The 111,291-nt window shown below is 63.6% G+C and carries 112 protein-coding genes and 1 other RNA gene (2 of these 113 running past the window's edge); 72 read left to right on the plus strand and 41 right to left on the minus strand.

What is annotated here, in order from left to right:
* From PIN01S_RS15165 to gatC, 5 genes are all read right to left on the minus strand, one after another.
* On the minus strand, positions 1-603 hold the 5' portion of the coding sequence (locus tag PIN01S_RS15165) for a calcium/sodium antiporter (protein WP_084336522.1). 486 nt of this gene lie to the left of the window's left edge; only the first 603 of its 1,089 coding nucleotides appear in the window; its start codon is at positions 601-603; its stop codon lies beyond the left edge, outside the window.
* Between the two features lie 97 nt (positions 604-700).
* Positions 701-1,114 (minus strand): septal ring lytic transglycosylase RlpA family protein, encoded by a 414-nt coding sequence (locus PIN01S_RS15170; RefSeq protein ID WP_084336523.1) that lies wholly within the window; start codon positions 1,112-1,114, stop codon positions 701-703.
* Between the two features lie 96 nt (positions 1,115-1,210).
* A complete protein-coding gene (gatB, locus tag PIN01S_RS15175; protein ID WP_090257250.1) occupies positions 1,211-2,656 on the minus strand; it encodes an Asp-tRNA(Asn)/Glu-tRNA(Gln) amidotransferase subunit GatB in 1,446 nt (481 codons plus the stop codon).
* An 11-nt stretch (positions 2,657-2,667) separates the two neighbouring features.
* Positions 2,668-4,119 carry an Asp-tRNA(Asn)/Glu-tRNA(Gln) amidotransferase subunit GatA gene (gatA, locus tag PIN01S_RS15180; RefSeq protein ID WP_084336525.1) on the minus strand — a complete coding sequence of 484 codons (1,452 nt, stop codon included), beginning with the start codon at positions 4,117-4,119 and terminating at the stop codon, positions 2,668-2,670.
* Between the two features lie 9 nt (positions 4,120-4,128).
* Positions 4,129-4,416, minus strand: a complete 288-nt coding sequence (gatC, locus tag PIN01S_RS15185; RefSeq protein ID WP_084336526.1) for an Asp-tRNA(Asn)/Glu-tRNA(Gln) amidotransferase subunit GatC — start codon at positions 4,414-4,416, stop codon at positions 4,129-4,131.
* Positions 4,417-4,636: 220 nt separating this feature from the next.
* Between gatC and mreB the strand changes: the two genes are divergently transcribed.
* The 8 genes from mreB (at position 4,637) to tldD (ending at position 15,658) form a co-directional block, all read left to right on the plus strand.
* Positions 4,637-5,674 (plus strand): rod shape-determining protein MreB, encoded by a 1,038-nt coding sequence (gene mreB, locus PIN01S_RS15190; protein ID WP_084336527.1) that lies wholly within the window; start codon positions 4,637-4,639, stop codon positions 5,672-5,674.
* A 159-nt stretch (positions 5,675-5,833) separates the two neighbouring features.
* On the plus strand, positions 5,834-6,790 hold the full coding sequence (mreC, locus tag PIN01S_RS15195; protein WP_084336528.1) for a rod shape-determining protein MreC: 957 nt from the start codon (positions 5,834-5,836) through the stop codon (positions 6,788-6,790).
* Entirely contained in the window at positions 6,790-7,278 is a 489-nt protein-coding gene (mreD, locus tag PIN01S_RS15200) for a rod shape-determining protein MreD (RefSeq protein WP_084336529.1), read from the plus strand. Before mreC ends, mreD begins: the two co-directional genes overlap by 1 nt.
* 43 nt (positions 7,279-7,321) lie before the next feature.
* Complete coding sequence (locus tag PIN01S_RS15205; protein WP_084336530.1) at positions 7,322-7,924, plus strand: Maf family protein; 603 nt, start codon at positions 7,322-7,324, stop codon at positions 7,922-7,924.
* 68 nt (positions 7,925-7,992) lie between these two features.
* The gene (rng, locus tag PIN01S_RS15210) at positions 7,993-9,450 is read left to right on the plus strand and encodes a ribonuclease G (protein WP_084336531.1); all 1,458 of its coding nucleotides are present in this window, start codon (positions 7,993-7,995) and stop codon (positions 9,448-9,450) included.
* 15 nt (positions 9,451-9,465) lie between these two features.
* Complete coding sequence (locus PIN01S_RS15215) at positions 9,466-13,287, plus strand: YhdP family protein (RefSeq protein WP_084336532.1); 3,822 nt, start codon at positions 9,466-9,468, stop codon at positions 13,285-13,287.
* Positions 13,288-13,367: 80 nt separating this feature from the next.
* Positions 13,368-14,219, plus strand: a complete 852-nt coding sequence (locus PIN01S_RS15220; RefSeq protein WP_084336533.1) for a carbon-nitrogen hydrolase family protein — start codon at positions 13,368-13,370, stop codon at positions 14,217-14,219.
* Complete coding sequence (tldD, locus tag PIN01S_RS15225; RefSeq protein ID WP_084336534.1) at positions 14,216-15,658, plus strand: metalloprotease TldD; 1,443 nt, start codon at positions 14,216-14,218, stop codon at positions 15,656-15,658. Before PIN01S_RS15220 ends, tldD begins: the two co-directional genes overlap by 4 nt.
* Positions 15,659-15,718: 60 nt before the next feature.
* On the opposite strand, the gene yjgA is transcribed toward tldD, so the two are convergent.
* Positions 15,719-16,240, minus strand: a complete 522-nt coding sequence (gene yjgA / locus PIN01S_RS15230) for a ribosome biogenesis factor YjgA (protein ID WP_084336535.1) — start codon at positions 16,238-16,240, stop codon at positions 15,719-15,721.
* A gap of 102 nt (positions 16,241-16,342) precedes the next feature.
* Here yjgA and pmbA point away from each other — a divergent pair, with 102 nt between their 5' ends.
* Positions 16,343-17,689, plus strand: a complete 1,347-nt coding sequence (gene pmbA / locus PIN01S_RS15235) for a metalloprotease PmbA (protein ID WP_084336536.1) — start codon at positions 16,343-16,345, stop codon at positions 17,687-17,689.
* Between the two features lie 97 nt (positions 17,690-17,786).
* Here pmbA and PIN01S_RS15240 read toward each other — a convergent pair whose 3' ends face one another.
* From PIN01S_RS15240 to PIN01S_RS15285, 10 genes are all read right to left on the minus strand, one after another.
* On the minus strand, positions 17,787-18,059 hold the full coding sequence (locus PIN01S_RS15240) for an HPr family phosphocarrier protein (protein WP_084336537.1): 273 nt from the start codon (positions 18,057-18,059) through the stop codon (positions 17,787-17,789).
* A gap of 19 nt (positions 18,060-18,078) precedes the next feature.
* On the minus strand, positions 18,079-18,936 hold the full coding sequence (gene rapZ / locus PIN01S_RS15245) for an RNase adapter RapZ (RefSeq protein ID WP_084336538.1): 858 nt from the start codon (positions 18,934-18,936) through the stop codon (positions 18,079-18,081).
* Between the two features lie 10 nt (positions 18,937-18,946).
* The gene (gene ptsN / locus PIN01S_RS15250; protein WP_084336539.1) at positions 18,947-19,411 is read right to left on the minus strand and encodes a PTS IIA-like nitrogen regulatory protein PtsN; all 465 of its coding nucleotides are present in this window, start codon (positions 19,409-19,411) and stop codon (positions 18,947-18,949) included.
* A 16-nt stretch (positions 19,412-19,427) separates the two neighbouring features.
* On the minus strand, positions 19,428-19,736 hold the full coding sequence (hpf, locus tag PIN01S_RS15255; RefSeq protein ID WP_084336540.1) for a ribosome hibernation-promoting factor, HPF/YfiA family: 309 nt from the start codon (positions 19,734-19,736) through the stop codon (positions 19,428-19,430).
* Positions 19,737-19,820: 84 nt separating this feature from the next.
* Positions 19,821-21,311 carry an RNA polymerase factor sigma-54 gene (locus PIN01S_RS15260; RefSeq protein WP_084336541.1) on the minus strand — a complete coding sequence of 497 codons (1,491 nt, stop codon included), beginning with the start codon at positions 21,309-21,311 and terminating at the stop codon, positions 19,821-19,823.
* A 230-nt stretch (positions 21,312-21,541) separates the two neighbouring features.
* Positions 21,542-22,267, minus strand: coding sequence for an LPS export ABC transporter ATP-binding protein (gene lptB, locus PIN01S_RS15265; RefSeq protein WP_084336542.1), 726 nt, complete (start codon positions 22,265-22,267; stop codon positions 21,542-21,544).
* On the minus strand, positions 22,267-22,812 hold the full coding sequence (lptA, locus tag PIN01S_RS15270; protein WP_084336543.1) for a lipopolysaccharide transport periplasmic protein LptA: 546 nt from the start codon (positions 22,810-22,812) through the stop codon (positions 22,267-22,269). Before lptA ends, lptB begins: the two co-directional genes overlap by 1 nt.
* A complete protein-coding gene (gene lptC, locus PIN01S_RS15275) occupies positions 22,799-23,368 on the minus strand; it encodes an LPS export ABC transporter periplasmic protein LptC (RefSeq protein ID WP_084336544.1) in 570 nt (189 codons plus the stop codon). The genes lptA and lptC overlap by 14 nt, the downstream gene beginning before the upstream one ends.
* 8 nt (positions 23,369-23,376) lie before the next feature.
* Complete coding sequence (kdsC, locus tag PIN01S_RS15280) at positions 23,377-23,901, minus strand: 3-deoxy-manno-octulosonate-8-phosphatase KdsC (RefSeq protein WP_084336545.1); 525 nt, start codon at positions 23,899-23,901, stop codon at positions 23,377-23,379.
* A complete protein-coding gene (locus PIN01S_RS15285) occupies positions 23,901-24,875 on the minus strand; it encodes a KpsF/GutQ family sugar-phosphate isomerase (RefSeq protein ID WP_084336728.1) in 975 nt (324 codons plus the stop codon). Before PIN01S_RS15285 ends, kdsC begins: the two co-directional genes overlap by 1 nt.
* A 246-nt stretch (positions 24,876-25,121) precedes the next feature.
* Here PIN01S_RS15285 and PIN01S_RS15290 point away from each other — a divergent pair, with 246 nt between their 5' ends.
* The 10 genes from PIN01S_RS15290 (at position 25,122) to hisC (ending at position 33,179) form a co-directional block, all read left to right on the plus strand.
* Positions 25,122-25,931, plus strand: coding sequence for an ATP-binding cassette domain-containing protein (locus PIN01S_RS15290; protein ID WP_084336546.1), 810 nt, complete (start codon positions 25,122-25,124; stop codon positions 25,929-25,931).
* Complete coding sequence (gene mlaE / locus PIN01S_RS15295; RefSeq protein WP_084336547.1) at positions 25,931-26,728, plus strand: lipid asymmetry maintenance ABC transporter permease subunit MlaE; 798 nt, start codon at positions 25,931-25,933, stop codon at positions 26,726-26,728. Before PIN01S_RS15290 ends, mlaE begins: the two co-directional genes overlap by 1 nt.
* Positions 26,728-27,198, plus strand: a complete 471-nt coding sequence (gene mlaD / locus PIN01S_RS15300; RefSeq protein WP_084336548.1) for an outer membrane lipid asymmetry maintenance protein MlaD — start codon at positions 26,728-26,730, stop codon at positions 27,196-27,198. The genes mlaE and mlaD overlap by 1 nt, the downstream gene beginning before the upstream one ends.
* An 11-nt stretch (positions 27,199-27,209) precedes the next feature.
* Entirely contained in the window at positions 27,210-27,857 is a 648-nt protein-coding gene (locus PIN01S_RS15305) for an MlaC/ttg2D family ABC transporter substrate-binding protein (RefSeq protein WP_084336549.1), read from the plus strand.
* Positions 27,850-28,158: an STAS domain-containing protein gene (locus tag PIN01S_RS15310; protein ID WP_084336550.1), complete on the plus strand. Its 309-nt coding sequence runs from the start codon at positions 27,850-27,852 to the stop codon at positions 28,156-28,158. Before PIN01S_RS15305 ends, PIN01S_RS15310 begins: the two co-directional genes overlap by 8 nt.
* 118 nt (positions 28,159-28,276) lie before the next feature.
* Positions 28,277-28,516: a BolA family protein gene (locus tag PIN01S_RS15315; protein ID WP_084336551.1), complete on the plus strand. Its 240-nt coding sequence runs from the start codon at positions 28,277-28,279 to the stop codon at positions 28,514-28,516.
* Between the two features lie 20 nt (positions 28,517-28,536).
* Positions 28,537-29,802, plus strand: a complete 1,266-nt coding sequence (murA, locus tag PIN01S_RS15320; protein ID WP_084336552.1) for a UDP-N-acetylglucosamine 1-carboxyvinyltransferase — start codon at positions 28,537-28,539, stop codon at positions 29,800-29,802.
* Positions 29,803-29,915: 113 nt separating this feature from the next.
* The gene (gene hisG, locus PIN01S_RS15325) at positions 29,916-30,548 is read left to right on the plus strand and encodes an ATP phosphoribosyltransferase (protein ID WP_084336553.1); all 633 of its coding nucleotides are present in this window, start codon (positions 29,916-29,918) and stop codon (positions 30,546-30,548) included.
* Positions 30,549-30,722: 174 nt separating this feature from the next.
* The gene (gene hisD, locus PIN01S_RS15330) at positions 30,723-32,033 is read left to right on the plus strand and encodes a histidinol dehydrogenase (protein ID WP_084336554.1); all 1,311 of its coding nucleotides are present in this window, start codon (positions 30,723-30,725) and stop codon (positions 32,031-32,033) included.
* 90 nt (positions 32,034-32,123) lie between these two features.
* Positions 32,124-33,179, plus strand: coding sequence for a histidinol-phosphate transaminase (gene hisC / locus PIN01S_RS15335; RefSeq protein WP_084336555.1), 1,056 nt, complete (start codon positions 32,124-32,126; stop codon positions 33,177-33,179).
* 44 nt (positions 33,180-33,223) lie between these two features.
* Here the strand turns inward: hisC and PIN01S_RS15340 are convergent, their stop codons facing one another.
* Complete coding sequence (locus PIN01S_RS15340; RefSeq protein ID WP_084336556.1) at positions 33,224-33,655, minus strand: VirK family protein; 432 nt, start codon at positions 33,653-33,655, stop codon at positions 33,224-33,226.
* A gap of 155 nt (positions 33,656-33,810) precedes the next feature.
* On the minus strand, positions 33,811-34,962 hold the full coding sequence (algW, locus tag PIN01S_RS15345; RefSeq protein WP_084336557.1) for a Do family serine endopeptidase AlgW: 1,152 nt from the start codon (positions 34,960-34,962) through the stop codon (positions 33,811-33,813).
* A gap of 90 nt (positions 34,963-35,052) precedes the next feature.
* Here algW and PIN01S_RS15350 point away from each other — a divergent pair, with 90 nt between their 5' ends.
* The 4 genes from PIN01S_RS15350 to cysN all read left to right on the plus strand — a co-directional run bounded on the left by PIN01S_RS15350 (position 35,053) and on the right by cysN (position 39,191).
* Positions 35,053-35,811, plus strand: a complete 759-nt coding sequence (locus PIN01S_RS15350; RefSeq protein ID WP_084336558.1) for a Nif3-like dinuclear metal center hexameric protein — start codon at positions 35,053-35,055, stop codon at positions 35,809-35,811.
* Positions 35,812-35,934: 123 nt separating this feature from the next.
* Positions 35,935-36,852 carry a sulfate adenylyltransferase subunit CysD gene (cysD, locus tag PIN01S_RS15355; RefSeq protein ID WP_084336559.1) on the plus strand — a complete coding sequence of 306 codons (918 nt, stop codon included), beginning with the start codon at positions 35,935-35,937 and terminating at the stop codon, positions 36,850-36,852.
* A gap of 48 nt (positions 36,853-36,900) precedes the next feature.
* Positions 36,901-37,242, plus strand: coding sequence for a four helix bundle protein (locus PIN01S_RS15360; RefSeq protein ID WP_084336560.1), 342 nt, complete (start codon positions 36,901-36,903; stop codon positions 37,240-37,242).
* Between the two features lie 50 nt (positions 37,243-37,292).
* Positions 37,293-39,191: a sulfate adenylyltransferase subunit CysN gene (gene cysN / locus PIN01S_RS15365; protein WP_084336561.1), complete on the plus strand. Its 1,899-nt coding sequence runs from the start codon at positions 37,293-37,295 to the stop codon at positions 39,189-39,191.
* Between the two features lie 56 nt (positions 39,192-39,247).
* Here cysN and PIN01S_RS15370 read toward each other — a convergent pair whose 3' ends face one another.
* A complete protein-coding gene (locus PIN01S_RS15370; protein ID WP_212633081.1) occupies positions 39,248-40,855 on the minus strand; it encodes an alpha-amylase family glycosyl hydrolase in 1,608 nt (535 codons plus the stop codon).
* A 168-nt stretch (positions 40,856-41,023) separates the two neighbouring features.
* Between PIN01S_RS15370 and PIN01S_RS15375 the strand changes: the two genes are divergently transcribed.
* On the plus strand, positions 41,024-42,733 hold the full coding sequence (locus PIN01S_RS15375; RefSeq protein ID WP_084336563.1) for an alpha-amylase family protein: 1,710 nt from the start codon (positions 41,024-41,026) through the stop codon (positions 42,731-42,733).
* Here PIN01S_RS15375 and PIN01S_RS15380 read toward each other — a convergent pair.
* Together PIN01S_RS15380 and PIN01S_RS15385 are read right to left on the minus strand one after the other, a co-directional pair.
* Positions 42,690-43,649 (minus strand): TIGR03885 family FMN-dependent LLM class oxidoreductase, encoded by a 960-nt coding sequence (locus tag PIN01S_RS15380; RefSeq protein ID WP_084336564.1) that lies wholly within the window; start codon positions 43,647-43,649, stop codon positions 42,690-42,692. The two genes, PIN01S_RS15375 and PIN01S_RS15380, sit on opposite strands and share 44 nt — an antisense overlap.
* A gap of 128 nt (positions 43,650-43,777) precedes the next feature.
* Complete coding sequence (locus PIN01S_RS15385) at positions 43,778-44,221, minus strand: Z-ring associated ZapG family protein (protein WP_084336565.1); 444 nt, start codon at positions 44,219-44,221, stop codon at positions 43,778-43,780.
* A gap of 97 nt (positions 44,222-44,318) precedes the next feature.
* Here PIN01S_RS15385 and PIN01S_RS15390 point away from each other — a divergent pair, with 97 nt between their 5' ends.
* From PIN01S_RS15390 to zapE, 3 genes are all read left to right on the plus strand, one after another.
* Positions 44,319-45,056, plus strand: a complete 738-nt coding sequence (locus PIN01S_RS15390; RefSeq protein ID WP_139198568.1) for an alpha/beta hydrolase — start codon at positions 44,319-44,321, stop codon at positions 45,054-45,056.
* Positions 45,057-45,140: 84 nt separating this feature from the next.
* Positions 45,141-46,502 (plus strand): tryptophan--tRNA ligase, encoded by a 1,362-nt coding sequence (locus tag PIN01S_RS15395; protein WP_084336567.1) that lies wholly within the window; start codon positions 45,141-45,143, stop codon positions 46,500-46,502.
* A 170-nt stretch (positions 46,503-46,672) separates the two neighbouring features.
* On the plus strand, positions 46,673-47,767 hold the full coding sequence (gene zapE / locus PIN01S_RS15400) for a cell division protein ZapE (RefSeq protein ID WP_084336568.1): 1,095 nt from the start codon (positions 46,673-46,675) through the stop codon (positions 47,765-47,767).
* Between the two features lie 69 nt (positions 47,768-47,836).
* Here the strand turns inward: zapE and PIN01S_RS15405 are convergent, their stop codons facing one another.
* Together PIN01S_RS15405 and PIN01S_RS15410 are read right to left on the minus strand one after the other, a co-directional pair.
* Entirely contained in the window at positions 47,837-48,796 is a 960-nt protein-coding gene (locus PIN01S_RS15405) for a hypothetical protein (protein WP_084336569.1), read from the minus strand.
* Positions 48,797-48,885: 89 nt separating this feature from the next.
* Entirely contained in the window at positions 48,886-49,791 is a 906-nt protein-coding gene (locus PIN01S_RS15410) for a GlxA family transcriptional regulator (protein ID WP_169715837.1), read from the minus strand.
* Positions 49,792-50,028: 237 nt separating this feature from the next.
* Between PIN01S_RS15410 and PIN01S_RS15415 the strand changes: the two genes are divergently transcribed.
* Positions 50,029-51,165 carry an acyl-CoA dehydrogenase family protein gene (locus tag PIN01S_RS15415; protein ID WP_084336572.1) on the plus strand — a complete coding sequence of 379 codons (1,137 nt, stop codon included), beginning with the start codon at positions 50,029-50,031 and terminating at the stop codon, positions 51,163-51,165.
* A 108-nt stretch (positions 51,166-51,273) separates the two neighbouring features.
* Positions 51,274-51,987 (plus strand): deoxyribonuclease V, encoded by a 714-nt coding sequence (nfi, locus tag PIN01S_RS15420; RefSeq protein WP_084336574.1) that lies wholly within the window; start codon positions 51,274-51,276, stop codon positions 51,985-51,987.
* Positions 51,988-51,990: 3 nt separating this feature from the next.
* Here the strand turns inward: nfi and PIN01S_RS15425 are convergent, their stop codons facing one another.
* The gene (locus PIN01S_RS15425) at positions 51,991-53,028 is read right to left on the minus strand and encodes an NADP(H)-dependent aldo-keto reductase (RefSeq protein WP_084336576.1); all 1,038 of its coding nucleotides are present in this window, start codon (positions 53,026-53,028) and stop codon (positions 51,991-51,993) included.
* 275 nt (positions 53,029-53,303) lie between these two features.
* Between PIN01S_RS15425 and rplM the strand changes: the two genes are divergently transcribed.
* The 7 genes from rplM to PIN01S_RS15460 all read left to right on the plus strand — a co-directional run bounded on the left by rplM (position 53,304) and on the right by PIN01S_RS15460 (position 58,108).
* Complete coding sequence (rplM, locus tag PIN01S_RS15430) at positions 53,304-53,732, plus strand: 50S ribosomal protein L13 (protein WP_084336578.1); 429 nt, start codon at positions 53,304-53,306, stop codon at positions 53,730-53,732.
* Positions 53,733-53,746: 14 nt separating this feature from the next.
* Positions 53,747-54,139 (plus strand): 30S ribosomal protein S9, encoded by a 393-nt coding sequence (gene rpsI, locus PIN01S_RS15435; protein WP_084336580.1) that lies wholly within the window; start codon positions 53,747-53,749, stop codon positions 54,137-54,139.
* A gap of 250 nt (positions 54,140-54,389) precedes the next feature.
* On the plus strand, positions 54,390-54,983 hold the full coding sequence (gene petA / locus PIN01S_RS15440; RefSeq protein ID WP_084336582.1) for a ubiquinol-cytochrome c reductase iron-sulfur subunit: 594 nt from the start codon (positions 54,390-54,392) through the stop codon (positions 54,981-54,983).
* Positions 54,983-56,194 carry a cytochrome b gene (locus tag PIN01S_RS15445; RefSeq protein WP_084336584.1) on the plus strand — a complete coding sequence of 404 codons (1,212 nt, stop codon included), beginning with the start codon at positions 54,983-54,985 and terminating at the stop codon, positions 56,192-56,194. The genes petA and PIN01S_RS15445 overlap by 1 nt, the downstream gene beginning before the upstream one ends.
* Positions 56,194-56,973, plus strand: a complete 780-nt coding sequence (locus tag PIN01S_RS15450; protein ID WP_084336586.1) for a cytochrome c1 — start codon at positions 56,194-56,196, stop codon at positions 56,971-56,973. The genes PIN01S_RS15445 and PIN01S_RS15450 overlap by 1 nt, the downstream gene beginning before the upstream one ends.
* 84 nt (positions 56,974-57,057) lie before the next feature.
* Complete coding sequence (locus tag PIN01S_RS15455) at positions 57,058-57,675, plus strand: glutathione S-transferase N-terminal domain-containing protein (protein WP_084336588.1); 618 nt, start codon at positions 57,058-57,060, stop codon at positions 57,673-57,675.
* A 16-nt stretch (positions 57,676-57,691) separates the two neighbouring features.
* Positions 57,692-58,108 (plus strand): ClpXP protease specificity-enhancing factor, encoded by a 417-nt coding sequence (locus PIN01S_RS15460; RefSeq protein WP_084336590.1) that lies wholly within the window; start codon positions 57,692-57,694, stop codon positions 58,106-58,108.
* A 57-nt stretch (positions 58,109-58,165) separates the two neighbouring features.
* Here PIN01S_RS15460 and PIN01S_RS15465 read toward each other — a convergent pair whose 3' ends face one another.
* From PIN01S_RS15465 to PIN01S_RS15480, 4 genes are read right to left on the minus strand one after another with little or no spacing between them, the layout of a single operon-like run.
* Entirely contained in the window at positions 58,166-58,696 is a 531-nt protein-coding gene (locus tag PIN01S_RS15465) for a BON domain-containing protein (protein ID WP_084336592.1), read from the minus strand.
* Positions 58,693-59,286: a phosphoheptose isomerase gene (locus PIN01S_RS15470; RefSeq protein WP_084336594.1), complete on the minus strand. Its 594-nt coding sequence runs from the start codon at positions 59,284-59,286 to the stop codon at positions 58,693-58,695. Before PIN01S_RS15470 ends, PIN01S_RS15465 begins: the two co-directional genes overlap by 4 nt.
* Positions 59,287-59,316: 30 nt before the next feature.
* Positions 59,317-59,682 carry a YraN family protein gene (locus tag PIN01S_RS15475; protein WP_084336596.1) on the minus strand — a complete coding sequence of 122 codons (366 nt, stop codon included), beginning with the start codon at positions 59,680-59,682 and terminating at the stop codon, positions 59,317-59,319.
* Positions 59,682-61,493, minus strand: a complete 1,812-nt coding sequence (locus PIN01S_RS15480) for a penicillin-binding protein activator (protein ID WP_084336598.1) — start codon at positions 61,491-61,493, stop codon at positions 59,682-59,684. The genes PIN01S_RS15475 and PIN01S_RS15480 overlap by 1 nt, the downstream gene beginning before the upstream one ends.
* Positions 61,494-61,584: 91 nt before the next feature.
* On the opposite strand from PIN01S_RS15480, the gene rsmI reads away from it, so the two are divergent.
* The 18 genes from rsmI to lpxC all read left to right on the plus strand — a co-directional run bounded on the left by rsmI (position 61,585) and on the right by lpxC (position 80,968).
* Positions 61,585-62,490: a 16S rRNA (cytidine(1402)-2'-O)-methyltransferase gene (gene rsmI / locus PIN01S_RS15485; protein WP_169715835.1), complete on the plus strand. Its 906-nt coding sequence runs from the start codon at positions 61,585-61,587 to the stop codon at positions 62,488-62,490.
* Between the two features lie 59 nt (positions 62,491-62,549).
* An RNA gene (gene rnpB, locus PIN01S_RS15490) (RNase P RNA component class A) lies at positions 62,550-62,907 on the plus strand.
* 304 nt (positions 62,908-63,211) lie between these two features.
* On the plus strand, positions 63,212-63,667 hold the full coding sequence (gene mraZ, locus PIN01S_RS15495) for a division/cell wall cluster transcriptional repressor MraZ (RefSeq protein WP_084336600.1): 456 nt from the start codon (positions 63,212-63,214) through the stop codon (positions 63,665-63,667).
* A 2-nt stretch (positions 63,668-63,669) separates the two neighbouring features.
* Positions 63,670-64,611, plus strand: coding sequence for a 16S rRNA (cytosine(1402)-N(4))-methyltransferase RsmH (gene rsmH / locus PIN01S_RS15500; RefSeq protein WP_090257248.1), 942 nt, complete (start codon positions 63,670-63,672; stop codon positions 64,609-64,611).
* On the plus strand, positions 64,608-64,901 hold the full coding sequence (gene ftsL, locus PIN01S_RS15505; RefSeq protein WP_084336604.1) for a cell division protein FtsL: 294 nt from the start codon (positions 64,608-64,610) through the stop codon (positions 64,899-64,901). Before rsmH ends, ftsL begins: the two co-directional genes overlap by 4 nt.
* On the plus strand, positions 64,898-66,628 hold the full coding sequence (locus tag PIN01S_RS15510; RefSeq protein ID WP_084336606.1) for a peptidoglycan D,D-transpeptidase FtsI family protein: 1,731 nt from the start codon (positions 64,898-64,900) through the stop codon (positions 66,626-66,628). Before ftsL ends, PIN01S_RS15510 begins: the two co-directional genes overlap by 4 nt.
* On the plus strand, positions 66,628-68,091 hold the full coding sequence (locus tag PIN01S_RS15515; RefSeq protein WP_084336608.1) for a UDP-N-acetylmuramoyl-L-alanyl-D-glutamate--2,6-diaminopimelate ligase: 1,464 nt from the start codon (positions 66,628-66,630) through the stop codon (positions 68,089-68,091). Before PIN01S_RS15510 ends, PIN01S_RS15515 begins: the two co-directional genes overlap by 1 nt.
* Positions 68,084-69,451 (plus strand): UDP-N-acetylmuramoyl-tripeptide--D-alanyl-D-alanine ligase, encoded by a 1,368-nt coding sequence (locus PIN01S_RS15520; RefSeq protein ID WP_084336610.1) that lies wholly within the window; start codon positions 68,084-68,086, stop codon positions 69,449-69,451. Before PIN01S_RS15515 ends, PIN01S_RS15520 begins: the two co-directional genes overlap by 8 nt.
* The gene (mraY, locus tag PIN01S_RS15525) at positions 69,452-70,534 is read left to right on the plus strand and encodes a phospho-N-acetylmuramoyl-pentapeptide-transferase (RefSeq protein WP_084336612.1); all 1,083 of its coding nucleotides are present in this window, start codon (positions 69,452-69,454) and stop codon (positions 70,532-70,534) included.
* Between the two features lie 7 nt (positions 70,535-70,541).
* Positions 70,542-71,888 (plus strand): UDP-N-acetylmuramoyl-L-alanine--D-glutamate ligase, encoded by a 1,347-nt coding sequence (gene murD, locus PIN01S_RS15530; RefSeq protein ID WP_084336614.1) that lies wholly within the window; start codon positions 70,542-70,544, stop codon positions 71,886-71,888.
* Positions 71,888-73,111: a putative lipid II flippase FtsW gene (ftsW, locus tag PIN01S_RS15535; protein WP_084336616.1), complete on the plus strand. Its 1,224-nt coding sequence runs from the start codon at positions 71,888-71,890 to the stop codon at positions 73,109-73,111. Before murD ends, ftsW begins: the two co-directional genes overlap by 1 nt.
* A complete protein-coding gene (gene murG / locus PIN01S_RS15540) occupies positions 73,101-74,171 on the plus strand; it encodes an undecaprenyldiphospho-muramoylpentapeptide beta-N-acetylglucosaminyltransferase (protein ID WP_084336618.1) in 1,071 nt (356 codons plus the stop codon). Before ftsW ends, murG begins: the two co-directional genes overlap by 11 nt.
* Complete coding sequence (murC, locus tag PIN01S_RS15545; RefSeq protein ID WP_084336620.1) at positions 74,164-75,624, plus strand: UDP-N-acetylmuramate--L-alanine ligase; 1,461 nt, start codon at positions 74,164-74,166, stop codon at positions 75,622-75,624. Before murG ends, murC begins: the two co-directional genes overlap by 8 nt.
* The gene (locus PIN01S_RS15550) at positions 75,621-76,568 is read left to right on the plus strand and encodes a D-alanine--D-alanine ligase (RefSeq protein ID WP_084336622.1); all 948 of its coding nucleotides are present in this window, start codon (positions 75,621-75,623) and stop codon (positions 76,566-76,568) included. Before murC ends, PIN01S_RS15550 begins: the two co-directional genes overlap by 4 nt.
* A gap of 2 nt (positions 76,569-76,570) precedes the next feature.
* Positions 76,571-77,449 (plus strand): cell division protein FtsQ/DivIB, encoded by an 879-nt coding sequence (locus PIN01S_RS15555; protein ID WP_084336624.1) that lies wholly within the window; start codon positions 76,571-76,573, stop codon positions 77,447-77,449.
* 16 nt (positions 77,450-77,465) lie between these two features.
* On the plus strand, positions 77,466-78,713 hold the full coding sequence (gene ftsA / locus PIN01S_RS15560) for a cell division protein FtsA (RefSeq protein WP_084336626.1): 1,248 nt from the start codon (positions 77,466-77,468) through the stop codon (positions 78,711-78,713).
* 49 nt (positions 78,714-78,762) lie between these two features.
* Positions 78,763-79,944 carry a cell division protein FtsZ gene (gene ftsZ, locus PIN01S_RS15565; RefSeq protein WP_084336628.1) on the plus strand — a complete coding sequence of 394 codons (1,182 nt, stop codon included), beginning with the start codon at positions 78,763-78,765 and terminating at the stop codon, positions 79,942-79,944.
* A 112-nt stretch (positions 79,945-80,056) separates the two neighbouring features.
* Positions 80,057-80,968: a UDP-3-O-acyl-N-acetylglucosamine deacetylase gene (lpxC, locus tag PIN01S_RS15570; protein ID WP_084336630.1), complete on the plus strand. Its 912-nt coding sequence runs from the start codon at positions 80,057-80,059 to the stop codon at positions 80,966-80,968.
* Positions 80,969-81,086: 118 nt separating this feature from the next.
* Here lpxC and PIN01S_RS15575 read toward each other — a convergent pair whose 3' ends face one another.
* On the minus strand, positions 81,087-81,548 hold the full coding sequence (locus PIN01S_RS15575) for a DUF721 domain-containing protein (protein ID WP_084336632.1): 462 nt from the start codon (positions 81,546-81,548) through the stop codon (positions 81,087-81,089).
* 78 nt (positions 81,549-81,626) lie between these two features.
* Between PIN01S_RS15575 and PIN01S_RS15580 the strand changes: the two genes are divergently transcribed.
* The 6 genes from PIN01S_RS15580 (at position 81,627) to PIN01S_RS15605 (ending at position 88,653) form a co-directional block, all read left to right on the plus strand.
* Positions 81,627-82,553, plus strand: a complete 927-nt coding sequence (locus PIN01S_RS15580; RefSeq protein ID WP_084336634.1) for a M23 family metallopeptidase — start codon at positions 81,627-81,629, stop codon at positions 82,551-82,553.
* 105 nt (positions 82,554-82,658) lie between these two features.
* Positions 82,659-85,403 (plus strand): preprotein translocase subunit SecA, encoded by a 2,745-nt coding sequence (gene secA / locus PIN01S_RS15585; RefSeq protein WP_084336636.1) that lies wholly within the window; start codon positions 82,659-82,661, stop codon positions 85,401-85,403.
* Between the two features lie 112 nt (positions 85,404-85,515).
* Positions 85,516-86,733, plus strand: coding sequence for a bifunctional glutamate N-acetyltransferase/amino-acid acetyltransferase ArgJ (gene argJ, locus PIN01S_RS15590; protein WP_084336638.1), 1,218 nt, complete (start codon positions 85,516-85,518; stop codon positions 86,731-86,733).
* Positions 86,734-86,846: 113 nt separating this feature from the next.
* Positions 86,847-87,479 (plus strand): glutathione S-transferase family protein, encoded by a 633-nt coding sequence (locus tag PIN01S_RS15595; protein WP_084336640.1) that lies wholly within the window; start codon positions 86,847-86,849, stop codon positions 87,477-87,479.
* The gene (locus PIN01S_RS15600) at positions 87,476-88,414 is read left to right on the plus strand and encodes a Nudix family hydrolase (RefSeq protein ID WP_084336642.1); all 939 of its coding nucleotides are present in this window, start codon (positions 87,476-87,478) and stop codon (positions 88,412-88,414) included. Before PIN01S_RS15595 ends, PIN01S_RS15600 begins: the two co-directional genes overlap by 4 nt.
* Positions 88,411-88,653 carry a DUF3820 family protein gene (locus tag PIN01S_RS15605; protein ID WP_084336644.1) on the plus strand — a complete coding sequence of 81 codons (243 nt, stop codon included), beginning with the start codon at positions 88,411-88,413 and terminating at the stop codon, positions 88,651-88,653. Before PIN01S_RS15600 ends, PIN01S_RS15605 begins: the two co-directional genes overlap by 4 nt.
* Here PIN01S_RS15605 and PIN01S_RS15610 read toward each other — a convergent pair whose 3' ends face one another.
* The 6 genes from PIN01S_RS15610 to PIN01S_RS15635 are packed head-to-tail and all read right to left on the minus strand — an operon-like array spanning position 88,654 to position 94,804.
* Entirely contained in the window at positions 88,654-89,193 is a 540-nt protein-coding gene (locus PIN01S_RS15610; protein WP_084336646.1) for a hypothetical protein, read from the minus strand.
* A 55-nt stretch (positions 89,194-89,248) separates the two neighbouring features.
* On the minus strand, positions 89,249-90,277 hold the full coding sequence (locus tag PIN01S_RS15615) for an ion transporter (RefSeq protein WP_084336648.1): 1,029 nt from the start codon (positions 90,275-90,277) through the stop codon (positions 89,249-89,251).
* Positions 90,274-90,861, minus strand: coding sequence for a cob(I)yrinic acid a,c-diamide adenosyltransferase (locus PIN01S_RS15620; protein WP_084336650.1), 588 nt, complete (start codon positions 90,859-90,861; stop codon positions 90,274-90,276). Before PIN01S_RS15620 ends, PIN01S_RS15615 begins: the two co-directional genes overlap by 4 nt.
* 2 nt (positions 90,862-90,863) lie before the next feature.
* Complete coding sequence (locus tag PIN01S_RS15625; RefSeq protein ID WP_084336652.1) at positions 90,864-92,885, minus strand: sensor histidine kinase; 2,022 nt, start codon at positions 92,883-92,885, stop codon at positions 90,864-90,866.
* Positions 92,886-92,930: 45 nt separating this feature from the next.
* A complete protein-coding gene (locus PIN01S_RS15630; protein WP_084336654.1) occupies positions 92,931-93,842 on the minus strand; it encodes a putative 2-dehydropantoate 2-reductase in 912 nt (303 codons plus the stop codon).
* Entirely contained in the window at positions 93,839-94,804 is a 966-nt protein-coding gene (locus tag PIN01S_RS15635) for a response regulator (protein ID WP_084336656.1), read from the minus strand. Before PIN01S_RS15635 ends, PIN01S_RS15630 begins: the two co-directional genes overlap by 4 nt.
* A gap of 147 nt (positions 94,805-94,951) precedes the next feature.
* Here PIN01S_RS15635 and PIN01S_RS15640 point away from each other — a divergent pair, with 147 nt between their 5' ends.
* Together PIN01S_RS15640 and PIN01S_RS15645 are read left to right on the plus strand one after the other, a co-directional pair.
* Positions 94,952-95,431 (plus strand): YajQ family cyclic di-GMP-binding protein, encoded by a 480-nt coding sequence (locus PIN01S_RS15640; RefSeq protein WP_084336658.1) that lies wholly within the window; start codon positions 94,952-94,954, stop codon positions 95,429-95,431.
* A 148-nt stretch (positions 95,432-95,579) separates the two neighbouring features.
* Positions 95,580-96,452 (plus strand): mechanosensitive ion channel family protein, encoded by an 873-nt coding sequence (locus PIN01S_RS15645; protein WP_084336660.1) that lies wholly within the window; start codon positions 95,580-95,582, stop codon positions 96,450-96,452.
* 1 nt (position 96,453) lies between these two features.
* On the opposite strand, the gene PIN01S_RS15650 is transcribed toward PIN01S_RS15645, so the two are convergent.
* A complete protein-coding gene (locus PIN01S_RS15650; RefSeq protein WP_084336662.1) occupies positions 96,454-98,250 on the minus strand; it encodes an AmpG family muropeptide MFS transporter in 1,797 nt (598 codons plus the stop codon).
* A 267-nt stretch (positions 98,251-98,517) separates the two neighbouring features.
* Positions 98,518-98,913: an MGMT family protein gene (locus PIN01S_RS15655; RefSeq protein ID WP_084336664.1), complete on the minus strand. Its 396-nt coding sequence runs from the start codon at positions 98,911-98,913 to the stop codon at positions 98,518-98,520.
* 207 nt (positions 98,914-99,120) lie between these two features.
* On the opposite strand from PIN01S_RS15655, the gene PIN01S_RS15660 reads away from it, so the two are divergent.
* On the plus strand, positions 99,121-100,125 hold the full coding sequence (locus PIN01S_RS15660) for a DUF481 domain-containing protein (RefSeq protein ID WP_084336666.1): 1,005 nt from the start codon (positions 99,121-99,123) through the stop codon (positions 100,123-100,125).
* A gap of 74 nt (positions 100,126-100,199) precedes the next feature.
* Here PIN01S_RS15660 and PIN01S_RS15665 read toward each other — a convergent pair whose 3' ends face one another.
* Positions 100,200-100,958: an SDR family oxidoreductase gene (locus tag PIN01S_RS15665; protein ID WP_084336668.1), complete on the minus strand. Its 759-nt coding sequence runs from the start codon at positions 100,956-100,958 to the stop codon at positions 100,200-100,202.
* A 106-nt stretch (positions 100,959-101,064) separates the two neighbouring features.
* Here PIN01S_RS15665 and PIN01S_RS15670 point away from each other — a divergent pair, with 106 nt between their 5' ends.
* The 4 genes from PIN01S_RS15670 (at position 101,065) to groL (ending at position 104,596) form a co-directional block, all read left to right on the plus strand.
* Positions 101,065-101,790, plus strand: a complete 726-nt coding sequence (locus PIN01S_RS15670) for a HugZ family pyridoxamine 5'-phosphate oxidase (RefSeq protein ID WP_084336670.1) — start codon at positions 101,065-101,067, stop codon at positions 101,788-101,790.
* A 126-nt stretch (positions 101,791-101,916) separates the two neighbouring features.
* The gene (locus PIN01S_RS15675; RefSeq protein ID WP_084336672.1) at positions 101,917-102,378 is read left to right on the plus strand and encodes an FxsA family protein; all 462 of its coding nucleotides are present in this window, start codon (positions 101,917-101,919) and stop codon (positions 102,376-102,378) included.
* Positions 102,379-102,618: 240 nt separating this feature from the next.
* Positions 102,619-102,912 (plus strand): co-chaperone GroES, encoded by a 294-nt coding sequence (locus tag PIN01S_RS15680; protein ID WP_084336674.1) that lies wholly within the window; start codon positions 102,619-102,621, stop codon positions 102,910-102,912.
* Positions 102,913-102,955: 43 nt separating this feature from the next.
* On the plus strand, positions 102,956-104,596 hold the full coding sequence (gene groL, locus PIN01S_RS15685) for a chaperonin GroEL (RefSeq protein WP_084336676.1): 1,641 nt from the start codon (positions 102,956-102,958) through the stop codon (positions 104,594-104,596).
* A gap of 299 nt (positions 104,597-104,895) precedes the next feature.
* Here groL and PIN01S_RS15690 read toward each other — a convergent pair whose 3' ends face one another.
* Positions 104,896-105,645 carry a phosphatase PAP2 family protein gene (locus tag PIN01S_RS15690; protein WP_084336678.1) on the minus strand — a complete coding sequence of 250 codons (750 nt, stop codon included), beginning with the start codon at positions 105,643-105,645 and terminating at the stop codon, positions 104,896-104,898.
* A gap of 108 nt (positions 105,646-105,753) precedes the next feature.
* Positions 105,754-106,410: a phosphatase domain-containing protein gene (locus PIN01S_RS15695; RefSeq protein WP_084336680.1), complete on the minus strand. Its 657-nt coding sequence runs from the start codon at positions 106,408-106,410 to the stop codon at positions 105,754-105,756.
* A gap of 153 nt (positions 106,411-106,563) precedes the next feature.
* On the opposite strand from PIN01S_RS15695, the gene PIN01S_RS15700 reads away from it, so the two are divergent.
* The 5 genes from PIN01S_RS15700 (at position 106,564) to PIN01S_RS15720 (ending at position 110,269) form a co-directional block, all read left to right on the plus strand.
* Complete coding sequence (locus PIN01S_RS15700) at positions 106,564-107,247, plus strand: response regulator transcription factor (protein WP_084336682.1); 684 nt, start codon at positions 106,564-106,566, stop codon at positions 107,245-107,247.
* Entirely contained in the window at positions 107,237-108,532 is a 1,296-nt protein-coding gene (locus PIN01S_RS15705; protein ID WP_084336684.1) for a sensor histidine kinase, read from the plus strand. Before PIN01S_RS15700 ends, PIN01S_RS15705 begins: the two co-directional genes overlap by 11 nt.
* Before the next feature lie 104 nt (positions 108,533-108,636).
* Positions 108,637-109,317, plus strand: coding sequence for a class I SAM-dependent methyltransferase (locus PIN01S_RS15710; protein ID WP_084336686.1), 681 nt, complete (start codon positions 108,637-108,639; stop codon positions 109,315-109,317).
* Positions 109,318-109,388: 71 nt separating this feature from the next.
* Complete coding sequence (locus tag PIN01S_RS15715) at positions 109,389-110,042, plus strand: lipopolysaccharide kinase InaA family protein (RefSeq protein ID WP_084336732.1); 654 nt, start codon at positions 109,389-109,391, stop codon at positions 110,040-110,042.
* The gene (locus PIN01S_RS15720; RefSeq protein ID WP_084336688.1) at positions 110,039-110,269 is read left to right on the plus strand and encodes a hypothetical protein; all 231 of its coding nucleotides are present in this window, start codon (positions 110,039-110,041) and stop codon (positions 110,267-110,269) included. Before PIN01S_RS15715 ends, PIN01S_RS15720 begins: the two co-directional genes overlap by 4 nt.
* 357 nt (positions 110,270-110,626) lie before the next feature.
* On the opposite strand, the gene PIN01S_RS15725 is transcribed toward PIN01S_RS15720, so the two are convergent.
* On the minus strand, positions 110,627-111,291 hold the 3' end of the coding sequence (locus PIN01S_RS15725) for a multidrug efflux RND transporter permease subunit (protein ID WP_084336690.1). 2,395 nt of this gene lie beyond the right edge of the window; only the last 665 of its 3,060 coding nucleotides appear in the window; the start codon falls outside the window, past its right edge; its stop codon occupies positions 110,627-110,629.

The following is a 111,291-nucleotide window of genomic DNA, read 5'->3' on the forward strand; positions in this document are numbered from 1 at the left end:
GACGGCGCCTTCGACCAGGAAGTTCGAGCCTGCCACCAGCAGGACGAGGCCGCCGATCACCAGGAACAGATTGACCAGCCAGGCGAAGCGCTTGGGTTGTTCGTGCAGGCCGAACTCTTCGGCGAACTCGTCGCCGCTGCCGGCAGCCTTGTCGCGACGGCTGCTGATGATGAGGAAGGTCGTGTAGGCCAGTACGCCGCTGAATAGCAGGGCGCCATCGAGGCGGCTCAGTTCGCCGTCCCAGGCCAGGGCGAAGGTGACCAGGCTGGCACCGATCATCAGCGGCACGTCCAGGCGGATCAACTGCCGGGAGACGACGAGCGGGGCGATGATTGCCGAAAGACCGAGAATCAGCAGGATGTTGGCGATGTTGCTGCCGACGACGTTGCCGATAGCGATATCGCCGCTGCCGTTCAGCGCCGCCTGCACGCTCACGGCCGTTTCCGGCGCGCTGGTGCCGAAGGCCACCACGGTGAGGCCGATCACCAGGGGTGGGATGCCGAAAATCGCCGCCAGCCGCGCCGCGCCGCGCACCAGAACTTCTGCACCGGCTACCAGCAGGACGAGTCCGGCGATCAGGTAGACAAAAGTCATCAACGTCATTGTCGAGCTCCAGAAAAGGTTGCGCGTAGCTTAACGATCCGCCTTGCCGGCGCCAGTGGGGGATGGCAACGGATTGTTACGATGTGCGTCGCCGTATTCAGTCGACCAGGCTCTCGACGCGAACGGGCACGACGCCTGGGCGGATCATGTCCAGTTGCTGGGCGGCCTTGAACGAGAGATCGATGATGCGTCCACGGCCGTAGGGACCGCGATCATTGATACGGACCACCACGGTGCGGTTGTTGTTCAGGTTGGTGACCCGGACCCGGGTACCGAACGGCAGCGTCCGATGGGCGGCGGTCAGCGCGTTCTGGTCGAAGCGCTCGCCGCTGGCCGTGCGTCGGCCATGGTGACGGGAGCCGTAATAGGAAGCCTTGCCTTCGGCACGGTAGCCGGAGGGATCGATGCGTTCCTCTTCGCCGCCGGGGCGAAGACCGGCACAACCGCCGAGCAGCAGGGACGATACGAGCAGTGCGGATACCCAGCGGGGCCGGGCAAGGCTCAGACGCATCACGGCTCTCTTCTTGTTGTCGAGACGACGAGAAGCGTAACGAAAGCGCGGGGAGGGTGGAACGGGAGCCGACGCGGCCGGCTCCCGGACGGCATGTCAGCCTTCCAGCTTCTTCTTCAGCAGTTCATTGACCTGCTGCGGGTTGGCCTTGCCCTTCGAGGCCTTCATCGCCTGGCCGACGAAGAAGCCGAACATCTTGCCGCGCTTGGCTTCGTCGCTGGCGCGATACTGTTCGACCTGCTCGGCATTGGCGGCCAGTACCTCGTTCAGCATGCTCTCGATGGCGCCGCTGTCGGTGACCTGCTTGAGGCCCTTGGCTTCGATGATCTGATCGGCCGTGCCTTCGCCGTTGGCCATGGCCTCGAAGACCATCTTGGCGATCTTGCCGGAAATGGTGTTGTCCTTGATCCGCAGGATCATGCCGCCCAGTTGTTCGGCGGATACCGGCGACTGCTCGATTTCCAAGTCCGATTTGTTGAGCAGGCTGGCCAGTTCGACCATTACCCAGTTGGCCGCCAGCTTGGCGTCGCCGCAAATGCCCGCGACTTTCTCGAAGTAGTCGGCCATCTCGCGGCTGGCTGACAGCACGCTGGCGTCATAGGCGGACAGGCCGAACTCGGCCTGGAAACGCTCGCGCTTCTGCTGCGGCAGCTCCGGCAGGGTGGCGCGCACCGTGTCGAGGAAGTCCTGCTCGATCACCACCGGCAGCAGGTCCGGGTCCGGGAAGTAGCGGTAGTCGTTGGCTTCTTCCTTGCCGCGCATGGAGCGGGTCTGGTCTTTGTTTGGGTCGTACAGGCGGGTTTCCTGGATGACCTTCCCGCCGTCCTCGATCAGTTCGATCTGGCGCTGGACTTCATGGTTGATCGCCTTCTCGATGAAGCGGAAGGAGTTGACGTTCTTGATCTCCGCACGGGTGCCGAACTCGGCCTGGCCCTTGGGGCGCACCGAGACGTTGCAGTCGCAGCGCAGCGAGCCTTCGTTCATGTTGCCGTCGCAGATGCCGAGGTAGCGCACCAGGGCATGGATCGCCTTGACGTAGGCCACGGCTTCCTTGGCGCTGCGGATGTCCGGTTCGGAGACGATTTCCAACAGCGGGGTGCCGGCGCGGTTCAGATCGATGCCGCTCATGCCGTGGAAGTCTTCGTGCAGGCTCTTGCCGGCGTCTTCTTCCAGGTGCGCGCGGGTGATGCCGATGCGCTTGACGGTGCCGTCTTCCAGGGTGATGTCCAGGTGGCCCTTGCCGACGATAGGCAGCTCGTACTGGCTGATCTGGTAGCCCTTGGGCAGGTCCGGGTAAAAGTAGTTCTTGCGCGCGAAGACGCTCTTGCGGCCAATCTCGGCATCGATCGCCAGGCCGAATTTCACGGCCATCTTCACCGCTTCTTCGTTGAGCACCGGCAGCACGCCGGGCATGCCCAGGTCGATCAGGCTGGCCTGGGTGTTCGGTTCGGCGCCGAAGGTGGTGGCGCTACCGGAGAAAATCTTCGATTGAGTGGCGAGCTGTGCGTGGATTTCCAGCCCGATCACGGTTTCCCATTGCATGTGAATCGTCCTCAGAATCCGGCCGGAGCGCGTGTGTGCCAATCGGTCGCCTGCTGGTAGCGGTGCGCTACGTTGAGCAGGCGGGCTTCCTGGAAGTACGGGGCGAGCAGTTGCACGCCCACCGGCAGCCCATCGGCGAACCCGGCGGGCATGGACAGCCCCGGCAGGCCGGCGAGGTTGGCGGTGATGGTGTAGATGTCTTCCAGGTACTGGGCGACCGGGTCGTTGTTCTTCTCGCCGAGCTTCCAGGCCGGACTCGGCGTGGTCGGACCGAGAATGACGTCCACCTCGGCGAAGGCCGCCATGAAGTCGTTCTTGATCAGACGGCGGATTTTCTGCGCCTGCAGGTAATAGGCATCGTAGTAGCCGGCGGAGAGCGCGTAGGTGCCGACCATGATGCGGCGCTTGACCTCTTCGCCGAAGCCTTCGGCACGGGAGCGCTTGTACAGGTCTTCGAGGTTCTCCGGGTTGGCGCAGCGGTAGCCGAAGCGCACGCCGTCGAAACGCGACAGGTTGGAGGAAGCCTCGGCCGGGGCGATCACGTAGTAGGCCGGGATCGCGTGCTTCATGTTCGGCAGGGAGATTTCCTTGACGCTGGCGCCGAGCTTCTTCAGTTCCTCGACACTGGCCATGACGATCTCGGCGATGCGCGGGTCGAGGCCGGCGCCGAAATATTCCTTGGGCAGGCCGATGCGCAGGCCGTCGAGCGGCTTGTTCAGCTCGCCGAGGTAGTCGTCGAGGGGCTGGTCGACGCTGGTGGAGTCCTTCGGATCGAAGCCGGCCATGGCCTGCAGCATCAGCGCGCAGTCCTCGGCGGTACGGGCCAGCGGGCCGCCCTGGTCGAGGCTGGAGGCATAGGCAATCATGCCCCAGCGGGAGACGCGGCCGTAGGTGGGCTTGAGGCCGGTGAGGTTGGTCAGGGCCGCCGGCTGGCGGATCGAACCGCCGGTATCGGTGCCGGTCGCTGCCGGCAGCAGGCGCGCGGCCACGGCCGCGGCGGAGCCGCCGGAGGAGCCGCCGGGCACGCGCTCGAGGTCCCAGGGGTTCTTCACCGGGCCGTAGTGGCTGGATTCGTTGGCCGAGCCCATGGCGAACTCGTCCATGTTCAGCTTGCCGAGGCTCACGGCGCCCGCGTTAGCGAGCTTTTCGACCACGGTGGCGTTGTATGGGGCGACGAAGTTGTCGAGGATTTTCGAGCCGCAGCTGGTACGCACGCCCTGGGTGCAGAACAGGTCCTTGTGGGCGATCGGCGCGCCCAGCAGAGCGCCGTTTTCACCGGCAGCGCGGCGGGCGTCGGCAGCCTGGGCCTGTTGCAGGGCCAGGTCCTCGGTGACGCTGATGAAGGCGTTGAGCTGCGGGTCGAGCTGATGGATGCGGGCGAGCAGCGCGCGGGTCAGTTCGACGGAGGAGAATTCCTTGGCGGCGAGGCCGCGGGCGATCTCGGCCAGAGTCAGTTGATGCATGGGATTTCCTTACTCGATGACCTTGGGAACCAGATAGAGGCCGTCTTGCACCGCCGGGGCGATGGCCTGGTAGGCGTCGCGGCGGTTTTCCTCGCTCACCGCATCGGCGCGCAGGCGCTGGGTGGCTTCCAGCGGGTGGGCCAGGGGTTCGATGCCGGCGGTATCCACCGCCTGCATCTGGTCGATCAGGCCGAGAATGTTGTTGAGGGTCTCGGTGGTGCGGGGCAGATCGGCTTCGTTCAGCCCAAGGCGGGCGAGGTGGGCGATCTTTTCCACGTCGGAGCGTTCAAGCGCCATCGGGTGTCTCCAGAAGAGGCGGCCGGCGGAAAGCGGGCGTGACCGTGCGAAAGATGCGGGGAACGGATACCGCGAACGGGCGGTCAAAGGCCGCGATTTGGGGCTGCGAAGCCCGGGAAAACCGGCAATTTAACATAGTGCGCGCCTTGCCCAAAATCCCCGTCGTTGTTAGAGTTTGCCGCACTTTTTTACCCACGCGTTGCCCTAGGGTCCCTCTCCCATGTTCAAGAAACTGCGTGGCATGTTTTCCAGCGATCTGTCGATCGACCTGGGCACTGCCAATACCCTTATTTATGTGCGCGAGCGCGGCATTGTGCTGAACGAGCCCTCCGTGGTCGCCATCCGTACCCACGGCAACCAGAAGAGTGTCGTGGCGGTCGGTACCGAAGCCAAGCGCATGCTCGGTCGTACCCCGGGCAATATTTCCGCCATCCGTCCGATGAAGGACGGCGTGATCGCCGATTTCAGCGTCTGCGAAAAGATGCTGCAGTACTTCATCAACAAGGTTCACGAGAACAGCTTCCTGCAGCCCAGCCCACGCGTGCTGATCTGCGTGCCGTGCAAGTCCACCCAGGTGGAGCGCCGTGCGATCCGTGAGTCGGCCCTCGGTGCCGGCGCCCGCGAAGTGTTCCTGATCGAAGAACCGATGGCCGCGGCCATCGGTGCCGGCTTGCCGGTGGAAGAAGCACGTGGCTCGATGGTCGTCGATATCGGCGGCGGCACCACGGAAATCGCGCTGATCTCCTTGAACGGCGTGGTCTACGCCGAGTCCGTCCGCGTCGGCGGCGACCGCTTCGACGAAGCCATCATCACCTACGTGCGCCGCAACTACGGCAGCCTCATCGGCGAATCCACCGCCGAGCGCATCAAGCAGGAAATCGGTACCGCCTACCCGGGCGGCGAGCTGCGCGAAGTCGATGTACGCGGCCGCAACTTGGCCGAAGGGGTGCCGCGCAGCTTTACCCTGAACTCCAACGAAGTGCTGGAAGCCCTGCAGGAGTCGCTGGCGACCATCGTCCAGGCGGTGAAGAGCGCCCTGGAGCAGTCGCCGCCGGAACTCGCTTCCGATATCGCCGAGCGTGGCCTGGTGCTGACCGGCGGTGGCGCGCTGCTGCGTGACCTGGACAAGCTGCTGGCCCAGGAAACCGGCCTGCCGGTGATCGTCGCCGAGGACCCGCTGACCTGCGTAGCCCGTGGCGGTGGCCGTGCCCTGGAAATGATGGACCGGCACACCATGGACCTGCTGTCCACGGAGTGAGTGCCGAGCGGCGGAATTGCACGCAGGCTGACCGTTTCGGCGGCCTGCGACTCGCCGCCCGAGAGCATCTGCGGTCTGCCACGCATCGGCCCTGTCCGGCAGGTGTCGGTTCGCGATGTCGTAGTCAGGCTCTGAGCCCCTAGCTGCGAGGAATTCGCCATTAAACCGCTTTTCACCAAGGGACCTTCGCTGGGCACGCGCCTTCTGGTGCTGGCCGTGCTTTCGGCTGCCTTGATGGTCGTGGATGCGCGTTTCGAGGCCCTGAAGCCAGTACGCAGCCAGATGGCGCTGGTGCTGACCCCCTTCTATTGGCTGGCGGACTTGCCGGTGCGGCTGTGGGATGGGGTCACCCAGCAGTTCACCAGCCGCAGCGAGTTGCTCGCCGAGAACGAGAAGCTCAAGGCCGAAGCGCTGCTGATGCAGCGGCGCCTACAGAAGCTGGCTGCCCTCACCGAGCAGAACGTGCGTCTGCGCGAGTTGCTCAACTCCGCTGCGCTGGTCGACGAGAAGGTGCTGGTCGGCGAGTTGATCGGCGTCGATCCCAACCCGTTCACCCACCGGATTCTCATCGACAAGGGCGAGAAGGATGGCGTGTTTCTCGGTCAGCCGGTCCTGGATGCCCGGGGGTTGATGGGGCAGGTGGTGGAAGTCATGCCCTATACCGCCCGCGTGCTGCTGCTCACCGACACCACCCACAGCATTCCGGTGCAGGTGAACCGCAACGGCCTGCGGGCCATCGCCACCGGTACCGGTAACCCGGAGCGCCTGGAGCTGCGCCACGTGGCCGACACCGCCGACATCAAGGAAGGCGACCTACTGGTCAGTTCCGGCATGGGGCAGCGGTTCCCGGCCGGCTATCCGGTGGCCACGGTGAAGGAGGTCATCCACGACTCCGGCCAGCCTTTCGCCATCGTCCGCGCGGTTCCCACCGCTGCGCTGAACCGCAGCCGCTATCTGCTGCTGGTGTTCACCGATACCCGTTCGCCGGAGCAGCGTGCCAACGACGCCGCCGAGGCGCAGGAAGAAGAAGATCGCAAGGCCGCCGGGCAGCCTCCCGCCGCTGCGGCGCAGCAGGCTCCCGAGCAGCCGGCGGCACCGGCCGAGGGAGCACAGTGATGGTTGCCGTTCGTTCGAGCAATGGCTGGGTGATATGGCTCAGCTTCGCCGCCGCGCTGCTCCTCAGCGTGGCACCCATGCCGAATTTCATGGAGATCGGCCGCCCCTTGTGGGTAGCCCTGGCGCTGACCTACTGGACCCTGGCATTGCCGCACCGGGTCGGGATGACCACCGCCTGGCTGCTGGGGCTGGCCGAGGATGTCCTCTACGGCAGTCTGCTTGGGCAAAATGCCTTGATTCTCACCCTCATCACCTTCCTGGTACTGTCGCTGCACCAGCGCTTGCGCATGTTCCCGATGTGGCAGCAGAGCCTGGTACTGATGGTGGTGTTCGGCCTGGCCCAGTTGGTGCAGCTGTGGCTCAATGCGTTGACCGGCAACCGCCCGCCGACCCTGGCGTTCGTGCTGCCGGCCCTGGTCAGCGCCTTGCTCTGGCCCTGGGCCTGCGTGCTCCTGCGCGGCCTTCATCAGCGTCTGAACGTCAACTGAGCAGGCCCCGTGGCCTGCGTCCCCTCGACACGGAGAAGTCTGCATGGCCACGCTCTATCTGGCCTCCGCATCGCCGCGCCGGCGCGAATTGCTGGCGCAGATCGGCGTACCCTTTGTGACGCTGATCGCTTCGATAGATGAAAACCCCTTGCCCAACGAGCCGGCGAACGCCTATGTAGAGCGTCTCGCGCGCGAAAAGGCGCTTGCCGGGCTCGCCCGGGCGAACGACACGGCGGATGCCGTGGTGCTAGGTGCTGATACCGCGGTGGTGCTGGACGGGCGGATTCTCGGCAAGCCGCAGGATCGCGACGAGGCGCTGGACATGCTGCAGGCGCTGTCCGGTCGCGAGCACGAAGTCCTGACGGCGGTGGCACTGGCCAGTGAAGGGCGCTGCGAGTCACGCGTGGTGGCCAGCCGGGTCGGCTTCCGTCCGTTGAGCCAGGCCGAAGCGGAAGCCTACTGGGCGACCGGTGAGCCGCGGGACAAGGCGGGCAGCTATGGTATTCAAGGGCTGGCGGCGGTTTTCGTCAGCCATCTGCAGGGCAGCTACTCGGCGGTGGTGGGGTTGCCGCTCTGCGAAACCGCGCAATTGCTGGCCGGGTTCGGTATTCCGTGCTGGCAGTCGCAGGCGGCCGATAACAATTAGAAGTTGCAGGTGGGCTGTGTCGAAATAATGGCTCCCCGCCACCAGCTTCATCTCATCGAGATGTACGCATGAGCGAAGAAATCCTGATCAACATCACGCCGATGGAATCGCGCGTGGCGGTGGTGGAAAACGGTGTGCTGCAGGAGGTGCATGTCGAGCGCACCCAGCGGCGTGGCATCGTCGGCAACATCTACAAGGGCAAGGTCGTCCGTGTGTTGCCAGGCATGCAGGCGGCGTTCGTCGATATCGGCCTGGAGCGGGCCGCCTTCATCCATGCCTCGGAGATTTCGACCCGCGAAGGCAGCGCGGTGGAAAACATCAGCGCCCTGGTGCATGAGGGGCAGAGCCTGGTGGTGCAGGTGACCAAGGACCCGATCGGCTCCAAGGGCGCCCGCCTGACCACGCAACTGTCGATTCCCTCGCGCTACCTGGTCTACATGCCGCGCACCAGCCATGTCGGCATCTCCCTGAAGATCGAGGACGAAGGCGAGCGCGAGCGCCTCAAGCAGGTGGTGGCCGACTGCGTCAGCGCCGAGGGGATCGAGGAGAGCGGCGGTTTTATCCTGCGTACCGCCGCCGATGGTGCGCGTCCGGACGAGATTCTGGTGGACATCCGTTACCTGCGCCGGCTCTGGGACCAGATTGCCGCGCAGATGCAGAATGCCTCCGCGCCCTCGGTGATCTACGAAGACCTCAGCCTGGCCCTACGGACCCTTCGCGACTTGGTGAACCCGAAGATCGAGAAAATCCGTATCGACTCGCGGGAAACCTTCCAGAAGGTCAACCAGTTCGTCGCCGAGCTGATGCCGGAAATCGCCGACCGCCTGGAACATTACCCCGGCGAGCGGCCGATCTTCGATCTCTACGGCGTGGAGGACGAAATCCAGAAGGCGCTGGAGCGCAAGGTCCTGCTCAAGTCCGGCGGCTACCTGATCATCGATCCGGCCGAGGCGATGACCACCATCGATGTGAACACCGGCGCCTTCGTCGGCCATCGCACCCTCGAAGAAACCATCTTCAAGACCAACCTCGAGGCGGCTACCGCCATCGCCCGCCAACTGCGCCTGCGCAACCTCGGCGGGATCATCATCATCGACTTCATCGACATGGAGGACGAGGAGCATCAGCGCCAGGTGCTGCGCACCCTGGAGAAGCAACTGGAGCGGGACCACGCCAAGACTAACATCATCGGCATCACCGAACTGGGCCTGGTGCAGATGACACGCAAGCGTACCCGCGAAAGCCTCGAGCAGATTCTCTGCGAGCCCTGTGTCGCCTGCCAGGGACGCGGCAAGCTGAAGACGCCGGAGACCATCTGCTACGAAATCTTCCGCGAGATTCTGCGCGAGGCGCGTGCCTATCAGGCGGAAGGCTATCTGGTTCTGGCCAACCAGAAGGTGGTGGATCGCCTGCTCGACGAGGAGTCGGGAAATGTCGCCGATCTGGAAGCCTTCATTGGGCGGACCATCAAGTTCCAGGTCGAGGCCATGTATTCCCAGGAGCAATACGATGTGGTTCTGCTGTAAGGGTTCGCACTGAGCATGGATCGCCTCGTACGCTTGTTGATCGCTCTGCTGCGTTTTTCCCTGGGGCTCTGTGCGCTGGGCCTGGTCCTGGCGGCGCTCTACGTGAGCCTCGGCCGCGAACTGGTGCCGCTGGTGGCGGAGTACCGGACGGAGGTGGAAGCCAAGGCCCGGGAAATCCTCGCGACGCCGCTGCGGATCGACCGCCTGGAAGGTCGCTGGCGCGGCATGGCGCCCTTGCTGGTTGCCCATGACGTCACCGTCGGCGAGGGCAGCGATGCGGTGCGATTGGATCAGGTGAGGGTGATCCCGGACGTGCTGGGCAGCCTGCTGGCGCGGCAACCGCGTCTCGCCAGTCTGGAACTGGACGGCTTGCAACTCAGCCTGAAAGAAGAAGAGGGTGGTCGCTGGCACGTGGAGGGGTTGCCGCTGCGCGAACCGGGCGAGCCGCTGGCGCCGGAGCAGGCCATTGCCCAACTGCGCAAGATTTCGCGATTGTCGCTGCTGAATAGTCAGGTCACCCTGGAACCCCGCGATCACGGCCCGCTCAGCCTCACCTACGTCAGCCTGACTTTGAGCAGCGGCGCCAGTCGGCAACGTCTGGATGGGCGGCTGCTGTTGCCGGATGGGCAGCCGGTCAGTTGGCAACTGCGGACGCGTTTGCGCCCGCAAGGATGGGCTGCCACCACGGCCGAGCTGTATCTGAGCCTGCCGCAGAGCGACTGGGCATCGTGGCTATTGCCTTCCCTGACCAAGGATTGGAAAGCCGAGACCCTGAAGGCCGGTGGCGAACTCTGGTTGAATTGGGATCAGGGGGCGGTACAGAAAGCCGTGGCGCGCCTGCATGCGCCGGAGCTGAAGGGGGCCTACGCGAAGCGTGAAGCCGTGACCGTGCAGGACCTGGCGCTGACGGCCTATTTCAACCGCAACGAGCAGGGCTTCGACCTGCTCGTGGACTCCCTGGCGCTCAGCCTGGGGGACACGCGCTGGGGCGAAATGCGCCTCGGCGTGACCCGGCAGACGCCCGAGAACGAGGGCGAGCGCTGGCAGGTCAATGCCGACCGCCTGGACTTGGCCCCGCTGACCCCCTTGCTGAAGGCGCTGGCCCCGCTGCCGGAAAAGGCTGCGGACGTCATCCAGGGGCTCAAGGCTCGCGGGGCGTTGCGCAATGTTCAACTGGCCTACCGGCCCACGCGGGAGGATGCCGAACGGTTGCATTTTTCCGCCAACCTGGATCGTGTCGGCTTCGAGGCCTATGGTGGGGCACCGGCGGTGGAGAACGTCAGCGGAGGCATCGAGGGGAACCTGCAGCAGGGCGAGCTGCGGGTGGCGTCGGAGAATTTTTCGCTGCACCTCGATCACCTGTTTCCCCAGCCCTGGCAATACCTCCAGGCCAGTGGCCGGTTGCTCTGGACGCTGGACGACGAGGCGTTCACCCTGGCGGCACCCTACCTGCGGGTGGACGGGGAAGAAGGCAAGTTGGCCGGCGATTTCCTCATCCGCCTGCGGCGCGACCCGGCGGAAGAGGACTACATGGACCTGCGCGTCGGCTTGCGCGAGGGGGATGCCCGCTACACCGAGAAATACCTGCCGACTCTTTCGCCCGGGTTGTCTCCGGAGCTGGCCGCCTGGCTGAAAAGTGCGATCCGCGGCGGCGCGGTGGACGAGGGCTACTTCCAGTACCAGGGCTCCGTGAACAAGGGCGCCGAAGATACCGCCCGCAGCCTCAGCCTGTTCTTCAAGGTGCATGACGCGGAACTGGCGTTCCAGCCGGGGTGGCCCGCCTTGCGTGAGGCCCGTGGCGAGGTGTTCATCGAGGACACCGGTGTGCGTGTGCAGGCCTCCGATGGCAGGTTGCTGGACAGCCGGATCGAGATGGCGACGGCTTCCGTACCCCATGCAGGACCGGATGGCATACCGCGCCTGTTCGTCGAGGGCAGCGTAACGAGCAGCCTGGCCGATGGTTTGAAGATTCTCCAGGAGGCCCCCATCGGAACTGCCGAAACGTTCGCCGGTTGGCAAGGACAGGGCCCTCTGAACGGTGCGCTCAAGCTTGAGATTCCGCTACGCAAGGGCAACAAGCCGAAGGTGCAGGTGGATTTCGCCACGCAGGATGCCCAGCTCAAGGTTGCCCAGGCCAACCTCGATCTGTCGCAATTGAGCGGCGCCTTTCGCTTCGACAGCGAGCAGGGGCTGAGCGCACCGGATATCCGTGCCCAGGTGTTCGGTCGTGCCGTACGGGGCAAGGCCGTCGCGGAAGGGCGCGGTGGGGCGGCACAGACGCGGATCGAGGCCCGTGGGCAGGTTGCCTTGAAGAGCCTGACCGACTGGCTGGCAGCCAGCCAGCCGTTGCCGTTGTCCGGTGAGTTGCCTTACCAGCTCCGCCTGACTCTCGATGGCGCCGATAGCCAACTGCGTGTCGATTCCAACCTCAATGGCCTGGCTATCGATCTGCCCGCGCCCTTCGGCAAGAAGGCCAGTGAGGTGCGCGACACCACTTGGCGGATGACCCTGCAGGGCAACGAACGGCGTTACTGGCTGGACCACGCCGAGCTGGCCAGCTTGGCCTTTGCCGCTCCGGCAGGGCAATTGGCCGAGGGACGTGGCGAGCTGCGCCTGGGGCCGGGGGCCGCCAGTCTGCCGGGTGGCAAGGGCCTGCGTGTGCGTGGGCGGATCGACGAGCTGGACTGGTCAGCCTGGCAGACGGTGGCGAAGCAATACCGCAGCGAACAGGGCAATGCCCAGCAGTTGCTGCGTAGCGCCGACCTGAGGATTGGCCGCTTCCAGGGGTTCGGTACCGATATCGCCGACCTGGGTGTGCAACTGGCGCGTACCGACGCGGCGTGGCAACTGGATTTGGATAGTGCTCTGATCAAGGGCCACATGGGACTCCCGGACAGTGCCGAGGCACCGCTTCAGGTCGCTCTGGAGCATCTTCGACTGCCCAAGGCCGAGCCGCAGGAAGCGGAGCAGCCGGACGCCCCCGATCCCCTGGCCAATATGGACCCGCACCAGATTCCGGCGATGGACGTACGCATCGCCCAGGTTTCGCAAGGCGATGCGTTGCTCGGTGCCTGGTCGCTGAAGAGCCGGCCGAACGAAAAGGGTGTGCGTTTCAGCGAGCTGAACCTCAATCTCAAGGGGCTGAAGATCCAGGGCGACGCGGGCTGGGAGGGCGTGCCCGGGAACGCCTCCAGTTGGTACAAGGGTCGTCTGGAGGGGGCGAACCTCGGTGATGTCCTGCTCGCCTGGGGGTTCGCTCCCACCGCGACCAGCGAGAAGTTTCACCTGGATGTGGATGGCCGCTGGCAGGGCTCGCCCGCCTGGGTCAGCCTGAAGCGGTTCTCCGGCAGCCTGGATGCGAGTTTGCGCAAGGGGCAGTTCGTCGAAGTGCAGGGATCGGCTTCCGCCTTGCGGGTCTTCGGTTTGCTCAATTTCAATTCCATCGGCCGCCGGTTGCGCCTGGATTTCTCCGACCTGCTCGGCAAAGGGCTGAGCTACGATCGGGTGAAGGGCGTTCTGGTGGCGAGCGAAGGCGTCTATGTCACACGCGAGCCCATCACACTTACCGGGCCATCGAGCAATCTGGAACTGGATGGCACGCTGGACATGGTCCGCGATCGTATCGACGCCAAGCTGGTGGTCACCTTGCCCGTGACCAACAACCTGCCGCTGGCCGCCCTGATCGTCGGGGCGCCAGCCATTGGCGGCGCGCTCTTCGTAGTGGACAAGCTGCTCGGCGACAAGGTGGCGCGCTTCGCCAGCGTGCAATACAAGGTCGAGGGTCCCTGGCAGGACCCGGCGATCACCTTCGATAAGCCTTTCGAGAAGCCCCGCTAGGTTTTTCCTCCGTGTCGCAGAGAAGCGACACGGACGGACGCCGCATGGAGTAGCATGCGGCCATCTCCCGAGGAGAAGACATGTCCCTTGCCGTGATTCAAATGGTCAGCCAGAACGACGTCCTGGCCAATCTGGCTACCGCTCGTCGCTTGCTCGAGCAGGCCGCCGAAGGGGGCGCCCGCCTGGCGGTGCTGCCGGAAAACTTCGCTGCCATGGGGCATCGGGACCTGGCCGGCATCGGTCGAGCCGAGGCCGAAGGCCGGGGACCGATACTGCCCTGGTTGAAACAGGTCGCTCGAGACCTAAAGTTATGGATAGTGGCCGGCACCTTGCCGCTGCCGCCGGACGATCGTCCCGACGCCCGTGCGCATGCCTGCTCGTTGTTGGTCGATGAGCACGGCGAACGGGTGGCGCGCTACGACAAGCTGCATCTGTTCGACGTGGACGTTGCCGACAACCGGGGGCGTTATCGGGAGTCTGACGATTATTCCCATGGTAGTCGCCTGGTGGTGGCCGACACACCGGAGGGCCGATTGGGCATGACGGTCTGCTATGACCTGCGCTTTCCCGAGCTTTACGGGGCATTGCGCGATGCCGGAGCCGAGCTGATCAGCGCGCCTTCGGCCTTTACCGCGGTGACCGGCGAAGCGCACTGGGAAGTGCTGGTGCGTGCCCGGGCCATCGAGACCCAGTGCTACCTGCTGGCGGCGGCCCAGGGCGGAACCCATCCGGGGCCGCGGGCCACGTATGGCCATTCGGCCATCGTCGATCCATGGGGGCGTGTGCTGGCCGAGCAAGACCAAGGCGAGGCGTTTTTGTTGGCCGACAGGGATGCCGCCGAGCAGGCGGCGATACGCCAGCGTATGCCGGTGCGCGATCACCGTCGTTTTTCTGTGTCGACCGTGGTGCGGTCGGCTTCGGAGTTGTTATGAGCGATCTGCTGTTACCCGTAAGCGAACACCTGCTGGCTCCTGGCGGGCTGAGCATCGACCAACTACCGTCGCTGCTCGGCGAACTGGCGGGTCCCGGCATCGATGCCGCCGACCTGTATTTCCAGAGCCAGGTCTCCGAGTCCTGGGTGCTCGAAGACGGCATCGTCAAGGAAGGCAGCTTCCACCTCGACCAAGGCGTCGGTGTACGTGCCCAGTCGGGTGAGAAGACTGGCTTCGCCTACAGCAATGCGATCACCGCTCAGGCGTTGAGCGACGCCGCCCGTGCTGCTCGGTCCATCGCCCGGACGGGACAGGAAGGGCGCGTTCAAGTCTTTTCCACACCGACGGTGACGCGCCTGTACGGCCAGGATAATCCGCTGGACGTGATCAGCCGGGCGGAAAAGGTCGAGCTGCTGCAACGGGTCGACGCGGCGACCCGAGCGCTGGACCCTCGGATCAAGCAGGTCACAGTGAGCCTGGCGGGCGTCTGGGATCGCATCCTGGTCGCTGCCAACGACGGCAGCCTGGCCGCGGACATCCGGCCGCTGGTGCGTTTCAACGTCAGTGTGATCGTCGAGCAGAACGGCCGTCGCGAGCGTGGCGGTCAGGGCGGCGGCGGACGGAGCGACTACCGCTATTTCCTCAGCGAAGACCGCGCCATGGGTTATGCCCGTGAAGCGCTGCGGCAGGCCTTGGTGAACCTCGAGTCGGTACCGGCGCCGGCGGGTACCTTGCCCGTGGTGCTCGGTTCCGGCTGGTCCGGCGTGCTGCTGCACGAGGCGGTCGGGCATGGCCTGGAAGGTGATTTCAATCGCAAGGGCAGTTCGGCCTATAGCGGGCGGATCGGCGAGAAGGTGGCGTCGAGCCTGTGCACCATCGTCGACGACGGCACCTTGGTTGGCCGCCGCGGCTCGCTGAGCCTGGACGACGAAGGGACGCCGACCCAGTGCACCACGCTGATCGAGAACGGCGTGTTGCGCGGCTACATGCAGGACAAGCTCAACGCTCGGCTGATGGGTGTGCCGGCTACCGGCAATGGTCGTCGCGAGTCCTATGCGCACCTGCCGATGCCGCGCATGACCAACACCTACATGCTCGCCGGCGAAAGCGACCCGGAAGAAATCATCGCCTCGGTGAAGAAGGGCATCTATTGCGCCAGTCTGGGCGGCGGGCAGGTGGATATCACCAGCGGCAAGTTCGTGTTTTCCACCAGCGAGGCGTATCTGATCGAGAACGGCAAGATCACCACACCGGTCAAGGGCGCGACCCTGATCGGCAACGGCCCCGACGTGATGAACAAGGTATCTATGCTGGGCAACGACCTTGCGCTGGACAGCGGTGTCGGAACCTGTGGGAAGGAAGGTCAGTCGGTGCCGGTGGGCGTCGGTCAGCCGACCTTGAAGATCGACGCCATCACCGTGGGTGGGACTGGAGGGTAGGGCAGTTTCAAGCTGCAAGAGAAAAGCCGTGTAGCTCCTACTTGCAGCTTGTAGCTGTTTTTAGCGCAGACCGCGTTTGGTTTCGTCCAGTTCGCGGATGTACTTGAAGATCTTGCGGGCGGCGGTCGGTGGTTTGTTCCGGGCGCTTTCCTGTTGGGCCTGGCGGACCAGTTGGCGCAGGTGCTGGCGATCGGCGTCGGGGTATTCGGCGACGAAGCTGTCGAGGACCTCGTCGTCTCCGCCCAGCAGGCGGTCGCGCCAGCGTTCCAGGGCATGGAAACGCTCGTTGTATTGACGGGTGGATGCGTCCACCTGCTCGACCAGGGCGAGGATGGCGTCGATGTCCTGGTCGCGCATCAGTTTGCCGATGTACTGGATGTGTCTTTTACGGGCGATGTGGGCGGTGTGCTTCGGTGCTTCGGCAAGGGCACGACGCAATGGATCGGTCAGCGGCAGGCGGGCCAGCAGGTCGGGCTTGAGCGTGGTGAGGCGCTCGCCCAGCTCCTGCAGGGCATGCAGTTCGCGCTTGACCTGGGATTTGCTCTTCTCTTCGGAGAAGTCGTCGTCGAGAAATTCAGGCATGGGGCGGGTCCGGTTGGAAACGCCGCCATGATAACCAGTCGGGGGCTGCTTGTCCGGCCCTGCCAGGTGACTGGTCCAGCAGGCTAGAGAAACGGAGTGGTTATGAGTGAAGTAGCAGTGGTGGGACCGCAGGCGTTGCCGGAACTCGAGGCCAAGGTGGAACGCATCCTTGCCGAAGCCAAACGGCAGGGCGCCAGCGCCTGCGAGGTGTCGGTCTCGGTGGAGCAGGGGTTGTCCACCACCGTTCGGCAGCGTGAAGTGGAAACGGTGGAGTTCAACCGGGACCAGGGGTTCGGCATCACGCTCTATGTTGGCAAGCGCAAGGGCTCGGCGAGTACCTCGGCGAGCGGCGAGGACGCTATCCATGAAACCGTCGCGGCGGCCCTGGCGATCGCCAAGCACGCTTCGGAGGATGAGTGCGCGGGGTTGGCCGATGCGGACCTGATGGCCCGCGACCTGCCGGAGCTGGACCTGTTCCACCCCTGGCCGATCACGCCGGAGCAGGCCGTCGAACTGGCCTTGAATTGCGAGGCGGCCGCCTTCGCCACCGATTCGCGCATCCGCAATGCCGACGGCACCAGCCTGAATACCCATCAGGGTTGCCGTGTATACGGCAACAGCAACGGCTTCATCGGCGGCTATGCCAGTACCCGTCACAGCCTGAGCTGCGTAATGATCGCCGAAGGCGAAGGGCAGATGCAGCGCGACTACTGGTATGACGTCAGCCGCCAGGGCGAAGCATTGGCCGATCCGGCGAGCATCGGCCGGCATGCTGCGGAACGTGCTGTCCGCCGCCTCGGTGCGCGCCCGGTGCCGACATGCGAGGTGCCCGTGCTGTTCGCTGCCGAATTGGCCACTGGCCTGTTCGGGCATTTCCTGGCTGCGATTTCCGGCGGCAATATTTACCGCAAGTCTTCCTTCCTCGAAGGCGCTTTAGGGCAGCGGCTATTCCCCGAATGGATGAAGCTGGACGAGCGCCCGCATATTCCCCGTGCGCTGGGCAGTGCCACCTTCGATGGGGATGGCCTGGCGACCTATGCCAAATCGTTCATCGAGCAGGGCGAGCTGTTGTCCTACGTGCTCAGCACCTATTCCGGGCGCAAGCTGAACATGCCGAGCACCGCCAATGCCGGTGGTGTGCACAACCTATTCGTCAGCCACGGCGACGAAGACCAGGCTGCCCTGATCCGCCGAATGGGCCGTGGGCTGTTTGTGACCGAGCTGATGGGGCAGGGGCTGAACCTGGTGACTGGCGATTACTCCCGCGGTGCGGCGGGCTATTGGGTCGAGAACGGAGAGATCCAGTTCCCGGTTCAGGAAGTCACCATTGCCGGAAACCTGCGTGACATGTTCCTCGGCATCGCTGCAGTGGGCAAAGATCTGGAGCGGCGCAGTAGCATCAGCACGGGCTCGGTGCTCATCGAGCGGATGACAGTCGCGGGGAGCTAAAAAGCAGCGTCAAGCTGCAAGCTTCAAGAAAAAAGCGTGAGCGTTTGCTGGAAGGGTGAGGTCCGCCTCAGCCTGGCTCGCTTGCAGCTTGCGCGGTTTATTCGCCTTCGTCGAAGCGGTTGTTGATCAGTTCGATCAAGGCGTTCAGGGCATCGTCGTCCTGCTCGCCTTCGGTGTGGAGATGAATCGGCGTCCCCTTCCCGGCGGCGAGCATCATGACAGCCATGATGCTCTTGCCATCGACGAGACTTTCCGGTGAGCGGCCTACCTTGACCTGGCAGGGGTAGCGTCCGGCAACGCCAACGAACTTGGCGGCTGCGCGGGCGTGCAGGCCGAGCTTGTTGATAATGGTGATTTCGCAGGCAGGCATCGCGCTTTGAATCCTTCTTTCAGCGGAGGTCGCGGTGGCGAACCTGAACGTTCTTCAGTTGTTCTTTCAGGACCTGGCCTAGCCGCTCCGCCAGGTACACCGAGCGGTGGTGCCCGCCGGTACAACCGATGGCGATGGTGACATAGGCGCGATTGCTCGCGGCGAATCGCGGCAGCCACTTCTGCAGGTAACCGCGAATGTCCTGATACATGTCTTCGACATCGGGTTGCGCTGCCAGGTACTCGATCACTGGCTGGTCCAGACCGGAAAAGTCGCGCAGTTCCGGCTTCCAGTAAGGATTCGGCAGGCAGCGTACATCGAATACCAGATCCGCATCCACCGGCATGCCGCGCTTGAATCCGAACGACTCGACCAGAAAGGCCGTGCCGGGTTCCGGCTTGTTCAGCAGGCGCAGCTTGATCGTGTCGCGGAGCTGGTAGAGGTTGAGGTGGGTGGTATCGATCTTCAGGTCGGCCAGATCGGCGATCGGGCCGAGAAGGCCGCCTTCGTCATGGATCGCTTCGGCCAGGGAACGTGTTTCGTTGGTCAGTGGGTGCCGTCGTCGGGTCTCCGAGAAGCGCTTGAGCAACGTCTCGTCATCGGCGTCGAGATAGAGCACGTCACAGAGAATGTGGCGGGCGCGGACCTCTTCCAACAGGTCGGGGAAACGCTGCAAATGGCTGGGCAGGTTGCGTGCGTCGATGGATACCGCAACCTGCGGATGCAGCAGTTCGGTATGGAGCAACGCGCGTTCGGCCAGTTCAGGCAGCAAGCCGGCGGGCAGGTTGTCGATGCAATAGAAACCATTGTCCTCGAGTACGTCGAGGGCAGTGCTCTTGCCCGAACCGGAGCGTCCGCTGACGATGATCAGGCGCATGTCGGAAACCCTATCGGCCGTTCTGGATGTCTACCACCACCTGATACAGGGCTTCGCCGCTCGGCGCATGGCGCAGACGTTCGCGTACGTCGCCACGGTCGAGCATGCTGGCGATCTGGCGGAGCAGTTCGAGGTGTGCGTCGGTGGCCGCTTCGGGAACCAGCAGGACGAACAACAGATCGACCGGGGCACCGTCGATGGCATCGAAGTCCACGGGGGAATCGAGTCGGAGCAGAGCGCTGATCGGCGAGGTACAGCCGGGCAGCCGGCAATGGGGGATCGCGATGCCGTTGCCGAAGCCGGTGGACCCGAGCTTTTCGCGGGCGATCAGGCTCTCGAATATATCCTGGCTATCCAGCTCGGGCACTTCGCGAGCAACCAGGTTGGCTATCTGTTCGAGTACACGCTTCTTGCTGCCGCCCGGCACGTTCACCAGGGAACGGCCGGGGGTCAGGATATTTTCTAGTCGGATCATAAGAAGGGAGAAAGCGTCAGCGGGCCATTGCACCCTGCTGGCGATTGAGCTGCTTTTCCTTGTGCTTGATCAATTGACGATCGAGTTTGTCGGTCAGAAGGTCGATGGCCGCGTACATGTCTTCATGTTCGGCGTTGGCGACGACCTCGCCGCCGGCGATGTGCAGGGTGGCTTCGATTTTCTGCTTCAGTTTCTCAACCTCCATGATCACCTGCACGTTGGTGATTCGGTCGAAGTGGCGTTCCAATCGACTGAGTTTTTCAGCGACATAGTCGCGTAGGGCGTCGGTCACAACCAGTTGATGTCCACTGATGTTGACTTGCATACCGCTTCTCCTTGTTGCCCGTGTGTATTAGAGACAGGCTAACGGGCCTGTCACCGGAACACTTTGGCCTGGGTCAATGCCGCGTCACATCAATCGCTTGCGTTCGCTGGAGGGGGCTATCCCGAGCGACTCGCGGTACTTGGCGACCGTGCGACGGGCTACTTGAATGCCCTGTGCCTCCAGTAAACCAGCGATCTTGCTGTCGCTCAACGGCTTTTTCGGATTTTCCGCCGCGACCAGTTTCTTGATGATCGCCCGGATCGCCGTGGAGGAGCATTCGCCGCCTTCGGAGGTGCTGACGTGGCTGGAGAAAAAGTACTTCAGTTCGTAGATCCCGCGCGGGGTATGCATGAACTTCTGGGTGGTCACCCGGGAAATGGTCGACTCGTGCATGCCCACCGCTTCGGCGATGTCGTGCAGGACCAGGGGCTTCATCGCCTCTTCGCCGTATTCGAGGAAACCGCGCTGGTGTTCGACGATCTGGGTCGCCACCTTCATCAGGGTTTCGTTGCGGCTCTGCAGGCTCTTGATGAACCAGCGCGCCTCCTGCAGCTGATTGCGCATGAAGGTGTTGTCGGCGCTGGAGTCGGCGCGACGGACGAAGCCGGCGTAATGGGGATTGACCCGCAGGCGCGGTACCGCCTCCTGGTTCAGCTCCACCAGCCAGCGGTCGTTGTGCTTGCGCACCACCACGTCGGGCACGACATATTCGGGCTCGCTGGCCTCGATCTGCGAACCGGGGCGCGGGTTGAGGCTCTGGATCAGTTCGATGACCTGGCGCAGCTCGTCTTCCTTGAGCTTCATGCGCCGCATCAGTTGGCTGTAGTCGCGGCTGCCGAGGAGGTCGAGGTAGTCGTTGGCCAGGCGCTTGGCTTCGTCCAGCCAGGGCGTGTCGGCGGGTAGCTGGCGCAGTTGCAGGGTCAGGCATTCACGCAGATCGCGGGCGCCCACGCCGGCAGGTTCGAACTGCTGGATGCGGTGCAGGACCACTTCCACTTCGTCCAGTTCGATGTCGAGCTCGGGGTCGAAGGATTCGAGGATTTCCTCAAGGCTTTCCTCGAGATAGCCGTTGTTGTCGATGCAATCGATGATGGTGGTGGCGATCAGGCGATCGGTGTCCGACATCGGTGCCAGGTTCAATTGCCAGAGCAGGTGGCTTTGCAGGCTTTCACCCGCGGAGGTGCGGGAAGTGAAATCCCACTCGTCGTCATCGCTGCTGGGCAGGCTGCTGGCGCTGGTCTGGTAGACGTCTTCCCAGGCGGTGTCGACCGGTAGTTCGCTGGGAATGCGCTCGTGCCATTCGCCGTCTTCCAGGGTTTCCACCGTAGGTGCGGCATCCTGGAAGGACACTTCCTGACTGCCGGGATTGGGCAACTCGTCGCCATCGGCCAATGGGTCGGAGTTGTCGAAATCGTCGCCTTCCTCCTGACGCTCGAGCATCGGGTTGGATTCGAGAGCCTCCTGGATTTCCTGTTGCAAATCCAGGGTGGACAGTTGGAGCAGGCGGATGGCCTGTTGCAGCTGAGGTGTCATCGTCAGCTGCTGGCCCATCTTAAGGACTAGCGATGGTTTCATGGCGACCTTATTTGCCGGCGCATCTGCGCCATCCACTACAGGGCGCTGAAGCGCCACCAGGAAGCAAATTATATGCCTGACTTCGTCTGCTTTGACTAGGCCGTGTCTTCAAATATTTCCCTTCTCATGTTGCTCGAGAAGCAGCTCGATGCCGCCGCGGCAAGGAAGGAAAAGGTAGCAGGCGATGCGCTGCATCCGTGCGTCCACCCGGAAATCGATCTGGGTGGAGGTTACAGGCGGAACTCGTGGCCGAGGTAGACTTCCTTGACCAACTGGTTGGCCAGGATTGTCTCGGCATCGCCTTCGGCGATCAACTGGCCGTCGTTGACGATATAGGCCGTTTCGCAGATATCCAGCGTTTCGCGGACATTATGGTCGGTGATCAACACACCGATGCCCTTGCCCTTCAGGTGATGGATGATTTGCTTGATATCGCCCACGGAAATCGGGTCCACGCCGGCAAAAGGTTCGTCGAGCAGGATGAACTTGGGTGAGGTGGCCAGCGCCCGGGCGATTTCCACTCGGCGCCGCTCGCCGCCCGACAGGCTCATGCCGAGGCTGTCGCGGATATGACTGATGTGGAATTCCTGCAGCAGCGCTTCCAGGGCCTGCTGGCGGCCGGCGCGATCGAGGTCCTTGCGGGTTTCCAGGATCGCCATGATATTGTCGGCCACGCTGAGCTTGCGGAAGATCGAGGCTTCCTGCGGTAGATAGCCGATGCCGGCACGGGCGCGGCCATGCATCGGCTGGTGGCTGACGTCGCGATCGTCGATCAGGATGCGCCCCTGATCGGCCTGGACCAAGCCGACGATCATGTAGAAGCAAGTGGTCTTGCCGGCGCCGTTGGGGCCGAGCAGGCCGACGATCTGGCCGCTGTCGATGGACAGGCTGACGTCGCGGACGACCTGGCGGCCCTTGTAGCTCTTGGCCAGGTGCTGGGCTTTCAGGGTGGCCATTACTGGGGCTGCTCCGCAGGCTGTTCCTTCTTCCTCGGCTGGATGACCATGTCGATGCGCGGGCGCGGCGTCGTTACCTCGGCGCCGCTGGCGCGACCCGCGTTGACGATCTGGCGCTGGGTGTCATAGACGATCTTTTCGCCTTCGAAGGTGTTGCCTTCCTGGATGACCTTGGCCTGGTCGAGCAGGACGATGCGCTCGTTGGCGGCGAAGTACTGGATGGTCAGGCCGTAGGCCTTGACGATATCCTTGTCCACCGCCGGCTTCTGCTCGTAATACGCGGGCTTGCCGACAGCCGTGAAGACTTCGATGTCGCCGTTCTTGTTCTGCGTGATGGTTACCGTGTTGCCGGTGATCTTCAGGGTGCCCTGGGTGATCACGACGTCGCCGCGATAGACGGCTACGCCCTGCTTGTCGTCGAGCTCGGCGCTATCGGCTTGGACGCGGATCGGTTGGTCCCGGTCGCTGGGCAATGCCCATGCGCTTACGCTTCCCAGCGCGGCGCTCAAGCTGAGCAGAAGGGGGAGGGGGTTAACGAACCTCATGCTGGCCTCTTACGTTGGACAGCAGGAGCATCCTGCCATCATTCAAATACGCTTTCATTCCCTGTGCCGTGGTCACCCCGTTGGCGGCCTCGATTCTAACGGCTTGCTGGGTCTGCGCATATTCCTTCTCGGGGAACACGGTCAGGCGGCTGGTGGTGAGAATGGTCGGGCGGCCCTTGGCGTCGGTGCGTTCGACGCGGACGGCTTCGATCAGCTCGACTTCCTGGCCTTCGGGGGCGACTTCGCCGCGGTCGCTGCGCACGTGCCAGGGCAATTCGGTACCGCGATAGAGCAGCAGGTCCGGCTCGTTCAGCAGGGTGACGTCCGTGGCCTTGACGTGGTCCAGCCTGTCGGCGCGCATCTCGTAACGAAGTTTGCCGTCTTCCTGGAATTGCACGCTACGCGCGTTGATCGCATAGAAGTCGATGGCGCTTTCGTCGACGGTTGCGACAGGGCGGTCCAGAAAGCTTTCCGGACGAATGTTCCAGTAGCCCACGGCGGCCAGCAGGGCCGCGATCAGGCTGAGCAGGACGATGAAGCGCAGTTTACGCAGCATGGTCGACCTTACAGATAGGCGGCCTGGGCGGCTTCGAGGCTGCCTTGGGCGCGCATGATCAATTCGCAGAATTCCCGTGCGGCGCCTTCGCCGCCACGGGCCTGGGTCACGCCGTGGGCGTGCTGGCGAACGAAGGCATCGGCGCTCGCTACGGCCATGCCCAGGCCAACGCGGCGGATCACCGGCAGGTCGGGCAGGTCGTCGCCGAGGTAGGCGACCTGCTCGTAGCCGAGGCTGAGTTCGCTGAGCAATTCGTCGAGTACCGCCAGTTTATCTTCCCGGCCCTGGTAAAGATGCTGGATGCCGAGGTTCTGCGCGCGCCGCTCGACCACCGGGGTCTTGCGTCCGCTGATGATGGCGGTGCGCACGCCGGAGTTGATCAGCATCTTGATGCCGTGGCCGTCCAGGGTGTTGAACGTCTTGAATTCGCTACCGTCGGTGAGGAAGTAGAGGCGGCCGTCGGTGAGAACGCCGTCTACGTCGAAGATCGCCAGTTTGATCGCCTGGGCGCGCTGCAAGAGATCGAGGCTCATTACATGACTCCCGCGCGCAGCAGGTCATGCATGTTCAAGGCGCCGATCGGGCGATCGTCCTTGTCGGTCACCACCAGAGCGTTGATCTTGAAGTCTTCCATGATTTTCAGGGCCTCGGCGGCGAGCATTTCCGGGAGGATGGTTTTGCCGTGCACCGTCATCACTTCGTCGATGCAGGCCTGGCGGACGTCGATGCCGCGGTCCAGCGTGCGACGCAGGTCGCCGTCGGTGAAGACACCGGCCAGGCGTCCGTCCTGCTCCAGCACCACGGTCATGCCGAGGCCTTTCTCGGTCATTTCCAGCAGCGCTTCGCGCAGTGACGTGCCGCGCTGGATACGGGGCAGGCGATCGCCACTGTGCATCACATCCTCCACCTTGAGCAGCAGACGGCGGCCGAGTGCGCCGCCCGGATGGGAAAACGCGAAGTCCTCGGCAGTGAAGCCGCGTGCTTCCAGTAGCGCGATGGCCAGGGCATCGCCGAGGACCAGGCTGACGGTCGTCGAAGAGGTCGGTGCCAGGTTCAGCGGGCAGGCTTCCTGCGGGACACGGGCGTCCAGATTGACTTCCGCGGCCTTGGCCAGCGGCGAGTCCGGGTTGCCGGTCAGGCTGACGAGCGTGATGCCAAGGCGTTTGATCAGCGGCAGGAGGGTCACGATTTCGGCTGTGGAGCCGGAGTTGGACAGGGCCAGGACGATGTCGTCGCGGGTGATCATGCCCATGTCGCCGTGGCTGGCTTCGGCCGGGTGTACGAAGAAGGCGGGAGTACCGGTGCTGGCTAGGGTGGCCGCGATCTTGTTGCCGATGTGCCCGGACTTGCCCATGCCGACCACCACGATGCGCCCCTTGCAGGCCAGCAGCAGTTCGCAGGCCCGCACGAAATCGCCGTTGATGCGGGAGAGCAGGGCCTCGACGGCTTCGAGCTCAAGGCGGATGGTGCGTTGGGCGGACTGGATCAGGCTGTGGGACTGGTTCATGGGCAAACGACTGTGGCTGAACGAAAAGGCGACGATTATACCGGCAAAGGCGAATTCGCTCACCTTTCTTGGAGCAGAACATCTGCGAAGCTGTCTCCAGGCTGAACAAAGACCTTTCCAGCCTTGGGGCGCCGAGTACTGCGATGTTATAGTGCGCGGCTTGTCCGGCCGGCCCGGCAGGCGGGTGCGGTGTCCCCATCGCGGGTCGCGGCGTCTGCCAGGGAGGCTGCATCGATAGGAGTCCAGATGAGCGCCGAGAACGACTACGCGGTCGAACTGAAGGGCGTGACCTTCAAGCGCGGTGCGCGCAGTATCTTCAACAACGTCGATATCCGAATCCCGCGCGGCAAGGTGACGGGGATCATGGGGCCGTCCGGCTGCGGCAAGACGACCCTGCTGCGTCTGATCGCCGCCCAGCTCAAACCCTCCGCCGGCGAAGTATGGGTCAATGGGCAGAACCTGCCCAGGTTGTCGCGCAGCGAATTGTTCGACATGCGCAAGCAGATGGGCGTCCTGTTCCAGAGCGGCGCCCTGTTCACCGATCTCGATGTGTTCGAGAACGTTGCCTTTCCCCTGCGGGTGCACACCAAGCTGCCGGACGAAATGATCCGCGACATCGTGTTGATGAAGTTGCAGGCGGTCGGGTTGCGGGGGGCCATCGAGTTGATGCCGGATGAGCTGTCGGGCGGCATGAAGCGCCGCGTGGCGCTGGCCCGCGCCATCGCGCTGGATCCGCAGATCCTCATGTACGACGAGCCTTTCGTGGGGCAGGACCCGATCGCCATGGGCGTTCTGGTACGCCTGATCCGCCTGCTCAACGATGCGCTGGGTATCACCAGTATCGTGGTGTCTCACGACCTCGCCGAGACGGCCAGCATCGCCGACTACCTGTTCGTGGTGGGCGATGGCCAGGTGCTTGGGCAGGGCACGCCGAAAGAATTGATGAATTCCGATAACCCGCGTATCCGCCAGTTCATGCAAGGTACGCCGGACGGCCCGGTGCCTTTCCATTATCCGGCGCCCGATTACCGCGACGATCTTCTGGGAGGGCGCTGATGCGCAAGACATCCGTGCTCGAACGCATCCGCCTGCTTGGCAAGGCGGGTCTCGATGTGGTCGAGGCAATGGGCCGTTCGACCCTGTTCCTGTTGCATGTGCTGTTCGGCCGGGATGGCGCGGGCAATGGCTTCCAGTTGCTGGTGAAGCAGCTGTATGCGGTAGGCGTGCTGTCCCTGGCGATCATCGTGGTGTCCGGCATTTTCATCGGCATGGTGCTGGCGCTGCAGGGCTACAACATCCTGGTCGACTACGGTTCCGAGCAGGCCGTCGGACAGATGGTGGCGCTCACGTTGCTGCGTGAGCTGGGACCGGTCGTGACCGGCCTGCTGTTCGCCGGGCGCGCCGGCTCCGCGCTGACCGCCGAGATCGGCAACATGAAATCCACCGAGCAGCTTTCCAGTCTGGAGATGATCGGCGTCGATCCGCTCAAGTACGTGATCGCGCCGCGCCTGTGGGCCGGTTTCATTTCCATGCCGCTGCTGGCGATGATCTTCAGCGTGGTCGGCATCTGGGGGGGGGCCATGGTCGCGGTGGACTGGCTCGGCGTCTATGAGGGCTCGTTCTGGGCCAACATGCAGAACAGTGTCGATTTTTCCGAAGACGTGCTCAACGGCGTGATCAAAAGCATCGTCTTCGCCTTCGTCGTGACCTGGATCGCCGTGTTCCAGGGTTACGACTGCGAACCGACCTCGGAAGGGATCGGTCGCGCAACGACTCGAACCGTGGTCTACGCCTCGCTGGCCGTGCTGGGCCTGGACTTCATTCTGACCGCCTTGATGTTTGGAGACTTCTGATGCAAATCCGCACCCTGGAAATCGGTGTCGGCCTGTTCCTCCTGGCTGGGTTGCTGGCCTTGCTGTTGCTGGCGCTGCGGGTCAGTGGCCTGTCGGTGGGCAATAACGGCGACACCTACAAGCTCTATGCATATTTCGACAACATCGCCGGTCTAACCGTCAGGGCCAAGGTCACCATGGCCGGCGTCACCATCGGCAAGGTGACGGCGATCGACCTGGATCGCGACAGCTTCACCGGTCGCGTGACCATGGAAATCGAGGAGCGTGTCGACAATCTGCCGGTGGACTCCACCGCGTCGATTCTCACCGCCGGCCTGCTCGGCGAGAAATACGTCGGCATCAGCGTAGGTGGGGAGGACGAATTGCTGAAGGATGGCGGCACCATACAGGACACCCAGTCGGCGTTGGTGCTGGAGGACCTGATCGGCAAGTTCCTGATCAACTCGGTCAATAGAGAGCAACCCAAGTGAGGACGTCTTTCATGATCTCTGTTTTGCGTCGCGGCCTGCTGGTGATGCTGGCCGTTCTTCCTCTTTTCGCCGTGGCTGCGCCGAGTGCGCACCAGATCGTGCAGCAAACGACCGACGAGTTGCTCAGCGACCTGAAAGCGAACAAGGATACCTATCGCAGCAATCCCAGTGCGTTCTACGACGCACTGAACCGCATTCTTGGTCCGGTGGTGGATGCCGATGGCATTTCCCGCAGCATCATGACCGTCAAATACTCGCGGAAAGCCTCGCCGGAGCAGATGAAGCGCTTCCAGGAAAACTTCAAGCGCAGCCTGATGCAGTTCTACGGCAATGCGCTGCTGGAGTACGACAACCAGGACATCCGCGTCCTGCCGGCCAAGCAGGAAGGTGCCGACCGCACCAGCGTCGGTATGGAAGTGCGCGACAGCAAGGGGACTGTCTACCCGGTTTCCTACACACTGGTGAAGATCGACGATCAATGGATGCTGCGTAACGTGATCATCAACGGCATCAACATCGGCAAGCTGTTCCGCGATCAGTTCGCCGATGCCATGCAGCGCAACGGCAACGACCTCGACAAGACCATCGACGGCTGGGCCGATGTGGTGGCCAAGGCCAAGAATACCGAGGAAGGCCAGAAGGCCGCCGGTCATGAGTGAGGCGAGCGTCAGCCTGGGGGCAAACGGCGAGCTGAGGCTGGCCGGCGTTCTCGACTACAGCACGGGGCCTGCGCTCCGTGCCGAAGGGCAGGCGCTGGTCCGTCGCAGCGAGTCTTCCGAAGTCGTGTTGGACTGCTCCGCCGTGGAGAAGTCCAGCAGCGTAGGGCTGGCCCTGCTGCTGGCATTCATGCGCGATGCCAAGGCGGCAGGCAAGAACGCCAGGCTGCGTGGTCTGCCCGCGGACATGCGGCAGATTGCCCAGGTGTCCGAGTTGCTCGAGCTCTTGCCGCAGGAAGCGTGAGCGACTCGAGTCGAAGAGGAAGCCCTCCGTCCGGGGCCCGCGTTGCGGGGTTCGCAGGCGGGGGGCTTTTTTGTATGATGGCCGACCCGCGCGCGTAGGGCGCCGATTGAGGTTGAGCATGCAGGCCGTAGAAGTGAAAGACCTCCTGGAGGCAAAAATGCCGGGAACCCAGGTAGAAGTGGAAGGGGAAGGCTGCAACTTCCAGTTGAACGTGATCAGCGACGAGTTGGCCGGCATGAGCCCGGTGAAGCGTCAGCAGCAGGTTTACAGTCACCTGAATGCCTGGATTGCCGATGGCAGCATTCATGCCGTCACCATGAAATTCTTCAGCCGCGCCGCCTGGGCCGAGCGTTCCTGAGGCCTGCCGCCGAGACTCCTATGGACAAATTGATCATTACCGGCGGAACCCGCCTCGACGGCGAAATCCGCATTTCCGGCGCGAAGAACTCCGCCCTGCCGATTCTGGCCGCCACGCTGCTGGCCGACAGCCCGGTCACCGTGTGCAACCTTCCGCACCTGCACGACATCACCACCATGATCGAGCTGTTCGGCCGCATGGGCGTGCAGCCGGTGATCGATGAGAAGCTCAGCGTCGAGGTGGATGCCACCAACATCAAGACCCTGGTTGCACCCTACGAGCTGGTGAAGACCATGCGTGCGTCGATCCTGGTGCTCGGCCCCATGGTCGCCCGTTTCGGCGAGGCCGAAGTGGCGCTGCCGGGCGGTTGCGCCATCGGCTCGCGCCCTGTGGACCTGCACATCCGCGGTCTCGAGGCGATGGGCGCGAAGATCGACGTGGAAGGCGGCTACATCAAGGCCAAGGCTCCCGCCGGCGGCCTGCGCGGCGCGCACTTCTTCTTCGATACGGTCAGCGTGACCGGCACCGAGAACATCATGATGGCCGCGACCCTGGCCAACGGCCGCAGCGTCCTGGAAAACGCGGCCCGCGAGCCGGAGGTGGTCGACCTGGCCAACTGCCTGAACGCCATGGGCGCGCAGATCCGTGGCGCCGGCACCGACACCATCATCATCGACGGCGTGAAGCGCCTGAGCGGCGCGCGCTACAGCGTCATGCCCGACCGTATCGAGACCGGCACCTACCTGGTGGCCGCCGCTGCGACCGGCGGCCGGGTGAAGGTGAAGGATTCCGATCCCACCACCCTCGAAGCCGTTTTGCTCAAGCTGGAAGAGGCGGGCGCCCAGATCGACACCGGCAGCAACTGGATCGAGCTGGATATGAAGGGCAACCGGCCCAAGGCGGTCAACCTGCGTACCGCACCCTATCCGGCATTCCCGACCGACATGCAGGCGCAGTTCATCTCCATGAACGCCATCGCCGAAGGCACCGGTGCGGTGATCGAGACCGTGTTCGAAAACCGCTTCATGCACGTCTACGAGATGAACCGCATGGGCGCGCAGATCCTGGTCGAAGGCAATACCGCCATCGTCACCGGCGTGCCGCACCTCAAGGGTGCTCCGGTCATGGCCACCGACCTGCGTGCTTCCGCCAGCCTGGTGATCGCCGGCCTTGTTGCCCAGGGCGATACGCTGATCGACCGCATCTACCATATCGATCGCGGTTACGAGTGCATCGAGGAAAAACTCCAGTTGCTCGGCGCCAAGATTCGCCGCGTGCCGGGCTAGGAGTAGTCGGGCAGGCTTTTCGCCTTGCCCGATGTTCGGATTTCCGGAGCCGCCTGGCGGCTCCTGTTGGGCCTGGAGCCGCTATCCGGGCCCGTTTCGAAGGACGCAGTTCAATGTTGACCATCGCGCTGTCCAAGGGCCGCATTCTCGACGATACCCTGCCGCTGCTGGCCGCAGCCGGTATCGAGCCGACCGAGAATCCGGAAAAGAGCCGCAAGCTGATCATCCCCACCACCCAGGAGGATGTGCAGCTGTTGATCGTTCGCGCCACCGACGTGCCGACCTATGTCGAGCATGGCGCCGCCGATCTCGGTGTGGCCGGCAAGGACGTGCTGATGGAATACGGCAGCCAGGGGCTCTATGAGCCGCTGGACCTGAAGATCGCCAATTGCAAGTTGATGACCGCCGGCAAGGTAGGCGCGCCGGAACCGAAAGGGCGCCTGCGGGTGGCCACCAAGTTCGTCAACGTCGCCAAGCGTTATTACGCCGAGCAGGGCCGCCAGGTCGAGGTGATCAAGCTGTACGGCTCCATGGAACTGGCTCCGCTGGTCGGCCTCGCCGACAAGATCATCGACGTCGTGGATACCGGCAATACGCTGCGTGCCAATGGTCTCGAACCGCAGGAGCTGATTGCCACCATCAGCTCGCGACTGATCGTCAACAAGGCATCGATGAAGATGCAGCACGGGCGCATCCAGGCGCTGATCGATACCCTGCGCGAGGCCGTGGAGCGACACCGGGCCTGACCTCGCCGCGACACCAGTCGCGCGGCCGCCCTGGATGTGGCGGTCATGCCGAAAAACGCAGGAAGCATCTTCGGCCCGCCTATCCGTGTCATAGCCAAATTTTCTCGGGTGCCCGCACGGTGGGCTTGGTAGTCTAGCGGCGCCCGAGATATGCCATCACTGTGAGGCCACGCTATGACCGCTCCAATCACCATCCGCCGTCTCAACGCTGCCGATCCGGAGTTTGCGCGTCATCTGGATCATCTGTTGTCCTGGGAGAGCGTGTCGGACGAAGCGGTCAACCAGCGCGTGCTGGATATCATCCAGGCGGTGCGCGAGCGCGGCGACGCGGCCCTGGTCGAGTTCACCCAGCGGTTCGACGGACTCCAAGTCGCCTCCATGGCCGATCTGATCCTGCCGCGCGAACGCCTGGAACTGGCGTTGACCCGGATCACCCCGGCGCAGCGCGAGGCACTGGAGAGCGCCGCCGCGCGGGTGCGCAGCTACCATGAGAAGCAGAAGCAGGACTCCTGGACCTACACCGAGGCCGACGGTACCGTCCTCGGCCAGCAGGTCACCCCGCTGGACCGTGCCGGCCTCTACGTGCCGGGCGGCAAGGCCTCCTATCCCTCGTCGGTGCTGATGAACGCCATTCCGGCCAAGGTCGCCGGTGTCGCCGAGGTCGTCATGGTGGTGCCGACGCCACGTGGCGAAGTGAACGAGCTGGTGCTGGCTGCCGCCGCCATCGCCGGGGTCGACCGGGTCTTCACCATCGGTGGCGCCCAGGCCGTGGCTGCGCTGGCCTATGGCACCGAGAGCGTGCCCCAGGTGGACAAGATCGTCGGTCCGGGCAACATCTATGTGGCTACCGCCAAACGTCACGTGTTCGGCCAGGTTGGCATCGACATGATCGCCGGGCCTTCGGAAATCCTCGTCGTGTGCGACGGGCAGACCGATCCGGACTGGATCGCCATGGACCTGTTCTCCCAGGCCGAGCACGACGAGGATGCCCAGGCGATCCTGGTCAGCCCGGATGCGGAATTCCTCGACCGGGTCGCCGAGAGCATCGGCAAGCTATTGCCGACCATGGAGCGCGCCGAGATCATCCGCACGTCCCTCGAAGGCCGCGGTGCCTTGATCCAGGTGGCCGACATGGCCCAGGCGATCCAGGTAGCCAACCGCATCGCGCCTGAACACCTTGAGCTATCCGTAGCCGACCCGCAGCAGTGGCTGCCGCAGATCCGCCATGCCGGTGCGATCTTCATGGGGCGCTACACCGCCGAAGCGCTGGGCGATTACTGCGCCGGACCGAACCACGTGCTGCCGACGTCGGGGACCGCCCGCTTCTCGTCGCCGTTGGGGGTTTACGACTTCCAGAAGCGCTCGTCGATCATCTTCTGCTCGGCCGATGGGGCTTCCGCATTGGGTAAGACCGCGTCGGTGCTGGCCCGTGGCGAGTCGCTGACGGCTCACGCGCGTAGCGCCGAGTACCGCATCAAGAACTAGCAGCAAGCTTCAAGCGGCAAGCTTCAAGCCGGTGGGAGCGCCTAGTGATACCCATCAGTCCATGCAACGTATTCGAGGAGAGAAGGGCAGATGAGCAAATTCTGGAGCCCTTTCGTCAAGGACCTGGTGCCCTATGTGCCGGGTGAACAGCCGAAGCTGGCCAAGCTGGTCAAGCTCAATACCAACGAGAACCCTTACGGCCCCTCGCCCAAGGCGATCGCCGCCATGCAGGCCGAGCTGGGCGACAGCCTGCGCCTGTATCCCGATCCGAACGGCGAGCGGCTGAAGCAGGCCGTGGCTGATTATTACGGCGTCCAGACCAGCCAGGTCTTCGTCGGTAATGGGTCGGACGAGGTGCTGGCGCATGCCTTCCATGGCTTGTTCCAGCACGGCAAGCCGCTGCTGTTCCCGGACGTCACCTATAGCTTCTATCCGGTCTATTGCGGGCTATACGGTATCGACTACGAAGCCTTGCCGCTGGATGAGCAATTCCAGATTCGAGCCGAAGACTATGCACGGCCGAATGGCGGCATCGTCTTCCCGAACCCAAACGCACCAACCGGTTGCCTGCTGCCGTTGGCAGCCATCGAACGCATCCTGCAGGCCAATCCGGACAGCGTGGTGCTGGTGGACGAGGCCTACATCGACTTCGGTGGCGAGACGGCGATCACACTGGTGGACCGCTATCCGAATCTGCTGGTCACCCAGACACTCTCCAAGTCGCGCTCTCTGGCCGGATTGCGGGTCGGTCTGGCGGTAGGACATGCGGACTTGATCGAGGCGCTGGAGCGGATCAAGAACAGCTTCAACTCCTACCCGCTGGACCGCATGGCGATCGCCGGCGCAGCGGCGGCCTTCGAGGATCGGGACTATTTCGAGCAGACCTGCCGGCAGGTCATCGCCAGCCGCGAGGCGGTGGTGGCCGGGTTGCAGGACCTTGGGTTCGAGGTGTTGCCATCGGCGGCCAATTTCGTCTTCGCCCGTCATCCGGGGAGGGACGCCGCCCAGTTGGCGGCGGCACTGCGCGAGCAGGGGGTTATCGTGCGCCACTTCAAGCAGGCGCGGATCGCCCAGTTCCTGCGCATTACCATCGGTGCGCCGGAGCAGAACCAGGCATTGCTCGATGCGTTGAAAGGTCTGGTCTGAGAGCCTGAGAAGTCCCCACCAGGGCGCGCCCCGGTGGGGAAGCATCATTTCGCCGCGATGAAGCCCACACCGTTACCGATGGCGCATTCGAACGAAACCTGGTTGACCAGGCTGTAGTCGGGCAGGTTGAAAATGGTGGACGTGAAGGTGATGGAGCCATCCTGGCGCACGCGATAGCGCAGGATCTGGTTGATCGGCTTGCCCTGGCTGGACACGGTGACGTGGGTATCGGCGAACGACAGAGTCGAATCGACGACCCGGTAGGACTCGATGCTGGTCAGGCCACCCACTGTTTGCGAAGCCGCCTGCCCTTCGTTGCTGGGTGTGCAGCGTCTGAGATCGATGGTCACGGCGACACGCTTACCCTTGTCGAGGGCGTCGATGATCGAGGCTTGATCGTTCAAGGCGCGGGGTTGCGCATGGGCCACCGTGGCGAAAGCCAGGGTGACGGCGGAGAGAAGGATCGTCGCTTTCATTGTGGAATCTCCCTATACGGATGGTCGAGCCGGCGCTCCTCGTGAGAGCGGGGCGACGGACACCGTACAGGGACGATCGCAAGTTTCGATGTGAGGTTGCCCGAGTTCCCTGTGTGAAATGGTTGGGTATTTCGCGGCAGGGATTCAGGGTGATATCACTCGGGCGTGCTGCTGACGGGAGGCCGCACGCCCACTTCCGCCTGAAGTTTCAGCTCTTTGCCGTTGCGCATCACGTCGATGTCGATGACTTCGCCGGGACGTGTCCTGGCTACCTGGTTCATCGATGAACGGCCGTCATTGGCGGGTTCGCCGTCGATGCTGAGAATCAGGTCGCCCGGTTGCAGGCCGGCGCGCTCCGCCGGACCATCGCGGTAGATGCCGGCGACGACGATGCCCGGGCGCCCTTCCATGTCGAAGGATTCGGCCAGCTCCGGCGTTAGCGGCTGCACCTCGATCCCCAGCCAGCCACGGATGACCTGGCCGTGTTCGATGATCGCCTGCATCACTTCCATCGCCAGTTTGGCGGGGATGGCGAAGCCGATGCCCTGCGAACCGCCGGACTTGGAGAAGATCGCCGTGTTGATGCCGATGAGGTTGCCGCGGGCATCCACCAGGGCACCACCGGAATTGCCGGGGTTGATCGCCGCGTCGGTCTGGATGAAGTCTTCGTAGGTGTTCAGCCCGAGCTGGTTGCGTCCGGTGGCGCTGATGATGCCCATGGTCACGGTCTGGCCCACGCCGAAGGGGTTGCCGATGGCCAGGGCGACATCGCCGATGCTGATGTTGTCGGAGCTGCCGAGGGTGATGGCGGGAAGATTCTCGAGGTCGATCTTGAGGACCGCCAGGTCGGTTTCCGGGTCGCTGCCGATCACGCGCGCCAGGGTCTCACGGCCATCCTTCAGTGCCACCACGATCTGGTCGGCGTCGGCGGTGACGTGGTTGTTGGTCAGCAGATAGCCCTCCGGGCTCATGATCACCGCAGAACCGAGGCTCGACTCCATGCGGCGTTGGCGCGGCAGGCTGCGTTCGCCATAGAAACGGCGGAACACCGGGTCTTCGAACAAGGGATGGCTCGGGCGGGTGACGACCTTGGCTGTGTAGAGGTTGGCCACCGCCGGTGCGGCCCGGCTGACCGCCTGGGCATAGGAAACCGGCCCTTGCTGGGGCAGCAGCGAAATCGGTGCCTGGCGTACCTGTGCTTCCTGATGCGGGAGGCCGACCCATTGCGGATAGCGCTGGATGATCAGGAGTGCCAGCAGCACGCCAACCAGCAGGGGCCAACCGAGAAAGCGCAGGGCCTTGAGCATCGAGAGAAAATCCTTGGGGTTGCGGGGGCGGGAGGGTGCCCTTAAGGTGGCGGCCATTATACGAGGGCGCTGTTAAATAAAGGAGTCGCCATGGCCATTGCGCTGAGCACCCTGGTGGAGGAAGCGGACCGCTATCTCACGGCGGCGCGCATCCAGGATTACTGCCCGAACGGGCTGCAGGTCGAAGGGCGGCCGCAGGTGCGCCGCATCGTCAGCGGCGTGACCGCCAGTCAGGCCCTGCTGGATGCGGCGGTCGAGGCGGATGCCGATGTGGTCCTGGTGCACCACGGTTATTTCTGGAAGAACGAGAATCCCTGCGTCGTCGGTATCAAGCAGCGGCGCCTGAAGACCCTGCTCAACCACGACATCAGCCTGCTCGCCTATCACCTGCCGCTGGACGTCCACCCCGAGGTCGGCAACAACGTGCAGTTGGCCAGGGTGCTGGATCTGATCGTCGAGGGGCCGCTGGAGCCGGACAATCCTCGTTCGGTCGGGCTGGTCGGTGCGCTGGCGGAGCCCTTGGCGCCGCGTGATTTCGCTCGTCGGGTGCATGAGGCATTGGGGCGAGAACCCCTGCTGATCGACGGCGAAGGGCCGATCCGCCGGATCGCCTGGTGTACCGGGGCGGCACAGGGCTACATCGACCAAGCCGTCGCTGCCGGAGTGGATGCCTATCTCACTGGCGAGGTGTCCGAGCCCACGGTTCACGCGGCGCGGGAAAACGGCATCAGCTTCATCGCCGCCGGCCATCACGCGACCGAACGCTACGGCGTGCAGGCGTTGGGCGACTATCTGGCGCGGCGTTTTGCCATCGAACATTTGTTCGTCGATTGCCCAAACCCCGTGTAAGGACAGCTATAAATCTAGATCATTCCGGTCTAAGCAGCGGCCTGATTAGAAGACAGCGCTGTGCTAGAGTGCGCCCTCGTCCTCGGCCCGCCGGCCGTACAACAAGCAAATCCGTGAGTAGCCATGGTCGACAAACTGACGCATCTGAAACAGCTGGAGGCGGAAAGCATCCACATCATCCGTGAGGTGGCCGCCGAATTCGACAACCCGGTGATGCTGTACTCCATCGGCAAGGATTCCGCCGTCATGTTGCACCTGGCGCGCAAGGCATTCTTTCCGGGCAAGCTGCCGTTCCCCGTGCTGCACGTGGATACCCGCTGGAAGTTCCAGGACATGTACCGCTTCCGCGAGAAGATGGTCAGTGAGATGGGCCTTGACCTGATCACCCACATCAACCCCGATGGTGTGGCGCAGGACATGAATCCCTTCACCTACGGCAGTGCCAAGCACACCGACGTGATGAAGACCGAGGGCCTCAAGCAGGCACTGGACAAATATGGCTTCGACGCTGCCTTCGGCGGTGCCCGCCGCGACGAGGAGAAGTCCCGCGCCAAGGAGCGCGTCTACTCCTTCCGCGACAGCAAGCACCGCTGGGACCCGAAGAACCAGCGTCCAGAGCTGTGGAACGTCTATAACGGCAAAGTGAAGAAGGGCGAGTCGATCCGCGTCTTTCCGCTGTCCAACTGGACCGAGCTGGACATCTGGCAATACATCTACCTGGAGCAGATCCCGATCGTACCGCTGTACTTCGCCGCAGAGCGCGAAGTGGTGGAGCTCAACGGCGCCCTGGTGATGATCGACGACGAGCGCATCCTGCAATACCTGACCCCCGAGCAGAAGGCCAGCATCACCAAGAAGATGGTGCGTTTCCGTACCCTTGGCTGCTACCCGCTGACCGGTGCCGTGGAATCCACCGCGACCACCTTGCCGGAAATCATTCAGGAAATGCTCCTGACCAAGACCTCCGAACGCCAGGGCCGCGTGATCGATCACGACCAGGCCGGCTCGATGGAAGAAAAGAAACGCCAGGGATACTTTTAAGCGGCAAGCTGCGAGCGACAAGCTTCAAGCTGAATGGAGTCAGCGAGGATGGATTTCGAGAGGCTTGAAGTCTGGCAAAGGGCCAGGCAGTTGGCGGTTGGGGTATTCAAGGAATTGGCCGATTGCCGGGACTTCGTTTTCAGGGACCAGATCGGCGGTTCGGCGCTCTCCGTTCCCAGCAATATCGCCGAGGGTATGGAACGGGGGTCAGGCTGGGAGAAATGCCATTACCTGCGTATCGCCATGGGCTCCTGCGCGGAGTTGCGAACGCAGCTGATGATTGGCAGCGACATTGGCTATCTGCCAGCGACGCTTGCAACCGAGTGGATAGAGGAATCGCGCGAACTTTCCAGAATGTTGCGCGGGTTGATCAACAGAATTTCAGGTTAGCTGCGCGCTTGGCTTGCCACTTGAAGCTTGCAGCTTGGAGCTTACGAAGAATGAGTCACCAATCCGATCTGATCAGCGAGGACATCCTCGCCTACCTGGCCCAGCACGAGCGCAAGGAACTGCTGCGCTTCCTCACCTGCGGCAATGTCGATGACGGCAAGAGCACCCTGATCGGCCGCCTGCTGCACGATTCGAAGATGATCTACGAGGATCATCTGGAAGCCATCACCCGCGATTCGAAGAAGGTCGGCACCACCGGTGACGACGTCGACCTGGCGCTGCTGGTGGATGGCCTGCAGGCCGAGCGCGAGCAAGGCATCACCATCGACGTGGCCTATCGCTATTTTTCCACCGCCAAGCGCAAGTTCATCATCGCCGACACCCCCGGGCACGAGCAGTACACGCGCAACATGGCCACCGGTGCGTCCACCTGCGACTTGGCGATCATCCTCATCGATGCCCGCTACGGTGTGCAGACCCAGACCAGGCGGCACAGCTTCATCGCCTCGCTGCTGGGCATCAAGCACATCGTCGTCGCCGTCAACAAGATGGACCTGAAAGACTTCGACCAGGGCGTCTTCGAGCAGATCAAGGCGGATTACCTGAAGTTCGCCGAAGGCATCCAGCTCAAGCCGACCACCCTGCATTTCGTGCCGATGTCCGCCCTGAAAGGCGACAACGTGGTCAACAAGAGCGAGCGTTCGCCCTGGTACGAGGGGCAGTCGCTCATGGAAATCCTGGAGACCGTCGAGGTCGCCGGCGATCGCAATTTCAACGACATGCGCTTCCCGGTGCAGTACGTCAACCGGCCGAACCTGAACTTCCGCGGCTTCGCCGGCACCCTGGCGAGCGGCATCGTGCACAAGGGCGACGAAGTGGTGGCGCTGCCGTCGGGCAAGAGCAGCCGGATCAAGTCCATCGTGACCTTCGAGGGCGAGCTGGAGCAGGCCGGTCCCGGCCAAGCCATCACCCTGACCCTGGAAGACGAGATCGACGTTTCCCGTGGCGACATGCTGGTGCATGCCGACAACCGCCCGCAGGTAACCGACAGCTTCGAGGCCATGCTCGTGTGGATGGCCGAGGAGCCGATGCTGCCTGGCAAGAAATACGACATCAAGCGCGCCACCAGCTACGTGCCGGGCTCGATTCCAAGCATCGTCCATCGTGTCGACGTGAATACCCTGGAGCAGGGGTCGGCGAGCAGTCTGCAATTGAATGAGATCGGCCGGGTGAAAGTCGCGCTGGACGCACCGATCGCACTGGACGGATACGAGTACAACCGCACCACCGGGGCGTTCATTGTCATCGATCGCCTGACCAACGGCACCGTTGGTGCCGGCATGATCATCGCCGATCCGGTGGGCGCCCAGAGTGGCGGCCACCACGGCAAGCTGGCCCACGTCTCCACCGAGGAACGCGCCGCCCGCTTCGGCCAACAGCCAGCGACGGTGCTGTTCAGCGGCCTGTCCGGCGCGGGCAAGAGCACCCTGGCCTATGCCGTCGAGCGCAAGCTGTTCGACATGGGCCGTGCGGTCTACGTCCTCGATGGGCAGAACCTGCGCCACGACCTGAACAAGGGGCTGCCGCAGGACCGCGCCGGACGCAAGGAAAACTGGCTGCGCGCCGCCCATGTGGCCAAGCAGTTCAACGAAGCCGGTCTGCTGACCCTGGCCGCCTTCGTCGCGCCGGATGCGGAAGGCCGCGAGCAGGCCAAGGCGTTGATCGGTGCCGAACGCCTGATCACCGTTTACGTCCAGGCCTCTCCGCAGGTCTGCCGGGAGCGCGATCCTCAGGGCCTCTACGCGGCCGGCAAGGACAACATCCCGGGCGAGTCCTTCGCCTACGATGTGCCGCTGGACGCCGATCTGGTGATCGACACCCAGAGCGTTTCGGTGGAAGAGGGCGTCAAGCAGGTACTCGACCTGTTGCGTAATCGCGGCGCCATCTGACGCGCGTTCGACGTACCCGATGCCCTCGCGGTCCAGGCCGCGAGGGCATCTTCGTTTCAGGGTGTCTCGGTTTCCTGGAGGGCGATGATCAGACCCTCGTGGGGGCGCAGCAGGCAGTGCTCCTTCACCTCCCGTTCGTGCCGGCCAGGATGGCTGGACAGCAGGATTTCACCCCCCAGCATCTCCAGATCGATCCGCTGTTCGCAGGGCTGGAAATTCAGTAGTACCAGCAGTCGGCGATTGCCCCATTCGCGCATGTAGCCCAGCACACCCGGCGGTGTGCAGAAGCTGCGGTATCGGCCAACGCTCAGCGCAGCTTCACGGCGGCGCAATTGGATCAACTCGCGGTACAGCGTCAGGACGGATGACGGATCTTCCTGCTGCACCGCCACGTTGGTCGTCCGGTAATCCGGGGCGACGGGGAGCCAGGATGTGCCGCTGGTGAAACCGGCGTTGGCGCTGCCGTCCCATTGCATCGGGGTACGTTCCGGGTCGCGCCCCAGGCCCAGGCCGGGAATGTTCTTCTCGAACGGGTCCTGTACCTGCTCCGGGCGGATGGTCACGTCGATCATGCCGATCTCGTCGCCGTAATAGAGGGTCGGAGTGCCGCGCAGGGTCAGCAGCAGCATTGCGGCGATGCGGCTGTGCTCGGTGCCGAAGCGGCTGGCCAGGCGGTGGTTGTCGTGGTTGCCGAGCACCCAGTTCGGCCAGCCGTGGGGCGGCAGGGCGGCTTCGTAATGGTCCACCGCCTGGCGGATGGTTTCGGCCTGCCAGGGCAGCAGGATCAACTGGAAATTGAACGGCAGGTGCACGCCGTCGCCACCGGCGCCGTAGTAGGTCACCAGGCGTTCCACCGGCAGGTAGATCTCGCCGACCATCATCCGCTCGTCATAGCTGTCCAGCAGTTGGCGCATCTTGCGGATGACGTCGTGCACTTCCGGTCGGTCGGTGGTGTAGGTGGCCAGCAGGCGCTTGTGCGATCCGGCATCGGGGCGGTAGTCCGGGTTCTCCGGGTTGTTGCGGAAATCCTCGTCCTTGATCAGGTGCCAGATCACGTCGACCCGGAAACCGTCCACGCCGCGTTCGAGCCAGAAACGCATCTGCTCGAGCATGGCGTCCTGCACTTCCGAGTTGCGCCAGTTGAGGTCGGGCTGCTCCTTGAGGAACGCATGGTAGTAGTACTGCTGGCGGGCTTCGTCGTAGGTCCAGCCGCTGCCGCCGAAATTGGACAACCAGTTGTTCGGTGGTCCGCCATCGGGCGCGGGGTCCCGCCAGATGTACCAGTCGCTCTTCGGGTTGTCCCGCGAGCGGCGCGACTCCTGGAACCACGGGTGCTGATCCGAGCTGTGGTTGGGCACGAAATCGAGAACGAGCTTCATGCCGCGCCGATGTACATCCGCCAGCAAGGCATCGAAGTCCGACAGGCTGCCGAATTGCGGATCGATATCCACATAGTTGGACACGTCGTAACCGAAGTCGGCCATCGGCGACGGATAGATGGGCGATAGCCAGACGGCATCCACACCCAGCCACTCCAGATAGTCCAGCCGGCTGCGGATGCCCCGCAGATCGCCAATGCCGTCGCCGTTGCTGTCCATGAACGAGCGGGGATAGATCTGGTAGATGATCCCGGACTGCCACCAGAGAGGTTGCTGCATAGTCATCGTCGCTCCGTAGCTGCTCATGAACCTATGCATGGGGACGCGAAGGAGCCGGGAAAGGTTCCGACCGGTTGGCGGCATTTGCTCCGGCTTCGGAACTCGGGCTCCGGCTGGCGACCAAAGCTAGTGAAGCCTATCGAGGCGGTGGTAGCGCCTCTGAGCGAGAGGACTATGGAAGCGAACGATGTCTGGTACGACAACGCGGTTGCCTACCAAGTGGATGTGGCGACCTTCTACGATTCCAACGATGACGGTATCGGTGATTTTCCCGGGCTCACTTCGCGCCTGGATTACCTGCGCCAACTGGGGATCAACTGCCTCTGGCTGATGCCTTTCCATCCCTCGTCCGAACAGGACGATGGCTATGACGTGATCGATCACTACGGTATCGATCCGCGCTTCGGCAGCTTCGGCGATTTCGCCGAGTTCCTCGACGAGGCCAAGGTACGCGGTATCCGCGTGCTAATGGATCTGGTGGTGAACCATACCTCCGACCAGCACCCCTGGTTCCAGGCCGCCCGGCAATCGAAGGATTCCCCATTCCGCGACTATTACATCTGGGAACGGGAGCCGAAGGACCACCAGCGCGACAAGCTGGTATTTCCGGATCGCTACGACAGCGTCTGGAAATACGATGAGGCGACTGGAGAGTATTACTTCCATCGTTTCCATGACTTCGAGCCCGACCTCAATCATGGGCATCCGGCGGTTCGCGACGAGGTGCGGCGCATCCTCGGCTTCTGGCTGGCGCTGGGGGTGTCCGGTTTCCGTGTCGATGCCGCACCGTTCCTGATTTGGCCCAAGGGACCGGCCCAGCACTTCGACGATCCCCACGAGTACCTGCGCAAACTGCGTCGGCATGCGGTGCGCTATGGTTCGGGGGCCGTGCTGTTGGGGGAGGCCAATGTGGCGCCGGACAAGCTCGGTGAGTTCTTCGGCAACGGCGACGAACTCAACCAGCTCTTCAACTTCCTCGGGGCCGAGCGGATATTCCTCGCGCTCGCCCGCCAGGACGTCGGGCCGATCTGCCAGCTTTCCGATTTGCTGCCGGACCTGCCGCCGGGAACCCAATGGTTGAACTTCCTGCGTCACCACGACGAGTTCAGCCTCGAATGGTTGAACGAGGAAGAGCGCCAGGAAATCTTCCAGGCCTTCGCCCCCGATCCGTCGATGCAGATCTACGGCCGTGGCCTGCGCCGCCGCCTGGCCGGCATGCTCGACGGCAACCAGGCGCGCATCCGCCTGGCGCTCAGCCTGCTGTTCAGCCGCAGCGGTTCGCCGATGCTGTTCTATGGCGACGAGATCGGTATGGGCGAGGACCTGTCCCTTCCTGATCGCTACCCGGTCCGCACCTGCATGCAGTGGTCGGACGAGGCCAACGCCGGCTTCTCCAAGGCTCCGCGCAAGTGTCTGACGCGCCCGGTGCTGGAGAAGGGCCCATTCGCGTTCGATAAGGTCAATGTCACCGCCCAGTGGCTGGACCCGAACTCCCAGTTGCATTGGGTGCGCCGGTTGATCGAGGTGCGTCGTGCCTGTCCCGAACTGGGGCTCGGCCAACACGAGGTACTGGAGTGCGATGGCGGCTCGGGTGTGCTGGCGGAGACGTTCTATTTCGACAGCGGGCGGGTAGTCTGCGTGCATAACCTGGAAGACCGGCCTTGCACGGTCCGCATTCAGGACCAGGCGCTGGCGGGGCAGCACTGCTTCGATCTGTTGCGGCGAAAACCCCACGATGCCTCGGCGGACGGGGAACTGGTCGTCGACTTGGAGGCGTATGGCTATTGCTGGTTGCGGGTGGGCTCGATCTTCGCACCTACCGAGGTCGGCGCCACCATCGCTAGCGCAATTGCGGAAGCACCTCGCTCGCAAAAGTCTCGATGAAGGTGCGTTGTTCGCGATTGACGTTGTGCAGGTAAAGGCGATCGAAACCTTGCTCGATATCGCCTTGCAGCCAGTCCAGGTGGCGAGCCGGGCTGGCCGATATGCGCACCGACCGGTGCATGTCCTCCGGTCGCAGGTGCGCGGTGGCCAGTTCGAACTGCCGGGGATGGCACAGGTTCTGCGACAGCTCGCCGGGTAGCGCGTTGGTGCGCCATTGGTCATGCGCCCCGGCCAGGGCCGTGGCCTCGTCGGCGGCATAGGAGAGCTTGACCTGCAGGTACAGCGGCTTGCCTTCGCCACCGCCCTCGCGGAACGCATCGATGAGGCGCTGCTGGGCCTCCGGTTCGCTGGAAACGGTGATCAGCCCATCTGCCCATTCGCCGGCCCAGCGGGCCGTCTCCAGAGTCAGGGCCGCGGCGAACAACCGGGGCGCTTCGTCTGGCAGGCTGTAAAGGCGTGCCCGCTCGACGGTAATCAACCCGTGGTGAGTGACCTCTTCGCCATTCCAGAGTGCGCGAATGATATCCACCGCTTCGCGCAGCATGGCGTTGCGGGTTTCCTTGAGCGGCCAATGGCGGCCGAGAATTCCCTCGTTGATCGCCTCCCCGCTGCCCACCGCAAGCCAGAAGCGTCCCGGAAACATTTCCGTGAGCGTGGCGGCTGCCTGGGCGATCAAGGCAGGGTGATAGCGAAAGATCGGCGCATTGACCACGCCCAGGTCCAGCGGCGTAGCCTGCAGTGCGGTGCCGAGCCAGGCCCAGGCGAAACCGCTATGTCCCTGCTTTTCGCTCCAGGGATGGAAATGATCCGAACACATCCCGCTGGCGAATCCGGCTTCGGCGGCCGCTTGGAGATGGCGCAGCAGTTCGCTGGGGGAGAATTGTTCGTGTGAGGCGTGGTAGCCGATCGGGGTCATGGGCGCCTGCCGGGAACTGTCGATTTTCTTTCGAGGCGGGCGCTCGAATACAAGTTCCGGTCAGCCATGGCGGGCGGGTGAAATGAAAAAACCCCGGTCGGGACCGGGGCTCTGTTCGGTGGTGAAGGTCAGGACTTGCCTTTCAACCCGAAGCTTTCGTCGAGCGTGCCGGGGGCGTCTCCGCTCTTGGGTGCATAATCCTTCGGGGCTTCGGTGCCGGCCGGCGGCTTCAGGCGCTCCCGTGGGCTGCGGTAGTCTTCGTCCGCCTGCAGGGCAGCGAGCAGACGTTGACGGGTCAGTTCGTCCAGGGCCAGGTTCTTGGCACCTTCGGAGAGATGCTCCTGAACCTCCTGGTAGCTCTGGGTCAGCTTCTTCACCAGGCCGGCGGTGGTCTTGAAGTGGGTGACCACTTCGCTCTGGTAGGTATCGAAGCGTTCCTGCAGTTCGTCCAGTTGGCGCTGCGTCCGGTTGGGCGCGGCGTTGGGCATCAGGCGCGCCGCCACGAAACCGATGGCGATGCCGGCGAGCAGGGTGAGGGCTGGTAGCAACCAGGCCGTGAGCGTCTGTTCCACGAGTCCTTCCTCTATAAACGGCTTTGCTTTACGTTAACGGCTCTAACCTGCGCTGTATACCGCGATGCTCCATCGGGTGTCGTGACGTGCAGGTCACTTGTGGGCTCCCGGAGCCCAGGCGCCTGCGCCACTCGTCATCAAGTCGAGTCGCGCGAGGCTTAACCAAGACGAGTCGACCCGATCCGGGGTCACGGAGTTTTCCCGTTTGCTCATGCGTGAAGTTTCCCAGACGCTCGAAGGTCCCTGCGGGGCGCTCGAAGCGCTTTATCTCGATGTGCCCGAGGCGCGCGGCTTGGCGCTGATCTGTCACCCCAACCCGGTCCAGGGCGGCACCATGCTGAACAAGGTGGTTTCCACCCTGCAACGCACCGCCCGCGATGCCGGCTACACGACCTTGCGCTTCAACTACCGCGGTGTTGGCGCGAGCGCCGGCAGCCATGACATGAGTAGCGGCGAGGTGGACGATGCCGAAGCCGCCGCCCGCTGGCTGCAGGCCCGGCACCCCGATCTGCCGCTTGTCCTGCTCGGTTTCTCCTTCGGCGGTTTCGTCGCCGCCAGCCTGGCCGGTCGCCTGGAGGGCCAGGGCGGGGCAGTGGACAGGCTGTTCATGGTCGCCCCGGCGGTATCCCGCCTGAAGGACGATGTCCCGCTGTCCCGCCAGGCCGCACTCACCGTCATCCAGCCGGATAGCGACGAAGTGGTTCCGCCGGAAACCGTCTATGCCTGGAGCGAGGCACTGGATCGTCCCCATGAGCTGCTGAAAGTGGCAGAATGCGGCCACTTTTTTCATGGCAAGCTGACCGACCTCAAGGATCTGGTGCTGCCTCGCCTGTAACCAGGAGGGCCTGGGACGACCAGGCCCGGACCGTTTCCGCCAGCTTGCAGCCCGATCCGCCGTACCGCGAATAAGTGAACCGACATGACCACGCGTATCCTCACCGGCATCACCACCACCGGCACTCCGCACCTCGGCAACTACGCCGGCGCCATCCGTCCGGCGATCCTCGCCAGCCGCGATCCGCAGGCCGACTCGTTCTATTTCCTCGCCGACTACCATGCCCTGATCAAGTGCGACGATCCGCAGCGCATCCAGCGCTCGCGCCTGGAGATCGCTGCCACTTGGCTGGCCTGCGGCCTGGACACTGACCGCGTGACCTTCTACCGCCAGTCGGACATTCCCGAGATTCCGGAGCTGACCTGGCTGCTCACCTGCGTTGCCGGCAAGGGGCTGCTCAACCGTGCTCACGCCTATAAGGCGGCGGTGGACAAGAATCTGGAAAGCGGAGAGGACCCGGACGCCGGCGTGACCATGGGCCTGTTCAGCTACCCGGTGCTGATGGCGGCGGACATCCTGATGTTCAACGCGCACAAGGTGCCGGTCGGGCGTGACCAGATCCAGCATGTGGAAATGGCCCGCGATATCGGCCAGCGCTTCAATCACCTGTTCGGCAAGGGCAAGGAGTTCTTCACCCTGCCTGAAGCCGTGATCGAAGAAAGCGTGGCGACCCTGCCGGGCCTCGACGGGCGCAAGATGTCGAAGAGCTATGACAACACCATCCCGCTGTTCGGCAGCGCCAAGCAACTCAAGGAGGCCATCGCCCGCATCGTTACCGACTCCCGCGCGCCGGGCGAGCCCAAGGACCCGGACAGCGCCCACCTGTTCACCCTGTACCAGGCATTCGCCACGCCGGAGCAGACGGCCGGGTTCCGTCAGGAACTGCTCGACGGCCTGGCCTGGGGCGAAGCCAAGCAGCGCCTGTTCCAATTGCTCGACGGCGAACTGGGCGAGGCTCGCGAGCGCTATCACGCCTTGATCGAGAAACCGTCCGATCTGGAAGACATTCTGCTGGCCGGGGCTGCGAAGGCGCGTAAGATCGCCTCGCCGTTCCTCAACGAACTGCGTGAGGCCGTGGGGTTGCGCTCGTTCCGCAGCGACGTACAGGCCAGCGGTCCGGCGAAGAAGAAGTCCGGCAAGAGCGCCCGGTTCGTCAGCTTCCGCGAGCAAGACGGCACGTTCCGCTTCCGTTTCCTCGCCGCCGATGGCGAGGAACTGCTGCTGTCGCGCCCGTTCGCCGATCCCAAGGCGGCGGGCGCCATCAGCCAGCAGCTCGTGGCCCAGGGCGCCGATGCGCTGGAGCTGCGGGCCGACGAAGGCGACCAGTTCACCCTGTGGATGGATGGCCAATGCCTGGCCGACAGCCCGGCCTATGCCGATCCGGACGCGCGCGACGCGGCGATGTTGCGCTTGCGCGACGCCATCGCCGGCCTGGCCGAGCAATAAAACCGGGAACACTGCCGCCGCTGCGCTATCAAAAAACTGTAGCAGCGGCTCTGGCATGCTGTTCCGGAACCATCTAACGAAGGGCGGCCATCTTGAACGATCTCAGCACATTGCCAACAGCGGAGGGCGCGGCTAAAGTGTCGGCCCCGTTTCACTACCCCGACCCCGCCATGACCCCCCTTGAGCGCTATCAGGCCGACCTGAAACGTCCCGATTTCTTCCATGACGCCGCGCAGGAAAACGCCGTGCGTCACCTGCAGCGCCTGTACGAGGACCTGTTGGCCGAGTCCCAGAGCAAGCCGGGCCTGTTCGGCAAACTGCTCGGCAAGCGCCGCGAAGGGCCGGTCAAGGGGCTGTACTTCTGGGGCGGTGTCGGTCGCGGCAAGACCTATCTGGTGGACACCTTCTTCGAGGCCCTGCCGTTCAAGGAGAAGATGCGGACCCACTTCCACCGCTTCATGAAGCGCGTCCACGAGGAAATGAAAACCCTCAAGGGCGAGAAGAACCCGCTGACCATCATCGCCAAGCGCTTTTCCGACGAGGCGCGGGTGATCTGCTTCGACGAATTCTTCGTTTCCGATATCACCGACGCCATGATCCTGGCCACCCTGCTGGACGAGCTGTTCAAGAACGGCGTGAGCCTGGTGGCGACCTCCAACATCGTGCCGGACGGCCTGTACAAGGACGGCCTGCAGCGCGCCCGCTTCCTGCCGGCGATCGCCCTGCTCAAGGAACACACCGAGATTGTCAACGTCGACAGCGGCGTCGATTACCGCCTGCGCGCGCTCGAACAGGCCGAGCTGTTTCATTGGCCGCTGGGCCAAGAGGCCGAGGCCAGCCTGGAAAAGAGTTTCAAGAGCCTGCTGCCGGAGCACTGCGGCATCGAGGAAAACGAAACGCTGATGATCGAGAACCGTCCGATCGTTGCGCGTCGGGTGGGTGACGACGTCGCCTGGTTCGATTTCCGAGAGCTGTGCGATGGCCCACGCAGCCAGAACGACTACATCGAGCTGGGCAAGATCTTCCACGCCGTACTGCTGAGCAACGTCGAGCAGATGAACGCGACCAAGGACGACATGGCGCGTCGTTTTATTAACCTGGTCGACGAGTTCTACGATCGCAACGTCAAGCTGATCATCTCCGCCGAAGTCGAGCTGAAAGACCTCTATGCCGGTGGCCGTCTGGAGTTCGAGTTCCAGCGTACGCTGAGCCGTCTGCTCGAAATGCAGTCGCATGAATTCTTGTCGCGGCCGCACAAGCCGTAAGAGCTTGTTGGCGAACAGCAAAGCCCGGCGAAGCCCGTCGGGCTTTTTCGTTTCCGAGGGGCGAAGCGCTCAGTTCCGCGCCAACTGCTCCTGCGTTTTCAGCAGCTTCTGCGCGTGAGCCACTTCCAGGGCCTCCATGGCGCTGATCGGTTTGATCGCCACGGCGCGCTTCAGGTGCTCCAAGACCTTTTTCTGCTCGTCGTCCCCATACACGTAGGTGAGGGCATTGGCGTATTCGTAGTGGCCGATGGGCAGGTCGTCGGCCTGCTTGAAGGAGCGGTTGAAGTACAGCTCCATCTTGTCCGCGCTGACCCCGTAGGTCATCCGGCCGACCATCTTGCCCACTTTGCGGATCACTCCGGCTTCGTAGCCGCCATACAGGGCCAGAGCGAAAGGCTGCTGCGGTTGGCGGGCGAGGAGGGCGTCCAGTTCCTTGGGAATCTGGCTGGTGTAGCCACGCTTGAGTACCACCGGAACTGACAGCTCTTCACCGAGGCGGGCCTTGGCATAGACCCGGCCGAACATGGCGACGATATCGGCCTGGACCAGTTCGCCGGCCTGGTCGGTGTACTCGATGACCTCTTCCAGCAGGCGATGTTTCTCCTCCTGGGTCGGCGCCAGGAACATGGCGTAGAGCACCTGGGCGAACATCGCCGGGACCTGCCCGCCAACGCCCAGCGCGAGGCCTTGCTCCTTGGCCTGGGCGAAATCGCCACGGAACAGCAGGCGCCAGACGTCCTGCAGCTTGGCCGCATAGGCTTCGGCTTCCTCCGGCTTGCCGGTGAAGCCGGTACCGCCGGCTACGGTCATCTCCAGGGCCTTGGGATTATGGGTGGCCGTCTCGATGACCCAGTCGGCATCCGGGAAGGGATAGTCGCCGAAGCCACGGGTCAGGCGCGGCCAGGCTTCACGCAGCTTGTCGCCGGAATAGTCGTAGGCGCTCTGGTCGTAAGGGAAGGGTTTCCACGAGGGATCGGCAACGGCGCCGACGCTGAAGAGCATCAGCAGGGCAAGCAGATAGCAACGCATGGCACGGACCTGTTCTTGTTGTTAGGAACGGGTCCGATCATAGGGCGGTACCCGGGCCAGCCAACCCATCCTTGGTTCTGTAGCCCGGCTCAGGCGGCGGTGTCCTTTTGCTGGAACTGGCGTCGGTATTGGTTGGGCGATAGCTCCGTGTGCTGACGGAACAGGCGGGCGAAGAAGCTCGCGTCGTCGTAACCCACTTCGTAACTGATGGTCTTGATGCTTTTGCGCGTCGAGGAAAGCAGGCTCTTGGCTGTTTCGATGCGTAACCGTTGCAGGTAGTGCAGCGGCTTGTCGCCTGTGGCGGCCTGGAAGCGGCGCATGAAGTTGCGGATGCTCATGCCGTGGTCGCGGGCCACGTCCTCGAAGCGGAACTTGTCGGCGTAGTGTTCCTCCAGCCATTGCTGAATCTGCAGGATGGTCACGTCCTGGTGCAGCTTCTGCCCGCCGAAGCCGATCCGGCCGGGCGTATAGCTGCGCTGTACTTCGTAGAGGATATCGCGTGCCACGCCCTGGGCGACGCCCGCGCCGCAGAAGCGTTCGATCAGGTAGATGTAGAGGTCGCAGACCGAGGTGACGCCGCCGGCACAGTAGAGATTGTCGGCATCCGACAGGTGCTTCTCGGTGTTCAGCAGCACCTGGGGGAAACGTTCGGCGAATTCGCGGAAGAAGCGCCAGTACGTGGTGGCCTCCTTGCCATCGAGTAGACCGGCCTGGGCCATCCAGAACACGCCGGTGGCTTCGCCGCAAAGGGTGCTGCCGGCCGCGTGCCGCTCACGCAACCAATCGAGGACCTGTGGATAACGCATGCAGAGCGCGTCGAAGTCGCCCCAGAAGGCGGGCAGGAGGATCACGTCCGCCTCGTCCAGCGGGCCGTCCACGGGCACCTGCACATGACTGAAGCTGCGCACGGGCTGGCCATCCGGGCTGACCAGGTGGATCTCGAAGGCGGGCGTGAGACCGAGGCCTTGCTGCTTGCCGTAGCGCAGGCTGGCCATGTGGAAGAAATCTTTCGCCTGCATCAGGGTGGAGGCGAAGACGCCCTCGGTGGCCAGGATGCTGACGCGACGCAGGGTGGCGGATGGTCTGATGGGCATGATTTTTATTCTTGTCGAGGGTGAAGCGGTCAATTAGCGGCTGGATCGTCTTATTTTTTGTCGCATGTGTCCAGTGCGACCGAGCGTTTGCTTGGCCTACAGTCGTGCCCAGCCAAGACAGCCATCAGGTGCCCCATCATGATTCCAAGAACCCTGTTCAGTTCGGACCACGAACTCTTCCGCGACAGCGTGCGTAAATTCCTCGAACAGGAAGCGGTTCCCTACCACCACCAATGGGAGAAGGACGGTCATATCGATCGCCAGCTATGGAACAAGGCCGGCGAGGCGGGGATGCTCTGCTCGCACATCCCCGAGGAATACGGCGGCATGGGGGCCGACTTCCTGTATAGCGCCGTGGTGATCGAGGAGATCAGCCGGCTCGGTCTTACCGGCATCGGTTTCTCCCTGCATTCCGACATCGTCGCGCCCTACGTCCTGCATTACGGCTCCGAGGCGCAGAAGCAGAAATACTTGCCGCGGATGGTATCCGGCGAGCTGGTCACTGCTATCGCCATGACCGAGCCAGGCGCCGGCTCCGACCTGCAAGGCGTGAAGACGACCGCCGTCCTGGATGGCGACGAGTACGTCATCAACGGTTCGAAGACATTCATCACCAACGGCTACCTGGCCGACCTGGTAATCGTCGTGGCGAAAACCGACCCCAAGGCCGGCGCCAAGGGCACCAGCCTGTTCCTAGTGGAGGCGGGTACGCCAGGCTTCGCCAAGGGCAAGCGCCTGGAAAAGGTGGGCATGAAGGCGCAGGACACCTCCGAGCTGTTCTTCCAAGACGTCCGTGTACCCAAGGAAAACCTGCTCGGTCAGGCAGGGATGGGCTTCGCTTACTTGATGCAGGAGCTGCCCCAGGAACGGCTGACGGTGGGGGTCGGGGCTCTGGCTTCGGCCGAGGCGGCATTGAAATGGACACTGGACTACACCCGCGAGCGCAAGGCGTTCGGCAAGGCCATCGCCGATTTCCAGAACACCCGCTTCAAACTGGCGGAGATGGCGACCGAAATCCAGGTCGGGCGAGTCTTCGTCGACCGTTGCCTGGAATTGCACCTTGCCGGCAAGCTGGATGTGCCGACCGCGGCGATGCTCAAGTACTGGGGAACCGATCTGCAGTGCAAGGTGCTCGACGAGTGCGTGCAGCTTCACGGTGGCTACGGTTTCATGTGGGAGTACCCGGTCGCGCGGGCCTGGGCCGATGCGCGGGTGCAGCGGATCTATGCCGGCACCAACGAGATCATGAAGGAAATCATCGCCCGATCGTTGTGATGGGGTCGATCCTGCCGGTGCGGCTAGGCGCCGGCAGGCTGTTCTCGCGACGAACCTGCCGGTAGTGTGCCCGTCCAATGCTTTGGATTTCGGGAGCACAGGCCAGGCATGACCACACCCCTCACGCAGATCGAACCTTTCGCCGGTTGGGACGGCAGCATCGCTGGTGCGCGGGCGTTGCAGAAGGAGCTGGCCGAGCGTGTCCGGCTGGTCGACGACTATCCGCCGCTGCATCTGCTGGCCGGGCTCGATGTCGGGTTCGAAGAAGGAGGGAGCGTGACCCGGGCGGCGGCCGTCCTGCTGGATGCCCACACCCTGGCGCCGATCGCCACCAGCCTGGCCAGGATTCCCACTCGCATGCCTTATGTGCCGGGGCTGTTGTCTTTCCGCGAACTGCCTGCGCTGTTGCAGGCGCTGGGTGAACTGCCGGCGGTTCCGGACCTGATCTTCGTCGATGGCCATGGGATCGCCCATCCCCGGCGCCTGGGAATCGCCGCACACCTGGGCGTGGTGACAGGACTACCGACCATCGGCGTGGCGAAGAAGATTCTGACGGGCAACCACGAAGAACTGGGGCTTCAGCGGGGCGACAGGGTCGACCTGCTGGAGAAGGGCGAAGTGATCGGTACGGTGCTGCGCAGCAAGGACGGGGTGCGCCCGCTGATCGTTTCGCCGGGCAACCGGGTCAGCCTGGCGAGTGCGCCGAGCCTGGTAATGGACTGCCTGACCCGCTATCGCCTGCCCGAGCCGACCCGGCTGGCGGATCGGCTCGCGTCACGACGGGACGCCGGCAAGGCGCCTCGGCAGGGTGAACTGCTATAGGGCTCAGGGCGCCGGATTGGGCTGGGTTACGTGGATCGCCTCGATGGCGGTCAAAACCTCGTCCGACAGTTTCAACTCGGCACTGGCCAGGTTGCTTTCCAACTGCTCCAGGCTGGTCGCGCCGATGATATTGCTGGTCACGAAGGGCTGGCGAGTGACGAAGGCCAGCGCCATCTGGGCCGGATCGAGCCCGTGGGCGCGGGCCAGCGCTACGTAGCGACTGGTCGCCGCCACGCTTTGCGGGTTGTTGTAGCGCTGGAAGCGGCTGAACAGGGTCAGCCGCGCGTTGGCCGGGCGCGCGCCGTTCTCATACTTACCGGAGAGCATGCCGAACGCCAGCGGGGAATAGGCCAGCAGCCCGCATTGCTCGCGCATGGCGATCTCCGCCAGGCCGACCTCGAAGGTGCGGTTGAGCAGGTTGTAGGGATTCTGGATCGAAACCGCACGGGGCCAGCCACGGCTCTCGGCGAGTTGCAGAAACGTCATGGTTCCCCAGGGCGTTTCGTTGGACAGGCCGATATGGCGGATCTTGCCGGCCTTGACCTGTTCGTCGAGCACTTCCAGGGTTTCCTCCAGTGGGGTGAAGCGCTCTTCCCGGTGGCGATAGCCGAGCTGGCCGAAGAAGTTGGTGCTGCGCTCCGGCCAGTGCAACTGGTAAAGATCGATCCAGTCGGTCTGCAGGCGCTTCAGGCTGGCATCCAGCGCGGCGACGATGTGCTCGCGATTGTGTTTGGGGTTGCCGCCGCGAATGTAGTCGATACCGTTGCCAGGCCCGGCGACCTTGCTCGCCAGCACCCACTCGGCGCGATTACCGCGGCTTTTGAAGTAGTTGCCGATGATGCGTTCGGTGGTGGTGTAGGTTTCGGCTCGCGGCGGCACCGGATACATCTCGGCGGTATCGATGAAATTGATACCTGCGGATTTCGCTCGGTCGATCTGAGCGAAGGCATCGGCTTCCGTGTTCTGCTCGCCCCAGGTCATGGTGCCCAGGCAGAGTGCGCTGACCTGGATGTCGGTGTGCCCCAGACGTCGAAATTCCATCCTGCTTCTCCTCGGACATTGGGAAAACGCCCATCAAAGCAGGTTGCTATTTTCGTAGCAATCGGCATAATTCCGCGACTTTCTCGACGGGGATGCCTAGCCCGTTCGAAAAAACAGGTAGGGGATGCCTAGCCTACCGAACCCCGCCGTAGCGGACGCGCTGACCCGAGCCCCCGACAGCGTCTGTTTCCGGCTGCCTTTGACCTTGTCAAAGCAAGCACTATTCAGTAAGATCCGCCGTCTTATTTTCAGGGCGGCCCCTGAGGCTATAACGAATGAAGACTTTTACTGCTAAACCGGAAACCGTCAAGCGCGACTGGTATGTCGTCGACGCTGCGGGTCAGACCCTGGGTCGTCTGGCCACTGAAATCGCTAGCCGCCTGCGTGGCAAGCACAAGCCTGAATACACTCCGCACGTGGATACCGGCGACTACATCGTCGTGATCAATGCCGAGCAGGTTCGCGTCACCGGTGCCAAGACCACCGACAAGATGTACTACTCCCACTCCGGCTTCCCGGGTGGCATCAAGTCGATCAACTTCGAAAAGCTGATCGCCAAGGCGCCCGAGCGCGTGATCGAGACCGCGGTCAAGGGCATGCTGCCGAAGAACCCGCTGGGTCGCGACATGTACCGTAAGCTGAAGGTGTACAAGGGTTCCGTCCACCCGCACACCGCTCAGCAGCCCCAAGAACTGAAGATTTAACGGAATAGTTCATTATGTCGGCGACTCAAAACTACGGCACTGGCCGTCGCAAGACTGCAACCGCACGCGTTTTCCTGCGTCCGGGTACTGGCAACATCTCCATCAACAACCGCAGCCTGGACAAGTTCTTCGGCCGTGAAACTGCCCGCATGGTGGTTCGCCAGCCGCTGGAACTGACCGAGACCGTCGAGAAGTTCGACGTGTACGTCACCGTCATCGGTGGCGGTGTCAGCGGCCAGGCCGGTGCGATCCGTCACGGTATCACCCGTGCGCTGATCGAGTACGACGAGAGCTTCCGCAGTTCGCTGCGCAAGGCTGGCTACGTTACTCGCGATGCCCGTGAAGTCGAGCGTAAGAAGGTTGGTCTGCGTAAAGCGCGTAAGCGTCCGCAGTACTCCAAGCGTTAATTCGCTGCTACCTTCAAAAACGCCCAGTCTCCTTTGGAGCTGGGCGTTTTTTATGGGCGCAAAATATGTCTGCGACAACTTGCCGCATCGCTGGACGCCCCGTGGTACAAGGCTTGGACCGGTTCTGAAATAAGTTATTACCTTGTCAGAAAAGGGGCTTTTCTTTACCATTTGGCGAATTTTTTGCGCGGCTCGAATTTTTACTTAGAGGCCTGAACAACAGGCCACAAAGCTGATGGGAGACGACTGAATGAGCAATGACGGCGTGAATGCAGGCCGGCGTCGCTTCCTGGTGGCAGCCACTTCAGTGGTGGGTGCTGCCGGAGCGGTAGGTGCTGCGGTTCCGTTCGTGGGGTCATGGTTCCCCAGTGCCAAGGCGAAGGCCGCTGGTGCACCGGTGAAGGTGAATGTCAGCAAGATCGAGCCGGGCCAGCAGATGGTGGCCGAATGGCGTGGTCAGCCTGTCTTCATCGTGCGCCGCACCGAGGAAATCCTGAGCAATCTGGAAAAGATCGCCCCGAGCGTGGCCGATCCGGAGTCTCAGAAATCGGTCCAGCCCGAATATGTGGACCCCAAGGTGCGCTCGATCAAGCCGGAAATCCTGGTGCTGGTCGGTCTGTGCACTCACCTGGGCTGTTCTCCTTCCTTCCGTCCAGAAGTGGCTCCGGCCGATCTGGGGCCGGAGTGGGTGGGTGGTTACTTCTGCCCTTGCCACGGTTCCCGCTATGACCTGGCCGGCCGTGTCTACAAGTCGCAGCCCGCGCCCTTGAACCTGCCGGTGCCGCCGCACTCGTACGAGTCGGATGATGTAATCGTCGTCGGTGTGGACCAGGAGAAAGCCTGATGAGCAAATTCATGGATTGGGTCGATGCGCGCTTCCCCGCGACCAAGATGTGGGAAGACCATCTGTCCAAGTACTACGCCCCCAAGAACTTCAACTTCTTCTATTTCTTCGGTTCGCTGGCACTGCTGGTGCTGGTCAACCAGATCCTCACCGGCATCTGGCTGACCATGAGCTTCACGCCGTCCGCCGAAGAGGCCTTCGCCTCCGTCGAGTACATCATGCGCGACGTGGAGTACGGGTGGATCATTCGCTACCTGCACTCCACCGGGGCCTCGGCGTTCTTCATCGTGGTCTACCTGCACATGTTCCGCGGTCTGCTCTATGGCTCGTACCAGAAGCCGCGCGAGCTGGTGTGGATCTTCGGCATGCTGATCTACCTGGCGCTGATGGCGGAAGCCTTCATGGGCTACCTGCTGCCGTGGGGCCAGATGTCCTACTGGGGGGCCCAGGTGATCATTTCCCTGTTCGGTGCCATCCCGGTGATCGGCGATGACCTGACGCAGTGGATCCGTGGTGACTACCTGATTTCCGGTATTACCCTGAACCGCTTCTTTGCCCTGCACGTGATCGCTCTGCCGATCGTGCTGCTCGGCTTGGTCGTGCTGCACATCCTGGCACTGCACGAAGTAGGTTCGAACAACCCGCTGGGTGTGGATATCAAGAAGACCAAGGACGAAGCCGGCGTGCCGCTGGATGGCATTCCGTTCCATCCGTACTACACCGTGAAAGACATCGTCGGTGTGGTGGTGTTCCTGTTCGTCTTCTGTGCCGTTGTGTTCTTCTTCCCGGAGATGGGCGGTTACTTCCTCGAGAAGCCCAACTTCGAAGTGGCCAACGCATTCAAGACGCCTGAGCACATTGCTCCGGTGTGGTACTTCACCCCGTTCTACGCCATCCTGCGTGCGGTTCCGGACAAGCTCATGGGTGTTATCGCCATGGGTGCGGCCATCGCCATCCTGTTCGTGCTGCCGTGGCTGGATCGCAGTCCGGTCAAGTCCATGAAGTACAAGGGCTGGTTGAGCAAGATCTGGCTCCTGGTGTTCTGCATCTCCTTCGTCATCCTCGGTGTGCTCGGCGTTCTGGCTCCGACCCCTGAGCGTACCCTGTTGTCGCGGGTGTGCACGTTCCTGTACTTCGCCTACTTCATCCTGATGCCGTTCTACACCAGGATGGAAAAGACCAAAGCGGTTCCGGAAAGGGTGAATGGCTGATGAAAAAGCATTTCGCTGCATTGATTCTCGCTGCACTGCCAGTCTTCGCCTTTGCTGCGGGTGGTCATGTCGAGCTGGACAAGGTCGACATCGATCTGACCGATAAGGCCGCCATGCAGGATGGCGCGCGTACGTTCGCCAACTACTGCATGGGCTGCCATAGCGCTCAGTTCCAGCGTTATGAGCGCGTTGCCAAAGACCTGGGTATTCCGGAAGAGCTGATGCTGGAAAACCTGGTCTTCACCGGCGCCAAGATCGGCGACCACATGAAGATCGGCATGAAGCCTGCTGATGCCAAGGTCTGGTTCGGTGCCGCTCCGCCGGACCTGACACTGGTTGCCCGCGTGCGTGGCAATGACTGGCTGTATACCTACCTGCGCACTTTCTATGAAGACCCGGCCCGTCCGTGGGGCGTCAACAATAAGACCTTCCCGAACGTCGGTATGCCGAACGTCCTGGCACCTCTCCAAGGTCGCCAGGTGATCGGTTGCAAGCAGGTACAAGTGGTCGATAACGGCAAGAAGCAGTTCGATCCGCTGACCGGTACGCCGATCACCCACGAGGCATGCGATCAACTGACCGTGGTCCCGAAAACCGGCAAGCTGAGCGAGTCGGAGTTCGATGAGAAGGTCAAGAACCTGGTGACCTTCCTGGCCTACTCGGCTAACCCCGTGAAGCTGGAGAGCCAGCGCATCGGTACCTACGTGCTGCTCTACCTTGCCTTCTTCTTCGTGTTTGCCTATTTGCTCAAGCGCGAATACTGGAAGGACGTTCACTGAAAACCCAGCCGTTTCTGGCTGTGACGCGCGCGCCCGCTTTGGGCGCGCGCGCTTTTTTGCTTCTTGATAAGCGAGGAGGACGCCATGGGCGTGACCAATAGGTTGGCCTGTTATTCCGACCCCGCCGACCACTACTCCCACCGCGTACGTCTTGTGCTCGCCGAGAAGGGTGTCAGCGCCGAAATCATCGATGTCGAGCCGGGGCGTTGTCCGTCCAGGCTGGCTGAGGTGAACCCCTACGGCAGCTTGCCGACGCTGGTTGATCGTGACCTTGCGCTGTACGAATCCACCGTAGTGATGGAATATCTGGACGAGCGTTACCCGCATCCGCCCCTGTTGCCGGTCTACCCGGTGGCGCGTGCGAACAGTCGGTTGCTGATGCACCGTATCCAGCGTGACTGGTGTGCCTTGGTGGATCAGATTCTCGACCCGCGCAGCAAGGAGGCGGTTCGTGTCCAGGCGCGCAAGGAATTGCGGGAAAGCCTGACCGGCGTATCGCCCCTGTTTGCCGATAAGCCGTTCTTTCTCAGTGAGGAGTTGAGCCTGGTGGATTGCTGCCTGTTACCGATTCTCTGGCGCCTGCCTGTGCTGGGAATCGAGCTGCCGCGTCCGGCCAAGCCCTTGCTGGACTACATGGAACGGCAATTCGCCCGCGAGGCCTTCCAGGCCAGTCTGTCCACCGTCGAGCGCGATATGCGCTAAGCCGAGGAGGCTCCTGATGAAGTCCAGTCGTCCCTATCTGGTTCGTGCCCTTTACGAGTGGATCGTCGATAACGATTGCACGCCCCATCTGCTGGTGAATGCCGAATTTTCCGGTGTTCAGGTGCCGCCTGGTTTCGCTAGCGACGGGCAGATCGTGCTGAACGTTTCTCCCAGTGCCGTACGGCATCTGCATATGGATAACGAGGCTGTCAGCTTCGAAGGCCGCTTTGGCGGCGTTGCGCACAGTCTCTATATACCGACCTCTGCGGTGCTGGCGATCTATGCCCGTGAGAACGGGCAGGGCATGGTGTTCGATCTGGAGCCTCCGATTCCGGAGGAGGATGACGAGGAACCCGGTCCGGACGACGATGGCCCTTCCGGCGGCGAGCCGCCGCGACCCAGTGGGCGGCCCAGCCTGAAGGTGGTCAAGTAACGAAAAAGGCGATCCGAGGATCGCCTTTTTCGTGCCCGTCCCGGAGCGGGTGATGAGTCAGTCCGTGTATTCGAACAGCTTGACGATCTTCTGTACGCCGGACACGCCTTGTACGAGGTTGGTGGCGCGGGCGGCTTCCGGGCGTGTGACCAGGCCGAGCAGGTAGACGATACCGTTCTCGGTGACGACCTTGATACGGGAGCTGGCGATGTTGCTATCGGCCAGCATCTGCGTCTTGATCTTGGTGGTCAGCAGGGTGTCGTTGCTGCGTGCCAGTGCCGAGGAGGGCTGTATGACTTGCAGCTCGTTGTGCACCTTGCGCACGCCCTGTACCGAGCGAGCAGCCCGCTCAGCCATTTCCTTGAGTTCAGCGCGTGGGGTCTGGCCTGCCAACAGGACTACGCCGTTGTAGCTGGTCACCACGATATGCGACGAGTGGACCAAGTCCTGGTGGGCCTCGGCCATGTTGGCCTCGACCCGGCCAGGGATGAACTGATCGTCGATCTTCTTGCCGATGGTGCGGCTACCGCAGCCGCCCAGAACCAGGCTGAGGGCCAGGACAAAAAGGATCAGCGGGTTGCGCATCATTCTTCACTCCCGAACAACTGACTATCGATGAGATCGCACAGGCAATGGATGGCCAGCAAGTGCACTTCCTGAATGCGTGCGGTGACCTTGGACGGCACGCGGATTTCGACGTCTTCGGGAAGAAGCAGGGAGGCCATGCCGCCGCCGTCTCGGCCAGTCAGTGCCACGACCACCATCTCGCGATCGTGTGCGGCCTGGATGGCCTGGATGACGTTTGCAGAGTTGCCGCTGGTGGAAATCGCCAGGAGCACGTCGCCCGGTTGGCCGAGCGCGCGAATCTGCTTGGAAAAGACTTCGTTGTAGCTGTAGTCGTTGGCGATCGAGGTGATGGTCGAGCTGTCGGTGGTCAGGGCCACGGCCGGCAGGCTCGGACGTTCGCGCTCGAAGCGGTTGAGCAGCTCGGAGGAAAAGTGCTGGGCATCGCCGGCGGAGCCACCGTTGCCGCAGGAAAGGATCTTGCCCTCGTTGAGCAGGGCATGAACCATGACTTGGCTCGCCTGCTCGATGAACGGTACGAGAACTTCCATGGCCTGCTGCTTGGTGTCGATGCTGGCCTGGAAGAGCTGGCGGATACGGGATTGCATGTCCATCAGGTAAGTGACCTTCAGTGGGGCGGCTGATCAGGTATCGAAGGCATTCTGGACCCAGTTCAGGCGCGGGGGCGAGCGACCATCATCATTGATGGCAACCACATCGAAGCGGCACGGGTATCTGGCCCAGCGCGCTTCCTTCTGCAGAAAAAGCTGAGCGGCGGTGGCGAGCTTGGCGCGCTTGCGCGCATCTACGCTTTCCAGTGCACCGCCCCAGGCGGAATGCCGTCTGTAGCGTACTTCGACGAATACTACTGTATCGCCATCGAGCATGACCAGATCGAGCTCGCCGCGCCGGCAGAGCCAGTTCTGCGTCAGCAGGCGCAGGCCTTGCTGCTGGAGATGCCGAAGCGCCAATGCTTCGGCGGATCGACCGCTGGCCTGCGTGCTGCCCATCAGTAGCTGTCGTCCGGCAGTCGCTGGACCTGGCCGTCGCGGAACTCCGCCCACGGCAGTTGGCGCTCGATGCGTTGCGCAGGGCTCAGGCTGAGGCGGCCGGAGAGGCCATCAATCTGGGTATCCGGCAGGGTCTTGAGCTGGCTCAGCCGGGGAGCGAGGCGGTAGGCGTCGACCCCCATGGCATAGAGTCGGCCGAGGCTGCCGCCGGCTTGCGGCCATTGCGCACTGACCTGCTGGCGGAGCGGATCGTTGACGTTCAGCAGCCAGGGGGTTTCGCAAAAACGGATGCCGTTCAGGTCGAGGTACTGGCGTTGTTCATTGCTGCCGGTGAACAGGTGTGAAGTGGCGTAGACGGGCACGTCTCCCGCGTACTGGAAGGCGAGAGTCGGCTTGATCTGCTGGGCCTGTTGTGGGGTGGCGGCGAGGAAGATGAAGTCCACGTCCTGGCGACGGGTCGGCTGCGCGGCGACCGATATGCCGAGCACATTCTGCAAGCGCTTGGCGCGTGCTTCGCTCTGGCGCAGTTGGAACAGGTCGGCGATCTGCTGGGCCAATTGCACCGGCTGCTCGACGTGCTCGGCGGCGATCAGGCTGCCGCCGGCCGCTTCCCAGCTCTGCCGGAACGCGCCCAATACCCGGTCGCCCCATTCGCCGCGGGGCACCAGGGCTACGGCGCGGCGCATGCCGTCTGCCCAGGCGCGCCGGGCTACTTCACGGGCTTCGTCTTCGGCGGCGAGGCCGAACTGGAACAGTTGTGCCGGGCCTTCCTGGCCTGCTTCGCTGTAGTTCAGCGCCAGGGTCGTGATCGGCAATTGCTCGTGATCGCTGAGTTGCTTGACCAGCGGCTTCTCCAGCGGGCCGACCACCAGTTGTACACCTTCGGCCTGGGCCTGGTGGTAGAAATCGTCCATGGAGCGCAACTGCGAGCTGTCGTACAGAACGATGTCCGGTGGGGTCTGGCCTGCCTGCTGGGCCTGGTAATGGGCAGCGAGGAAACCGTCGCGAAGGGCGCGGGATACCGACGCCAACTGGCCCTCCTGGGGCAACAGCAGGGCGATCTTGGTGAGCGGTTGGCTGGCGAGTTCCTTCAGCTTGACCAGGGCTTCCGGTAGTTGCTGGGCGGCAGGATGCTGAGGATTCTGGGTGCGCCAGGCGTCGATGGCAGCCTGCTGCTGCTCCAGGGTTGCCGAACTCTTGGTGATGCGCGCCAGTTCGAGCCAGCCGGTCAGGTCGGCGTCGCCATTCCCCTGTAGCTGGTCAAGCGGCAGGCTGGAGACCAATCCCCAGATCGCTTCCTGATTGGTGGTTTGCGCCTGGCCGCTGAGTAGCGGCGCGATGAATACGCGCTCCCGGGCGGCGGCCAGCGTCTGGCCGTCGGCTTCCAGGGCGGAGGCTCGCACCAGTTGAGTGCGAATTTGCTGTTCCACCGGCAACTCGCTCAGGTGGTCCAGGCTCGGGTGGCTCAAGGCCTTGAGGGCTGCCTTGGGCTGGTTGCGGGTCATGGCGAGTTCGGCCGCCAGTGTGCTGGCGAAAATCTGTTGTGCCGGCTTGAGCCCGTCCAGCGGTACCTGCTCGAGAATGCGCGTGGCGCGTCCCGTGTCCTTCTGTTTGTAGGCCAGATCGGCTGCCGACAGACGCAGCAGAGCCGCCTGCTCCGGCTTGCTCTCGGCTGCCTGTTGCAGCAGTTGCTCGATGCTGGCCTGGGGCGTGCGCGGCAACTCCCCGAGGCTGGACGTGGGCGAGCTACCGCAGGCGACCAGCAGGCCGGCTAGACACAGGGCGGAGAGCGGGCGCAGGCGAGCGATCATGTAAGCGTTCCTGTTTACTCGTGCAAATGAGTCCCGGATTGTACCCAAGCGTCACCGGGGGTGCGATGCCGATGGCATGAAACCGGCTACAATGCCCGCTTTCCATGTTGCGAGGTGTGTTGTGACGGCTCCGGGTGCTCTGAATTCCTCTGTCGGCACGCTCTTCGTTGTCGCCACACCGATCGGCAATCTGGACGACATCAGTGCGCGGGCGCTGCGGGTGTTGCGCGAGGTATCCCTGATCGCGGCGGAAGATACCCGTCATTCGGCCCGGCTGATGCAGCACTTCGGTATCTCCACGCCCTTGGCGGCCTGCCATGAGCATAACGAACGGGATCAGGGCGGTCGTTTTCTTGCCAGGCTGGAAGCGGGAGAAGATGTCGCGCTGATTTCCGATGCGGGTACGCCGCTGATTTCCGATCCGGGGTTCCATCTGGTCCGACAGGCGCGAGCGGCCGGAGTCCCCGTCGTGCCGGTTCCAGGCGCCTGTGCTCTGATTGCCGCACTATCGGCGGCGGGCTTGCCATCCGATCGCTTCGTCTTCGAAGGGTTCCTGCCGGCCAAGGCGGCTGCGCGCCGGGGGCGTCTGGCCTTGCTCAAAGAAGAGTCGCGCACGCTGATCTTCTATGAGGCGCCGCATCGGATTCTCGAGTGCATCGAGGATATGGAAGCGGCGTTCGGTGGTGACCGGCAGGCTGTCTTGGCGCGCGAGCTGACCAAGACCTTCGAGACGCTCAAGGGGCTGCCTCTAGCTGAGTTGCGCGCCTGGGTAGCAGCCGATAGCAATCAGCAGCGCGGCGAATGCGTGGTACTGGTGGAGGGCTGGCAGGCGCCCGAGGGGGACGAGGCCTTGAGTGCTGAGGCTTTGCGCGTGCTCGATCTGTTGTTGGCGGAGTTGCCGCTCAAGCGGGCGGCTGCGGTGGCGGCGGAGATAACCGGGGTGCGGAAGAACCTGCTCTATCAGGCGGCTCTGGAGCGCCGGCAAGGCGCGGATTGATTGCGGCGAACGGCACCGCGCTTGCAGCTTGTGGCTGGCGGCATTAACCTTGGCGGCGGAGAGTCGATCGGACAGTCGCTGTTCCATTTCGTTCCGCGAAATGGAAGGGAGGAAAGTCCGGGCTCCATAGGGCAGAGTGCCAGGTAACGCCTGGGAGGCGTGAGCCTACGGAAAGTGCCACAGAAAATAACCGCCTAAGCGCTTCGGCGCCGGTAAGGGTGAAAAGGTGCGGTAAGAGCGCACCGCACGGCTGGCAACAGTGCGTGGCTAGGTAAACCCCACTCGGAGCAAGACCAAATAGGGATCCCTTGCGTGGCCCGCGCTGGATCCGGGTAGGTTGCTAGAGGCGGCTAGTGATGGCCGTCGTAGAGGAATGACTGTCCTCGACAGAACCCGGCTTATAGATCGACTCTCCTCCTTTCTTTCTCCCGCGTTTCCCGCTCCGGCTTTTCTATACCAAAAAATTCTTACTCTTCAGACTTTACTTTAAGTTCCAGGCTTAGCTTTCTGGTTGTGTTCGTTTTTGTTCTCAAAACGACTCTCTTTATTCGCTCCGATTCCCTCAAAAGTTCTCTAAATCTCCGTCCTGTAAGGATTTTTCCGCTTCTGCGCGCCTTGACGCTGGGGTGGGCGCATTCCTATAGTGTGCGAAAGTGGCATGAAGTGGCATGAAGTGGGTTTTTAGGGCAGGGATAGCTAATCAGAGTGGGGAAGCGCAGCCGTGTTTCGCGGAGCTAACGCCATCAGTCTCGACGCCAAAGGGCGACTCGCGATGCCGAGCCGGTATCGTGACGAGCTCGTTTCGCGTTGTGCCGGGCAGCTCATCGTTACCATCGATGCCGTCGACCCCTGTCTGTGTGTCTATCCATTGCCGGAATGGGAGCTGATCGAAGCCAAGCTTCGCGAGCTGCCTTCCCTGCGCGAGGAAACCCGCCGCTTGCAACGTCTGCTGATCGGTAATGCCGTTGACCTCGAACTGGATGGCAGCGGCCGTTTTCTCGTGCCGCCGCGTTTGCGCGAGTACGCCCGTCTCGACAAGCGGGCGATGCTGGTCGGTCAACTGAATAAGTTCCAACTATGGGACGAAGATGCCTGGAACGCTGTGGCAGCAGCGGATCTGGCGGCCATTAAAGAGCCCGGCGGTCTGCCGGATGAATTGCGTGATCTGATCCTGTGACTATGACCAGCGGCTACCGCCACATCACCGTATTGCTTGACGAGGCTGTCGAGGCTCTCGCCGTGCGCGCGGACGGCTGCTATCTGGACGGCACCTTCGGTCGAGGCGGGCATAGCCGGCTGATCCTGGAGCGGCTTGGTCCGGGAGGGCGGTTGCTGGGTTTCGACAAGGATCCCCAGGCGATCGCGACGGGGCAAGCACTGGCGGCCGAAGACGGCCGCTTCGTCATTGTGCAACGCAGTTTTGCCGAGCTGGGCGACGAGGTCGCTGCGCGCGGTTTGTCCGGCAAGCTGTCCGGCGTTCTGCTCGACCTCGGTGTTTCCTCTCCGCAACTGGACGACCCGGAGCGCGGCTTCAGTTTCCTCAACGATGGCCCGTTGGATATGCGCATGGACCCGAGCCGGGGTATCAGCGCGGCCGACTGGATTGCCAGCGCCAGCGAGGACGAAATCGCCCGGGTGTTCAAGGAATACGGCGAAGAGCGCTTCGCCAAGCGCATGGCGCGTGCCGTGGTGCAGCGCCGTACGGAGAAGCCCTTCGTGCGCACCGCCGACCTGGCGGCCGTACTCAGTGCCGCGAATCCCGCCTGGGAAAAAGGCAAGAATCCCGCTACCCGTGCCTTTCAGGGCCTGCGTATCCATGTCAACAACGAGTTGGGCGATCTAGAGCAGGGACTTGCTGCTGCCCTGGAAGCGCTCGAGGTCGGCGGACGTCTGGTGGTGATCAGCTTCCATTCCCTGGAAGATCGCATCGTCAAGCAGTTCATGCGCCGCCAGGCCAAAGGCGAGGCGGATAATCTGCCCCGCGATCTGCCTGTCCGCCCTGCCGCGTTCGTTCCCCGCTTGAAGCTGCTCGGCAAACCGCAGTACGCCTCAGAGGCCGAAACCAAGGCCAATCCGCGCTCGCGCAGCGCGGTCATGCGCGTGGCGGAGAAGCTGCGATGAGCCGCGTCCTCCCCAAATCCATGCCGGCCGGCAGCTTTCTGTTGCTGTTGCTGTTCGTCGGGGTGCTGCTTTCCGCCATCGCGGTGTCCTATAGCGCGCATTGGAATCGCCAGTTGCTCAACGCGTTGTATGCGGAGCTGAGCGTGCGCGACAAGGCGCAGGCCGAATGGGGCCGACTGATCCTGGAGCAGAGCACCTGGACCGCGCATAACCGCATCGAGACGCTGGCGAGCGAGCGTCTGAAGATGCGCATTCCCGAGCCCGCTGAAGTGCGGATGGTGGCGCCATGATCAAGCTGGAAGGTGCGCTCTATCCCTGGCGCTTCCGCCTGGTCCTGGTCCTGCTCGCCTTGATGAGTGGGGCGATCGCCTGGCGCATCATCGATTTGCAAGTGGTGGACCGTGACTTCCTCAAGGAGCAGGGTGACGCCCGCAGCATGCGGCACATCCCGATTCCTGCGCACCGTGGTTTGATCACCGATCGCAACGGAGAGCCGTTGGCGGTGAGTACCCCGGTTATCACTCTGTGGGCCAACGGCAAGGAATTGCAGGCCGCCCGCGACCAATGGCCTCGGCTCGCCGCCGCGCTGGGCCAAGAGCCTACGACCTTCGCCCAGCGCCTCGAGCAGAATGCCGGGCGTGAATTCATGTATCTGGTCCGTGGCCTGACCCCGGAGAAGGGCCAGAGCATTCTCGATCTGAAAATTCCGGGCGTGTACTCCATCGAGGAGTTTCGTCGTTTCTACCCGGCCGGTGAAGTGACCGCGCACGTGGTTGGTTTCACCGATATCGACGACCGCGGGCGCGAAGGCATGGAACTGGCGTTCGATGAGTGGCTGGCCGGTGTGCCGGGTAAGCGCCAGGTCCTGAAGGACCGTCGTGGCCGCTTGATCAAGGACGTACAGGTGGTGAAGAACGCCAAGGCCGGCAAGGCCCTGGCACTGTCGATCGACTTGCGCCTGCAATACCTGGCTCATCGCGAACTGCGCAATGCCATGCAGGAGTTTGGCGCCAAAGCCGCCAGTCTGGTGATGATCGACGTGAAAACCGGCGAGATTCTCGCCATGGTCAACCAGCCCACCTATAACCCGAACAACCGTCGCAACCTGCAGCCGGCGGCGATGCGCAACCGGGCGATGATCGATGTGTTCGAGCCGGGCTCGACGGTCAAGCCGTTCTCCATCGCCGCTGCGCTGGGCACCGGGCGCTGGAAGCCGGAGTCGACCGTCGACACCTATCCCGGCAGCCTGCAGATCGGTCGCTACACCATCCGCGACGTATCGCGCGGAGGGGTGCTCAACCTGACCGGCATCCTGATGAAGTCGAGCAACGTAGGGATCAGCAAGATTGCCTTCGACATCGGTGCCGAACCGATCTATGCGGTCATGCAGCAGGCGGGTCTCGGCCAGGACACCGGATTAGGCTTCCCTGGCGAGCGCGTCGGCAACCTGCCCAATTACCGTGTCTGGAAGAAGGCCGAGACGGCGACCCTGGCCTACGGTTACGGCCTCTCCGTGACCGCCGTGCAATTGGCTCATGCCTATGCGGTGCTGGCCAACCAGGGGCAGAACGTACCGCTGTCCATGGTCCGTCTGGATAACAAGCCGGCGCCGACCCAGGTGATCGACCGGGAAATCGCCCACACCGTGCTGGGCATGCTGCAAGCGGTGGTGGAAGAACCGGGTGGCGGCGGCGCGCGCGCCAAGGTGCCGGGCTATCACGTCGGCGGCAAGAGCGGCACGGCGCGCAAGGCGGCGGTTGGCAGCAAAGGTTATGTCGAGCATGCCTATCGCTCGTTCTTCGCCGGCGTTGCGCCGATTGCCAACCCGCGTATCGCGGTGGTGGTGATGATCGACGAACCGAGTAATGGCGCCTATTACGGCGGCCTGGTTTCCGCACCGGTGTTCGGCAAGGTGATGGCCGGTGCGTTGCGCTTGATGAATATAGCCCCTGACGATCTGCCGCCAGCGGAAACCCAGACAGCGGATGCCAAAGACGGCAAAGGAGGGCGCACCTGATGCCCATGCCACTCAATCAATTGTTGCCTCAGGCCGAGAGCTCCGTGCTGATCCGCGAATTGACGCTGGACAGCCGGAAGGTGCGCCCGGGTGATCTGTTCCTCGCGGTCCCGGGTGGACGCCAGGATGGACGTGCTCATATCGCCGACGCCATCGCACGTGGTGCCGTAGCCGTGGCTTATGAAGCCGAGGGCGCGCCGATGCTGCAGGCGGACGGCGCGATATTGGTGCCGGTGAAGGAGCTGGCCGATCAACTGTCGGCCATTGCCGGTCGCTTTTACGGCGAGCCGAGTCGCGCGCTGCGGTTGGTCGGGGTCACCGGTACCAATGGCAAGACCAGCGTCAGCCAACTGGTGGCGCAGGCGCTTGATCGGCTCGGCGAGCGTTGCGGCATCATCGGCACCCTGGGTAGCGGTTTCCACGGCGAATTGAAAAGCGGCCTGCACACGACCCCCGACCCGATCGGCGTGCAAGCGGCCCTGGCGCAGCTCAAGCAGGCCGGTGCCCGCGCCGTGGCGATGGAAGTATCGTCCCATGGTCTCGATCAAGGTCGTGTGGCTGCGCTGGCCTTCGACGTCGCCGCGTTCACCAATCTGTCCCGCGATCACCTGGATTACCACGGCAGCATGGAAGCCTATGCCGCCGCAAAGGCCAGGCTGTTCGCCTGGCCGGAACTGAATTGCCGGGTGATCAATCTGGACGACGCGTTCGGCCGTGAGCTGGCAGGTCGCCAACACGATTCGCGGTTGATTTCCTACAGCCTGACCGATCCGGCCGCTTACCTGTTCTGCCGCGATGCCCATTTCAATGACGATGGCGTACGGGCTGACCTGATTACACCGCGTGGCGAGGGCATTCTGCGCAGCTCGCTGCTCGGCCGGTTCAACCTGAGCAATCTGCTGGCGGTAGTCGGCTGCTTGCTGGGCATGGACTATCCGCTGGACGAAATTCTTCGGGTGATGCCCGATCTGCAAGGTCCCGCAGGCCGTGTGCAGCGCCTCGGTGGCGGAGCGGCTCCGCTGGTGGTGGTGGATTACGCACACACCCCGGATGCCTTGGAGAAAGTGCTCGAAGCCTTGCGCCCGCATGCGAGCGGCCGCCTGTTGTGCCTGTTCGGCTGCGGCGGCGACCGCGATCGCGGCAAGCGTCCGCTGATGGCCGCGGTCGCCGAACGCCTGGCCGACGCCGTGCTGGTCACCGATGACAATCCGCGCAGCGAAGATCCGGCGCAGATCGTCGCCGACATCCGGGCGGGTTTCAGTGCGCCGGAACGCGTCGAGTTCATGCACGGGCGCGGCCACGCCATCAGCCACCTGGTCGCCTCCGCTCAAGTTGGCGATGTCGTCGTGCTGGCCGGCAAGGGGCACGAGGACTACCAGGAGATCGATGGGGTCCGTCAGCCGTTCTCCGACCTGAACGAAGCCAGCCAGGCGCTGGCCGCCTGGGAGGTCGCCCATGCTTAAGCCGTTGCTTCTCAGCGAAATCGCCGATGCGCTCAGTGGGCGTCTGGTCGGGAATGATGTCGGCTTCTCTTCGGTGAGCACTGACAGCCGGGCGATTCAGCAGGGCCAGTTGTTCATTGCCCTGACCGGGCCGCGCTTCGACGGTCATGATTACCTGGGCGAAGTCGCTGGGAAGGGTGCCGTTGCGGCGCTGGTCGAGCGGGAAGTGCCGAATGTGGAGCTGCCGCAATTGGTGGTGCGCGATACCCGCATGGCTCTCGGTCAGCTCGGTGCGCTGAACCGCCAGGTATTCGCCGGCAAGGTCGCGGCGGTGACCGGCTCCAGCGGCAAGACCAGCGTCAAGGAGATGCTTGCCAACATCCTGCGGACCCAGGGGCCGGTACTGGCGACCCGCGGCAATCTGAACAACGACCTCGGTGTGCCGCTGACCCTGCTCGAACTGGCGCCCGAACATCAGGGCGCGGTAATCGAACTGGGCGCCAATCGGGTTGGAGAGATTGCCTACACCGTCAGCCTTACCCAGCCCCAGGTGGCGATCATCACCAACGCCGGTAGCGCCCACGTCGGTGAGTTCGGCGGTCCGGACAAGATCGTCCAGGCCAAAGGCGAGATTCTCGAGGGGCTGGGCAGTGGCGGTACCGCCGTGCTCAACCGCGATGACAAGGCGTTCTCCATCTGGCAGGCCCGCTCCAAGGGCGACAGGGTGCTCAGCTTTTCCCTGGGCGACGCTTCGGCCGATTTCCGCGCCAGCGAGCTGGCTCGTGACGCCCGTGGTTGTGTGGCATTCACTCTGCAGGGGCTCGCCGGGACCGCACGTATCCAGCTCAACCTGCTGGGGACACACAACGTAGCCAATGCCCTGGCCGCCGCCGCTGCCGCCTATGCGCTGGGCGTACCGCTGGTCGGGATCGTTTCCGGGCTCGAGAGCCTGCAGCCGGTCAAGGGACGCGCCGTAGCGCAGTTGGCGCCGGACGGCACGCGGGTGATCGACGACAGCTATAACGCCAACCCCGCCTCCATGTGCGCGGCCGTTGATATACTCGCCGGTTTTTCCGGGCGCACCGTTCTGGTGCTCGGAGATATGGGCGAACTGGGCGAATGGGCTGAGCGGGGACACCGCGAAGTCGGCGCCTATGCGGCCGGTAAGGTCGATGCTCTCTACGCGGTGGGGCCATTGATGGCCCATGCGGTGAAGGCATTCGGCAGCCAGGGGCGCCATTTCGCCGACCAGGCCGCCCTGATCGAGGCGCTACGCGCCGAGCAGGGCCAGAACACCACCATTTTAATAAAGGGCTCGCGCAGCGCGGCGATGGAAAAAGTCGTCGCGGCGCTCTGCGGTACCGGCGAGGGGAGTCATTAAATGCTGCTGCTGCTGGCAGAGTATCTGCAACAGTTCTACAAAGGCTTCGCGGTCTTCCAGTACCTGACGCTGCGCGGGATTCTGGGCGTGCTGACTGCGCTGGCACTGTCGCTCTGGCTGGGCCCCTGGATGATCCGCACCCTGCAGATCCGCCAGATCGGCCAGGCAGTGCGCAACGACGGCCCGCAATCGCACCTGTCCAAATCCGGTACGCCGACCATGGGCGGTGCGCTGATCCTGTCCGCCATCACCATCAGCACCCTGCTGTGGGCGGACTTGAGCAACCGTTATGTCTGGGTCGTACTGGGCGTGACCCTGCTGTTCGGCGGTATCGGCTGGGTGGACGACTACCGCAAGGTGATCGAGAAGAACTCCCGCGGCCTGCCGAGCCGCTGGAAGTATTTCTGGCAATCGGTATTCGGTATCGGCGCGGCGGTCTTCCTTTATATGACTGCACAGACGCCGATCGAAACCACGCTGATCCTGCCGCTGCTGAAGAACATCGAGATCCCGCTGGGGATTTTCTTCGTGGTGCTGACCTATTTCGTCATCGTCGGTTCGAGCAACGCGGTGAACCTCACCGATGGCCTGGATGGGCTGGCGATCATGCCGACCGTCATGGTGGGCAGCGGTCTGGGTATCTTCTGCTATCTCTCCGGTAACGCGCGGTTCGCCGAATACCTGCTGATTCCCTACGTGCCGGGCGCCGGCGAGCTGATCGTGTTCTGCGGCGCGTTGATCGGTGCCGGTCTGGGATTTCTCTGGTTTAACACCTATCCGGCCCAGGTCTTCATGGGGGATGTGGGCGCGCTGGCGTTGGGTGCGGCGCTCGGCACCATCGCCGTGATCGTTCGCCAGGAGATCGTGCTGTTCATCATGGGCGGGGTGTTCGTCATGGAAACCCTGTCGGTGATGATCCAGGTCGCGTCCTTCAAGTTGACCGGCCGGCGTGTGTTCCGCATGGCGCCGATTCATCACCATTTCGAACTGAAGGGCTGGCCCGAGCCGCGTGTGATCGTGCGCTTCTGGATCATCACGGTGATCCTGGTGCTGATCGGCCTCGCCACCCTGAAACTGCGTTGAGGACGAGATGAGCCTGATCGCTTCCGACCATTTCCGCATCGTTGTCGGCCTCGGCAAGAGCGGCATGTCCCTGGTGCGCTTCCTGGCGCGCCAAGGCTTGCCCTTTGCTGTTGCCGATACGCGCGAGAATCCGCCGGAACTGGCCGCCCTCAAGACGCAGTTCCCGCAGGTCGAGGTGCGTTGCGGTGCGCTGGACGTGGAATTCCTGTCCCGAGCCGGCGAGCTGTACGTCAGTCCGGGCCTGGCATTGGCTACGCCGGCGCTGCGTGAAGTCGCGGCGCGGGGCGTGAAGATGTCCGGCGATATCGACCTGTTCGTCCGTCATGCCAAGGCACCAATCGTCGCCATCACCGGCTCCAACGCCAAGAGCACCGTGACCACGCTGGTCGGCGAAATGGCCGCGGCGGCGGGGCGCAAGGTCGCGGTCGGCGGCAACCTGGGCACGCCGGCGCTGGACTTGCTGGATGATGCGGTGGAGCTCTACGTGCTCGAGTTGTCGAGTTTCCAGTTGGAGACCACCGAGCGGATGAATGCCGAGGTCGCCACCTGCCTGAACGTCAGCGAAGACCACATGGACCGCTATGACGATCTGCAGGCCTACCACCTGGCCAAGCACCGTATCTTCCGTGGCGCCCGCCAGGTGGTGGTGAACCGTCAGGACGCGTTGTCCCGGCCGCTGATCGCCGATCAGGTGCCGTGCTGGACCTTCGGCCTGGACAAACCGGACTTCAAGGGCTTCGGCTTGATCGAGGAAAACGGCGAGAAGCACCTGGCCTTCCAGTTCCAGGCCTTGATGCCGGTGCGTGAGTTGAAGATGCGTGGCGCGCACAACCAGGCCAATGCCCTGGCTGCGCTAGCTCTTGGCCATGCCGTGGGCCTGCCGTTCGAGCCGATGCTGGATACGCTGCGTGGCTTCACCGGCCTGCCGCATCGCTGCCAGTGGGTGCGCGAGCGCAACGGTGTTAATTATTACGACGACTCCAAGGCCACCAACGTCGGTGCGGCGCTGGCGGCCATCGAAGGACTGGGGGCAGACATTCCCGGCAAGCTGGTGCTGATCGCCGGTGGCGACGGCAAGGGGGCGGACTTTTCCGCCCTGCGTACGCCGGTGGGCCGCTTCTGCCGGGCCGTGGTGTTGCTCGGCCGCGATGCCGAGCGTCTGGCCGAAGCATTGGACGGAGCGGCACCGCTGGTGCGGGTGAAGACGCTCGACGAGGCTGTCCGGAATGCGGCCGAACTGGCGTCGTCCGGCGATGCGGTACTGCTGTCGCCCGCCTGCGCCAGCCTGGACATGTTCAAGAATTTCGAAGAGCGCGGACGTCTGTTCGCCCAGGCTGCGGAGGGGTTGCACTGATGCTGTCCCTGCTGCGTCCGTACCCGTCCCCGCTGTTCAGCCGTCGCGGTCTGGATGTCGACTTCCCCTTGCTGGCCGGTTGTCTGGCGCTGCTCGGCCTGGGGCTGGTGATGATCACCTCGGCATCCTCCGAAGTGGCTGCCGCGCTATCCGGCAATCCGCTGTATCACATGATCCGCCACCTGGTTTATCTGGTGATCGGACTCGGTGTCTGCGGACTGGTGCTGATGATTCCGCTGTCCACCTGGCAGCGCCTGGGCTGGGTCCTGTTGATCGGCGCCTTCGGGTTGCTGGTGCTGGTGCTGGTGCCGCATATCGGGCGCGAGGTGAACGGCTCCATGCGCTGGATCGGCTTCGGTGCGTTCAACGTCCAGCCCTCGGAAATCGCCAAGGTCTTCGTGGTGCTCTACCTCGCCGGTTATCTGGTCCGCCGCCAGGAAGAGGTGCGCGAGAGCTGGGCCGGCTTCTTCAAGCCGTTCGTCGTGCTGCTGCCGATGGCCGGCCTGCTGCTGTTGGAGCCCGACTTCGGTGCCACCGTGGTCATGATGGGTTCGGCCGCCGCCATGTTGTTCCTCGGCGGTGTCGGTCTGTTCCGCTTCAGCTTGATGGTGGCGCTGGCCGTGGGTGCGGTGTTCGTCCTGGTACAGACCCAGGAGTACCGCCTGCAACGCCTGATCACTTTCACCGACCCCTGGGCCGACCAGTTCGGTTCCGGCTACCAGTTGACCCAGGCACTGATCGCCTTCGGTCGGGGCGAATGGTTCGGCGTCGGGCTGGGCAACAGTATCCAGAAGCAGTTCTACCTGCCCGAGGCGCATACCGATTTCGTCTACGCGGTGCTTGCCGAAGAACTTGGCATGGTCGGCGCCTTGGCGACCCTGGGGCTGTTCCTCTTCGTCAGCGTGCGTGCCTTGTACATCGGGTTGTGGGCGGAGAAGGCCAAGCAGTTCTTCGCCGCCTATACGGCCTATGGTCTGGCGTTTCTCTGGATTGGCCAGTTCCTGATCAATATCGGTGTGAACATCGGCCTGTTGCCCACCAAGGGCCTGACCTTGCCGTTCCTCAGCTACGGCGGCAGCTCGCTGGTGATCTGCTGCCTCAGCCTCGGCCTGTTGCTGCGTATCGAATGGGAGCGCCGCACTGTGCTGGGGACAGAGGATGTGGAGTTTGCCGAAGAAGATTTTCCCGAAGACGGCACGGAGGGTGTGAGCCATGCCCGCTAACGTGCTGATCATGGCGGGGGGCACCGGGGGCCATGTGTTCCCGGCACTCGCCTGCGCCCAGGAGTTCAAGGCGCGTGGTTATTCCGTGCATTGGCTGGGAACGCCGCGCGGTATCGAAAACGATCTGGTGCCCCAGGCCGGTCTGCCGTTGCACCTGATCCAGGTCAGCGGCTTGCGCGGCAAGGGCATTGCGTCGCTGCTGAAGGCGCCGTTCCAGTTGATCAAGGCGCTGTTCCAGGCGCGTCGGGTGATGCGCGAGTTGCAGCCGGTCTGTGTGTTGGGCATGGGCGGCTACGTGACCGGGCCGGGCGGCCTGGCTGCACGGCTGGCTGGCGTGCCACTGATCATTCACGAGCAGAACGCCGTGGCCGGGACTGCCAACCGTGCCCTGGCTCCGCTTTCGAGCCGGGTATGCGAGGCCTTCCCGGAAACCTTCGCCACGTCTGCCAAGCGTCGCACCACCGGCAACCCGGTGCGCGAGGAACTGTTCCTGGAAACGCCACGCCAGACGCTGCAAGGCCGCAAGCCGCGCTTGCTGATCCTGGGCGGCAGCCTGGGCGCCGAGCCACTCAACAAGCTGCTGCCGGAGGCGTTGGCCCAGGTGTCTGCGGAGTTGCGTCCCGAGGTGTTCCATCAGGCCGGCAGGCAGCACCACGAGATCACCGTCGAGCGCTACCGCGCCGTCGGAGTCGAGGCCGAGGTGGCGCCCTTCATCAAGGACATGGCGCGGGCCTACGCCTGGGCCGATCTGGTGATCTGCCGCGCCGGCGCGCTCACCGTCAGCGAACTGGCCGCCGCCGGGCTGCCGTCGTTCCTGGTGCCGTTGCCGCATGCGATCGACGACCACCAGACCCGTAACGCCGATTATCTGGCGAAGGAGGGCGCCGCCGTCCTTCTGCCGCAACGCACGACTGACGCCGCCACGCTGGCCGCGCAGCTGACCGAGGTTTTGATGCAACCGGAAAAACTCAAGGCCATGGGCGCGACAGCCCGCCGTCTGGCCAAGCCCGACGCCACCCGCAGCGTGGTGGATATCTGTCTGGAGGTGGCCCATGGCTAAATCGCCCGCTGCAGCCAAAGCCGAGATCCGCCGCATGCGCCGCATCCGTCGCATCCACTTCGTCGGGATCGGCGGTGCAGGCATGTGTGGTATCGCCGAAGTGCTGCTGAACCTCGGCTACGAAGTTTCCGGCTCCGACCTTAAGGCCTCCGCGGTGACCGAGCGCCTGGAGAGTTTCGGTGCGCAGGTATTCATCGGCCACCGTGCCGAGAATGCCGAACAGGCTGACGTGCTGGTGGTTTCCAGCGCGATCAATACCGCCAACCCGGAAGTCGCGACGGCCCTGGCACGGCGCATTCCCGTGGTTCCGCGCGCCGAAATGCTCGCCGAGCTGATGCGCTATCGCCACGGCATCGCGGTGGCCGGCACCCACGGCAAGACCACTACTACCAGCCTGATCGCCTCGGTGTTCGCCGCTGGCGGGCTCGACCCGACCTTCGTCATCGGTGGCCGGCTGAATGCCGCCGGTACCAACGCGCAGCTGGGCACCAGCCGCTATCTGGTGGCCGAGGCCGACGAAAGCGATGCCAGCTTCCTGCATCTGCAGCCGATGGTCGCCGTGGTGACCAACATCGATGCGGATCACATGAGCACCTATGAAGGCGACTTCAACAAGCTGAAGAAGACCTTCATCGAATTCCTCCACAACCTGCCGTTCTACGGTCTGGCGGTGGTCTGCGTGGACGACCCGGTGGTGCGCGAAATCCTGCCGCAGGTGGCGCGCCCGACCCTGACCTACGGCTTCGCCGAGAACGCCGACGTGCGCGCCATCAACGTGCGCCAGGAAGGCATGCGTACCTACTTCACCGTGCTGCGCAAGGATCGTGAGCCGCTGGACGTCTCGGTGAACATGCCGGGCAACCACAACGTGCTCAACGCCCTGGCGACCATCGCTATCGCCACCGACGAAGGCATCAGCGACGACGCGATCGTCCAGGGGCTGTCGGGCTTCCAAGGCGTGGGCCGGCGTTTCCAGGTCTACGGCGAGCTGCCGGTGGATGGCGGTAGCGTGATGCTGGTGGACGACTACGGACACCATCCGCGCGAAGTGGCGGCGGTGATCAAGGCGGTACGCGGTGGCTGGCCGGAGCGCCGGCTGGTGATCGTCTACCAGCCGCATCGCTATACCCGCACCCGCGATCTCTATGACGACTTCGTGCAGGTCCTCGGAGAGGCCAACGTCCTGTTGCTGATGGAGGTCTATCCGGCGGGCGAGGAACCGATCCCCGGCGCCGACAGCCGTCATCTGTGCCACAGCATCCGCCAGCGCGGCCAACTGGACCCGATCTACGTCGAGCGTGGCGTCGACCTGGCGCCGACGCTCAAGCCGCTGCTGCGTGCCGGTGACATCCTGCTTTGCCAAGGGGCCGGCGACATCGGCGGCCTGGCACCGCAACTGATCCAGAGCCCTCTGTTCGCCGCCAGTGAAGCCGGCGAAAGGAGTTCGAAATGAGTGTCGAACTGAAATCCACCCTCGATCCTAGGGCCTTCGGACGCGTCGCCGTGCTTTATGGCGGCCGCAGTGCCGAACGCGAGGTCTCCCTGAAATCCGGTGCCATGGTGCTGCAGGCCCTGCAGACCGCTGGCGTGGATGCGTTCGGTATCGATGTTGGCGAGGATTTCCTGCAACGCCTGTTGGCCGAGCGGATCGACCGCGCCTTCATCGTCCTGCATGGACGGGGTGGCGAAGATGGCAGCATGCAGGGCTTGCTGGAGTGCGCCGGAATCCCCTACACGGGCAGCGGCATCCTGGCTTCCGCGCTGGCGATGGACAAGCTGCGCACCAAGCAGGTGTGGCACAGCCTCGGCCTGCCGACGCCGCGCCACGCCGTGCTCGCCAATGAATCCGACTGCCGGTCGGCTGCGGCGGAACTGGGCTTTCCGTTGATCGTCAAACCGGCCCATGAAGGTTCCAGTATCGGCATGGCCAAGGTGACCAGCGTGGAAGAGCTGATCGCCGCCTGGCAGGCTGCCAGCAGTTTCGATTCCCAAGTCCTGGTCGAGCAGTGGATCAACGGCCCCGAGTTCACCATCGCCATGCTGCGTGGGCAGGTGCTGCCGCCGATCGGCCTGGGTACGCCGCACAGCTTCTACGACTACGACGCCAAGTACCTGGCCTCCGATACCCAGTACCGGATTCCCTGCGGCCTGGACGCGGCCAAGGAAGACGAGTTGAAGGTCCTGACCGCCCGCGCCTGCGAAGCGGTCGGCACCCAGGGCTGGGCGCGCGTCGATGTGATGCAGGACAGTGCCGGCCAATTCTGGCTGCTCGAAGTGAACACGGTTCCCGGCATGACCGACCACAGCCTGGTGCCCATGGCTGCACGCGCGGCCGGGCTGGATTTCCAGCAATTGGTGCTGGCGATCCTGGCCGATAGCGTCGAGGCGAGGGGCTGAGCATGCACGGCGCCACTCTCCGTCATCAGCAACCCGGCAGCGGCCGCGCCTCCATGCGCAAGCCGGCGCCGCGGGGTGCCAGTCGGATGGTGGCCAAGGAACCGTTGTCGGCGCGTTTGCCGAAGCCCAACTTCGCGCTGTTCAAGCGTCTGGCCTGGCCGCTGTTGCTGGTTGGGCTGGGGTTCGGTGCCTACGAGCTGGCCCAGCGGTTGTTGCCTTATGCCGACCGGCCGATCGTCAAGGTCAGTGTGGAAGGCGACCTCAGTTACATCAGCCAGCAGGCGGTGCAGCAGCGTATCGCACCGTTCGTCGAGGCGAGCTTCTTCACCGTCGACCTGGCCGGCATGCGCGGCGAGCTGGAGCAAATGCCCTGGATCGCCCATGCCGAGGTGCGTCGCGTATGGCCGGATCAGGTGCTGATCCGCCTGGAGGAGCAACTGCCGATTGCCCGTTGGGGCGACGAGGCGCTGCTGAACAACCAGGGGCAGGCGTTCGCGCCGCGCGAATCGGCGCACTACGAGCACCTGCCGCAGCTCTATGGGCCGAAGCGTGCGCAGCAGCGGGTCATGCAGCAATACCAGGTACTCAGCCAGATGCTGCGCCCGCTGGGCTTCTCCGTGGCGCGCCTGGAGCTGCGCGAACGGGGTAGCTGGTTCCTGACCACGGGGGCGGGCAGCGACGGCCAGTCCATCGAACTGTTGCTCGGACGCGACCACTTGGTGGAGAAGATGCGCCGCTTCATCAGCATTTACGACAAGGCGCTGAAAGAGCAGATCGCGAATATAGAGCGCATCGACCTGCGTTACCCCAACGGCCTGGCCGTGGCGTGGCGTGCGCCGGTGCCCGACGCGGCGGCGATGACCGCCCGCGCAGAGAATTGAGGAGAACGGAACAATCATGGCAAGTGTGCAGAGCGGCAAGATGATCGTCGGCCTGGACATCGGCACCTCCAAGGTGGTGGCGTTGGTGGGCGAGGTTGCCGCGGACGGCCAACTGGAAATCGTCGGCATCGGGACGCACCCGTCGCGTGGCCTGAAGAAGGGCGTGGTGGTGAACATCGAGTCCACTGTGCAGTCGATCCAGCGTGCCGTCGAAGAAGCCCAACTGATGGCCGGCTGCCGCATCCACTCGGCCTTCGTCGGGGTGGCCGGCAACCATATCCGCAGCCTGAACTCCCACGGCATCGTCGCCATCCGCGACCGGGAAGTGAGCCCGGCCGATATCGAGCGCGTGCTGGATGCCGCCCAGGCGGTGGCGATCCCGGCCGACCAGCGGGTGCTGCATACCCTGCCGCAGGATTACGTCATCGATAACCAGGAAGGCGTGCGCGAGCCGCTGGGCATGTCCGGCGTCCGTTTGGAGGCCAAGGTCCACGTGGTGACTTGCGCGGTGAATGCGGCGCAGAACGTCGAGAAATGCGTGCGCCGCTGTGGCCTGGAAGTCGACGACATCATTCTCGAACAACTGGCCTCGGCCTATTCGGTGCTTACCGAGGACGAGAAGGAACTGGGCGTCTGCCTGGTGGATATCGGCGGCGGCACCACCGACATCGCCATCTTCACCGAGGGCGCCATCCGTCACACCGCGGTGATTCCGATTGCCGGCGACCAAGTGACCAACGACATCGCCATGGCCCTGCGCACCCCGACGCAGTATGCCGAGGAAATCAAGATCCGCTATGCCTGTGCCCTGGCCAAGCTGGCCGGTGCGGGCGAGACCATCAAGGTGCCCAGCGTCGGCGATCGTCCGCCGCGCGAACTGTCCCGCCAGGCCCTGGCCGAGGTGGTCGAGCCGCGCTACGACGAGCTGTTCACCCTGATCCAGGCCGAACTGCGGCGTAGCGGCTACGAGGATCTGATTCCGGCGGGGATCGTTCTCACCGGCGGTACTTCGAAGATGGAAGGCGCGGTCGAACTGGCCGAGGAAATCTTCCATATGCCGGTGCGCCTCGGTGTACCCCACAGCGTCAAGGGGCTGGCCGACGTGGTGCGCAACCCGATCTATTCGACCGGCGTGGGGCTGTTGCTCTACGGCCTGCAGAAGCAGGCCGACGGCGTGCCCATGTCCGGTTTCGGCAGTTTCAGCGATGAACCCAAAACACCTGTCCTGGAGCGGCTCAAACGCTGGGTCCAGGGTAATTTCTGAATGCAGTAGCGGTAGGCGTTACAAACTAGAAAAGGAAAGGAGAGGGAAAATGTTCGAATTAGTAGACAACGTCCCACAAAGTGCAGTCATCAAAGTCATCGGCGTCGGTGGCGGCGGTGGCAACGCGGTCAATCACATGGCCAAGAGCAGCATCGAAGGCGTCGAGTTCATCTGCGCAAACACCGATGCCCAGGCGCTGAAGAACGTCGGCGCCCGTACGGTGCTGCAACTGGGTACCGGCGTGACCAAGGGCCTCGGCGCCGGCGCCAATCCGGAGGTCGGCCGTCAGGCCGCGCTGGAAGATCGCGACCGCATCGCCGAAGTGCTGCAAGGCACCGACATGGTCTTCATCACCACCGGCATGGGCGGCGGTACCGGTACCGGTGCGGCACCGATCATCGCTGAAGTGGCCAAGGACCTGGGTATCCTCACCGTGGCGGTAGTGACCCGTCCGTTCCCGTTCGAAGGCCGCAAGCGCATGCAGATCGCCGATGAAGGCATTCGCGCACTGGCCGAGAGCGTCGACTCGCTGATCACTATCCCCAACGAGAAGCTGCTGACCATCCTGGGTAAGGACGCCAGCCTGCTGTCCGCCTTCGCCAAGGCCGACGACGTGCTCGCCGGTGCGGTGCGCGGCATCTCCGACATCATCAAGCGTCCCGGCATGATCAACGTCGACTTCGCCGACGTGAAGACCGTGATGAGCGAGATGGGCATGGCGATGATGGGCACCGGCTGCGCCAGCGGTCCGAACCGTGCGCGCGAAGCCACCGAAGCGGCGATCCGCAATCCGCTGCTCGAGGACGTGAACCTGCAGGGGGCCCGCGGCATCCTGGTGAACATTACCGCTGGTCCGGATCTGTCCCTCGGCGAATACTCCGACGTGGGTAACATCATCGAGCAGTTCGCTTCCGAGCACGCCACCGTCAAGGTGGGTACCGTGATCGATCCGGACATGCGCGATGAGCTGCACGTCACTGTGGTCGCCACGGGCCTGGGCGCGCGCATCGAGAAGCCGGTGAAGGTCGTCGACAACACCGTGCAGACCGCTGTGGCCGCACCTGCCGCCGCTGCACCGCGTAGCGAGCAAGGAGTCAACTACAAGGACTACGAGCGCCCCACCGTGCAGCGTCAGAGCCATGCCGGTGCGGCGACCGCAGCCAAGCTCAACCCCCAGGACGATCTGGATTACCTGGATATCCCGGCATTCCTGCGTCGTCAGGCTGATTGATGAAATTTATCAGGACTGTGAAGGTGATTGGTGTTCAGCAAAGGCCGGTTCTGCTATCATCGCCGGCCATTGTTGAAAACAATTCGCAACTAGTGCTATAGCGGCCAATGCCATGATCAGACAACGCACCCTGAAGAACATCATCCGCGCCACGGGCGTCGGCCTGCACTCGGGGGAAAAGGTTTACCTGACCCTGAAGCCGGCGCCGGTGGATACCGGTATCGTGTTCTGCCGTACCGATCTCGATCCGATGGTGGAAATTCCCGCCCGGGCCGAAAACGTCGGCGAAACCACCATGTCGACCACGCTGGTCAATGGTGACGTCAAGGTGGACACCGTGGAGCACCTGCTTTCGGCCATGGCTGGCCTGGGCATCGATAACGCCTACGTCGAACTCTCCGCGTCCGAAGTGCCGATCATGGATGGCAGTGCCGGTCCCTTCGTATTCCTGATTCAATCCGCCGGCCTGCAGGAGCAGGACGCGCACAAGAAATTCATCCGTATCAAGCGCGAAGTGACGGTACAGGAGGGCGACAAGCGCGCCACCTTCCTTCCCTTCGACGGCTTCAAGGTGAGTTTCGAGATCGACTTCGACCACCCGGTATTCCGGGGGCGTACCCAGACGGCGAGCGTGGATTTCTCCAGCACCTCGTTCGTCAAGGAAGTCAGTCGTGCGCGTACCTTCGGTTTCATGCGTGACATCGAGTTCCTGCGTTCGCAGAACCTGGCACTCGGCGGCAGCGTGGAAAACGCCATCGTGGTGGACGAGTACCGTGTGCTGAACGAAGACGGCCTGCGTTACGAGGACGAATTCGTCAAACACAAGATTCTCGACGCCATCGGCGATCTCTACCTGCTCGGTAACAGCCTGATCGGCGAGTTCCGTGGGTACAAGTCGGGCCATGCCCTGAACAATCGTCTGCTGCGCACGCTGATCGAGCAGAAAGACGCTTGGGAAGTGGTGACCTTCGACGATCCCAAGACTGCACCGATCTCCTACATGCGCCCGGTAGCGGCCGTGTAAGCAAGACCCTCCTTTTCCAGACTTCGAGGCCACCCCTGGGGTGGCCTCTTTTTTGCCTGCGCTTTCATCGGATCACTGCGTGCGGGTGCGTTTCATCGTCGCACCGGTCGGGGGTAGGTCAGCCGTCTTCGTGGGGCTTCACATGGCTGGCCAGACGCTCCAGGGCCGCCTTGAGCCGGGGATCGCTGACGGTTTCGGCGCTCGCCTGGATGCTTTCCGACGCGGAGGGGGAGAGGAAAAGAGTGCGACCGGGTGCACGCCTTTGGGGCGTTGGAGGTTGCACCTTAAGGAGAATTTTCGTTAAGGTCGCGAACTCTTCGAATACCTGCAGTTGCCGTAGCAGGCGTTTTTGCTGGTAACGCAAGCGGGTGGCCCAATGGCCATCGGTGATGATCAACAACAGGCAACCGTCGCGCCATGAGGCGACATGGCAGTGTTTGCGCGCCGCCGGTTGCAGCTGGCTTTCCAGTAGACGCTGCAGATGAGCGAGGCGTTGGGCTTCGCTGAACAGCGCTTTCAACGGCTTCGCCTCGCTCAGTAGCGCGGCGGGTGTCCGGGCCGGCAAGGGACGAAAAATCATGGCAGGACGCCTGAGATTGGGAGCGGCCATGGTAGCAGAAAGACGGCTACCGATTGCGCTCGGTCACAAGGGGACGTCATGCACATCATTTTCCTGAGCCGCCGTCATGGCGCGACGCGCTCATACAGCCTCGATCTGCGCCTGCTGTGCGGCGCAGTCTTTCTGCTGATCGGGCTGGCCCTGGGTGCCGGCGCTGCGCTGGGTGCCTGGTGGGTACCGCATTCGGCCACCGTTCCGCTGGATGAGCCGATGAATGCGTTGCTCGACGAACAGCGCGCGGAAATCAGTGCGACCCGCGACGATGCGCAGCGCCAACTGGATGCCTTCGCCGCCCACTTGGCGGAGTTGCAGGCCCGCCTGACCCGCCTCGATGCCTTGGGCGAGCGGCTCACCGAGCTGGCCAATCTGGACGCCAGTGAATTCGATTTCTCCCTGAGCGTGGGTCAGGGCGGCCTCGACGAGCCGCTGGAAGGCTCGGCCTATGCACCGCCGCCGTTCATGGACAGCCTGGATAGCCTGTCCGAGCGCTTGGACAACCGCGAGCAGTTGCTCGAAGTGCTGGAGCAATTGCTGGCCGAGCGGCGCTTGAGCGAGGCCGAATCGTTGTCTGGGCGCCCTGTCCTGCAGGGCTATATGTCCTCGCCGTTCGGTCGTCGCAGCGACCCGCTGACCGGACGCCTGAGCATGCACAAGGGCGTGGATTTCGCCGCCAAGCCCGGCAGCGATGTGGTCGCCGTGGCGGCGGGCGTGGTCACCTCCTCGGGGCGCAAGAACGGCTACGGCAATGTGGTCGAGATCAGCCATGCCGATGGCTATGTCACCCTTTATGCCCACAACCAGAAGAATCTGGTCCAGGTCGGCGACCTGGTACAGCGCGGTCAGACGATCGCCAAGGTTGGCAGTACCGGACGTTCGACTGGTTATCATGTTCACTTTGAAGTGCTGCACAACGGTATGGTGATCAATCCTGCCAGCTTCATCGCCCGTGCCAGCGCGGCGGAATAACCGCCGCTTTCCTCTCTCCCGTTTCCGAGTAGAATGCCCCCTTTGCACGCAGCCGTGGCGGCCCGCGGCCGTGCCTCCATCCCCAGAATGGAAGTCTTTGCCGATATGTTTGCGCCTTTGTTGAAGAAACTCTTTGGAAGCAAGAACGAGCGTGAAGTCAAACGCATGCTCAAGGCAGTACAGGCGATAAACGCACTGGAACAGCAGATGCTGGCGCTTTCGGACGAGCAACTGCGCGCCAAGACCGTAGAGTTCAAGGCCCGTCTGGCTAAAGGCGAAACCCTCGACCAAGTTCTGCCGGAGGCTTTCGCGGTCGCTCGCGAAGCCGGCAAGCGGGTGATGGGCATGCGTCACTTCGACGTTCAGCTGATCGGCGGCATGACGCTGCATGAAGGCAAGATCGCCGAAATGCGTACCGGTGAAGGCAAGACCCTGGTGGCGACCCTGGCGGTCTACCTCAACGCCCTCGAAGGCAAGGGCGTGCACGTGGTCACGGTGAACGACTACCTGGCCCGCCGCGATGCCAACTGGATGCGTCCGCTATACGAGTTTCTCGGCCTTTCGGTCGGCATCGTCACCCCCTTCCAGCCGCCGGAAGAAAAGCGTGCCGCCTATGCCGCCGACATCACCTACGGCACCAACAACGAACTCGGTTTCGACTACCTGCGCGACAACATGGCATTCAGCCTGGAAGATAAGTTCCAGCGCGAGCTGAATTTCGCCGTGATCGACGAAGTGGACTCGATCCTCATCGACGAAGCGCGTACACCGCTGATCATCTCCGGCCAGGCCGAAGACAGCTCCAAGCTCTACCAGCAGATCAACCAGCTCATCCCGCGCCTCAAGCAGCACATCGAGGAAGAGGAAGGCGTCGTCACCCAGGAAGGCCACTTCTCGGTAGACGAAAAGACTCGCCAGGTCGAGCTGAACGAACAGGGCCACCAGTTCATCGAGGAAATGCTCACCCAGGCCGGCCTGCTGGCCGAGGGCGAGAGCCTCTACTCCGCGCACAACCTGTCGCTGCTGACCCACGTCTATGCCGGCCTGCGCGCGCACAAGCTGTTCCACCGCAACATCGAATACATCGTGCAGAACAATCAGGTTCTGCTGATCGACGAGCACACCGGCCGCACCATGCCGGGCCGTCGTCTCTCCGAAGGCCTGCACCAGGCCATCGAAGCGAAAGAAGGCCTGCCGATCCAGGCCGAGAGCCAGACCCTTGCCTCGACCACCTTCCAGAACTACTTCCGCCTGTACAAGAAGCTGGCCGGCATGACCGGTACCGCCGACACCGAGGCGTTCGAATTCCACCAGATCTACGGCCTCGATGTGGTGGTGATTCCCACCAACAAGCCGCTGGCACGCAAGGACTTCAACGACTTGGTCTACCTGACCCAGGAAGAGAAGTACGCCGCGATCATCACCGACATCAAGGAATGCCAGGCCAATGGCCGTCCGGTGCTGGTGGGTACCGCGTCGATCGAGAGCTCGGAATACGTCTCCCAACTGCTGCAGAAGGAAGGCATCGAGCACAAGGTCCTCAATGCCAAGTTCCACGACAAGGAGGCCGAGATCATCGCCCAGGCCGGTCGTCCGGGGGCGGTGACCATTGCGACCAACATGGCCGGTCGTGGTACCGACATTCTTCTCGGCGGCAACTGGGAAGCCGAGGTGGCGGTGCTGGAGAGCCCCAGCGAGGAGCAGATCGCCCAGATCAAGGCGGACTGGCAGAAGCGCCACCAACAGGTGATCGAAGCGGGCGGCTTGCATGTGATCGCTTCCGAGCGCCATGAGTCCCGTCGTATCGACAACCAGCTGCGTGGCCGTGCCGGCCGCCAGGGCGACCCGGGTTCCAGCCGTTTCTACCTGTCGCTGGAAGACAACCTGATGCGCATCTTCGCCTCCGACCGGGTGAAGAATTTCATGAAGGCGCTGGGCATGCAGTCCGGCGAGGCGATCGAGCACCGCATGGTGACCAACGCCATCGAGAAGGCCCAGCGCAAGGTCGAAGGCCGTAACTTCGACATGCGTAAGCAGTTGCTCGAGTTCGACGACGTGGCCAACGAGCAGCGCAAGGTGATCTACCACATGCGCAACAGCCTGCTGGCCGCCACCGACGTCGGCGAGACCATTGCCGAGTTCCGCGAGGAAGTGCTGACCAACGCCATCAACCAGCACATTCCGCCGCAGTCCCTGCCTGAGCAGTGGGATATCGGTGGGCTGGAAGCGGCCCTGCGCAGCGATTTCGGCATCGACCTGCCGATCCAGCAGTGGCTCGACGAGGACGAGAAGCTCTACGAGGAAACCCTGCGCGAGCGTATCCTCCAGGCGCTGCTGGATGCCTACAAGGAGAAGGAAGACCTGGCCGGCGCCGAAGCGCTGCGGACCTTCGAGAAGCAGATTCTGCTCCGCGTCCTGGACGACCTCTGGAAAGACCACCTGTCGACCATGGACCACCTGCGCTACGGCATCCACCTGCGCGGCTATGCTCAGAAGAACCCGAAGCAGGAGTACAAGCGCGAGTCCTTCAACCTGTTTCAGGACCTGTTGGACTCCATCAAGCGCGACACCATTCGCGTGCTGTCCCATGTCCAGGTCCGTCGCGAAGACCCGGCCGAGGAAGAGGCACGTCTGCGGCGCGAAGCCGAGGCCCTGGCCCAGCGCATGCAGTTCCAGCACGCCGAGGCCTCCGCCCTGCAGCCGCCGCCTGAGCCCCAGGGCGAGGCGGAGGAGGGTGGTGCTGCAGTGGCCCAGATGCCGGTTCGCCAAGAGCAGAAGATCGGCCGCAACGAACCGTGCCCCTGCGGGTCCGGCAAGAAGTACAAGCATTGCCACGGACAGGTCAACTGAGGCCTATCCGCCAGTAACGACCAACGCCGCGACCGGCCCAGCCGCTCGCGGCGTTTTTCCAGCCGTGCCGACGGTACGGCATCGCACACAGAACGATTGAAGGAGCGCATCCATGGCTGTTGGTCTTGGCCCTCTGCCCACCCTGCACCCGGTTCCCGGTTTCGAACTCGGCATCGCCTCCGCCGGCATCAAGCGCCCCGGGCGCAAGGATGTGGTGGTGATGCGCTGTGCCGAGGGCTCCACCGTGGCCGGGGTATTCACCCTCAACGCCTTTTGCGCCGCACCGGTGATCCTTGCGAAGAAGCGCGTGCTCGGCCCGGTCCGCTACCTGCTGACCAACACCGGCAACGCCAACGCCGGGACCGGTGAGCCGGGGCTGGCGGCGGCTGCACGGACCTGCGCCAAGCTGGCCGAACTGGCCGGGGTCGACGAGAACGCGGTGCTGCCGTTTTCCACCGGTGTGATCGGCGAACCGCTGCCGGTGGAAAAGATCGAGGCGGCACTGCCCGCCGCATTGGCCGACCTGTCGGAAGACAACTGGGCCGCCGCCGCCACCGGCATCATGACCACCGACACCTTGCCGAAGGGCGCCAGCCGCCAATTCGAGCACGACGGCGTCACCATCACCGTCACCGGCATTTCCAAGGGCGCCGGGATGATCAAGCCGAACATGGCGACCATGCTCGGCTACATCGCCACCGACGCGAAGGTCGCCCAGGGCGTGCTGCAGGACCTGCTGCGCGATGCAGCGAACAAGTCGTTCAACCGCATCACCATCGACGGCGATACCTCCACCAACGACTGCTGCATGCTGATCGCCACCGGCAAGGCCGGCCTGCCGGAGATCACCCAGGCCAGCGGCCCGCTGTTCGCGGCGCTGAAGCAGGCGGTGCTGGACGTTTCCATGGAACTGGCCCAGGCCATCGTTCGCGACGGAGAAGGCGCCACCAAGTTCGTGACCGTGCAGGTCAACGGCGGCGCCACCCATCAGGAGTGCCTGGACGTCGGCTACGCCGTGGCTCACTCGCCGCTGATCAAGACCGCACTGTTCGCCTCCGACCCGAACTGGGGGCGCATCCTGGCTGCCGTCGGTCGTGCCGGCGTGCCCAAGCTGGATGTGTCGAAGATCGATGTCTACCTCGGTGAAGTCTGCATCGCCAGCCGTGGCGGCCGTGCCGCCAGCTATACCGAGGACCAGGGCGCAGCGGTCATGGCCCGCGAGGAGATCGGTATCCGTATCGAACTGGGGCGCGGTACCTGCAGCGAGACCATCTGGACGACCGACCTGTCCCACGAGTACGTGAAGATCAATGCGGAATACCGCACTTAAGGCAGCGGCGAGCTTCACGCTGTAGGCGGCAAGTAAAAGGTGTGGGGGCTTGACGGTAGTGTCAGGTCAGCCCTCACACTGATTGGTTTGGAGCTTGTCGGAGAGGAAGAGCGATGAAACTGGTAATCGGCAACAAGAACTACTCGTCCTGGTCGCTGCGTGCCGCGCTGGTACTGGAGCTGACCGAAGAGCCTTACGAAGAGCTGCGTATCCCGCTCTATCAGCCGGACAGTCGGGCCCGGTTGCTCGCCGAGTCTCCGGCGGGCAAGGTGCCGGTGTTGCAGACGGAAGAGGGGCCGGTCTGGGACTCCCTGGCCATTGCCGAGTATCTTGCCGAACGCTTCGCCGAATCCCATCTCTGGCCACGCGGCCAGTATGCGCGTGCCGTGGCGCGCGCGGTCTGCGCGGAAATGCACAGCGGTTTCGTCGCCCTGCGCAGCCATCTGCCGATGGACCTCAAGCGCAACCAGCCGCTGGCACGTATCCCGGACGAGGCCGCGGCCGACATTGCCCGCGTCTGTGCGCTCTGGGCCGACTGCCGGGCGCGCTTCGGTCAGGATGGGCCTTTCCTGTTCGGCCACGCCAGCATCGCCGATGCCTTCTACGCGCCGGTGGCCGCGCGTTTCCGCAGCTACGCCGTGGAGCTGCCTGCCGAGGCGGCGGCCTATGTCGAGACCATCTACCGTTGGCCGGCTTTCCAGCGCTGGTATCAGGCTGCGCTGGAGGAGACGGAGAAGCTCGGATGAAGCGGGTGCATGTCGCCGCCGCGGTGATTCGCGGGAGCGATGGCCGTGTGCTGATCGCCCGACGCCCCGAGGACAAGCATCAAGGCGGGCTTTGGGAGTTCCCTGGCGGCAAGGTCGAAGAGGGCGAGGCGGTCCAGGCCGCGCTGGGCCGTGAGCTGGAAGAGGAGCTGGGCATCCGCGTGACGAGCGCCCGGCCGTTGATCCAGATCCATCATGACTACCCGGACAAGCACGTGCTGCTGGATGTCTGGGAGGTTTCCGGCTTCGACGGCGAACCCCATGGCGCCGAAGGACAACCGCTGGCCTGGGTAACGCCACGGCAGCTGGCGGACTATGAGTTCCCCGCGGCGAACCGGCCCATCGTAGCGGCTGCCCGATTGCCGGATCGCTACCTGATCACGCCGGATGACCTCGGTCCCGCCGAGCTGCTGCAAGGCCTGAAGGCTGCGCTGGACGGCGGCGTCAGGCTGGTCCAGCTACGCGCGCCGGATATGTTCGACGCCGAGTACCGCGACCTGGCCGTCGATGCCCAGGGGCTTTGCGCCGGTCGCGCCCAGCTCATGCTGAAAGGGCCGCTGGAGTGGCTCGGTGATTTCCCTGCGGCGGGCTGGCACCTGACCGCCCGGCAGTTGCGGGAGCTGGTGAGCGGTGGGCGACCGTTTCCCGCCGAACGCTGGTTGGCGGCTTCCTGCCACAGCGCCGAAGAGCTGGAACTGGCGGCGGAAATGGGGGTGGATTTCGTCACGTTGTCGCCCGTCCAGCCGACCCGGACTCATCCTGGCGCTGAGGTGCTGGGCTGGGAGCGTGCCAGCGATCTGCTGCGTCGGTTCAACCAGCCGGCCTATCTGCTCGGTGGCCTGGCGCCGCGGGATCTACCCCGCGCCTGGGAGGCGGGTGCCCAGGGCATTGCCGGTATCCGGGGATTGTGGCCATGAGGCCGGAAGACCTGGAGCTGTTGCTCACCCGCACCATGCCGTACGGAAAGTACAAGGGCCGGGCCATTGCCGATCTGCCCGGCCAGTACCTGGGCTGGTTTGCCCGGGAAGGTTTCCCGGCCGGCGAGATCGGTCGCCTCTTGGCGCTGATGCACGAGATCGACCACAACGGCTTGGGCGCGCTTCTGGAGCCCTTGCGCCGAAAGCTCCAGCAATCGCAATCGTCCGAGAAGCGCTGATCAGGCTTCCGGCCCTTCCAGCTCTTCGCGAAGGAATTCGTAGGACGGGGCTGCGTGGATGTCCAGCGCCTGGCACAGGTCCAGCACGCGGGGCAGGTCGCAGGTATAGACCAGTACGGTTTGCAGCAGGTCATCCAACGGGTCGCTGAAGTCGGTCAGCACGTAGCCGCCCTTTTCCGGGTAGAGGGCGCTGAGCTGGACCTGAATCCGTCGCAGCGCGGTCAAGGCATCGGCCTTGGCCAATTGCTTGGGTTTGAGGTTGAACGTCACCTGCTTGCCGAACGAGTCCATGATCTGCTGCAACAGCTCGTCGAAGCGGTCGGCCTGGAACAGCACGGTTTCCGGCAGGCTGCCCACCACTACCCACTCGCCCAGCGGGATCGGGAAATCCTCGTCGTAGTTGATATCCGGGTTGGCCTTCAGGAAGCCCTGCGGGTCCGCATAGGCCTGGGCGGCTTCGTCGGCGATCCGTTCGATCTCCTCCGGGCCCATGCAGCCCGAGCTTATCAGGGTGATCAGTTCGACGAGACGGTCTTTCATGGGGGCATGCCTGAGAGTGAAGGGGCGCGAAGGATAGCCCGGATCGCGCCGATCTTCACTCGGGCGGGGTCGGTGGAGGTTCCGGCCCGACGAAGCGGCTCCAGCGGCGGTCGAGAATCTGCTGCTTGAGGACCTCGATGCTATCGACCAGCAGCTCCTCCAGGGCCAGGTCGGTGTCTTCGTCCTGGTAGAGCCAGGCATCGAAGCAAACATCCGCCAGGCGAGCGGCAGTGGCCTTGAAGGTATCGGACTGCAGGCCCTCGATAGAACCGTGGAGCAGGCTCTGGGCGATGCCGGTCAGAGCGTCGTCGAGGCTTTCCGCGAGCCGATCGCCCAGCGGCAGCCGGCGTAACCGGGCCAGCTCGCGGTTCTCCGCCAAGGCGCGTCGTACGAGCTGGGTGACATGCGCCTCGATGGCCGCCCGGTTGCCGTGATAGCCCTCCTGCAGCATGGCTTCGAGGCGCCGCGAAAGGTCGGCGATCAGGCGCTCCTTGCGTGGCCGGATCACGCCGTCCACCAGCCGGCGGGTGAGATCGTCGCTGGTGCCGATCTCCTGTTGCAGGCGCGAAAACAGGCGGACCATGACCCGATCCGACAGCTCTTCCAGCAGCAACTGGTAGTAGCGGTTGAAGAACCCGTAGATCGCCCAGGTGCGCATGTCGATCAGGCCCAGCCGCTGCAGGCGGATGGCCAGGACCAGGATGCGCAGGGCGCGCAGCCAGCGCATGCCACTCAGCGGGATGCAGCCGAGCACGTCATACCAGTGAGTGAAGGGGTAGTAGTACCAGCGCGGATAGCGCTTCTCGACGATGGCGACGGTCCAGCCGAGCAGCACATCGAGGATGAAAACGGCGACGAAGGCCAAGTCGATGAACTGGAAGTGAGCGTGGACCTTTTCCGCATAGAGCCTGTGCAGCTCCGGCACCAGGGCGTTCAACGCCAGGTTGATCGGCACCAGTTGGAACAGGCTGTCGAATAGGATCAGCCCCAGGTTGAGGCAGACCAGCAGCACGATGAAAGCTTCCCAGGCGGCGTGCAGGCCTTCGCGCCGCCGGGTTTCCGAAGAGAGTGGGGCGCCGGTCACCTGCCCTTGTCCGGTGCGGGTGCCGCCTGCCAGAGCACTTCCTGGACATGCTGGCGACGGGCGATCAGGCGGGCGGCGACGAACAGCAGGTCGGACAGGCGGTTGACATAGGCCAGGCCGATCCCTTCTAGCGGTTCGACGGCATTCAATTGCTGGCAGCGGCGCTCCGCGCTACGGGCCTGGCTGCGGCACACGTGGGCCTGGGCGACCAGGCGGGAACCGCCGGGCAGGATGAAGTTTTCCAGTGGGCCGAGCTCGTCGTTCCAGCGGTCGATGGCCGCTTCGAGGCGTTCGATTTCCGCCTGGTCCAGCGCACGGTATGCCGGCATCGCCAGTTCGCCGCCCAGGTCGAACAGCCGGTGCTGGCAGGGCGACAGGACTTCGATCACGTCGCCCAGGCCCGGCCACAGGGCCTGCTGTTCGGCCAGTTCGGCGAGCAGCAGGCCGAGCTGGCTGTTGAGGGTGTCCAGCTCGCCCATGGCCTCGACCCGCGGATGATCCTTGGGGACCCGGCGGCCATCGGCCAATCCGGTTTCGCCGGCATCGCCGGTACGCGTATAGATCTTCGACAGTCGATAGCCCATGTTCAGAGTCCCGTGTTTTCGGCAGCGGCCAAGGGCAGGCGCAGGGTGAAGCAGGTGCCCTGGCCGGGCTTGGACTGCACTTCCATCTGCCCCTTGTGATTATTGGTGATGATGAAATAGGACACCGACAAACCGAGCCCGGTGCCCTGGCCGATCTCCTTGGTGGTGAAAAACGGCTCGAAGATGCGTTTGCGCACCGACTCGGGAATGCCGACGCCGTTGTCTTCCACGAGGATTTCCGCCCACGGCGGGTTGTTGCGGGTGCGCAGCACGATGCGCCCGGGCTGCAGGTTCGGACTGTCTTCGCGCTGGTGGATGGCCTGCGCGGCGTTCTTCAGCAGGTTGAGCAGTACCTGTTCCAGTTCGTTGCCGGTGCAGGGCACCGGGCCCAGCTGCGGATCGAAGTCGCGGACGATGGCCAGGCCCTTGAAGTCGAAGCCCTCCATCAGCGCGAAGTCGTTGCCGGCGATTTCCACCGCCTGATCGATCAGCGTGGGCAACTGGCAGGGCGCCAGCTCGCGGTTGCTGCGCCGGCTGAAGCTGAGCATGTGGCTGACGATCTTCGCGGCGCGCGCACCGGCCTGCTGGATGCCATCCAGCAATCGGGGGACTTCACGGCTGTCCAGATAGCGGTTGACGGTCTGCAGGTCGATGCCGAGATCCTCGGCCTGCTGCAGGTTCTTCGCCAGGTCGGGCGACAGGCGCCGGCGGATGTTCTGCACGTTATGCAGGATGGCGCCCAGCGGGTTGTTGATCTCATGTGCCATGCCGGCGGCCAGCCCGCCGACCGAGAGCATTTTTTCCGACTGCACCATCAGCTCTTCCATGGACAGGCGCTGGGTGATGTCGTCGATCCGGATCACCGCGCCACGGCCCGCACTGCCCACCAGCGGGTAGAACGTCAGGGCGTAGTGATGGGGAATGTCGTCCTTGGTCCAAGTCACCCGGTCGATCTTCTCCACCTTGTGCTGTTCGGCGGTGCGTTTGAGCTGCGGCAGGAACGGCTTGAGCGGCGGGAAGGCGAGGAACACCGGCTGGTTGAGGGCTTCGTCCAGACGCGTGCCGGAAAGGGCACTGGCTTCCTGGTTCCATTGGGTGACGTACAACTGCTCGTCGAGGGCGATCAGCGCCGAAGGCATGGAGTCGATGATGCTGTTCAGGTAGTTCTGGAAGCCGGTGAGCTTTTTCTCGATCTTGCTGCGCACCTGCACTTCCAGTTCCAGCTTGCGGTTGGAGTGACGGGTCTCCTCGGCCAGGCTGCGGGCCTTGTCGAAGGCCGACTGGGCTTCATCGCGGGCGCGTCGCAGCTGCTGTTCGCGGGCTTCCATGCGCGACAGCATGGTGTTGAATGCGTCCGCCAGGCTGCCGATCTCGTCCTGATTGCCGCGCGAGGCGCGCAGCGCATAGTTTTCCTCGCGGGTCACCTGGCGCGACAGCTCTTCCAGGCGCCGGATCGGCCGGGTGATCAGGCGGCGGATCTGCCGTGCCACCAGTAGCCAGAGCAGCACGCTGATGGCGAGGATCACCAGGCTGGCGGTGAGGGTACCGGTGTAGAAGGCGCCGGGCAGCTCGCTGGAGGCCACCAGCAGCAGATAGCCGGGGCGACCCTTGGGTTGCGGCAGTTCGATCACCTGGTTGGCGCGGAACTCGCTGTGTCGCCAGCTTTCCAGCAACTCGATGCGCTCCGGCAGCTCGAGTTTCTCGCCGCGCTTGAGCTGGGCGAGGCTGATACCGTTCTGGTCGTAGATGGCGGCGGCGCGCAGTGGCTTGTATTCCTCCAGGCGCTTGAGCACGGCTTCGGCGGCGGCCGGGGAGGACAGCGCCTCCTTGCTCAGGGACGGCGTGGCGATCAGCCGGCCCAGGGTCTGCAAGGCCTCGGGCGCCACGCTTTCCTGGGAAATCCAATAGGCCGCGCTGATGAAGGTCAGGTTGGCCACCAGCAGGACGGCGGCGAGCAGCACCAGCAGGGCGGCCAACAGTTTCTGACCGACCGAAAGATTTTCGAGGTACTGGCGCAGGGTCATGTCATGGACAGCGTTTGCCTGAGAACAGGCAGGTTAGCGCGGCCTTCAGTCGGTGGGCAATCCGCGGAGTGCCAGGGTTTCCTTCAAGCGTGCCTGCAGCGCGGTCAGGCGCGGTAGCGCCAGGCCACGGCGATGCCCCTCCGTGCAGGCGCGGTCAAGCAGATAGCCGATCTCGGTGCGACGTCCCTGGGCGACGTCCTGGTGCATCGACGAGTAGTTGGCGGCGGTGGACTGGATCACCCGTTGCACCTCATCGAGCAGTCCCTCGGCCGCCGCCGTCTGGCCACAGGTCAGCAGCAGCTCGGCAAGCTCCGCGCAGAGGCTGGCGACCTGCTCCGGGTGGTTCGCCAATTCGCCGTTGCGGCAGTCGTGGAGCACGGTCAGCGGATTGATGGCGCAGTTCAATGCCAACTTGCGCCACAACCGGGTCAGGATGTCCGTTGTCCAGTCGTGGGGAATACCGGCTCGCGTCAGGTCGTCCAGCCAGGCCGGTGCATGGCTCTCGTCCGATGTCCCCAGCCAAGTGTGCCCGCGGCCGGCGAAGACCACCCGGAAGGCGCCGTCGCGGAAGGCGCCTTCGGTACTCGAGGCCAGGATGCAGCGTGCCCGGGGGACCCGTGCTGCCACCTCCTGTTGGCTGCCGATGCCGTTCTGCAACAGGATCAACTCGGCTTCAGCGCTCAGGCGCGATGCGATGCTGGCTACCGCGGCCTCGGCATCGTAGGCCTTGCAGGCCACCAGCAAGCGCCGGATGGGCGTGGAGGCGTCTGCCGTTTCGGCGACGATGGGGTAGAGGTTCGCCTGGTCGTCTTCGACCAGGGTCAGGCCGCCGGCGGCCTGGTAGGCAGCCAGTCGCGCCCGGTTGCGGAGCACCAGCCGCACCGGCACACCGGCGCGCGACAACCGGGTGGCCCAGAGGCTGCCGAGGCTGCCGGCACCGAGGATGTGCCAGCTCATGTGGGCAAGGGCAGACGCTGCGCCGCCACCCGGCCGCTGGCATAGGACTCTGGCAACAGATCGGCAGCCAGCTCCATCAGGCGTTCCGGTTCCACCGGCAACGCCTTGCTGTCCAGGCCGATCAGGCTGATGCCGGCCTTGAGGGTGATGAAGCCCTCGCTGGTCTTGAACGCCTTCAGGTTCAGTCCTTCATGGAGCCGCTTGAAGCTGCTCGGCGAGCATTCGTGCAGGTCTTCCAGCAGGGTGATCAGGCCGAAATGGTTGTCGTCCAGGCGCGCCAGGACATCGAGGGGGCGAACCAGTTGCTGCAGGCGGCGGGCGATGCCATGCAGCAGTTCGTTGTAGAAGCGTTCGCCGTATTGCTGGCGCAGCTCGCCGGCGTTGTGCAGGCCGATGGTCAGATAGCACAGCGCGCCGCCGCGGGCATCCACCTGGCGCAGGCTGTCCACCAGCTTCTGGCGCAGGTAGCGCGGATTGCCCAGGCCGGTGAGCGGGTCCACCAGGTTGCGCTGCTCCAGGCTGGCGATGTTCTGCATCAGCAGGCGCTTCTCCTGTAGCAGGCGCTGGAGGGTATTGCACAGACGGTCGGCGGCGTAGATGCGCGGGACCAGTTGTTCGTTCATCGAGGCCTTGCTGATGAAGTCGTCGACGCCCCGGTCGAAGGCCTCGCTCAGCACGTTTTCGCCGTCCTTGCCGGTGAGCAGGATGACGTAGGTGTAGTGATCGGCCATTTCGTCGATCTGGCGGACCCGGGCGGTCAGCTCCAGGCCGTCCATTTCCGGCATCAGCCAGTCGGCCAGAAGCACGCTGGCCGGGCGCGACTCGAGCAGTTTCAGTGCCTCGGCGGCGCTATTGGCATAGCGCACGTCCTGGTATCCGGCCTGGGTGAGGGCACGGCCGATCATGGCGCTGGAAAACTTGGCATCGTCCACCACCAGAATGCTGAGATGGGGGTTGGGCATTGAAAGGGCTCACTGCAGGGAGATGGGCGCCGGGTACTTCGCCGGGCGGTATGTGTCCGAGCAGTTATAATGACCGCGCATTTTAACCGTCAAGCCAGGCGCGACCCTTACGTGAACCCGGTTACGCCGTTTATCTGGAGGAATCCCATGCCCTCGTTCGACGTGGTGTCCGAACTGGACAAGCACGAAGTCACCAACGCCATCGACAATGCCATCAAGGAGCTGGACCGGCGCTACGACCTGCGCGGCAAGGGCAGCTTCGAACTCAAGGACCTGACCGTCAACCTGACTGCCGAGGCCGATTTCCAGCTCGAGCAGATGGTCGAAATCCTCAAGCTGGCCCTGGTCAAGCGCAAGATCGATATCCAGTGCCTGGAGTTCAAGGATGCCTATCCGTCCGGGAAAACCGTGAAGCAGGAAGTCATCCTGCGCGAAGGCATCGACAAGGAGCTGGCGAAGAAGATCGTCGCCCACATCAAGGACAGCAAGCTGAAGGTCCAGGCCGCGATCCAGGGCGAGCAGGTGCGCGTCACCGGCAAGAAGCGCGACGACCTGCAGGAAGCCATCGCGCATTTGCGCGCCAAGGACTTCGGCATGCCGCTGCAGTTCAACAACTTCCGCGACTGACCCATCCCCAACGCCGATACGGCGTCCGACCCTCAGGCAGGCTGTTTCGGCTGAATCGCGAGTGCAATGCTTCCAGTCTGTCGAGGGGGGCTTTCAGCCGCCATGCCTCGATCATGGCGGCCGCATTCCATTCGAAAGGAGAACCCTCATGGAGCTGAATCTCGACTATCTCGTCAGCCTGTCCGAAGCCTGGCTACCGATCGCCCTGCACTACAGCGGCCAGTTGCTGCTGGCGCTGGCGACCCTGGCGATCGGCTGGTGGCTGGTCAACCGTTTGACCAACAAGGTCAGTGCGCTGCTGAAGAGGCGTAGCGTCGACCAGACCCTGCACGGCTTCATCGGCAGCCTGGCCAATATCGTCCTCAAGGTGCTGCTGCTGGTCAGCGTGGCCTCGATGGTCGGCGTCGAGACGACGTCCTTCATCGCCGCCATCGGTGCGGCCGGCCTGGCCATCGGTCTGGCGCTGCAGGGCAGCCTGGCGAACTTCGCCGGCGGCGTGCTGATCCTGCTGTTCCGCCCGTTCCGGGTGGGCGATTGGATCGAGGCGCAGGGCGTGAGTGGGACGGTCGACAGCATCCAGATCTTCCACACCACGCTGAAGACCGCCGACAACAAGGTGGTGATCGTGCCCAACGGCAGCTTGTCCAACGGCCACATCACCAACTACTCCCGCGAGGCCAAGCGTCGGGTGGATATCGTCCTGGGCATCGATTATGGCAGCGACATCAAGCTGGCGAGGCAGGTGCTCCTGGAGATCGCCAAGGATTCCCGCGTGCTGGAGGAGCCGGCACCGGTGGTGTTCGTCACCGGCCTGGGCGATAGCGCAGTGAACCTGTCGCTGCGGGTCTGGGTGGCCACCGCCGACTACTGGCCGGTGACCTTCGACTTCATCGAACAGGCCAAGGAGCGGCTGACGGCCGCTGGCGTCGGCATTCCCTTCCCGCAGCGGGTGGTGCATCTGCAACAGGCGGTCGGGGAACATCCGGCACCGCGTAAGCTGACCGCCGACCAGACGGCGTAAGTCAGGCCTGCTCCGAGGACGCCATCGGCGCCGAACCGTTCGGTTCGGCGCGATTCCTCCGCCACTGCCAGAGAATCAGTACCAGCGTCGGTACGCCGAGCAGGGCGGTGGCGAAGAAGAACTGCGCGTAACCGAGCTTTTCCACCATCACGCCGGAATAACCGCCGATCAGGCGCGGCAAGAGCAGCATGATGGAGCTGAGCAGGGCGTACTGGGTGGCCGAGAACTTCAGGTTGGTCAGGCTCGACAGGTAGGCGACGAAGGCCGCCGTGGCGAGGCCGGCGCTGAAGTTGTCGCAGGAAATGGTCACCACCAGCATCGGCAGGTGCGCGCCCATGCCGGCGAGCATGAGGAACAGCAGGTTGGTGGCCGCCGAGGCCACGCCGCCGATGAACAGGATCGGCATGATCCCGAAGCGCACGATCAGCAACCCGCCGACCCCGGCCCCGAGCAGAGTCATGACCAGGCCGAAGAGCTTGCTGACGCTGGCGATCTGGTCCTTGGTGAAGCCCATGTCGATGTAGAAGACGTTGGCCATCACCCCCATCACCGTATCCGACATCCGATAGGTCGCCACCAGGCCGAGCAGCAGCAACGCCTGCCAGCGGTAGCGGTGAATGAAGTCGTTTATCGGTGTCAGCACCGGCGCCATGCCGCCCCAGAACAGGCTGGAAATGGACAAGCCGGTGAGCAGGGTATAGAGCAGCGCACGCAGGAAGGCGCGGTCGTAGAGCAGCAACTGCTGCAGGCTGAGTTGGCCCCGCAGCATCAAATCCAGGTCGCTCTCGTAATACTGGGTGACCATCGCCGGTACCGAGATCAGCAGAATGATCAGCAGCAGCACCGACAGCAGCTGGTGGAAGAAACCGTACTTTGCCGCCGCCGTCTTCAGCACCGGCGCCAGCCCGCCCCAGAACAGGCCGGAAGCGCAGATACAAGCCACGGCGGTGTAAAGCAGTGCACGCAGGAAGGCGCGGTCGTTGTAAAGCAGATCCTGAGGCGCTACATCCCCCTTGAACATCAGCACCAGATCGCTCTGATAGAACTGAATGAACAGGGCGGGTACGGAGATCGCCAGGGCGATCACGACAAGGATCGACAGCAACTGGTGGAAGAAACCGTGCTTCGGCGGTGCCGCGTGGATATGCGGCGGAGCCGGAGGTTCGCGCATCCACAGGCTGGTGGCCAGCCCCGGCAGCATCAGCAGGGCGAACAGCAGGTAGGTGTTGGCCCAGGCGGCATGCTTGTACAACTGGTTGGTGGAGCCGAACCATTCGGCGAAATACAGCGCGCCGGCGGTGGCGAGCAGGGCGGCGACCCGGTAGCCGGCCATATAGCTAGCAGCCAGCGCGGCTTGGCGGCTGTCTTCGGCGATCTCCAGGCGGTAGGCATCGATCGCGATATCCTGCGTGGCCGAGGCGAAGGCCACCAGCACGGCCAGCGCGATCAACCAGGACAATTGCATCTGCGGGTCGAAGTTGGCCATGCCGATCAGGCCGATGGCCACCAGGCTCTGCGACAACACCAGCCAGGAGCGCCGCCGCCCCAGCTTGCCGAGCAACGGCAGCCGCCATTGGTCGAGCATCGGCGCCCAGACCCATTTGAAGGCATAAGCCAGGCCGATCAGGCTGGCGAACCCGATGGTCTCCCGCGCGACCCCGGCTTCGCGGAGCCAGACCGACAGGGTGGAAAACACCAGCATGTAGGGAAGGCCGGCGGCAAAACCCAGGAGAAGCAGGGCCAGGGTGGCGGGGCTGGCGTAGGCGGCGACTGCATCGCGCCAGGTACGACGGGTCATGTACGGGGAGCCTGTGTTCAACACTGTTAGCAGGCCGTTAAAAACTACCTGCGTTGCCGATACTGCGTTAAAAACGGCCTCGAATGCGAGCCCAGTCAAATGCTCATTTACAGCACGTAAACTGCGCTTTTTCGGCTGTTTTTGTGGGGCCGCCCAGGCCTTGTCTCGACTGCCTCGCCTACGTTTTTTCGACGACCTGCTAGCAGCGTTCCTGAGCGTGGCAGGCAAGGCGCATTGCGGCGCCCATTGCGTGGTAAAGGGCGCACTCTAACCGCTGTGCTCCATCGGACGCCAGCCGTGACGACGGATATCCACACGATCGTTGTGGATCGTCACACCCTCTGCCCGCAGGCGTGCCCGTTGTTCGTGGCCGGAAGCCGTGCCGGCCGGCAGGCTGAGGCGCCCGCCGGCGCCGAGCACGCGGTGCCAGGGCAGGCTGGTGCCTTCCGGCAACTGCGAGAGTGTGCGGCCGACCCAGCGCGCCGCGCGCCCGAGCCCGGCCAGTTCGGCGAGCTGGCCGTAACTGACCACCTTGCCTGGCGGCACCTGGCTCAAGGTCAGGTAGAGCGCTTCGCGCCTCGCCTCGGCACTTTCCGGCGGCGAGGCAGGCCAGGCGGGCTCTTCGCTTCGCTCCTCCCGCTGGTCGTCTTCGTCATCGATCATGCTGCTGCCTGTCCTGTCTCGGTATGTCGCTCTGCCACCATAACTTGGGTCGGACGCCATCAACCGATCGGCGTTGGCCGTGGTGTACAGGCGGAGCGCGTTGGTCGATTGATCTGAACTCACGGAAAAACTGCTGGTCAGTCTTGCTCAGTCGCCGGGCTTGCGGATAATGCCCGGTTTTTCGAATTCTGAGTGCCATTGCCGCCTATGTTGTCCAGAACTCTGCTGTGTATAGCTCTTACCGCCGCCTCGGCGTCCGCTATCGCCGATACCGTATGGCTGAAGAACGGTGACCGCCTGACCGGCAAGATCAAGGTCTTCGACGGGAGCCGGCTGGTTCTCGAGACCGATTACGGCGGCTCCATCCCCCTCGATTGGAAGAAGGTCGCAACGCTGGAAAGCAACCAGCAGTTGCTGATCAAGGAAGACGATGTCACCGGAGAGCGCGCCAAGGCGCTGAAGCCGGCGGAAGAGGGCAAGGTCATCCTGGCCAACGGCGACCAGCCGAAGACCGTTGAACTGGCCAGTATCGCGCAGATCATCCGACCCAAGCCGGTGGTGGAAGACCTGACCTGGACCGGTAACGTCGATGTCTCCATGGACTACAAGCGGGCCGAGTCCGATACCGACGACTACGACATCGATTTCAAGACCAAGGCACGCCACGGCCGCTGGCGGCATAACGCCAAGGGCGAATACAACCGCGAATTCCAGGATGACGTGAAGAGCACGGACAACTGGGAAGCGGAATACGCGCTGGACCGCTTCCTCGACGAACACTGGTTCTGGCAGGGCCGCTTCGATTACAAGCGCGACAAGATCGAAGACCTGCGCCGCCAGCGCACCCTGGGTACCGGTCCCGGCTACCAGTTCTGGGACAACGAGCTGGGCGCGTTCTCCTTGGCTTCGCTGATCAACCGTGCGGATTACGAGTACGCCGACGGTGAGAAGGATAACTTCTACTCCCTGGCGGTGAAGTGGGACTACAACCGCTACCTGGTCGGCAAGACCATCGAGATCTTCAGCAACGGCGAAGTGGGCAAGCCGCTGGGCGGCGTCGCCGACTACTCGCTGGATGCCGAGGCCGGGCTGCGCTACAAGGTGACCGACTGGGCGTCGATGAACATGAAGGTGGAAAAGGACATGGTCAGCGGCTCGGACGGCGATCTCGACGAGACCCGCTATACCCTGGGCTTCGGTGTCGGCTGGTAAGTTCGTCGCCAGAAAGAAAAAGGCCCCGCGGCAATGACCGCGGGGCCTTTTTTATTGTCGACCCCGACGGCACCTTACAGACGCAGGCCGCCGTCCAGTTCGAGGATACGACCGGTGTAGTAGTCGTTCTCGAAGATGTACGCCACGGAGTGGGCGATTTCGGTAGGTTTACCCATGCGCCGCAGCGGAATGCCGGAGGTCATCTTCTCCAGGGCTTCCGGCTTCATGCTGGCGGTCATCTCGGTCTCGATGAAGCCCGGAGCGACGCCGGCGACGCGGATGCCATAGCGCGCCAGTTCCTTGGCCCAGACCACGGTATCGGCGGCTACACCGGCCTTGGCCGCGGAGTAGTTGGCCTGGCCCATGTTGCCGGCGCGGGAAATGGAGGAAATATTGACGATCGCGCCCTGGTTCTTCAGCTCGATCATCTTCGCCGCCACTTCACGGGTGCAGAGGAACACGCCAGTCAGGTTGACGTCGATCACCGCCTGCCACTGCGCCAGGCTCAGCTTGGTCATCTCGCCGTCCTTCACCTTGACGGTGAGACCATCACGCAGGATGCCGGCGTTGTTGACCAGGCCGTTGATGGCGCCGAAGTCCTCGGCGATGCGGGCCACGGTGTCCACCACCTGCTCTTCGTTGGCAACGTTGCACAGATAAGCGCGTGCCTCGGTGCCCAGTGCCTTGCAGGCCGCCACGGCCTGGTCGAGCTTCTCCTGGTTGAGGTCCACCAGCGCCAGCTTCGCGCCCTTGGCGGCCAGGTATTCGCCCATTGCGCGGCCCAGGCCCTGGCAGCCGCCGGTGATAATGATGACCTTGTCTTTCAATTCCATAGCAAATCCCCTCAAAGTATCGGCTGGTCCCCCTCGTTGGCGCCGCGGACCGCAATGCGGGGCGCCCGTCCGTTTTTAGACCGGATTCTTTACAAGGAGTCAGATAGTGAGCGTGAAAGCGGCCAAGCATGCCCGAGAATTGCTGCTCAAGGAATACCGTGGCGTGCTCTCCACCCATTCAAAGGCCATGCCGGGTTTTCCTTTCGGATCGGTGGTGCCTTATTGCCTCGACGAACGGGGCTGGCCGCTGATCCTGATCAGCCGTATCGCCCAGCACACCCACAACCTGCAAAAAGAGCCGAAATGCTCGCTGCTGGTGGGCGAGCGGGGCGCCGAAGACGTCCAGTCCGCCGGACGCCTGACCCTGCTCGCCGAAGCGCGGCAACTGGATGATCCGGCCGCCATCGAGGCCGCCGCGACGCGTTACTACCGCTATTTCCCCGCCTCGCGCGATTATCACAAGGCCCACGATTTCGATTTCTGGGTGCTGGAGCCCGTGCGCTGGCGCTACATCGGTGGTTTCGGCGCGATTCACTGGCTCGACGAGGTGGCCCTGGCCAATCCGTTCGTCGGCGAATCCGAAACCGGGATGGTCGAGCATATGAACGCCGACCACGCCAACGCCATCGCCCACTACGTGGAGCTGGCCGGATTACCGAAAGGGGAGGCTGCCGAGCTGGCCGGCATCGACAGCGAGGGTTTCCACCTGCGTATCGGCCAGGCGCTCTACTGGCTGGCCTTCCCCCAACCGTGCGCCAATCCCGGTGCGGTACGCCAGGCGCTGGTCGCCCTGGCGCGCGCCGAGCGCTGGCCATCGGCCGAGGAGGCCTGAGCCGGGCTCGCCGCCGGATCGTCGAAGCATCCGGTTACAGCTCGTTGCCGCTGTGGGGTTGAATTGGCCCCGCAGCGGCGTCAACTAACGGTTATCGGAAGCCGTTCTTCCGCCAAGGAACCCTCGATGCGTGCTTTTCTTTTCCTGCTGTTGCTGTTCCCGCTGCTCGAACTCGCGGTGCTGATCAAGGTCGGCAGCGCCATCGGCGTGCTGCCCACGCTGCTGTTGATTATTTTCACTGCCATCCTTGGTAGCGTCCTGCTGCGTGTCGCCGGGTTGTCCACCGCATGGCGCGCCCGTGAACGTCTGACTCGTGGCGAGCTGCCGGAGCAGGAAATGCTCGAAGGCCTGCTGATTGCCGTGGGCGGTGGCCTGTTGCTGCTGCCGGGCTTCATCAGCGATATCTTCGGCCTGCTCTGCCTGTTCCCCTTCACCCGCCGTCTGATCGTCGCCAATCTGCGCAAGCGCGTCGAAGAGCAGGCCCTGCGCCAGCGTGCGTTCGCCGATGATCTGGCGGCCAGCCAGGGCCGGCCGGGAGCCGGTCGTCCGAATGTGATCGAAGGCGAATACGAGCGCCGGGATCGCTGAGCGCAGCGGTAGCACTGGCTAAAAACGCCGGCAATCCACCGACTTGCGCAAATTTTTTCAGTTGTCCCCTTGAAATGCTTTTGGCCGCCCTTATGTAGCGGTCACCGCAAGGTCCCTGTCGCATCGACAGGCTGTCTTCTGCGGCTCGCTCAGCGGGCCGTAACCGGCAACGCCGGATTTGCTAACCCGCCGGTGGGCTCCACCGGAAGCTGGAAATCACTTAACTAGGAGAGATCGACAATGAAGCTTCGTCCTCTGCATGACCGCGTCGTCATTCGTCGCAGCGAAGAAGAAACCAAGACCGCTGGCGGCATCGTCCTGCCGGGTTCCGCTGCCGAAAAACCGAACCGTGGCGAAGTCGTCGCCGTCGGCACCGGTCGCGTGCTGGACAACGGCGAAGTGCGTCCGCTGGCCGTGAAAGTCGGCGACCAGGTGGTATTCGGTCCGTACTCCGGCAGCAACACCATCAAGGTTGACGGCGAAGACCTGCTGGTGATGGGCGAGAACGAAATTCTCGCTGTCATCGAAGCCTGATTTCCGCCCTCCGCATAACCTAACGAATTGAGGATCAATCGACATGGCTGCTAAAGAAGTTAAATTCGGCGACTCCGCTCGCAAGAAGATGCTGGTTGGCGTGAACGTCCTGGCCGATGCCGTCAAGGCCACCCTCGGCCCGAAAGGCCGCAACGTGGTACTGGAAAAGAGCTTCGGCGCTCCGACCATCACCAAGGACGGCGTGTCCGTGGCCAAGGAAATCGAGCTGAAGGATCGCTTCGAGAACATGGGCGCCCAGCTGGTGAAAGACGTTGCCTCCAAGGCCAACGACGAAGCCGGTGACGGCACCACCACTGCCACCGTCCTGGCCCAGGCCATCGTCAACGAAGGCCTGAAAGCCGTCGCTGCCGGCATGAACCCGATGGACCTCAAGCGCGGCATCGACAAGGCCACCATCGCCATCGTCGCCGAGCTGAAGAACCTGTCCAAGCCGTGCGCCGATTCCAAGGCCATCGCCCAGGTTGGCACCATCTCCGCCAACGCTGACGAGTCCATCGGCCAGATCATTGCCGAAGCCATGGAAAAAGTCGGCAAGGAAGGCGTGATCACCGTTGAAGAAGGCTCGGGCCTGGAGAACGAACTGTCCGTCGTCGAAGGCATGCAGTTCGACCGCGGCTACCTGTCCCCCTACTTCATCAACAAGCCGGACACCATGGTGGCCGAGCTGGACAACCCGCTGATCCTGCTGGTCGACAAGAAAATCTCCAACATCCGCGAAATGCTGCCGGTGCTGGAAGCCGTCGCCAAGGCCGGTCGTCCGCTGCTGATCGTTGCCGAAGACGTGGAAGGCGAAGCCCTGGCCACCCTGGTGGTGAACAACATGCGTGGCATCGTCAAAGTCGCTGCCGTCAAGGCTCCGGGCTTCGGCGACCGCCGCAAGGCCATGCTGCAGGACATCGCCATCCTGACCGGCGGTACCGTGATTTCCGAAGAAGTCGGCCTGAGCCTGGAAAGCGCCACCCTGGAGCACCTGGGTAACGCCAAGCGCGTCGTGCTGAACAAGGAAAACACCACCATCATCGACGGCGCTGGCGCCCAGAGCGACATCGAAGCCCGCGTGGCTCAGATCCGCAAGCAGGTCGAAGAGACTTCCTCCGACTACGACAAGGAGAAGCTGCAAGAGCGTCTGGCCAAGCTGGCCGGCGGTGTTGCCGTGATCAAGGTCGGTGCCGGCACCGAAGTCGAGATGAAAGAGAAGAAGGCCCGCGTCGAAGACGCCCTGCACGCTACCCGCGCTGCCGTGGAAGAGGGCGTGGTACCTGGCGGCGGTGTCGCCTTGGTGCGTGCCCTGCAGGCCATCGCTGACCTGAAAGGCGCCAACGAAGACCAGAACGTCGGTATCGCTCTGCTGCGTCGCGCGGTCGAATCTCCGCTGCGCCAGATCGTCGCCAACGCCGGCGACGAGCCGAGCGTGGTGGTCGACAAGGTCAAGCAGGGTTCCGGCAACTACGGCTTCAACGCCGCAACCGGCGAATACGGCGACATGATCGAGATGGGTATCCTCGATCCGGCCAAGGTGACCCGTTCCGCCCTGCAGGCTGCGTCCTCCATCGGCGGTCTGATGATCACCACCGAGGCCATGGTCGCCGAGATCGTGGAAGACAAGCCGGCCCCGGCCATGCCTGACATGGGCGGCATGGGTGGCATGGGCGGCATGATGTAAGCCACCCGGTCTTCCGTACCGAAACGAAAAAGCCCCGCCTCGTGCGGGGCTTTTTCATGGGCGTTTATTTTGCGAGGGGTATGGAATGGATTTGCGAATTCATTCGCGATCAGAGCCTGACGATGCCCCGTTATCGCCACTGTCCGGGCATAGATTTCGGCCAGGGTGAACCAGCCGCTCACCGGCTGCCAAGGCATTCGATCGCGGTACACGGCCCGACACCGAGCGTCGTTCGGGTAGCGGGGATCGATGGAAAAAAGGACCCGCAGGCAGGGACGCCTGCGGGGTGGACGAGGAGGTCAGTCCAGGTTGGAGGAAGTGGAAGCGGGTGTCTGGCTTGCCTCGGCCATGACGGGGGCCGGTCGGCGATAGAGCAGCAGGGTGTAGCAGCCGAGGCAGATCAACCAGTCGAACAGTGCGGTCCAGAGGTTGTGCGAGAGGAAATGCGCTCCCTGCATCATCCTGGCGAGGGAAAACAGCCCGCCGAGGGCCAACGCTCCGACGAAGGCGGCCCGCGCCAGGCGCGGACGGCGGTCGCGCAGGACGAAGTACAGGGCGAAGAAGGCGAAGCCGCTGGTGGCATGGCCGCCTGGCCAGCAGCGACCGGGCTTGAGGGTCGGTGCGCGTTCGCCGATCAGCGGGCTGTAGCTCTCCACGCCGCCGTAGCGGGTCAGGCTCCAGGGGCAATGCACGCCGGTGATGATTTTCAGCGGCGGCACGATGGCCGTGGACAAGCCCATCGCCAGTACTAGGTAGCCCAATGACGCACGCAAGTGACGCCAGGGTGCGTACAGCAGGCTGACCAGGAAGCCGGCGATGGCCAGTACGCCGATCAGGATCACCGCCTGCTTGGCGCGGTCGTGCAGGATGTCTTCGAAGAATGCGCTGCGGCGGGCGATGAACCCTACGCCCGGCTGGTAGAACAGGTCGGCCAGGGCGAAATCCAGGCGGCTCGGATTGCCCAGCAGGAGCAGGACGATCAGCAGCAGTGGCACGCCCAAGCAGAGTGTCAGGTGCAAGGGACGTGAAAAGGTAGGTGAGGTGGACATGCCGCTCTCCGGTTGGATCAGTGCTGGCTGATAGGCTCGTTTGCCAGCTCAGCAGGTGGTTTGGGAAATCGTGGCTCGCGGCCTGGTCGTAGGAAGAAATAAGCCGAGTCAGTCGAGGTCTTCGGGGCCGGCCAGACTGCTCAGCAACTCGCGCAGATGACACAGGCTGACGGGGCTGGGGCTGCAACTGCCTTCAGACATGGCCTGGCGGATCGCCTCGATATCGGCGTTACGTACGTAGCGTATGGCGTCGTTCATGTCGTCCTGGTTGCCGAAGCCGCCTTCGACCATTTCCCGGAGTGCGTCCTCCCTGCTCCAGCCTTGGATCACCGTACGGTACATGGCGGCGAACAGGCCGGTGCGGTCGCGGCCATGCTTGCAGTGCAGTAATACCGGGCCCTGTTGCTGGGCGCTCTGGAGGAGGTTCAGTACGCGAATCACATCGGCGTCGTCGACGCGGTCGGCATGGGTCGGAACGCTGAGAGTGCGCAGAGGGGCACCGTTCGTCCAGGTCTTGTCGTCGGTCTTGATCAGGCTCAGCACCGTGCGCATCCCGAGCTCTTCCAGCAGTGGCAGGTTGCGGGCTTCGGGCAGGGCGCTGCGGTAGAGCGTCGGCGACAGGCGGTAGAGGTTGAAGGAGGTATCCACCGGCTGTGCCCAGGTGGCGGGGCGCTCGGTGGCGCCCGCGTTAGTGGCGCTGGCGAGCAGCAGAGTGATCACGGCCAGCGCAAGAGAGTGGAGGGGCGCGGAAAGGGTCGGGCGCATCATGGGCAACCTTGGCAAAGATAGGCGGCAGTCTGCCGAGGCGCTTGTCATGAAGAAGTGAGCGTACGGTGAAAAATTTGTCAAAACCCACCGTTGCGTCCGGTGCCGTGCCATCATCGCCGCGCCGCCGACGGGAAGCGAGAGGAGCACGTCATGCGCATTCTGCTGGTCGAGGATAACCGCGACATCCTGGCCAATATGTTGGATTACCTGAGCATCAAGGGGTACAGCGTCGACTGTGCCCAGGACGGCCTGTCCGGCTTGCACTTGGCCGCCACCGAGCATTACGACCTGATCGTGCTCGACATCATGTTGCCCGGCCTCGACGGCTACAGCCTGTGCAAGCGCCTACGCGAAGAGGCGCGTCGCGACACCCCGGTGATCATGCTCACCGCCCGCGACCAGCTCGACGACCGCCTGCAGGGCTTCCGCTCCGGTGCCGACGATTACTTGATCAAGCCCTTTGCCCTGTCGGAGCTGGCGGCACGCATCGAGGCGGTGCTGCGCCGCACCCAGGGCGGCGGCCGGCGCCTGCTGCAAGTCGCCGACCTGTGCTACGACCTCGATACCCTGGAAGTCACCCGCGATGGCAAGCCGCTCAAGCTCAACCCCATCGGTCTCAAGTTGCTCGCCGTGTTGATGCAGAAAAGCCCCCATGTGGTGCGCCGCGAGGTACTGGAAGCGGCCGTCTGGGGCGACGATTGCCCGGACAGTGACAGCCTGCGCAGCCACGTCCACCAATTACGCCAGGTGATCGACAAACCCTTCGCCCGGCCCTTGCTGCAGACCGTCCACGGCGTCGGCTATCGGCTGGCAGAGAGTGCCGATGGAATATAAGCAGAGCCTGGCGCGGCGGATCGTCATCGCCTTCCTGCTGCTCACCCTGCTGGTGGCCGGCTCTTTCGCCATGGGCATCATCGGCACCGTGCACTTGGTCGAGGAGCGGTTGATTTCCACTGAGCTGGGCCGTGACCTCGATCGCTTGCTGAAGATGGACAGCATGGAGGAATGGCGCCATCGGCCCGAGCCGGGTCAGTTGTTCTATTTCAGCGACGGCAAGGATGATTTCGCCCTGACGGACGATTTGCGCAATCTGACGCCGGGCTTCCACGAGGTCTTCCGCGACGAACTGTCGTACCACGCCATGGTGCGCGAGGTCAGCGGCCGTCTGTATGTCCTGTTGCAGGACCAGAGCGATTTCGAGGCGCGCGAGCAGGTGTTGTTCGCGGTGGTACAGATCGGCCTGGGGCTCAGCCTGTTGCTCGCCGCGCTGCTCGGCTGGCTGCTGGCGCGACGGGTGATGGCGCCGGTGGCGAGGCTGGCCCGCCAGGTGCGTCACCGCGACCAGTTGCTGACCCTGGCACCGCCGTTGGCGCCGGACTATGCCGCCGACGAGGTGGGGCAATTGGCGGCGGCCTTCGACGATACCCTCGGCCAACTGCGTGAGGCGCTGACCCGCGAGCGCCTGTTCACCAGCGATGTCAGCCACGAACTGCGCACACCGCTGATGGTGCTGGCCAGCTCCTGCGAGCTGCTGCTGGAAAACCCGCAACTCGATACCCGTGCTCGCGCCCAGGTGCAGCGCATGGCCCGTGCCTGCGATGAAATGCGGGGGCTGGTGCACACCTTCCTGCTCCTCGCCCGGGCGCAGAGCGAGGGCGACGATCAGGCGGCCCAGGCCAGCCTGCTCGAAGTGGCCGATGACCTGGCCGCGCAATGGCGTCAGCCGATTGAAGACAAGGGGTTGCGTTTCGATTACCGGAGCGACGAACTCCCGGCGGACGAGGCGGGGCGCCGGTATAACCTGACCTTTCTGCACACAGTGATGAGCAACCTTCTGCGCAATGCCCTGCATTACACCGAGAAGGGCTGGATCAGTCTGAGCCTGGAACCGCATGGCTTTGTCGTCGAGGACAGCGGTGTGGGCATTCCCGAGGAACAGCGCGAGCGGGTCTTCCAACCCTTCGTGCGCGGCACTGACCGGGGCGAGGGGCTGGGACTGGGGCTGTCGCTGGTTCGGCGGATTTGCGTCAGCCAGGGCTGGACGGTGGAGTTGCTGACGGCCGAGTCGGGTGGCTGCCGTTTCCGGGTCCGGCTGGATGGCGAGGCCGTGGGCTGCTGAGCTCGTTGTGCTCACGCCGGCTTTGACGTTTTTTTCACATTCCCTTGACCGGTCGTTGACGGCGGGCCGGTTAAGGTCCGGACCATCTTTTCTGGAGGTGGTCTATGAGCAGTCCCGTCGAACTGGCGTTCTCGCAGAAGTACAACCACGAACATGCCCAGCAATACCTGCAAAAGCACCAGGACGGTCTCTGGCGGCGCCTGTCGCATTGGCGCGACGAACAACTGGCGCGCCGTGCGCTGACTCTGGCCGGCGACCCCGGCCTGGTGCTCGACCTGCCCTGTGGGGCCGGCCGCTTCTGGCCGTTGCTGGCGGAAAAGGCCAATCGGGTCATCATCGGGGCGGACAACTCGGCGGACATGCTGCGCACCGCCTGCGCCGCTCAGCCGGCGGAAGTGGTGCGAAGGGTACGGCCCTTGCATACTTCTGCTTTCGCCATCGACCTGCCGGACAATGCCGTGGACAGCATCTTCTGCATGCGTCTGCTGCACCATGTCGGCGATGCAGCGGATCGTCGCGCGCTGCTGGCAGAATGCCGGCGTGTCACCCGCGACAGCTTGATCGTTTCGTTATGGGTCGACGGCAACTACAAGGCGTGGAAGCGCAAGCGTCTGGAGCAACGCCGCCAACACGAACGTGGGGAGGAAAGTTACCAGAACCGTTTCGTGTTACCGGTCGCCCAGGTCGAAAGCGAATTCAGGCAGGCCGGGTTCCAGGTTCAGGAGCGTCTGGATTTCCTGCCGCTGTATGCCATGTGGCGGGTCTATGTGCTGCGCAAACAATAACGAATAAGGGCGTGAAGGCCGTGTCGTATTCAGCTCAGGTCGGTGAAAACCAGTTTCAGCAGTGGTGGCAGATGCAGGGCGATTGGGTCGAGGCACCCAATGTCCGGCGCGGAGGGCAGAGCGGCGTGCAACGCGTGCGCATCGGCGACGGTCCCCTACTGTATGCCAAGCGCCAGGTCGGCCATATCTACCGCAGCCTGCATCATCCCTTCGGCCGCCCTACCGTTTTGCGGGAGCGCGATGCGCTGCTCAGCCTGCAGCAACTCGGGGTGCAGGTACCGGAAATCCATTACTGCGGCGTCGAGCGCGACAGCGAGGCGGGGTGGCGGGCGCTGCTGGTGACCGTCGATCTGAAGGATTATCAGGAAATCGACCGGTGGTACGCCGAGGGGGGACGGGAGCGCTATGGTGAGCAGGTTCACCGACGCCTGCTCGAGCAGATCGGCATCACCCTGGCCCGCATGCACCGGGGGCGCTGGCAGCATGGCTGCCTGTACGCCAAGCACGTGTTCGTGCGGGTGACCGGCGAGGGGGACGAGGCCCAGGTGGATGTGGCGCTACTGGATCTGGAGAAGAGCCGGCGCCGCCTGAGCAGTCGACAGGCCGCTCGTCACGATATGCGGCAATTGCGGCGCCATTCGTCATGGAATGAAGCGGACTGGCAACAACTGATCTACGGTTATGAAACAGCGTTTGGCAGCGCTATCAGAGAGTTGCGGTCATGAAGCTAGAAATTGCTCGAGGTTTGTTCCTTGTCGGTGCACTGGGCGTAGCCTCCCTGGCTGCGGCCGCCTGGCATCAGCCGGGTCCTTCGGTCTTGAGCGACAGCGATGGACGCAGTTATTGCCGTATCCCTGCCAATGCACGAACACATGCGGAACAGGTCAGGCCGGATCAGGATCTGCTCCTGTTCATGTTCAGCCTGGCCCAGGGGCTCAAGCCGCAAGGGTGAGCCCGCTTCGTTCCATCACACCGGCTCCGCTTTTCGTAGGAGCCAACTCTGCTGGCGAAGCTCTTGCGGGGCGCTCGCGCCTACAAGGCCAAGGCCTTCTCACTTCCCGTGTGGGAGCGAATTCATTCGCGAATGCCAGGCGCCCGTATCGCGGATGAATCCGCTCCCACAATTTTGTGCCACCCCTGATCCGTTTTTCGTAGGAGCCAGCTCTGCTGGCGAAGCTCTTGCGGGGCTTGTTTCGCGCGCAGTTGGGCGAATGAATTCGCCCCTACGGGATGATCGTGCGATGGTGTAGGGGCGAATTTATTCGCCCGAAGGGGCCCCTCTCTCCCGCAGGGAAGAGGGGCCTGTGGCTCAATGAGCCGGGCTGGGTTGGGCTGCCGGTTTGGTGTCCGGCGAGGCCAGCAGCGTATAGACGCAGGGCAGCACGAACAGGGTGAACAGCGTACCCACCGACATGCCGGTGGCGATCACCAGGCCGATGTCGAAGCGGCTCACCGCACCCGCGCCAGTCGCGAGGATCAACGGCACCATGCCGAACACCATGGCCGCAGTGGTCATCAACACCGGGCGCAAGCGGATCGAGGCGGCTTCCTCCACTGCTTCGCGGCGGGATAACCCCTTCTCATGGCGCAACTGGTTGGCGAACTCCACGATCAGGATGCCGTGCTTGCTGATCAGACCGATCAGCGTCACCAGGCCCACCTGGGTGTAGATGTTCATGCTGGAGAAGCCGAGGAACAGCGGCACCAGCGCACCACAGATCGACAGCGGCACGGTCACCAGGATCACCAGCGGATCGCGGAAGCTCTCGAACTGCGCCGCCAGCACCAGGAAGATGATCGCCAGCGCCAGACCGAAGGTGACGTAGAGCGCGCTGCCTTCCTGGACGAACTGCCGCGAAGCGCCGGCATAGTCGAAGCCGAAGCCCTGCGGTGCCTCTTCCTCGGCGATCTGGCGGATGGTGTCGATGGCTTCACCCATGCTTACCCCGGGCATGCCCTGGATGATTGCCGAGT

Source organism: Pseudomonas indica NBRC 103045, assembly GCF_002091635.1.
Lineage (GTDB): Bacteria > Pseudomonadota > Gammaproteobacteria > Pseudomonadales > Pseudomonadaceae > Pseudomonas_M > Pseudomonas_M indica.

Coding starts and splice junctions, on each gene's coding strand:
- kdsC (WP_084336545.1), bottom strand. CDS start 23,901: ATGAGCCTCGATCTCTTGCAGCGCGCCCAGGCGATCAAACTGGCGATC.
- PIN01S_RS15600 (WP_084336642.1), top strand. CDS start 87,476: ATGAAGCGGGTGCATGTCGCCGCCGCGGTGATTCGCGGGAGCGATGGC.
- PIN01S_RS15650 (WP_084336662.1), bottom strand. CDS start 98,250: ATGACCCGTCGTACCTGGCGCGATGCAGTCGCCGCCTACGCCAGCCCC.
- groL (WP_084336676.1), top strand. CDS start 102,956: ATGGCTGCTAAAGAAGTTAAATTCGGCGACTCCGCTCGCAAGAAGATG.
- cysN (WP_084336561.1), top strand. CDS start 37,293: ATGAGTCACCAATCCGATCTGATCAGCGAGGACATCCTCGCCTACCTG.
- PIN01S_RS15370 (WP_212633081.1), bottom strand. CDS start 40,855: ATGACTATGCAGCAACCTCTCTGGTGGCAGTCCGGGATCATCTACCAG.
- mreD (WP_084336529.1), top strand. CDS start 6,790: ATGGTTGCCGTTCGTTCGAGCAATGGCTGGGTGATATGGCTCAGCTTC.
- gatC (WP_084336526.1), bottom strand. CDS start 4,416: ATGGCGCTTGAACGCTCCGACGTGGAAAAGATCGCCCACCTCGCCCGC.
- PIN01S_RS15550 (WP_084336622.1), top strand. CDS start 75,621: ATGAGTGTCGAACTGAAATCCACCCTCGATCCTAGGGCCTTCGGACGC.
- PIN01S_RS15350 (WP_084336558.1), top strand. CDS start 35,053: ATGGCCATTGCGCTGAGCACCCTGGTGGAGGAAGCGGACCGCTATCTC.
- lptB (WP_084336542.1), bottom strand. CDS start 22,267: ATGGCCACCCTGAAAGCCCAGCACCTGGCCAAGAGCTACAAGGGCCGC.
- rsmH (WP_090257248.1), top strand. CDS start 63,670: ATGACCAGCGGCTACCGCCACATCACCGTATTGCTTGACGAGGCTGTC.
- mlaE (WP_084336547.1), top strand. CDS start 25,931: ATGCGCAAGACATCCGTGCTCGAACGCATCCGCCTGCTTGGCAAGGCG.
- PIN01S_RS15170 (WP_084336523.1), bottom strand. CDS start 1,114: ATGCGTCTGAGCCTTGCCCGGCCCCGCTGGGTATCCGCACTGCTCGTA.
- PIN01S_RS15220 (WP_084336533.1), top strand. CDS start 13,368: ATGTCCCTTGCCGTGATTCAAATGGTCAGCCAGAACGACGTCCTGGCC.
- PIN01S_RS15460 (WP_084336590.1), top strand. CDS start 57,692: ATGAAGTCCAGTCGTCCCTATCTGGTTCGTGCCCTTTACGAGTGGATC.
- PIN01S_RS15375 (WP_084336563.1), top strand. CDS start 41,024: ATGGAAGCGAACGATGTCTGGTACGACAACGCGGTTGCCTACCAAGTG.
- PIN01S_RS15705 (WP_084336684.1), top strand. CDS start 107,237: ATGGAATATAAGCAGAGCCTGGCGCGGCGGATCGTCATCGCCTTCCTG.
- rsmI (WP_169715835.1), top strand. CDS start 61,585: ATGCCCGCTTTCCATGTTGCGAGGTGTGTTGTGACGGCTCCGGGTGCT.
- PIN01S_RS15645 (WP_084336660.1), top strand. CDS start 95,580: ATGGAGCTGAATCTCGACTATCTCGTCAGCCTGTCCGAAGCCTGGCTA.
- murC (WP_084336620.1), top strand. CDS start 74,164: ATGGCTAAATCGCCCGCTGCAGCCAAAGCCGAGATCCGCCGCATGCGC.
- nfi (WP_084336574.1), top strand. CDS start 51,274: ATGACCACACCCCTCACGCAGATCGAACCTTTCGCCGGTTGGGACGGC.
- PIN01S_RS15630 (WP_084336654.1), bottom strand. CDS start 93,842: ATGAGCTGGCACATCCTCGGTGCCGGCAGCCTCGGCAGCCTCTGGGCC.
- PIN01S_RS15660 (WP_084336666.1), top strand. CDS start 99,121: ATGTTGTCCAGAACTCTGCTGTGTATAGCTCTTACCGCCGCCTCGGCG.
- argJ (WP_084336638.1), top strand. CDS start 85,516: ATGGCTGTTGGTCTTGGCCCTCTGCCCACCCTGCACCCGGTTCCCGGT.
- lptC (WP_084336544.1), bottom strand. CDS start 23,368: ATGCTGCGTAAACTGCGCTTCATCGTCCTGCTCAGCCTGATCGCGGCC.
- PIN01S_RS15675 (WP_084336672.1), top strand. CDS start 101,917: ATGCGTGCTTTTCTTTTCCTGCTGTTGCTGTTCCCGCTGCTCGAACTC.
- PIN01S_RS15680 (WP_084336674.1), top strand. CDS start 102,619: ATGAAGCTTCGTCCTCTGCATGACCGCGTCGTCATTCGTCGCAGCGAA.
- lpxC (WP_084336630.1), top strand. CDS start 80,057: ATGATCAGACAACGCACCCTGAAGAACATCATCCGCGCCACGGGCGTC.
- PIN01S_RS15510 (WP_084336606.1), top strand. CDS start 64,898: ATGATCAAGCTGGAAGGTGCGCTCTATCCCTGGCGCTTCCGCCTGGTC.
- lptA (WP_084336543.1), bottom strand. CDS start 22,812: ATGAGGTTCGTTAACCCCCTCCCCCTTCTGCTCAGCTTGAGCGCCGCG.
- PIN01S_RS15285 (WP_084336728.1), bottom strand. CDS start 24,875: ATGAACCAGTCCCACAGCCTGATCCAGTCCGCCCAACGCACCATCCGC.
- PIN01S_RS15635 (WP_084336656.1), bottom strand. CDS start 94,804: ATGCCCAACCCCCATCTCAGCATTCTGGTGGTGGACGATGCCAAGTTT.
- PIN01S_RS15715 (WP_084336732.1), top strand. CDS start 109,389: ATGCAGGGCGATTGGGTCGAGGCACCCAATGTCCGGCGCGGAGGGCAG.
- PIN01S_RS15575 (WP_084336632.1), bottom strand. CDS start 81,548: ATGATTTTTCGTCCCTTGCCGGCCCGGACACCCGCCGCGCTACTGAGC.
- PIN01S_RS15620 (WP_084336650.1), bottom strand. CDS start 90,861: ATGGGCTATCGACTGTCGAAGATCTATACGCGTACCGGCGATGCCGGC.
- ftsW (WP_084336616.1), top strand. CDS start 71,888: ATGCTGTCCCTGCTGCGTCCGTACCCGTCCCCGCTGTTCAGCCGTCGC.
- PIN01S_RS15520 (WP_084336610.1), top strand. CDS start 68,084: ATGCTTAAGCCGTTGCTTCTCAGCGAAATCGCCGATGCGCTCAGTGGG.
- rng (WP_084336531.1), top strand. CDS start 7,993: ATGAGCGAAGAAATCCTGATCAACATCACGCCGATGGAATCGCGCGTG.
- PIN01S_RS15580 (WP_084336634.1), top strand. CDS start 81,627: ATGCACATCATTTTCCTGAGCCGCCGTCATGGCGCGACGCGCTCATAC.
- PIN01S_RS15290 (WP_084336546.1), top strand. CDS start 25,122: ATGAGCGCCGAGAACGACTACGCGGTCGAACTGAAGGGCGTGACCTTC.
- ptsN (WP_084336539.1), bottom strand. CDS start 19,411: ATGATCCGACTAGAAAATATCCTGACCCCCGGCCGTTCCCTGGTGAAC.
- PIN01S_RS15655 (WP_084336664.1), bottom strand. CDS start 98,913: ATGATCGATGACGAAGACGACCAGCGGGAGGAGCGAAGCGAAGAGCCC.
- PIN01S_RS15700 (WP_084336682.1), top strand. CDS start 106,564: ATGCGCATTCTGCTGGTCGAGGATAACCGCGACATCCTGGCCAATATG.
- PIN01S_RS15480 (WP_084336598.1), bottom strand. CDS start 61,493: ATGATCGCTCGCCTGCGCCCGCTCTCCGCCCTGTGTCTAGCCGGCCTG.
- PIN01S_RS15410 (WP_169715837.1), bottom strand. CDS start 49,791: ATGGCCAGCCTGCGCTACGGCAAGCAGCAAGGCCTCGGTCTCACGCCC.
- pmbA (WP_084336536.1), top strand. CDS start 16,343: ATGAGTGAAGTAGCAGTGGTGGGACCGCAGGCGTTGCCGGAACTCGAG.
- ftsA (WP_084336626.1), top strand. CDS start 77,466: ATGGCAAGTGTGCAGAGCGGCAAGATGATCGTCGGCCTGGACATCGGC.
- ftsZ (WP_084336628.1), top strand. CDS start 78,763: ATGTTCGAATTAGTAGACAACGTCCCACAAAGTGCAGTCATCAAAGTC.
- secA (WP_084336636.1), top strand. CDS start 82,659: ATGTTTGCGCCTTTGTTGAAGAAACTCTTTGGAAGCAAGAACGAGCGT.
- mreB (WP_084336527.1), top strand. CDS start 4,637: ATGTTCAAGAAACTGCGTGGCATGTTTTCCAGCGATCTGTCGATCGAC.
- PIN01S_RS15610 (WP_084336646.1), bottom strand. CDS start 89,193: ATGAAAGACCGTCTCGTCGAACTGATCACCCTGATAAGCTCGGGCTGC.
- murA (WP_084336552.1), top strand. CDS start 28,537: ATGGACAAATTGATCATTACCGGCGGAACCCGCCTCGACGGCGAAATC.
- PIN01S_RS15380 (WP_084336564.1), bottom strand. CDS start 43,649: ATGACCCCGATCGGCTACCACGCCTCACACGAACAATTCTCCCCCAGC.
- PIN01S_RS15445 (WP_084336584.1), top strand. CDS start 54,983: ATGAGCAAATTCATGGATTGGGTCGATGCGCGCTTCCCCGCGACCAAG.
- mraY (WP_084336612.1), top strand. CDS start 69,452: ATGCTGCTGCTGCTGGCAGAGTATCTGCAACAGTTCTACAAAGGCTTC.
- PIN01S_RS15205 (WP_084336530.1), top strand. CDS start 7,322: ATGGCCACGCTCTATCTGGCCTCCGCATCGCCGCGCCGGCGCGAATTG.
- PIN01S_RS15470 (WP_084336594.1), bottom strand. CDS start 59,286: ATGGACATGCAATCCCGTATCCGCCAGCTCTTCCAGGCCAGCATCGAC.
- PIN01S_RS15240 (WP_084336537.1), bottom strand. CDS start 18,059: ATGCCTGCCTGCGAAATCACCATTATCAACAAGCTCGGCCTGCACGCC.
- murG (WP_084336618.1), top strand. CDS start 73,101: ATGCCCGCTAACGTGCTGATCATGGCGGGGGGCACCGGGGGCCATGTG.
- rapZ (WP_084336538.1), bottom strand. CDS start 18,936: ATGCGCCTGATCATCGTCAGCGGACGCTCCGGTTCGGGCAAGAGCACT.
- hisC (WP_084336555.1), top strand. CDS start 32,124: ATGAGCAAATTCTGGAGCCCTTTCGTCAAGGACCTGGTGCCCTATGTG.
- PIN01S_RS15665 (WP_084336668.1), bottom strand. CDS start 100,958: ATGGAATTGAAAGACAAGGTCATCATTATCACCGGCGGCTGCCAGGGC.
- PIN01S_RS15260 (WP_084336541.1), bottom strand. CDS start 21,311: ATGAAACCATCGCTAGTCCTTAAGATGGGCCAGCAGCTGACGATGACA.
- PIN01S_RS15215 (WP_084336532.1), top strand. CDS start 9,466: ATGGATCGCCTCGTACGCTTGTTGATCGCTCTGCTGCGTTTTTCCCTG.
- PIN01S_RS15395 (WP_084336567.1), top strand. CDS start 45,141: ATGACCACGCGTATCCTCACCGGCATCACCACCACCGGCACTCCGCAC.
- PIN01S_RS15405 (WP_084336569.1), bottom strand. CDS start 48,796: ATGCGTTGCTATCTGCTTGCCCTGCTGATGCTCTTCAGCGTCGGCGCC.
- PIN01S_RS15595 (WP_084336640.1), top strand. CDS start 86,847: ATGAAACTGGTAATCGGCAACAAGAACTACTCGTCCTGGTCGCTGCGT.
- PIN01S_RS15415 (WP_084336572.1), top strand. CDS start 50,029: ATGATTCCAAGAACCCTGTTCAGTTCGGACCACGAACTCTTCCGCGAC.
- zapE (WP_084336568.1), top strand. CDS start 46,673: ATGACCCCCCTTGAGCGCTATCAGGCCGACCTGAAACGTCCCGATTTC.
- PIN01S_RS15555 (WP_084336624.1), top strand. CDS start 76,571: ATGCACGGCGCCACTCTCCGTCATCAGCAACCCGGCAGCGGCCGCGCC.
- tldD (WP_084336534.1), top strand. CDS start 14,216: ATGAGCGATCTGCTGTTACCCGTAAGCGAACACCTGCTGGCTCCTGGC.
- PIN01S_RS15340 (WP_084336556.1), bottom strand. CDS start 33,655: ATGAAAGCGACGATCCTTCTCTCCGCCGTCACCCTGGCTTTCGCCACG.
- PIN01S_RS15360 (WP_084336560.1), top strand. CDS start 36,901: ATGGATTTCGAGAGGCTTGAAGTCTGGCAAAGGGCCAGGCAGTTGGCG.
- gatB (WP_090257250.1), bottom strand. CDS start 2,656: ATGCAATGGGAAACCGTGATCGGGCTGGAAATCCACGCACAGCTCGCC.
- PIN01S_RS15710 (WP_084336686.1), top strand. CDS start 108,637: ATGAGCAGTCCCGTCGAACTGGCGTTCTCGCAGAAGTACAACCACGAA.
- rplM (WP_084336578.1), top strand. CDS start 53,304: ATGAAGACTTTTACTGCTAAACCGGAAACCGTCAAGCGCGACTGGTAT.
- PIN01S_RS15425 (WP_084336576.1), bottom strand. CDS start 53,028: ATGGAATTTCGACGTCTGGGGCACACCGACATCCAGGTCAGCGCACTC.
- PIN01S_RS15640 (WP_084336658.1), top strand. CDS start 94,952: ATGCCCTCGTTCGACGTGGTGTCCGAACTGGACAAGCACGAAGTCACC.
- yjgA (WP_084336535.1), bottom strand. CDS start 16,240: ATGCCTGAATTTCTCGACGACGACTTCTCCGAAGAGAAGAGCAAATCC.
- gatA (WP_084336525.1), bottom strand. CDS start 4,119: ATGCATCAACTGACTCTGGCCGAGATCGCCCGCGGCCTCGCCGCCAAG.
- hisG (WP_084336553.1), top strand. CDS start 29,916: ATGTTGACCATCGCGCTGTCCAAGGGCCGCATTCTCGACGATACCCTG.
- murD (WP_084336614.1), top strand. CDS start 70,542: ATGAGCCTGATCGCTTCCGACCATTTCCGCATCGTTGTCGGCCTCGGC.
- PIN01S_RS15310 (WP_084336550.1), top strand. CDS start 27,850: ATGAGTGAGGCGAGCGTCAGCCTGGGGGCAAACGGCGAGCTGAGGCTG.
- algW (WP_084336557.1), bottom strand. CDS start 34,962: ATGCTCAAGGCCCTGCGCTTTCTCGGTTGGCCCCTGCTGGTTGGCGTG.
- cysD (WP_084336559.1), top strand. CDS start 35,935: ATGGTCGACAAACTGACGCATCTGAAACAGCTGGAGGCGGAAAGCATC.
- PIN01S_RS15515 (WP_084336608.1), top strand. CDS start 66,628: ATGCCCATGCCACTCAATCAATTGTTGCCTCAGGCCGAGAGCTCCGTG.
- PIN01S_RS15695 (WP_084336680.1), bottom strand. CDS start 106,410: ATGCGCCCGACCCTTTCCGCGCCCCTCCACTCTCTTGCGCTGGCCGTG.
- PIN01S_RS15450 (WP_084336586.1), top strand. CDS start 56,194: ATGAAAAAGCATTTCGCTGCATTGATTCTCGCTGCACTGCCAGTCTTC.
- mlaD (WP_084336548.1), top strand. CDS start 26,728: ATGCAAATCCGCACCCTGGAAATCGGTGTCGGCCTGTTCCTCCTGGCT.
- PIN01S_RS15625 (WP_084336652.1), bottom strand. CDS start 92,885: ATGACCCTGCGCCAGTACCTCGAAAATCTTTCGGTCGGTCAGAAACTG.
- hisD (WP_084336554.1), top strand. CDS start 30,723: ATGACCGCTCCAATCACCATCCGCCGTCTCAACGCTGCCGATCCGGAG.
- PIN01S_RS15465 (WP_084336592.1), bottom strand. CDS start 58,696: ATGATGCGCAACCCGCTGATCCTTTTTGTCCTGGCCCTCAGCCTGGTT.
- PIN01S_RS15305 (WP_084336549.1), top strand. CDS start 27,210: ATGATCTCTGTTTTGCGTCGCGGCCTGCTGGTGATGCTGGCCGTTCTT.
- PIN01S_RS15315 (WP_084336551.1), top strand. CDS start 28,277: ATGCAGGCCGTAGAAGTGAAAGACCTCCTGGAGGCAAAAATGCCGGGA.
- PIN01S_RS15475 (WP_084336596.1), bottom strand. CDS start 59,682: ATGGGCAGCACGCAGGCCAGCGGTCGATCCGCCGAAGCATTGGCGCTT.
- hpf (WP_084336540.1), bottom strand. CDS start 19,736: ATGCAAGTCAACATCAGTGGACATCAACTGGTTGTGACCGACGCCCTA.
- PIN01S_RS15455 (WP_084336588.1), top strand. CDS start 57,058: ATGGGCGTGACCAATAGGTTGGCCTGTTATTCCGACCCCGCCGACCAC.
- PIN01S_RS15605 (WP_084336644.1), top strand. CDS start 88,411: ATGAGGCCGGAAGACCTGGAGCTGTTGCTCACCCGCACCATGCCGTAC.
- PIN01S_RS15690 (WP_084336678.1), bottom strand. CDS start 105,645: ATGTCCACCTCACCTACCTTTTCACGTCCCTTGCACCTGACACTCTGC.
- PIN01S_RS15720 (WP_084336688.1), top strand. CDS start 110,039: ATGAAGCTAGAAATTGCTCGAGGTTTGTTCCTTGTCGGTGCACTGGGC.
- petA (WP_084336582.1), top strand. CDS start 54,390: ATGAGCAATGACGGCGTGAATGCAGGCCGGCGTCGCTTCCTGGTGGCA.
- ftsL (WP_084336604.1), top strand. CDS start 64,608: ATGAGCCGCGTCCTCCCCAAATCCATGCCGGCCGGCAGCTTTCTGTTG.
- rpsI (WP_084336580.1), top strand. CDS start 53,747: ATGTCGGCGACTCAAAACTACGGCACTGGCCGTCGCAAGACTGCAACC.